The organism is Streptomyces cellostaticus (assembly GCF_023630175.1).
Taxonomy (GTDB): Bacteria; Actinomycetota; Actinomycetes; order Streptomycetales; family Streptomycetaceae; genus Streptomyces; species Streptomyces cellostaticus_A.
In genome coordinates this window covers 1-115,343 of record NZ_JALLIN010000024.1, presented here as the reverse complement: position 1 = coordinate 115,343, position 115,343 = coordinate 1, and the positions used below count along the sequence as shown (strand labels likewise).

The window sequence follows — 115,343 nt, the reverse complement described above, 5'->3', positions numbered from 1 at the left end:
CGAGCCGGTCGAGTGCCTCGACGGCCCCCAGATGGACACCTTCACCCGGACCGACGTGACCCCCGACGACCAGCGGGAGAAGAACGCGCTGGTCGGGCAGTACCGCAAGTTCGCGGAGAGCTGCGGGGCGCACTCGGCGCGACTGCTGCGGCACGTGTCCACCGTCGACGCGGCACGGGACATGGACATCCTGCGGGCGGCGCTCGGCGACCCGAAGCTGAACTACGTGGGGGCGTCGTACGGCACCTTCCTCGGGGCGACGTACGCCGGTCTGTTCCCGGACCGGGTGGGCCGGCTGGTCCTGGACGGCGCCATCGACCCCTCCCTCGGCTCCCGCAGGGTCAACCTGGACCAGACGGCGGGCTTCGAGACGGCGTTCCAGGCGTTCGCGCGGGACTGCGTACAGCGGTCCGACTGCCCGCTCGGCGGCAAGGGCACGACTCCCGCGCAGGTCGGCGACCATCTCAAGGCGTTCTTCCGCAAGCTGGACGCCCACCCCGTCCCGGCGGGCGACCGCGAACTCGGCGAGTCGCTGGCCACCACCGGGGTGATCGCGGCGATGTACGACCAGGCGGCCTGGGAGCAGCTCCGCGAGGCGCTGACCTCGGCGATGCGGGAGAACGACGGCGCCGGCCTGCTCGCCCTCTCCGACAGCTACTACGAACGTGACGCGAAGGGCCGCTACAGCAACCTGATGATGGCCAACGCCGCCGTGAACTGCCTCGACCTGCCGCCGGCCTTCACCGGCCCGGAGCAGGTGGAGAAGGCGCTGCCCACGTTCGAGAAGGCGTCCCCGGTCTTCGGCGCGGGCCTGGCCTGGGCCTCGCTGAACTGCGCCTACTGGCCGGTGAAGGCCACCGGCGAGCCGCACCGGATCGAGGCGAAGGGTGCCGCCCCCATCGTGGTCGTCGGCACCACCCGCGACCCGGCGACCCCCTATCGCTGGGCCCGGTCCCTGGCCGGCCAGCTCTCCTCCGGCCGCCTCCTCACCTATGTCGGCGACGGCCACACCGCATACGGCCGCGGCAGCTCCTGCATCGACTCGGCGATCGACGCCTACCTCCTCAACGGCACCCCGCCACCGCCCGGAAAGCGCTGCTCATAGCCCACTTAGCCACCCCGGAGCCCCTCGCTCCGGGGCGGGTGCGAAGCACCCCCCGAAACTGTGTAGACTTACCGACGTTGCCGATCGCACCATGGTGCCGGCAGCGCGCCGCTTTAGCTCAGATGGCCAGAGCAACGCACTCGTAATGCGTAGGTCTCGGGTTCGAATCCCGAAAGCGGCTCGGTCAAACCCCAGGTCACATAGCCCGTGACCTGGGGTTTCCTGTTGTTCGAGGTATGGCCTCTCACGCGGCCGGGGTGCCGTGACTTTGCTTGCGTGAGCGATGCGTGAGCGGAGCCGCTGGGGGCCTACTTCTTGGGCACCCGGCGCTTGGCCTTCTTGTCCGCCTCGGCCTGGACTTTCGCCTTGTCCGTCGGCTTGCCGCCCTTGGTCTTGCCGGAGTTCCTGGCCTTGTTTTTCTTGGCCGCCTTGCGTGCGGTCTTTTCCGCCTCGGCCTTGCGCTGAAGGGGGACCAGCTTCGCGGTCGCCTCGGCGGCGCTCCTGCCGACCTGGGGGAGAACGCTCTGGTAGATGTCCCGGGTGATCCGGGTGTCACTGTGCCCGAGTGTGTCCGACACGATCTTGATGTCGATGTCGGCGGCGAGCATGAGCGTGGCCGCGCCGTGGCGCAGATCGTGCAGGCGTATCGGTGGGAGGCCGGACGCGGCGACGAGGCGCTCGAAGAGGTCGGTCACCTTGCCGGGGTGGAGCCAGGAGCCGTCTTCCTGCGTGAAGACGTGGCCGGTGTCCACCCAGGCCGAACCCCACTCCTCGCGGGCCGCGTCCTGGCGTTCACGGTGGCGCTTCAGGACGTTGACGGTGTCGTCGTCGAGCGCGACCACGCGGTAGCCGCTGTCGGTCTTGGGGTCGGATGCCTCAATCTCCCAGCCGTCCTGCACGAGTTGGGATGAGACGGTGAGCGAGTGGGTGTCGAGGTTCGTCTCCGACCACGGCTGCCCGCACGCCTCGCCACGGCGCAGGCCGCGGAAGGCGATCAGGTGCCACATCGCGTACAGCCGGTCCTCGGCGACGAAGTCGAGGAAGGCACCGGTCTGCTGCGGCGTCCAGACCATCACGGGCGACGGTTTCTCGCCCGTCTGCTCCCACTTGGCGACCCGCTCGTCCGTCCACACGAGCGCCTTCGGCTTGCGCACGGGGTCGATCTCGACATGAGCAGCGGGGTTGAAGGTGATGACCTGCTGACCGATCGCGTCGTTCAGAGCCGCGCGAAGGGTCGCCTTGACGTGCTGACGAGTGGCGGGGCCGGTGATGCGCCGGAAGGGCGGCATCTCGTCGATCGCGGCCTTCATCGCCCTGCGTCGAGCTCGGTTCTCGACGCCCGTCCACGGCACGGTCGCCAACTCGTCGATCGCGGCTCGCCGCTGGGCGTTGTCCTCCAGGATCTGGGCGTTGGCGTCGCTGATGTCCGTGAACATCTCGCTGAGGTGGCTGACGCGCAGCCGGTCCAGACGCCGGTTGCCGATGCGCGGCTTCAGGTGGACGCGGATGTCGGTCTCGTAGCGGTTGAGGCCGGACTTGCGTATGCGCTTGCCGGACAGCCACCGATCGAGCCATTCGGCTACGGTCAGGCTGCCAATGAGGTCCTGGCCGGCGTTGAGGCGCCGCCGCGTCTCCTCGACATCGGGCAGGGGCGAGCGTTCGCGGCTGACCTCGGCCAGCATCTCGGCGATGAGTTCGTTGCCCTCAGGGTCGTCCGAGTCGGCGAGTCCGAGGAGGGCGCGTACGTGGTCGAGGTCAGCCTGGGCCGTCTTGAGGCTGCCGTACCCGCCCCGGGCGAAGGAGCGGCGGCTGCCGTCCTCTCGCGGTGAGAGCTCCTGGCGTATGGAGTAGGTGCAGTGGTTCCTGCTGTTGCGCCTGGGGCAGGAGGTGCCGAGTTCCTTGCCGGTCTTCGGGTCACGGCAGGAGCAGCGGCGGTAGGTGGAGCCCTTCAAAGATCATTCTCCTCAGTCGTGTCGGGATCGCTCCCGGGCATTTCGATCGCGCTGACCACGTCGGGCCAGAGGAATGGGGGCGTGACGCCCTCTTCCTGGATGAAGGCGCGGATTCTGTGCAGGCGACTCTTGGCCTCGTCGGCCGCCTCGGCGGCGCGCGCTTGGGCGCGGAGGGCCTCGGCCTTTCGGTCGGTGTTCGGGGCGGTCGCGGCGTCGTAGCGGGCACGCTCCTCGTCGAGCTGCGCGCTGCGCAGTCGCTCTTGGGCGGCGTGGTGAGCGCGGAAGTAGCGGAGCATGTCGTCGTCCGCTCCGAGATCGGTCTCCTCCCCGGTGAACCGGCGCAGCGCGTCCATCGACGTGGTGGGGTGCTGGAGCGGGAGTCGCTGCACGTCATCGACGTAGCCGACGGGATAGACGAGGCAGATGGGCGGGGTGTTCAGTGCTTCGGCCAGCACGATGACGTCGACCAAAGGGAGGTTGGAGCGGCGTCCTGACTCCATGTTGGCGATGACATTGCGAGGGATCGGGTGGCCGATCTCCGCGCACTTGTCGGCCAAGTCCTGCGCGCTCCAACCCAGTTCCTTCCGTCGTCTGCGGACCTCGCCGGCCACGGTGGACATGACCTGGTCCACCCACTCCGGGATGTCGTCCTCGTCGTCGGCCTTCTTTGATCCATGGTGACTACGGTGCTGTGTCATAGAGACACATTAGCTCGCTTAGCGTTGATTCCAAGACCTGGAGACGGGCGCGTAGGTCGCGTTCGCCGTGGGCTCAGTCATGGATGGAGTGCGCATGCGCGAGGATGAAGAGGCGGGTCGAGCGAAGGGGATGAGCCGCGAGGAGCTTCTGGGGCTCCCTGTCGCTGTTGACCTGGAGACGGGCAATCGGGCGCTGGGGCTCGGTCGGAGCAAGGGGTACGAGCTGGCCAAGCGCGGCCAGTACCCGTGCAAGGTGCTTCGGCTCGGGAATGCCTACCGGGTAGTGACCACAGACCTGCTGGCCTTGCTGGGCCTGGCAGCGTGAAGCGTCTGACGTACGGTAACCGCTTCTGCGCTGAGCTGACACAGAAACGCTGGACTGTGGCGCGACGTGGACGTACTGTCCGTGGTCGCTCGCGGTGCCGAGAAGCCCGCGAGAAGAGGGAGAGCCTCCGGCGGTGCAACGCCGGAGGCCCCGAGACTCCCCAGCAATTCGATGAGAACCGACCCGGCGGCAGGGGCGTGCAAGCCCGACACCGCCAGAGGAGGAGCCACCCAGTGCAACCCGAGAACCCCGACTACTATTCCGCCCCTGCCCGAGCGGCCTGGCCCGCCACGGCCATCCCCGGCCAGCCCGACACCCACCCGCGCTCCGCGCGGGCTGACGGTTCCACAGCGGACCCGGACGACGGCAGGGGCAGCGAGGCAGATCCGGCGAGGGGCCTGGAGTCCATCCCTGACGCGGAGCCGACACCGGGCTCGGAGCTGCTGGACGAACTTCGCTCTCAGATAGCCCAGTTCGTGATCCCGCCCTCATCCGAGGCGCTGGACGCGATCACCCTGTGGGTGGCGGCAACGCAGCTCCAGCCCGCGTGGCAGCACGCCCCACGGCTGGCAGTGGTGGGGCCTGCGAAGAGGTGCGGGAAGTCGCGGCTCCTGGACGTGCTGACCGAAACGGTCCACGAGCCGATGCTCACCATCAACACCACACCAGCGGCCATCTTCCGATCGATCAACGAGGAAGAGCCGCCGACGCTGCTGGTGGACGAGGCCGACACCATCTTCGGACCCAAGGTCGCGGAGAAGAACGAGGAGACACGCGGCCTGCTCAACGCCGGACACCAGCGCGGCCGGTACGTCACCCGGGTCGTAGGCAACGACCACACCCCGCACAGGTTCGCCACCTTCGCCATGGCGGCCATCGCGGGCATCGGAGACCTGCCGGACACGGTCATGGATCGGTCGGTCGTCATTCGCATGCGCCGCAGGGCCGAGGGCGAGAAGGTCAAACCCTTCCGCTCGCGACGCGACATCCCAGCCCTGCACGAGCTGCGCGACCGCATCCGTATCTGGGCCCTCCCGCTGTTGGAGGACGCCGCGAGCCTGGAGCCGGACATGCCGGTCGAGGACCGAGCTGCCGATACATGGGAACCCCTGGTGATCGTCGCCGACCTGGCAGGCGGTCGCTGGCCACGGCTCGCGCGGATCGCGTGCGCGCGAATGGTCGCCGCCGAGGTGGCGGCCGAGGGCGAGCACCCCAGCGGGGCGCGCATCCTCGCCGACATCCGGCGGGTCTTCTTCGCCCAGCGGGAGGCGGACAGCCTCTCCACCGAGGACCTCCTGCATTACCTGAACGCCGACGCCGAAGCCCCGTGGGGAGAGCGAGGGCGCTACGGCCTGACCTCCCGGGAACTCAGCGGGATGCTGCGCGACTACGGCATCCGGCCCGGCAACGTGCGCATGGCCGACCGGTCCCAGCGCAAGGGCTACATGCGCAACAAGTTCCTCGACGCGTGGCGACGGTACTGCCCCAGCGTCCACCCAGTCGACGCCCGTCGTGGCGAAGGCTGACCCTCACCTCCCAGGTTTGCCGTACTTGCCGTCCCTGCCGTGATCTCGCAGGTCAGGGCACACACCGGCAAGACGGCAGCCGAGGGCAAGACGGCAACGCACGCGTCTCCGCACGTTAGCCAGCCAAGGGGGCAGCGTCCAGATCCGTCTTGCCCCGTCCCAAGCGTCCTCGCCGTATCACCGCAGCTCACAGTCCTGCTCACCGGGACGGTTACCGCAACGCGGCCGTCCCGGCGGGTGCAGCCCCCCACCGGACAGAACTGGACCGGAAGCTGCCGCTTCCCTGTCCCGAGTCGGGACAAGACGCTGGTGCTGCCCCCTCCGAGACGGCACTTCCCAAGCGTTGCCGTCCCGCGCTGACCTGCACGTGCAACGGCCGAGACGGCAAAGACGCCACATACAGCTATCCCGAGGAGCTTCCCGCTTGACCGCCCCGCACCTCACCACGCCATCACCTCAGCTACGAGATGACGCTCGCACTGAAGGGCAGTCGCAGAAGCTTGTTGACGCCGAGCAGCTCGCACTCGGCGCGGCTGGCATCGTCATCGTCGCCCTGACAGCCGGAGCGTTCTGGCTGTCCTACGCGCACCTCGCCGACGTCGCCGGCCAGCACGGGCTGGGTGCGTCCCCCATCCGCCGGTGGGCCTGGCCCGCCACGCTGGACGCATTCATCGTCGCAGGCGAACTCCTCATGCTGCGCGCTGCGCTGCGGCGTACAACCGACCACTGGGCGATCGCCGTCACCGCGGCCGGATCGATCGGCTCCATCACGTTGAACGTCGCCGGGGTCAGCGGCACGGACAATGTACGCAGCGTCCCGCTCCTCGACTACGTGGTCGCTGCCGTTCCTCCGGCCGCCGCGATGGTCGCCTTCGGCGTCCTGATGCGACAGATACACCAGCTCGTGGCACCGGCTGGCGACTCAGAGGACACCGGTTCCGAACACGCGCGGAACCGGCCGGTCGGTGACCTCAGTGCCGGCCTACGGCAGGAAGCCGCTGCCGACGACCCGCAAACCTTCGGAGACGAACGGACGGAACCCAGGTCCAAGGTCCCCAAATCCAAACCGGCCGGTGGTCGTCCGCCGAAAGCCACCATCGCCGAACTGGCGGACATCGGCCGGGCCACCGGTCACCAGCACGGCAAACTCACGCGCGGCCTGCTCCGAGCGGCCGTGAAAGACCGAGACCTGACGATCGGCAGCGAGCGGCAGACCGAAGTCATGGAACTGCTTCGGCCGGAGCTCGAAGCCACCGGCATCGAAGTCTCCAAGCGCTGACACCGGCCCTGCTCGGGTGACCGGAACCCTTCCGGTCACCCGAGCACCTGCCAACCGCCTGGGCAACGTGATGGCCGCGTTGCGTAGACGCCGTGACCCTGTTCGCCGAGTCGTACCTGGAGCATCTTCCTTTGCAGCACAGCCAGCGCCTACCTGACGACACTCCTGTTGAGCCACCTGTCTCGCCGCAGTCCCCTACGCTGCTGTCGCGTCTGCGGCGGGCGTTCGGACGGACGGCCCCTGGCGGAGCCAGTAGTACCCCGAGTCCGACTCAAGGCCGGTCTTCGTGGGTCTCCGCCCCGGGGGAGGCGGAGACGGCCCAGCGCCAGGGGGTGCCGAGCCGGGAGGTCGGAGCCGAGGGCGGCCCCGACTCGGACAAGCTTCACGCCGTACAGCAACAGATCCTCCGTTCCCCGTCTGCCGTCGAGCCGACGGCTGGCGAGGCAGCCGTGCAGAGCGTGCAGCCGGCGATTCGCCGTTTCACCGGCACCAAGCGGACCGTCCGCGTCGGCCCGCTGCGCTTCACCGGCGACGAGAACGCCTCGCTCCAGGAGGCTGCCGCCGAGCACGGCTACAAAGGGGAATCCGGCTTCGCCGCCGACATCGTCCTCGCCTTCATCAACGGTCGGTTCACAGCGAACCTGCCGCTGTCCGAGGACCGCCGCCGCACCCACATGTTCCGCGCCCAGGTGCTGCGCGAACTCAACCGGATCGGCGTCAACGTCAACCAGATCGCCCGTGCCCTCAACAGCGACCTCACCCCACCTGACCTACGTCACCGTCTCGATGAGCTGCACCACCTGCTGGAGCTGATAGCCGAGGCCCTGCGCGAACCCGCCGAATTCAGGAAGGACCAGGCCACGTGATCGCCGCCATCAAACCGGCCGGAGCCAACACTCGCGGCCTGCTCGCATACCTCTACGGACCCGGCCGTCATGACGAACATCTCGACCCGCACATCGTCGCGGGCTTCGCCATGCTCGGCATGCCCGACCCAGGCCGCGACCAGGACGCCACCCTCACCCAGCTTGCCCGCCACCTCGACGAGCCCGTTCACCTTCGGAACGGCGAGTTCGGAAGGCACGTCACCGACCACGTCTGGCACTGCCCCGTCCGCGCAGCCCCCGAGGACCGGCACCTCTCCGACGCCGAGTGGGCTGACATCGCCCAGCGGATCGTCGAAGCCGCCGGCATCGCTCCGCCCGGAGACGACCTGGCGTGCCGGTGGATCGCTGTACGCCATGCGGACGACCACATCCACATCCTCGCCACCACCGTCCGCGAGGACGGCCGTCGGCCCAAGCTCCACGACAGCGGCATCCGGATCGGCGACGCCTGCCGCCAGATTGAGACCGATTACGGCCTACGCCAATTGAAGAAGGGCGACCGCACCGCCGGACGCCGCCCCACCCAAGTGGAGATGCACAAGGCCGAACGCCTCGGCTGGAAGGAGACCAGCCGCGACTGGCTCCAGGACCGTATCCGCGCCGCCATCCCTCATGCCGGCAGCGCCGAGGAACTCCTCGCCTATCTCGAAGCCGACGGCATCGCGGTCAAGCCGCGCCGCGGACCGTCCGGAGACCTCCTCGGCTATGCCGTCGGCCGCCCCGGCGACCTCAACAAGGACGGCGAACAGATCTTCCACCCCGGTGGAAAGATCGCTCCCGACCTCACCTTCCCCAAGCTCAAGGCCCGCCTGGAAACCACCGGGCCAGAGGAATACCCCACTGCCCGCCGAGAGCGACTAACCACCCCCTGGCACCAGGCCACCGACGCTCTCGACACCCTCCACTCCGACATGGCCGACGACACCCACGCCCAGGCCCACATCACGGCGCTCGGCGAACTCATCGAGGCCAGCGCTCAGATGGCCCCTGACCACTTCCGTGCCGACCTACGAGCCGCTTCACGGGCATTCGCCCGCGCGCAGCGCTCCCAGATTCGGGCCGAGAACCAGGCCGCCCACACCCTGCGTCGGGCGGCCCGCGACATCGCTCACACGGCCACCGGCCCCGACGGCAGTGCCTTGGCGGCTCTGCTGGCCGCCCTCGTCTGGGCCACGATCGTCGCCACCCGCTGGCACGAGGCGAGGAACCACGCCCACCAGGCCAAAGCCGCCCGCACGGCCCTCCACCACCTCCAGAACGCCGCCGATCACGCCCTCACGCCTGTCGTCGACAAGCTCACCAGCCGCCACCCCAGCGAACAGGTCCGACGGACCCTTGCCCATGACGTACGCGCCGCCGTCCCCGACCACGCCGACCGCATCCTCACCGACCCCACCTGGCCAGCCCTTGCCACTGTCCTCGCCGATGCCGAAGAGGGCGGCCACAAGCCCCACCTGCTCCTCAAAGAAGCCGCCGACCGGCGTGAACTCACGTCCGCCCGACAGCCCGCCCGCGTCCTGATCACCCGCATCCAGCACACCAGCCGTAACCCCGCTCCCAACCGCAGGGCCGAAGCGGCACGGCGGAAGACGACCACCTGGACACCGGCAATGGGCGCCGGCACATCGCTCACGCAGTCGACCAATCCCGTGGCCGAACCAGGACAGCATCGCCGACTCGGGAGGTGACAGGTGGCGCCGACAGCGGTGCGCTGCGTAGTCCGGCACGCCGCTCAAGGCGATCGCCAGGGACTACGAATGGGCGGTGCGAAAGGGACCATCACGGCGCATCCCACGCTGCTACCGTCGCTCTATGACGCTCTCGGTTCCCACCGGTCAGGCTGTCGATCTGCGAGTGCAGCCGGTCGACGAGATTCTTGATCAGGTCGAGCGATCACTCCAGACACGGCTCGACCGGGACACAGTGGTGCGCAAGCGTCGTTCCGTGGGTGCACGAACTGGTCGTGACACCTGGGTTCGGGTTGAGCGGCGCCTCGTGGACAAGATCGGCGATCAGGGGTGGAACGGCACTGAGTGCGCCGCTCGTCTGAACGGCATCGCCCAGCCCGAATGGCAGGCGTGCGTCGTATGGCGGGACGCAGACGAGCCCGTCATGTGGCGGGCTGACGAGACAGAGCTCCTGCCCGGAGACCCCGTCGGTACCGCCGTGCTGAGCGAAGACCCCAAACTCCCGGACGAATGGTGGCGTGCCTTCAGCTCCTCGCTGGACGCCCTCGCCGCACAGCGGACGAGTCGCGTGGCCTCACCGGACACCGAGACCATCACGCAGGCCCTCGTCACCGGGACCATCCGCGCCACGTTTCCCAACTCCTTCGACACCACCGTTGAGCAGTGGGTGCCGGCCCATGCGGACCTGAACTGGGCCAACATGAGCGCGCCGACGTTCTCTCTCTTCGACTGGGAGGACTGGGGTAACGCGCCACGTGGGTTGGATTCCGCATCACTGTGGGCGAGTTCGCTCGCCGTCCCGGCTCTGGCGGACCGCGTACTGCGGGAGCGGCGCGCAGACTTCGCGAGCCGGGACGGGAAGCTGATGACGCTCTTCGTGTGCTCGAAGATCCTCGGCCCGGACGCTCACCCGCAGGACCCCCGGCTGGAGCCTGCGCGGCACATGGCGGAACAGATCCTCCAAGACCTTCAGGCGGACTGAGTACTCGGGCGGTCACGGAGCAGCGTGCGGTACTCGGCGACGGCCTGCTCGTCGGGGACGGCGGCCAGGGCGCCGACGAGTTCTCCTAGGTGCGCGGGTTCGTCCGTACCGACCGCTACGGCGCCGACGCTCGGCAGTTGGTAAGCCACCCGGAAGGCCGCTTGTGCACGGGAGTACCCGCCGCCGTCACGCAGGAAGACCCGGGAGTCGACCCGAGCCCACACCGGCGCCTTGATGCTGCCGCCGAAGGGGCTCATCCCCCACATCGCGCCCGTGCCCAGGCCCCACGCCTCCATCAGGGCCTCGGCGGCATCGAGTGTTCCGACGCCCACCAGCAAGCCGGCCCGCACCATGAGCGTGGAGGGGTTCGGTGCGGATGCGTCGACCAGAGGTGGCAGCGCCGTAGGGTCCCAGGTCGCGATGCCCCACGCGGCGCACAGCCCGCGTGATGTCGCACTGGCGAGGGCTGCGCACGCCTCGGCGAGGGCCTCGCTCGACTGGGCGGTGCCCGGCGTGAGCGAGTGTTCCGGGTTGTGCAGGAACACCAGGTCCGGCTCCCGCCCGAGGGCACGGGCCGCTTCCTCCACCGAGTTGTGCAGTCGTTCGGGGGCGAGGGAGTGTTCGGCCCCGCTGATGCCCGGGAAGTAGCCCACCTTGGTGGAGAGATGGAACTTCGGCAGCAGGTCGCCGGCGACCCGTGCCAGAACCTCGTGCGAACGGAAGTGGAGGTAGTTGGTGCTGGTGTCGAGCACGGTTACGCCGAGGTCCAACGCGCCGATCAAGAGCCGACGTTCATGACGAGACCGGTGTAGCCCGAGGACAACTCGGTGGTCAGTGTCGCGCACAGTTCCTCCTTCACCAGGATCTCCGCCACTTCCGCCACCTCGGCCCCGACGAGGGCCGCCGCGCGCTCCAGGTAGACGGGTCGGCCGCTGAGCAGCAGCCGCAGCGCGGGCACGGCCTTGGCCGCGAGGGTGAGCCGCTTGCCCGAAGCCACGACAGTGACGGTCTCCCCGCTCTCGTGGATCTGGGGCGGGAAGTGGGTGGTGCACACCACGGCGTCGAGCGGGGCCAGGATGTCGAGGTACGGGACGTGTCGGGGGAGTGTCGTCGCCTGCTCGTACGCGGCCAGGTAGTCGGCCGGGGAGCGCTCGCCGATCAGTCGGGTGGCGGCTTCGAGCAGGGCTTGGCCACCGACCTGATCTCGGCGGTCCAGGTCGTGCCGGAAGATCTCCTGCTCGCGGCACCAGTCACCCAGCCACGCCAGCCAGCTCGCTCCGGTGCGCTTGGTGATGCCGAACGTCACGTGGAGGCTCTTTCCCGAGCCGCTACCGGTCCGGGTCGCCTGATGCCAGTGGCCCCGCGGGATGTGCATGACGTCGCCGGTCCTCATCACGCCGGACCAGACGATCTCTTCGGTCGGCGTGCTGTTGGGGTCGGCGTCCCGGTACATCGGCACCGGGCGGGAGGTGCCTCGCACCTCCCACTCCTTCTCGCCCGCGAGCTGGACGATCACCACGTCGTGATCGTCCCAGTGCAGAGGGAAGCCCGCCGCATCGTTCGTCGTCAGGTAGGCGTTGACCTGAACCCGCTCGTGTGACCACCACTGCAACGCCCGGCAGGCGACCTCCATCGTCGGGTCGAAGACGTTGGCCTGGTCGAGGATGAGCGTCGCACCTTCGTCCAGCAGCCGGCCCAGACTGCGCATGTTGACCATGGGGATGCTCTGGCCGCGGGGACTGACGCTGTCGGTGTAGTAGACGGCCGGGTGGACTTCGTCGCCTTTCTGGAAGCACCGGAACTGCGGGCGGCTGAGGCTCCTGCGCATGGCGATGTCGAGCAGGTGGTTCGGGGTGAGGATGCGGGAGACGAGGGCAGCGTCGCCCATGTTCCCGCGCGCGAAGCCCTTGCCGATCTCTTCCGGGCCACTCCATCCCAGCGCCCTCTCGATGGCGCTGATCAGTTGGTGTTCCATCACTGCCTCCTTGGGTGCGGTTACGTGAACGTGGACGCGGCGGGGGCGACACGAAAGGCTCTGTCGCCCCCGCCGCCTGGGTGCTACTCGGTGTCGGTCAGGTTTCCGTCACCGCCCGGCCACGGCGAGTCGCCGGAGCTTCCCTGGTTGTCGGACCGGAGGCTGTCGTACCGGTCGTGGACGGCGGTCAGTTCTTCAACCGCCACCAGGAGGCCACTCGGGGCCGGCGGCGTTGTCGTCGTACTCTGTGCCACCTCGTGCTCCTTCCTCTTCGGTTCTCCCGCCGGGGTTCCGGCGGGAAGTCCTTTTGGATCGCGCAGGCTCCGTCGGTGCCTGCGCGATGGCAGACATGCGTACTGCAAGCCGTCCCAACAGCCGCAGGGGAACGGAGATGCGGGGACCGCGGAATCGTGAGGGGTGCTCTCAGCGCGAAGGTCTCGGTCCGTCAACCTGGGGGAGAGCAAGGTCCTGGCGCACATTGGCTTGCAGGACGCGCTGGTCCAGCTCGTACAGGCAGGCGCGGCAGGAGTAGAGGGCCGCGTGCATGCCGCTGGAGAGGACAGGCCCGATCCACGTCACCTCGACGCCGTGACGTCCGCACCAGAGCCAGCACTCGCCGCTCGGCTCCCAGCCGTGGCGGTCCCAGAGCGCGTAAGCAGTCAGCTCACCTGTGGCGGGATCGATGTCCCGACGCGTCGGCCTGAATACGACGTCGGGTTCAGTCATCGTCGCCAGACGAAACGCGTGCCGCCCCATCAGGCGGTAGCCAAGGCATACGACGACGGCACTGTTCGGCCGCGAGGACTTGGCGACCGAGCCCCGGACAACTGGCTCAGGACGGCGGTTCCAACGGCGGGTGTCGACTTCGGAAGTGCGATCTCGGCCCACACGTGCTTCCCGCCTCGGGCGCGCTTCCAACCCGACCGAGCTGCGAGGAAATCGACCAAGACCAGACCGCGACCGCCCTCGTCCTCCACATCTGAGCAACCCAACTTCGGAACAGTGGAGTTGGTGTCGAGCACGTCGATTACCAAGCTGCCTGAACTGTGGGACAGGGTGACGGTGATGGGCCCGCTGCCATGGATCACGGCGTTGGTGATGAGCTCGGAGGCGACGAGGCCGATTGCGTCGACTGTCTCGTCATCCAGAGGGACGCCCCATGCGCGCACCTTGTCAATGACCCTGTGCCGAGCGGGCGATACCTCTTCCTTCGTGCCCGTGAGGGCGAAGTGAGTCACGAGCGTGGGCATGGCGGACGCCTCCGAAGAGCTGGAGAGCGGCTCCATCCCCGATGGGGGACACAGAGATGGAGCCGCCGATCTGAGGTGACCGTCCGGAACGGGCGCTGACGCGCTGCTCCGGGGCGGCTTGTCTCAGTCAACGACCGGAGCTGCCAGGCCGGAACGTTTCTAGGGGGTTCCTCTTGGGGACTCCCTTCCACGCACGTGCGCGGCGAGTAGCCTGCGAACGACGTCGCAAGGGGATGACGGGAGAGATGATGTGTCTGGTGAGCCCTTAGCAGTTCACCCACTGACTTACGTCCGTCAGTCGCGCGGTTGGGGGAAGGCCGAGTTCGCGCGGCTCATGCAGGCTCATGGGAAGTCGCTCGGCGTCCCGCTCGCGACCAACCGCACCACCGTGTGGAAATGGGAGCAGGGCCAGGAGCCGGATGCCGATGCGCGACACGTCCTCGCCGACCTGTTGAGTGTGCCGCACGAAAGGGCGCAGGCTACGGCGTGGCCATACTGGCTTCCAGTATGGGAAGTGACCGGGCTCGGCACTCCCTGGAACGAGGCCGGGACCGTCGAGGTGCTGACAGATCTGGTGGGGAGTGGATGCTTGGACCGCCGAGGCTTTCTCACGATCACCGGCCTCGCCCTGACGGAACTGGCGACAAGTTGGGCCGAGGCGCCATCCGCCTTCGCCTCGGCGTTCAACGGAGATCGCGTCACCAACGCGATGGTCTCGACGATCGAGCAGCGCATCAGCACCCTCCGCGTGCTCGACGACGAACTCGGCGGAGCTCGGCTCCTGGACCAGGCACGTGGCGACCTCGCCCTGATTACCGGCCTCCTTGACGCTGGGCGGTACACGGACACGATCCGCCTCCGCCTCTACGCACTGGCCGCCCGCGTGTCACATCTGACCGGCTGGATGGCCTATGACGCGGGGCTGCGCTCCGCAGGACAGCGGTACTACATCGGAGCCCTGCGCAGCGCCCGTACAGCAGGAGACGATGCCTTCGGCGCCTTCGTGCTTGCCGAGATGGGGGTCCAGGTCTCGGAAGCGGGCCGGACCGCAGAGCGGGTCGACCTCATCTCCACCGCCATCGACAACGCACCGCGAACGTTGTCGCCCTACACCCAGTCCTTCCTCTACTTGCACAAGGCCGAAGCGCTTTCCCGCGATGGCGACCACCAGAGCGCCGGCGTGGCGCTGAACCGCGCTACATCTCACTGGGGGCGTCACACAGAAGGAGAAGACCCCGACTGGCTTGACTGGTTCGGCGAGGCTCAGCTCAAGTCAACCGAGGGCAAGGTCTTGCTGCGCGCGGGTCAGGTGGAACGCGCGACGAGTGCATTGGAGATGTCTGTCAACGGGGCAGCACCCCGCGACATGGCCGTACGGACTGCACGCCTGGCCGAAGCCCGGCTCGCCGGCAACGACCTGGAGGGAGCGCTCGAAGCGGCGAACCGCGGAGCGGAACTCCTGGAGGACAGGGTCAGCTCGATGCGAGCGCTGGGTCGTCTCAGGGAGTTCTCCGCGCGGCTTGAACCGAACACGTCCGTCCCAGTCGTTCGCGAGTTCCGCGAGCGCCTCAAGGCACTGCCCGTCGCTTCCTAACGCTGCTACGGGCCCGTATGCCGAGAGCCAGGTCGCCCATGGAAGCAAGCGTCGAGGGTGTCACGATGGACAGCATGACGGTGATCGGCGGTGAGGTCGCGGCCGGCTTTGAACCGGTGCGTGAGGCGTTCGCGGAGAACTTCGCCCGGCACGGGGACATCGGGGCGGCGGTGTGCGTGTACCGGTATGGCCACCCGGTAGTGGATCTGTGGGGTGGCATCGCTGATCCCCGCTCCGGCCGACCATGGACGCGCGACACCCTGCAACTCGTCTACTCGGTTACCAAGGGAGCGACCGCGACCGCCGTACACTGGCTGGCCCAGCGCGGTGAGCTGGACCTGGACGAGCCCGTCGCCACGTACTGGCCGGAGTTCGCCGTGAGCGGCAAGGCAGATATCCCGGTGCGCTGGCTCCTGTCCCACCAGGCTGGCCTGGTCGCTCTGGATCAACCGGTCCCGTTGAACGACGCGTTGGCCTGGCACCCGATGGCGGCGGCACTGGCCGCGCAGCGCCCTGTGTGGACTCCGGGTGCCGCTCATGGGTATCACGGCCGCACCTGGGGCTGGCTTGTCGGCGAGGTGATCCGCCGAGTCTCCGGCCGCACGCCGGGCCGCTTCTTCGCTGACGAGATCGCTGCCCCCCTGGACCTCGACTTCTTCATCGGTCTGCCGGCGGATGAACGCGAACGGGTCAGCCACATGGTGCACAGCAGGCCAGCCGTCGACCTCACGACTGTGGCCCCGGAGCTTATCCCCGAGGAACTGCGTGATCAGGTCGCCGCCTGGAGCGACCCGGACTCGCTCAGCAACAGGGCGTACATGGTGACCGACCCTGCCGCGATCGACTTCAACGCCCCCGAGGTGCAGGCCGCGGAACTCCCGGCTTCCAATGGCATCGGCACCGCGCGTGGGTTGGCTCGTATGTACGCGGCCTTGATCGGCGAGGTGGACGGCATTCGTCTGCTCACTCCTGAGACCCTCACTTTGGCGACCAAGGAGCAGGCAGCCGGAATGGACCAGGTGCTGGTGGCGCCAAGCCGGTTCAGCTCCGGATACCAGCTGCCCACCGGAGACAACCCCATGAGCGGGTCGAACGCCTTCGGCCACAACGGCCGAGGCGGCTCCCTCGGCTTCGCCGACCCAGAACTCGGCGTTGCCTTCGGCTACGCCATGAACCACGTCATCAGCGGCCCGGACGATGTACGTGCGGTGTCGCTCGTCGACGCGGTGCGCCGGTCACTGACGTGATGGCTCCCTTCCCAGTGGTCAGTGCACAGCTCCCACCCGGCATGTAGAAGTCACTCCTCGCTCGGAGTCTTCATCCCGCGGCTTCTGCGCTCATAGACTTGCGTCAGCTCGACACAAGAGCGTGCGTGGTTGGGAATGGCAGGATGCGGAGCGGGTGGGGGACATGGACGAGCGACTGCAGAAACTGGCTAAGTCTTCTCCGAACTTCGGCGTCCTCTACCCGCTGAAGCCCCTACTGTCGCTCTACGGCGCCCAGGCCGAGGCCACGGTCTTCACGAACCCGAACTCCTCGCTCGTCCAGGCGGGCCAGTTCGGTGAGGTCCTCGCAGAGGAGCTCATCACTCGGATCGGCATGCGGGTGGACGGCGATCGGCAGATCGACCGGTTGACCGCCTTGACGCGAGCCGGGGTCCTGATTCCGGAGACACGGCGGGATTTTGACCAGCTGCGTGTGGACCGCAACAAGGCCGCCCATGCCCACCTGTTCGACACGGCACGGGCGCTGGACGCCGTCCGCGTTTGCCACAAGCTCGGCCTGTGGTTCCACGACGCGATCTCCGGGCGCCGCACCGTCGTGGAGTTCGTGCCGCCTACGGATCCGCAGGCGGTCGAGCGCCTCTCGGATCCGGACGAGGTCGCGGAACTGAATGAGGCCCTGGACGGCCACCGTCAGGCTCTGACCGACGCGCGCACGCGCCTCACAGAGTCCACGAGCGAGCTGGAAGCTGAGCGAAAGGCACGGGCCGAGGCGGAACGCCTCATCGCCAGTGCCAGCACGAACAACGCGGAGCTCCTCGCCCAGATCGAGCAACTGGCAGCGCAGGTCGCCGAGATGCGCGTTGCTCAGACGGCCGCCTACGAAGAGGCTCGTCAGGCCCCGCGCAAGGTCGATCCGGCGGCCCGTGACCTGATCATCCATCGTGCGCAGCGGCGTGCTCCGCTCAACGAGATCGAAGCCCGTAAGGAGATCGACAAGCTGCTGCGCGCCGCTGGCTGGGTGGTGCAGGACCGCAGCGAGGTAAACCCGATGGCCGGTCGGGGCGTGGCCGTGCGTGAGTTCACGCTCGCCACGGGACGGGCCGACTACGTCCTGTACGTGGATGGACAGATCGCCGGCGTCATCGAGGCCAAGCGTGAGGGCACGCACCTGGCTAGCGCGGTCGCGCAGAACGACCGCTACGCGGGCGGAGTTCTCAAGGAGCACCGGCTCGCCGTGTGGCGTGAGGACGAGCCGTTCGCCTTCCGATACGCGACCACGGGCACCGAGACGTACTTCATCAACCGGCTGGACCCCGAGGCGCGCTCCCGTGAGGTGTTCGCCTTCCACAAGCCGGAGACCATCGCCGACTGGATGCGGCGTGCCGAGGAGCACCCGGCGACGCCAACTTTCCGCGATGCCCTGCGCAGCATTCCGGAGTTGCACCGCAACGGCTTGCGTCCGGCACAGATCGAGGCGATCAAGGGCCTGGAGAGCTCGCTCGCCCTGGACAAGCCGCGTGCTCTGATTCAGATGGCGACCGGCGCGGGCAAGACCTACACCGCCGTTTCCCAGACGTACCGGCTGCTCAAGCACGCCCGAGCCCGTCGCGTGCTGTTCCTGGTGGACCGAAACAACCTCGGTAAGCAGGCGCTGGACGAGTTTCGGAAGTTCACGACCCCCGACGACGGCCGCAAGTTCTCCGACATCTACAACGTCGAGCGCCTCGGCGCGGCGGGGCTGCAGGACAGCAGCTCGGTGGTGATCTGCACGATCCAGAAGATGTACCGCCTGCTGACCGGCGAGCAGCTCGTCGACGACGACCCGGTCGACGAGGCGAACGACGACACGGCGTACGAAGAGTCCTACGCCGCAGATAAGCCGATCGAGGTGGGCTACAACCCCGCCGTGCCGATCGAGTCCTTCGACCTGATCATCGTGGACGAGTGCCACCGTTCCATCTATGGCTTGTGGCGCGCGGTGCTGGAGTACTTCGACGCCCACCTCGTCGGGCTGACAGCCACTCCGACTCTGCAGACTCTCGGCTTCTTCGGCCGGAACCTGGTCTCCGAGTACACCTATCCCCAGGCTGTAGCCGATGGCGTCAACGTCGACTTCGACGTCATCCGCATCCACACAGATTTGCGGGAGAACGGCGGCGCGACCATAGAAGAGGGCACGACGGTCAAGATCCGTGACCGGAAGACCCGCTACCAGCGCTACGAGCAGCTGGCGGACGACTTCACCTACACCACTCGTCAGATCGGACGCTCGGTGGTGGCCGTCGACGAGATCCGAGCCGTTCTCACTGCCTATCGGGACAACTGGCAGCGGTGGTTCCCCGGCCGCAAGGAAGTCCCCAAGACGCTGATCTTCGCGGTCGGTGAGGACCACGCCGAGGACGTTCTTGCTCAGGCCAAGGAGGTCTTCGGGCGGGGTGACGAGTTCGCCAAGAAGATCACGTACAAGAGCCGCAAGGCCGGCGAGGACCCTGACGAGCTGATCCGTGCCCTGCGGACGTCCCCGCGCCTCCGGATCGCAGTGACCGTCGACATGATCGCGACCGGCACGGACGTCAAGGCGCTGGAATGCGTGATCTTCCTGCGGGAGGTGCGCAGCGCGGTCCTCTTCGAGCAGATGAAGGGACGTGGCGCCCGCACTATCGACGCCACCGAGCTGCTTGAAGTGACCCCGGGTGGAGACGAGCGGGTACGCAAGGAGCGCTTCGTTCTCGTGGACGCGGTCGGTGTCACCGACTCCCCGCTCGTGGACGCACGGCCACTCGTTCCGGCAGGGGAGCGCCAGGTCTCCCTGGCCAAGCTCCTCGACAAGGCCGGCACCAAGTCGATCACCGCATCGGAGGCAGAGATCCTTGCCGGTCGCCTCGCCCGCCTGAACCAGCAGCTCAACGACTGCGAGCGCGATCAGATCATCAAGGCGGCAGGCGGCCTCACCCTCTCGGATATCGCGGGCAAGATCGTCCAGGCCGCCGACCCCGACAGGCAGGACAGGGCCACGGCGGAGGGCGGCGAGAAGGCAGCTCACGCACTGATCGTTTCTGCCGTCGCCCCGCTCACCGGCAGCCCCGACCTGCGCCGGCTGATCATCGAGATCCGCCGGGACAAGGACTACGTGATGGATGAGACCACTGCGGTCGCCGTCACCAACGTTCACGCGATTCCCCGCGAGGAGCGGGCGCGCGAGCAGGTCGACCGCTGGAGCCGCTTGCTCGAGGATGAACGCGACAAGATCGCCGCGATCTCCATTGCGCTCTCCAGCCCCCGCTCGGTCGGCCCGACCGAGGCGTATGCGGCACTCAAGGAGCTGGCCGACAAGATCCGGCGCCCCGACTTCGCCTGGACTCCGCAGGTCCTGTGGACCTACTACGAGGACCTTGGCCGCGCCACCGAGCAGCCCGGCAAAGAGGCGGGCGTGCCCGACCTCATCTCGCTCATCCGGTACGAGCTCGGCGTGGATTCGGAGCTGAAGCCGTACCGTGAGACGGTAGAGGAACGCTTCGAAGGCTGGCTGCTCCGGCAGCGGCAGGCTGGCGTGGAATTCGCGGAGGACCAGATGTGGTGGCTGGAGGCCATCCGCGACGTCGTCGCCAGCGATGTCGGCATCGCTCCGCCGGACTTCCGAGCCGAACCGTTCGTCAGCCGTGGCGGCGGCCGGGGCCTTGCCCTCGCCTTCCCGGGACGTAACCCGCACGACTTCCTGAATGAGCTGAATCGAGAACTCGCTTGAGCGCTACAGAGCTTCCCCCTGGGTGGGCGCAGGTCCGTCTGGCGGATGTACTGAGCGAGCCGCTAATCAATGGTCGGTCGGTGCGCACCATGGATGGCGGATTCCCCGTATTGCGCCTTACCGCACTCAAACGCGGCGGTGTGGACCTCTCGGAGCACAAAGCCGGGGCGTGGGGCGAGGAAGAGGCTACGCCATTTCTCGTATCTGAGGGGGACTTCCTCCTGAGCCGGGGGAACGGCTCTCTCAAGCTGGTTGGGCGTGGCGCTACGGTAAGGCGTGCAGGATTCCCTGTAGCTTTCCCGGACACCATGATTCGCGTGCGGATTCAGCGTGATGTCATCCTTCCGAAGTATCTGGAGTTCATCTGGGATTCCGGCATCGTGCGAGGTCAAATTGAAGGAGCGGCCCGCACCACCGCAGGGATCTACAAGATCAACCAGGGGATTCTTGAAGGTATCAAGCTCCCAATTCCGCCGCTTGGTGAACAAGATAGGATCGTCGAGGCTCTCGATGGCTACCTGTCGCGTCTTGATGCGGCAGAAAGCCTGATCGCAGCTTCTTATCGGCGAACGAGTGCCCTGCAGGATTCCCTACTTCAGCAAGCTTTCGAGAGGTGCAGTGCCCGTTCCGTGGCGGCTTTGGGGAGCCTGATTCGTGAACCGCTCCGAAACGGTCACTCTGCCCGCGCGGTGGATTCTAGTGATGGAATTCGCACGGTTAGCCTAACCGCCGTTACGACTGGAGACTTCTCGGATCGTAATTCCAAGGTGACGTCTGCGGATGCGCATCGCGTAAAGGATCTTTGGCTCGCTCCGGGTGATATTTTGATTCAGCGGTCAAACACGCCCGATCTGGTCGGCACTGCAGCCTTGTACTCGGGTCCCGAAGATTGGGCGATCTATCCTGATCTGCTGATTCGAGTTCGCGTGAACGATCAGATTCTTCCGGAGTTCGCGGTCGCGATGCTGCGCTCTCCTCGGATGCGAACGTATTTCCGAGGTGTCGCGAAGGGACTGTCGGGATCCATGCCAAAGATCGACCAGGCTGCGATCCTGGGTGCCTCACTCCCGGTTCCACCTGTTGATGAGCAACGGGAAGTCGTTAAGCGGGTGTCCGGCCTTTCTGAGCAGGTCGGCATGTTGGCGGCAGAAGTGGCACGCGGGGAGAGGCGGGCGCAGCATCTGCGCCTTTCGGTGCTCCGGACCGCGTTTACCGGTGGTCTTGTGGCGCAGGACCCCAGCGACGGATCTGTCAGCGACTTGATCAACAGCATTCAAAGGCGGAAGTCCAAGAGTGACGCAGCGGCCCGCCCACGGCGCCCTCGGCGAGAAGCAAGTACCCCGAAAAATTCCCTCCCTCAAGTAGCCGTTCAGCAGGAGATCGAGCTCTGATGAGTACCACCGAGACCACCCCTGCTAAGGCGATCGCTCAGACCAATTCGCTCGTCGCAAAGCTGTGGAATTACTGCAACGTCCTGCGTGACAACGGATTGTCGACCATCGAGTACGTGGAACAGCTGTCGTACCTCCTGTTCCTCAAGATGGCTGACGAGCTGGCCGCCGATCCGTTTGCCGAGGAGGCGGCCGCCCCGATCGTTCCGCCCGCCCTCGACTGGAAGTCGCTTGCTACCAAGCGTGGCGAGGAGCTGGAGGTCCATTACCGCACGGTGCTCACCGAACTTGGTAGGCACCCCGGTACGACGCTCGGCACCGTTTTCGCCAAGGCTCAGAATCGGATCACGGAGCCTGCTCTCCTCGAAAAGCTGGTCGTTGAGCTGATCGGCAAGACCGACTGGGTCCTGGAGGGTACTGACCTCAAGGGCGACGCGTACGAGGGCTTGCTTGCCAAGGGAGCTGAGGACACCAAGACCGGCGCCGGCCAGTACTTCACGCCGCGTCCCCTAATCGACGCCATGGTGCAGGTGATGCAGCCGGGTCCCAAGGATCGGATCACTGACCCGGCCTGCGGCACTGCTGGCTTCCTCATCGCCGCACACAGCTACATCCGGGAGCGCCACCTCAAGGGCCTCTCCCGTGAGCAGCGCCTCGCGCTGGGCCAGGGCACGATCTGGGGCAACGAACTCGTTCCCGGCACGGCCCGCCTGGCTGCGATGAACATGCTGCTCCATGGCATCGGCGAAGCTGGCGGTGAGTCCCTCATTACTACCAGCGACGCGCTCGCCAGCGCTCCCTCTCGGCGTGCTTCGCTCGTTCTGGCGAACCCGCCGTTCGGAAAGAAGTCGGCCATCACAGTCGTCGGAACGGACGGCAAGACCGACCGGGAAGACATCACCTACGACCGGACCGACTTCCGGGCGACGACGACCAACAAGCAGCTGAACTTCCTGCAGCACATCATGTCGCTGCTGGAGATGGACGGCCGTGCAGCGGTCGTCCTGCCCGACAACGTCCTGTTCGAGGGCGGGGCCGGCGAGAAGATCCGGCGGCGCCTCCTCCAGGAGTTCAACCTCCACACGATCCTGCGCCTGCCCACGGGCATTTTCTACGCCGGCGGCGTCAAGGCGAACGTCCTGTTCTTCGATAAGAAGCCCCCGCGGGCCGACGACGCACCGAACACGTCTGAGGTCTGGGTGTACGACTTCCGGACCGGGATGCACTTCACGCTCAAGCAGCGTCCCCTCCGCCTGGCTGACCTGGCCGACTTCATCGAGGCGTACAAGGCGGACGACCGCTCGGCGCGCAAGGAGACCGAGGACGGCCGCTTCAAGCGGTTCACGTACGGGGAGCTCATCGCCCGTGACAAGGTCAACCTCGACGTCACCTGGCTGAAGGACCCGGCGCTCGACGACGCCGACAGCCTGCTCCCTCCGGAGGTCATCGCCCAGGAGATCGTGGAGGACCTCCAGGCCGCCCTCGCCGAGTTTGAGGCCATCGCCGAGGCGCTGGGCGGCGAGGTCAAGCCGGATATCGCAGCAGAGGAAGTCATCGCCGAGGCGTGAGCCCTTCTCGTGGGAACCTGACGTCCCACCCAGCACGGAAACCTCAACGGTTGTGTCGCATCCTGGGCATCCTGGGTTGGACGGCGGGAGAGGAAGGCGTTGCCAACGCTGTGAGTTCGGCTCACCGCGATCGCGGTCTTCGGGCCGATCCCGACGCGGACGGACCATCCGCATAGAAGTTCCCCACGATGGCGTTACCGAGCTCCGGTGAGCCGTGGGCCAAGATTTTCAGTCCGGTAGATGGCGCCCCACGTGCCCGATGACGATCACCTTGTCGATTTCGTCGAGGTACCAATAGATGCGAAGGCATTGATCAGGGCCGGTGGACTCGTCGACTTTAAGGTGTGGTTCCATGACAACTAGATTGTCCTTGTACTTCACCTCATAATGGCGCTTGTGTCTACGGTCACGCACCGCAGGGTTCTTTGCGGAATATCCGTAGCCGAGATCTGTGAAGAACTCGCCGAAAGGCTTCCCGAGAGTCCCATCGCCCCATCTGCGACCGGCGTTGGCGACGTCCAAGAGAGCCTTGTGCAGTTTCCCTGGATCCTTGTATTCGGAGAACTTCTTGATGCTGACATCAGCGCTTGGGAGAAAGATGAGATCGTCACCGATTTCCGCCTTGGCATGTTCGTAAGCCTCGGCCACCGTCAGGGCTGACACATCCGCATCGCTCGGCGCGGCTGACTGGCCATCCTCGGCAGCGGGTTTGGTGGAGTACTGGCTTACCAGCGCGTACTGCTCACGCATTGCAGCCACATCTGTCAGGGCGGCGGCAAGGTCTTCCTTAAGATCGTCACGTTCCTCGCGAAGCCCGCGCAGCTCAGCATCGGTGGTTTCGATGTACTCCTGGACCCAATCCGGTATGTCCCCACTTTCGGCAAGTGCCTTCCGGCGTGCCGCTCGCATCCAGCCAAGAGCAGGATTCTCGGGCACCGACGCGGCGCTTACCGAACCCAGCCACCGCCTCAGTTCATCGATTAGTGCCTCATCGTCCTCAAGAAGGCGATTAGGTGTCCAATACTTATGTTCATATGGGTTTGCGTCTACCTGGAATTTCGGCCAGTAGAGGCGTACCGCCCCCTGCCATGCGGAGCGCTCTGCCCCTACTCTGTCGGTCAATGCGCGAGCAGCAAGGTGAGTGGAGAGATGCACGACGTGGGCGAGTCCAGATAGTTCTCGGGCCAACCTCCTCAAGTCGACGAGCGGCTGCCCGGTCGAAGGGTAATTTGTGGCAACGACAACTGGAAGTGCGCGCTGGTCGTCCGTCAGCCATTCGACGAACTCCGGAATGTCGCCCGCGCGAAGAGTCGCGTGCGTCGGCCTTGTTGGCCGACCCGCATCGGATACCTCGAATTCTCGCAGGAGAGTGCGAACGATTGCCGGCGCAGAGAATTGATAGTTGGGTCGTCGGAGCTGGAAGCTATGGCTTCTCTGTTGGAGGCCGATTCGTAGAGTCGCGCAGGCGTCCTGCCCTTGGGATGCGAGAGCCAGGCTCAAGGTCCATCGCACTGAAGCGTCATCCGCGCTGGGAAAGTTCCACAAGCAGCTCCATCCCGACGAGTCATCCTCGGCGGGCGCGTAGCGACTAACGGACACTGTGTGCCCGCCACTCGCCTCGTGCTGCCCTTCGGTGAGGAGCTCGGGGGCGAGGTGAGTCGGTCGGCTGACCCATTCGCGGATCAGCCTCTCGGCTCGGTTGAGAGTGTCTCCTGAGGACTCTTCATGGCCGGTCAGTAGGAGCTGACACGCATAAAGCTCGCGCATTCCGCCTCTTTCGGACAGTCTCAAGCGAATCCGACATTGACATGTGGCGAGCTTCTGGCTCGCTCTCTCATATCAAGTACCAAGGACTGCCGAGCCCGCAAGCCCTCACTCGCGACCCGTAAGAGTCGGCTGAGAGGGTATCGAGGCATGGGTGCATGCCGAGCCCGAAGCTTCAAGTCCAACGACCGGGTGGCCGCCCGTCCAGCCATTGACATCTGAGCGGCGTGCCGCCGCGGGCTGGAGAACAGTCGCCGCTGCGTGAGCGCTGCGTGAGCGGACTGGGCGACACCAGGGTGGACCAGCCGTCACGTCGATCAAGGTAGCAAGTCTCTGATCAGCGAAAACAGGATTCGGCGGCATAGTTCAGCACTAGCCGGGATGATCTTGTCGGGCCTCGTAATGCGTAGGTCTCGGGTTCGAATCCCGAAAGCGGCTCCATCTGAAGCCCAGCCCAGACACTGTCTGAGGCTGGGCTTTCTCGTTCAGAGGATGCGGCGGTGGCGTTGCGCGCGGGCCGCGCGGGTGTCGGCGGTCTCAGTCTGGTCTCAGTGGGGCCTGAAATCGGAGTCGAGGGCGGGGGCACGAAGAACTCGCCCATGCGCCTCATGGCGTCCTTCTACAGGTGAGACCGGCCCTAGGACGCGTGAAGACGAGACCGCCCTCCCTGCGTCCGGGCAGCCGCTCGCGTGCTTCGTGCACGTCTTGGTGCACGGCTTCGGGCAGCCACGCTTGTAGTTCTTGTGCGTGGTGCAGTCCGCGGGGCACGCCTCGAAGCGGTGCAGGCGCGCGACGCAGGCGTGTGGGTCGCCGCACCCGTGCCGCCACGTGAGGCGCCGTAGCTGCCACTCGGGGCGGAACAGCTCCGCTTCCAGATCGACGTAGGGCCACCGCAAGCCGGGCGTTTCGCCCTGTCGGAGACCCATGCCGACACCGACGATCCACCACATGAAGGTGGGGCGATTCGAAGCGGCCGCGAGGAACGCCTTGGCCTCCTCCTTGATGAAGGGGTGGGCCTCGGTCTCATCGATGCTCGGCGGGTCCACGAGCGTGGCGACGTTGTCACCGACGATCCGGCGTCCGTGGGCGATCTTCAGGGCGCGGGAGAGGATGCGGTGCACCTTCACGACGTGCGACGGGGCGTGGCCGGCGTCGAGCAGGGGTCGGTACATCCGCTCCGGGTGCTCAGGCTGCAACTTGCCGATGCGATGCCTACCAACGCCCGGAATGATGTCGTTGCGGGTCTTCGACCAGTAGTCGTCAAGAGAGCGCGGCTTCGGCTTCAGACTCGCGATGTCGGTGAGGCAGGTCTCCATCCATGCAGCGACAGAGCATCCGGGCAGCCTGAGAATCCGCCACTGGGAGCGCCAAGCGATATGGTTATTGCTTAGCGAGTTCCCAGGCATCCAAAACTCCTTTTACCTTATCCTCCCGGTGGGTTTCGAGGAGCTCAAGGAGGAGAGGGATGAGTTCAGTTTCCCCCTGCTGCTCCATGCTCATGAAGAGCGCGGGAATATCCGTAACGGATCTCGACCCGGCGACTGCGTCCAGAATGTCAGTCTGCGTTTTCTCGTCCAGGATCCTTAGTAGCTTAACCAGGTCCTGAGGGTTCCTCCGGATGGCGCACTCATCCTCTACTGTCAGCGCCCAGGCTTCCCAGTTTTCATCCCGCAGACGTTGCGTGAACAGCGGTATATCCTCGGCCCGGCGCAGCCAAGCGAACCGCGTGAGGGTTTCATTCACGAGCTCGCTCGCCTCCCGGCTCACGTTAGTAGCGCCGACCCTCTTGACGAAGTCTGAAACTTCCTCGACCGATCTTGCCGTTGCGATTCTGGCGGCAACATTTTGGGCAAGCGATGCGTAGCCTTTTTCGACCAGTTCCCAGCAAATGAGCTCTGCGTCCGCTAGTGGTGCTACCTCGGCGACAGCATCGCGTAGATCGCGTCCCCTGCTAGCGTTACCGCTGACTGATGCGCGAAGGAAGTCGTGAACAATCTCTTCAACCGGTCGACTGGTCAGTTTGGAGAACCGCTCTTGTCTTCTTCGCTCCCCCCTCTCTCGGAATCCTTCATAGGTCATTTGACCAGAATTTTCACCGGCTGCGTTTGACGGGGTGATGCTTTCGTAAGCCTCCAACTTCCGCCGCAACTCGTCAGCCACAGCCTTGGCTTCTTCCGCCATGCGTCGTGCTCTCTCCAGCGCACTCGCTTCTCTCGCTTCTTCGCCCGCTTGAGCTCTCTCCTCCGCCTCAACCAGCTTCTCTTCCAGTTCGCTGCACTTTTCCTCGGCCTGCTGGGTCGCCTCCCGAGCCAGCGCGAGGTCTTGTCGTAGCTGCGCTACTTCGAGTTTCAGCCTCTCCAATTCATCTGTAGTCGATTCATGGCGAAGGTTGATCGCGGTGAGATGTTGACCTAATTCATCCTTCTCCTCGTGCCAACGCGCTGTAATCTCGGCTTGCTTTACTTCCAGTTGGGCGATTCTTGCTTCCCTTAGCTGGAGCCCCTCCATGAGGACTTGCTGACGCACCTCCGACTCCCGCACCCGTAGGTCCGCTTCTTCGAGCTGGTCCTGCAGTCTCTGAACCTCGTGCCGATTCTTGCTGCTGGCCTGTAGCGCACGCCGGTGATTTCTGCGGAGGTGGTCCACTACTTCAGTTTTGATGGGGGTCCCGCGTGTCCTAGCCACCTCTGTAAGTAGTTCAGTGACGAAATCCCAGGGCGGTACACGAGTGCCGTTCAAGTAGCGTGAAACCGCTCCCGGATTCCTGTGTGTGCGTGTTGCATACCTCCTCATCGTGAGGTTGAGCGACGAAAAGACCTCGCGTAGGCGTTCGGCTAGTTGGGCCGCCTCCGGAGGCACGTCATCCCCGATGGGGCGCAGTGCAAAGGGACTGTCTGTCAAGTCGGCTACCCCGATCCCTGTAGCTAAGTGTTGCCAACCGAGTGGCAACGCGTTCCAGTTACGCAACACCTGACCGTCCAAGAAGAGTTGAGGAACGGCGCGACGCTCGGGTGCGTTGCCACGATGCTAAGGAGTAGCTGGGTGGCGGGGACGAACTTTCCACTTGATCCGAGGCCCCAGGGGGGGCTTGAAGGCTTGGCGGCCGTGGTCACGATCATGTCTTGGGTGCAGTCGCAGCCCCCCATTGACGTGCCTGTGGCGGCGCTAGTCCTGATGTTGATGCTGGTGGCCAGCGGAACCCGCGCCTAGACAGTCGTTTGGATCAGTCGGTCGTCGGTCCGGGTGTGCCGTTGGCCGACGCCCAGTGGGCGCGGATACTCCCGGACCGGACACCGAAGTGAGGTGGCCGCCGGCGTGACCATCGTGAGGTGATCGACGCGATCGCCTGGAAGTTCCAGGCCGGTTCGCAGTGGGGCCACCTGCCGGAGAAGTACGGCAACTGGCGGGGTGTCTACAACCGGCTGCGGAGGTGGGCCGCCGATGGCGCCTGGGAGCGGGTGTTCACCGCGCTGGTGGCCCAGGCCGATGCGGACGAGGACGTCAACTGGGCCGTCTCGGTCGACTCCACGGTCGTGCGGGCCCACCAGCACGCGGCCGGGGCCCGAAAAAGGGGCCCCGGCCGGCGAGCCCGGCGACCATGACATCGGCCGGTCCTGCGGCGGACTGACCACAAAGATCCACCTCGCTGCCGATGCCCGCTGCCAGCCCCTCGCGTTCGTGCTCACCGCCGGACAAGCAGGTGCGCACGGCGTACCCCTAGGCGCTCACCGGACCACGGTCCACCGGCCGGGGTGACGTCGGCGGAGTGCGTGCACATCCCTGACCCGGAGAGTGAGGACAACTGGCAGAGTGCCCGTGTCCAGTGCCGCCGGGCCGCTCCGCGAGGAGCGTCCGCCGGCTCGGCCCGCGCGACGACCGCGGGCGTCCTACGACCAAGTCTCCGGGGAGCAGGCACACGTGAAGGCGCTGCGCAGCATCGACCCGACCCTGCCGCTCGACCAGCATCCCGAGCGGGTCTGGTACGCCTCCTACGGTTCCAACACGCACCTGGTTCGGCTCGCCGCGTACATCCGGGGCGGGCGGCCGCCCGGCGCGGTCCGGGAGTACCCGGGATGCCGGAACCCCGCGATGCCGGCGCGGTCCCTCCCACTGGAACTCGCCGGCGCGATGTACTTCGCGACCGAGTCGCGCGTGTGGGGAGGCGGGCGGGCCTTCTACGACCCGAAGGCCGACGGCCGCGTTCTTGCGAGAGCGTACTTGGTCACCACCGGCCAGTTCGCCGACATCGCGGCTCAGGAGATGTACCGCTCTCCCGACGTGGACCTGGAGCTGGTGGACGTGCTGACCGAGGGACGCGCCGAACTCGGACCGGGCCGCTACGAGACGCTCGTCTGCGCGGGCCAGGTCGACGGTCTGCCGGTGCTGACCTTCACGGCGCCATGGCGCATGGGCGAACGGCAACTGGTCGCCCCCTCCGCTGCGTACGTCCGCCACCTCGCCGCGGGCCTTCTCTCCGCAGGGGCGTGGGACCCGGAGGCGGTCGCCTCCTACGTCGCGTCCTGTCCGGGTGCGGCAGGGCACTGGTCGACGCGGGACGTCCGCGCCCTGCTGGCCGCGAGAGCCTGAGGACGGCACCGGTACTTGAGGTTCCGGAAAAATGTTCGACCTCGATGTCCGGATGAGTGTCGAATGGCGAGGATTGCGCCACTGCCGGCGCGAGTGGATCTTTCCTAGGCTTACCCCCAAGTAGCCGTACGCGGTTGCGACTTGGGGGAGCGGGGGAGCCGACCGTGGAGCTCGGTCCGCGGCGGGTGGAGTGCGCCCCGAGGTCTTGACCACTCGATGACGGCTGTACTGAGGGGAATCACACACATGCGTAGGACCATCGCGACGCTGGCCACACTCGGACTCACGGTCGCGGGCCTGAGCCTTGCCACGGCCACCACCGCCTCCGCCGCCGGCTACGGCTGCTCGGGGTCGCAGATCGGCACGTACAACACGACCGCGCACGGTGAGGTGTGGGCGACCGCCCACCTCTACTACTCGTCGGCGAACGGCGGCACCAACTGCGCCGTCCTGGTGGCCAGGAAGTACGCGGGTGTGCCCCACTACATGACGGTGGCCATCAACAAGTCCGGCAGCAGCACGTGGAAGGGTGACGACGGAGCGTTCAGCTCCTACGCGGGCCCGGTCACCGTGACGGGCACCGACGGGCACTGCATCAACCTCAAGTTCGCCGAGGACAACGGCGGTCTGTGGGTCGGCCGGGACGTCAACAACGTGCACTGCGGCTGAGCGGTACCCGCCGGGAGGAAGGGCGGGACAGGACCCCGGCCGTTCACCTCCGCCGACCGGGGTCCTTCTGCGTCCCCGGACCAGGCCTGCGGCGACACTCCCCCGAGTTACGCGTCTACGCGCGCGCCGTCGGACCGGATCCGATGGAACGATCAGATCAGGACGCGCCAACGGATCGCTAACATGTGGCCAACGGTTTGTCCGCAGGTCACCGATCGGCCGGTGGAGGCAGGACCCCGGGAAGGCAGTGGGCAGCGTGAAGCGGCGGTACGAGCTGCGGTTCGGACTGCTGGGGCCACCCGCCCTGTACCACCGACAGCCGTCCGGGATTTCGTACAACCTCCACGCGGATCCGCACGGGGCGCCCCACGGCGGTCCCGGTACCCATGACACTGCCCCCGACGGCGGCGCCGACACCCGGCCGTGCGCCATCGGCAGCCCCAAGATGCGCGCCCTGCTCGTCACGCTGCTGCTGGAGGCCGGCCGGGTCGTGTCCACCGAGTCGCTGAAGGACGCCCTGTGGGGCGGGGCGCCCCCCGTCTCCGCGCGGGCCTCGCTGCACAACCACGTCACCCGGCTGCGCCGGCTCCTGGACGACCCCGGGCGGCTCAGGACCGTGCCGCCCGGCTACCAGTTGCGGGTCGCCGAGGGCGAGTTGGACGTGCACGTGTTCGACGCCGAGGTCACCGCGGCGCGCGCCGCCCACGGCCGCGGGGACTGGCACGCCGTCGTGCGTGCCGCCACCTCCGCACTCGCGCTCTGGCGCGGCGCTCCGCTCGGCGGACTCTCCGCCGACCTCGGCGGCCGCGCTCTCGTGCAGCGCCTGGAGGAGGCCCGGCTGCTTCTGCTGGAGTGGCGCTACGACGCCGAGCTCGAGCTCGGCGGACCGCGGTTGCTCGACATCGTGCCGGAGCTGGCGGCGCTCGTCGCCGAGCATCCGCTGCGCGAGGCCTACCACCGCCGGCTCATGCTCGCCCTGCACCGCACCGGCCGGCAGGCCGAGGCCCTCGCCGTCCATCGCGATCTGCGCGCCCGTCTGATCGAGGACCTCGGCGTCGAACCCGGCCGCGAGGTCCGCCAGGCCCATCTGGAGGTGCTGCGGGAGCTCCCGGCACCGGCGCGGGCAGCGACGGGTGACACGACGGGCCCGTCTCCGCACGGTCACGCCCCCGCCCCAACCGACGGCGGGCCGCCCGCCCGCGGCGCCGTCGTACCGGTCGAGGGAGGGCCGGCCGTCCGTGCCGCCCGCGGCACACCGGTGTTCCCCCGCGCCGCCGCCCCGCGGGATGCGCGGTCGCTCGCCCGGCCGGCCGGCGGCGCCGCCCCGGACGCGGCTGGTGCCGACGCGGCCGCACCGCCGTCCGACGATCCGGCGTCCCCCTCGCCCGAGGCCCCCGTCCCCGCCCAGCTCCCGCCCTCCCCGCCGCACTTCACCGGCCGGGTCGCCGAGCGCCACCACCTCGGGCGGGCCCTCACCGCGGAGGGGGGCCGACTGGCGGTGATCAGCGGCATGGCCGGCGTCGGCAAGAGCGCGCTCGCGCTGCACGTGGCCCACACGCTGCGGGATCTGTTCCCCGATGGCCAGCTCTACGTCAACCTGCACGGCGCCACACCCGGCATGGCCCCGCTCGCCCCGGCCCAGGCGCTCACCGCCCTGCTGCGCGACCTCGGTGCCGAACCGCGGAGCATCCCCGAACACCCCGACGCCGCGGCCGCGTTGTTCCGCTCGCTGGTCGCCCCCGCCCGCGTGCTGCTGATGCTGGACGACGCGGCGAGCGCGGCCCAGGTGCGGTCCCTGCTGCCGGCCGGGCCCGGCTGCGCTGTCATCGTCACCAGCCGCTCGCCGCTGACCGCGCTGGACGGCGCCCGGCGCTTCCCGCTCGGCCCGCTGACCGGGGAGGACAGTGCCGCGCTGCTGCGGGCCGTGAGCGGACGGGTGGAGCTCGACGCCGGCCATGCCCTGATCGAGCTGACCGGCAGGCTCCCCCTCGCGCTGCGGGTGGTCGCCGCCCGGCTGGCCGCCCGCGGCGCCCTCACCCCGGACGTCCTGGCCGGTCAACTGGCGGCCTCCGGAAACAGGCTGCCCCACCTGGAGTACGACGACCTGAGTGTGCGCCGGTCCCTCGCCGTGGCCCACGACGCGCTCGCCGCCGCCCCACGCGAGGCCGACCGGGACGCCGCGCTCGTGCTGCGCCGCATCGGGGAGCTCGACCTGCCGACCTACGGCGCCCTGCTCGTCGCGCGCCTGACCGGAACCGACGAGCGCCGCGCCGAGGCCGCCCTGGACCGGCTGGTCGACGTGGCCCTGCTGGAGGAGACGGAGTACGGCCGCTACGCCCCGCACGACCTGGTCCGCGACTTCGCCCGCGAGCTGGCCGGCGACGGGCCGGCCACCGGCACCGACCCGGACCTGATCGCCCTGCGCTGGTACGCGGCGGCAGCCGAGCGGGTGCTGACCGCCGTCGTGGAGCCCGGCCCCGACCGGGACGACCGCCGCCGGCCCACCTCGGCGCAGCCACCGGGACACGCGGCGGACGTGGCGGCCCTGCCGGTCTTCGAGTCCACCGACCAGGCCTTCGCCTGGGGCGACATGGAACTGGAGAACGTCGTCGCGCTGGTGGAGCGCAACGCGGGCACGGCCGACGGGCACCGGGCCGCCGGTCTGTCCGTGCTGGTCCGGCTGTTCTTCCCGTACGTGCGGCGGCGGGGCCGGGTGGCCGAGATGGAGGTGCTGGGGCGGGCCGCGCTCGGTGCGGCGCGCGGGCTCGGGGACGCGGCGGCGGAGGCGTACGCGCTCGGCGACCTCGCCGCGCTGCACTTCCTGGCCGGCCGGCAGAACGACGCCCTCGCCCTCACCGACGAGGCACTGGCGATCTGGCGGCGGCTCGGCAGGACCTCCTGGATCCGCCGCGGCCTGAACAACCGCGGGCTGCTGCTGGAGGGGCTCGGCCGGTTCGCGGAGTCCGGGGAGGCGCTGCGGCGCAGCCTCGCGTACTCCCGGCTGCTGAACGACCCCTACGGGGAGGCCGTCACCCACAGCCATCTCGGCAACCTCTACGAGCACACCGACCCGCGCGCGGCGATCGAGCGGCACCGGCGCTCGCTGGCGATCGGGGACGCGATCGGCGCGGTGGTCGTGCGGCACTCGGCCCACTGCAACATCGGGTACGCCCACCTCACCCTCGGCGAACCCGCGGCGGCCGCGCGGCATTTCGAGGAGAGTCTGCGCATCCTCGGCGGTCACGGCGACTGGCACGGTGAGTCCCAGGCCCGGCTCGGTCTGGTCCGCGCGCTGCGGCGGCTCGGCGGGACGGAGCGGGCCGCCCGCGAGTGCGCGGAGCTGCTGCGCCGGGCCGACGCCCGCGCCGACCGCTACATGGGCGGCCTGGCGCGCCACCAGCACGGGCTGCTGCTGCGCGAGCAGGGGCGGCGGACGGAGGCGCGCGACGTCTGGCACGCGGCCCTCACCGCGCTGGACGGCACCGACGAGCAGGCGTTGCTCGAGGAGCTGCGGGAGCTGGTGGGGGGCACCCCGGTGTGCTGACCGGCCCTCACTTGGCGTCGGCGTAGCACTCCACCACCGCGGTCGTGAACGGGAAGCGCACCGGTGTCTCGCCGAAGGTCAGCCGCCCGGCGAGGAGCGAGGCCTCCCGGATCGCCTCGACGACCGCGGCGGCCTCGTCGGCGGGACAGTGCACGATGACCTCGTCGTGCTGGAAGAAGACCAGTTCGGCCTCGAGGTCCGCGCAGGCCCGGCGCAGCCCGGCGAGCAGCAGCAGGGCCCAGTCGGCGGCGCTGCCCTGCACGACGAAGTTGCGGGCGAAGCGGCCGCGCGCGCGGGAGTCGCCCGAGGCGTGACCCGGTCCCCAGCCGGGGCCGTCCGCCTGGTCCCCGGTGTCGTCGCCGACCGGGATGCCCGCCTCCTCGCCCGCGTCCTCGACCGGGCCGGCGGCGGGCGGGCAGGTGCGCCCCAGCCAGGTGCGGACGAGCCGGCCCTCCTCCCCGGCCCGTGCGGCCTCGTCGACGTAGGCCACGGCCACGGGGAAGCGGCGTCTGAGGGCGGCGAGGTTCTTCAGGCCGTCGCCGGAGGTCTGGCCGTACACCGCGCCGAGCACGGCGAGCTTGGCCTGGCTCCGGTCGCCGGAGAAGGCGCGGTCCGAGACGGATTGGTACAGGTCGCTCTCGCGCCCGGCCACCTCCATGAGGCCGGGGTCGCGGGAGACGGCCGCCAGGACGCGCGGCTCCATCTGGTCGGCGTCGGCCACGACCAGGCGCCAGCCGGGGTCGGCCACCACGGCCCGCCGGATCACCTTCGGGATCTGCAGGGCACCGCCGCCGTTGGTCACCCAGCGCCCGGTGACCGTGCCGCCGGCCAGGAACTCGGGGCGGAAGCGTCCGTCGCGCACCCAGTTCTGCAGCCAGGACCAGCCGTGCGCCACCCAGATGCGGTACAGCTTCTTGTACTCCAGCAGCGGCCGCACCGCCGGGTGGTCGACGGCGGCGAGCTCCCAGCGGCGGGTGGACCGCACCTTGACGCCGGCCCCGGCGAAGGCTCTGACCACGTCGGCGGGCAGGTCGGGGCGCACCCGGCGGCCGAAGGCGGCCGACACCTCCTCCGCCAGCTCGGCCAGGCGCCGCGGCTCGCCGCCGCCCGCGTACCGCTCGCCCAGCAGGTCGTGCAGGAGAGCGCGGTGGACCTCGGCGCTCCAGGGCAGGCCGGAGCGGTTCATCTCGGCGGCCACCAGCATCCCCGCCGACTCGGTGGCGGTCAGCAGCCGCATGCGGTCGGGGTGGGCGGTCCGCTCGTGCCGCCGCTGCTGCTCGGCGTAGACGGCGAGCAGGTCGGTGAGGGGCAGGCGGTGGCCGGCGGGCTCGAACAGCGGGGGCTGGGCGCCCGTGTCGGCCTGCCGCTGCGGTGGATCGGGCGGTACGGGGCCGCCGCGGAGGCGGGCCAGGGCGGCGGCGGCCGAGCGTGGCTCGCCGTGCCGGCCCTCGTGCCCGAGCAGGAGTGTCTCGGCGTCCTCGACGTCGTAGCACCGCTCCACTCGCACCCCCGTGGCGAGCAGACGCGGGTAGACGTCGGCGGTCGACCGCCACACCCAGCGCGTCACCTCCGGACGGCTCCGCACCGCCCCGGCGAGATCGCTCTCCCGCCGCACCGGACCGGCGGGCAACCCGTCGGGGCCGAGGGGGGCGACGTCCACGCCACCGTCCTCGGCCGCCGCGAGAGCCCACCGGCCGGACATGCACAGGAGTCTGGCAGGTGGCACTGACAATGGCCTTGACCTGCGGGTTCGTTCGGCGCAGCCGGATGTGTCCCCGCCGGGTCAGCCGGTCGCCGCCTCCGCCGCGTCGGCCGCCGCCCCTTGGTGCTCCAGCAGCGTCGCCAGCACCTTGTGGACGAACTCCCCGGTCGCCGTCTTGGTGATGCCGAGCCCGCTGAGGACGCCCGTGCCGTTCTCGTGCTCCAGCAGGGCCAGCAGGAGGTGCTCGGTGCCGATGTAGTCGTGGCCGAGCCGGAGGGCCTCGCGGAAGGTGAGTTCCAGGACCTTCTTGGCCTCCGGGCCGTAGGGGACGAGGTCGGGGGCGTTCTCCGCGGCCGGCGGGAGCGCGGCGGCCGCGCTCCGGCGCACCGTGTCCAGCGGGACTCCCTGTGCGGTGATCGCCTTCGCGGCCAGGCCCTCCGGTTCGGCCAGCAGACCGAGGACCAGGTGCTCGGGGCGGCCCTCGGCGTGGTGGGCGGCCACCGCCTCGTTGTGCGCGGACATGACCACGTTCCGCGCGCGGGGGGTGTACCGGCTGAAGCCCTGGCTGAGGTCGAGGTCGGCCGACTCCTTGGACACGAACCGCTTCTGTGCCGCCTGCCGGGTCACGCCCATGCTCCTGCCGATGTCGGTCCAGGAGGCGCCGGACCGGCGGGCCTGGTCCACGAAGTGGCCGATCAGGTGGTCGGCCACGTCACCGAGGTGATCGGCGGCGATCACCGCGTCCTGGAGCTGGTCGAGGGGTTCGGGATGCCCCCGCTTGATCGCCGCGATGAGGTCGTCGAGGCGTACGGATGCCGTGATGTTCGGATTGGTCGCCATGTGTCAACCGTAGGTTGCGCACTCACGAGCGTCAACTGATGGTTGACAGTCGATCGGCCCCTCTCGCCGACATGGTTGTCCACAGGGTGTGGACGGCCGCTGCCGGCTTCCGGTGCCCGCGTGGCACGATCGACGGGTGACCAGCACCGCCAGCACCGTCGAGCGGGCCTTCCGCGCCGCCCTGTACGAGGACAACGACGCCGGACTCGACACGGGTGCCTCCCTGCTCGCCGCCGACCCCGCCGCGGACACCGAGCTCGCGCGCCGGGGCGAGGAGTTCGTGGCCGCCGCCTGGCGGCGCGGCTGGCAGCCCGCCGATGTCGTGCGAGTGGTGCGGCGCGAGCTGGACGAGGTCCACCTGGCCCTCGCGTCCGGGCTGATACGGGCGCGGTCCGGGCAGGACCGCCCCCGCGGGCGCCGCTGGGCCGCCCAGTTGGCGGCCCTCCCGGAGCCCGCCGTACGAGCGGGCGACCGCTTCTCGCACGCCACCGCGGTGCTGGAGCTGTACCGCCTGCTGCTGCGCCTGCCGCCCCTGGAGGTCCTGGAGGAGCCCCGCCGTGATCCGGGCCCCGGCGCCTCGCGCATGCTCACCCGTATCCGCGCGCTGCTCGCCAAGGCCGAGGCGACCGGCTACCCCGAGGAGGCGGAGGCGCTCTCGGCCAAGGCGCAGGAGCTGATGGCCCGGCACAGCGTCGACGAGGCGCTGCTGGCGGCCGGGGCCCCCGCGCCGGACGCGCCCGGCGCCTGCCGCATCGGCGTGGAGCCGCCGTACGAGCAGGCCAAGGCGGTGCTGCTGGACGCGGTGGCCACCGCCAACCACTGCCGTGCGGTGTGGCACGAGGCCCTCTGCTTCTCCACGGTCGTCGGCTTCGAGGCGGACCTGGAGGCGGTCGAGCTGCTGCACACCTCGCTGCTCGTGCAGGCCCACCACGCGATGGCCGGGGCGGAGGCCGCGCAGCGCGCCGGCGGCCGCAAGCGCACCAGGACGTTCCGGCAGTCGTTCCTCGCGGCCTACGCGCACCGCGTGGGCGACCGCCTCGCGGCCGTGGCCGGAACCCAGGTGACCCAGGACCTGCTGCCGGTCCTCGCCACCCGGGAGACAGCCGTCACCCACCGTCTCGAGCGCATGTTCCCCGAGACCACCACGACCCGGCTGCGCGGGGTGAGCGACGAGGCGGGCTGGACGGAGGGCACGCGAGCGGCGGACCGGGCCAGCGTCAGGGCACGTCCCCGGCTCGGCTGACCCACCGGGGCCCGGCCCGCCGCACGACGCGGTGCTCAGTCCCCGACCTGCTGGAAGGCGCTGACGGAGGCGTCCGGTGCGTCCGCCGAGCCCTTGGTCGCGACGGGCCCGTAGGACCACCGGAAGCTCCGCGTGGTGTCCGTGCCGGGCAGGTTGATCTGCACCGAATCGGCCGCCAGTCCCGCCTTGCCGCCCGCCCCGCCGCGCACGTAGGTGATGGTGAAGGTCGCCGAGTCGCCCTTGGCGAGTTTCAGCTTCCGCGCCACGGCCCCCTCCTGCGCGGGCAGCCTCACCTCGCCGCCGTCGGCGCTCAGGGTGGCACCGGGGAAGTGGTCCAGGGTGCACGGCGTGCTCTGGTTGGTGATGCTGACGGGTACCTCGCCGGTGTCCCCGGCGGCCGGCGCCATGCTCGCCGAGCCGATCTGGACCGAGACGCCGCCGATCTCGCAGGCGGAACCGCTCTTGCCGTTCTCGCCGCCGCCGCCGTCGTCGCAGGCGGTCAGCAGGAGGGCGGCGGCGAGGGCGGTGACGGTGAGCGGAATGGCGCGCATGAGCAGGTCCCATCGAGGTCGTGACGGTCTCCTCGCATCATGGCGCCTGCGCCGGGGGCCCGCTCACGCACCCCGCCGAATTCACCGCTTCAGGTCCGTCGGCATCCCGGAGGGCAGCCTGCCGCCCTCGGCCTTGGTGTACGTCTCCTCGCCGAGCCCGCCGGACCAGGTCACCTTCATGGCGTTCCGGCCCGCCGGCTCGGCCATGCCGCTGGCCCGGGCCTTGCTGCCGTCGGTGCAGTTCAGATGGATCATCCGCATGCCCGACTCGCTGCCGGCGGTGCCACTGCACATGGCGCCGCCGGTGGCGAAGAGCCCGGCCTTCTCCCCGGTGATCACCAGGGCCACGATCGACCCCTTGGCGGTGGTGACCCAACTGCCCTGCAGTTCCCCGGACGCACCCGTGACCCGGCCCGCGGAGCTGCCGGACGCCGAGCCCGCCGTCGGCGCCGGGGCCGGTGCGGAGTCGTCCCCGGTGCCGCCCCCGCCGCACGCGGTCAGCGCGAGCGCGCCCACCAGACCCGCCGCCGCGGCCGCCGTCCGCACCCTTGCAGTCGCCGTCGTCACGTCAAGCTCCCAAGCTGTAGCGAACCGGCCGCCCCGGGGCCGTCGTCCCGCTCGGGACGGCGCGCCCCCGAACCGGAGGGACCGCAGCAAGTTACCAGCCGTTACGCCGAACACTTCCGGACGCCGTGCGGAAGACTCCGCCGGTTCGGCCCCGCCGTCCGGCCCGTCCCACGGGCCGGACCGCCGGACGAATCCCGGAACAGGAAGGGCGCGGCACGCGTCTGTATGGAGTGCGCGAGGGATTCGATCCGGACGCCCCGGCGCGAACGGTGGCACGGCAGAGCGCGAACGGGGGCCGGGGAGGGCATGTGCCGCCGTCTCCCGGACCGCTGCCGCAACCGCTCGGACGGGCGCCGGAACGGCCTCGGCGCAGCGGACGTCACAGCTGTAATCGCGGCGACACGCCTCGTGCACGTGCATCTGCTCATGCATCTGCACATGGACGAGGTTATGATCCGGGCAGTTGACCAAGACATCCATGGCCACACCAGCCAAGTGCACCACCGGGGAGCGATCTGTGGACCGCGACGTTGACGGCGTGTACGGGGAGTACGACGTGTACAACGGCATGGCTGCCACGCAGCTGGACGGAGTGGCCTGGCAGAAGAGCAGGCACAGCAACTCGCAGGGATCCTGCGTGGAGTTCGCGCGCCTGCCCGGTGGCGACGTGGCGGTGCGCAACTCGCGCTTCCCGGACGGGCCCGCGCTCGTCTACACGCGCGCGGAGATCGAGGCGATGCTCCTCGGGATCAAGGACGGCGAGTTCGACCACCTGATAGCCGGCTGAGGAGGATCAGCGGCCCGTGGGCCGGTGCCGACCCGGTGTACGCGCGTAGACACCCGGTGCGACGGGGCTCCGCGTCACCTCAGTCGGCCGGCCGGAGCCGGAACAGCGCCCAGACGACCTTGCCGCCGAGGGTTCCCGCGAACGGGTGCCACCCCCAGCCGTCGGCGAAGGAGTCGACCAGGAACAGCCCCCGGCCGGACTCGGCCGAGAAGTCGTCCGAGTCGCGCGGCACCGGCGTCTCGTCGCCGGGGTCGCGCACCGCGCACACCAGCCGCTCGGTCCAGCGCAGCAGGTGCAGGCGCACCACGGGGGACTGCGGGGTGCGGCCGCTGCCGGCCGGTGCCGGCCGTCCGGCCTCGCCGGACAAACGCTGGTGCGGGATGGGCAGGCCGTGCCGCAGGGCGTTGGTGACGAGTTCGGAGACGACGAGGCAGATGTCGTCGAAACGGTCGCCCACGTCCCACTGGTCCAGCGTGCGGCGGGTGAAGCGCCGGGCCTCGCCCACCGCCTCGTAACGGGCCGGAAGGGCGCAGGAGGCGGCATCGGAGACGGCTGCGGGGTCCAACGGCGGAAGGCCCTGCCGTAACGGCTTGAGCATGGTCGATCCATTCGTCCCCATGCGAGGCACTCCCGGGAATTCGCGGTCGTAGCGATGCAGCGGTGGCGCGGCACCATGGTTTCGGATGGGGGAGGCAGATGCAAGGGCAGATGCACGTGCACGTGACCGAAATGATCCTTCCCGTACCGCTTCTTGGCCATTTTTTCCGCCACATTGGATCGCGCGACTGCCAGAGGTCCGTACCTCTGCCGGCGAAAAGCGGCTGACCTCTTTCCGTTTCCGTAACCGGACGAGTACTGCTCGAAGTGTTTTAGTGGCAGACTGCGACACCTGAAGACGGTTGGGGAGGCTGGCGAACGTGAGCGCGGGAGAGCCCGGATCGGTGGTGCGGCGCATGCTGCTCGGCTCGCAACTCAGGCGGCTGCGTGAAGCTCGGGGGATCACGCGCGAGGCGGCGGGTTACTCGATCCGCGCGTCCGAGTCGAAGATCAGCCGGATGGAGTTGGGCCGGGTGAGCTTCAAGACCAGGGACGTCGAGGATCTGCTGACCCTGTACGGCATCAGTGACGAGGCGGAGCGCGAGTCGCTGCTCTCCCTCGCCCGGGAGGCCAACGTGGCCGGCTGGTGGCACAGTTACACCGACGTACTGCCGAGCTGGTTCCCCACCTATGTGGGCCTGGAGGGCGCCGCCTCGCTGATCCGGGTGTACGAGGTGCAGTTCGTGCACGGCCTGCTGCAGACCGAGGAGTACGCCCGCGCGGTGGTCCGGCGCGGCATGAAGGGCGCGAGCCCGGCCGACGTGGAGCGGCGGGTCGCACTGCGCCTGGAGCGGCAGAAGCACCTGCTCGCGGACGACGCCCCGGAGTTCCACATAGTCCTGGACGAGGCCGCCCTGCGCCGGCCCTACGGCGACCGCGACGTCACGCGCGGCCAGCTCCAGCACCTGATCGACATCTCGGAGCGCCCCAACGTCCGGCTCCAGGTGATGCCGTTCGGTTTCGGCGGGCACTCCGGCGAGAGCGGTGCCTTCACCATCCTCAGCTTCCCCGACGCGGACCTGTCCGACGTGGTCTACCTGGAGCAGCTCACCAGCGCCCTGTACCTGGACAAGCGCGAGGACGTGGCCCAGTACGAGCAGGCGCTCAAGGAGCTCCAGCAGGACAGCCCGGGACCGGACGAGAGCCGTGATCTTCTCCGGGGCCTCCTTCAACTCTCTTGAAACACAAGTACGATGACGTGTGATCAGACCGTGACGTGGCTCCTGTGTCTGCGACCGATTGAGGGATCACATGCCGTCCTACTTCAGCGACCTGGCCCAGCAGTACATCGACGGTGAGTGGCGCCCGGGCACCGGTTCCTGGGACGTCATCGACTTCAACCCGTACGACGACGAGAAGCTGGCCTCGATCACCGTGGCGACGGTCGACGAGGTCGACCAGGCCTACCGCAGCGCCGCCCGCGCCCAGAAGCAGTGGGCCGCGACCAACCCCTACGCCCGCCGTACGGTCTTCGAGCGGGCGCTGCGGCTGATCGAGGACCGCGAGCAGGAGATCGCCGACCTGATCGTCGCGGAGCTGGGCGGCACGCGGGTGAAGGCCGGCTTCGAGCTCCACCTCGCCAAGGAGTTCCTGCGCGAGGCGGTCAACCTGGCGCTGCGTCCCGAGGGCAGGATCCTGCCCTCCCCGGCCGACGGCAAGGAGAACCGCGTCTACCGGGTGCCGGTGGGCGTGGTGGGCGTGATCAGTCCGTTCAACTTCCCGTTCCTGCTGTCGATCAAGTCCGTGGCACCGGCCCTCGCGCTCGGCAACGGCGTGGTCCTCAAGCCGCACCAGAACACCCCGATCGCGGGCGGCACCCTGGTCGCGAAGATCTTCGAGGACGCGGGGCTGCCGGGCGGTCTGCTCAACGTCGTCGTCACCGACATAGCCGAGATCGGCGACGCGTTCATCGAGCACCCGGTCCCCAAGGTCATCTCCTTCACCGGCTCCGACAAGGTCGGCCGGCACGTCGCCACCGTCTGCGCCTCGCACTTCAAGCGCGCGGTGCTCGAACTGGGCGGCAACAGCGCCCTGGTGGTCCTGGACGACGCCGACATCGACTACGCGGTCGACGCCGCCGTCTTCAGCCGGTACGTGCACCAGGGCCAGGTCTGCATGGCGGCGAACCGGGTCCTGGTGGACCGCTCGGTGGCCGCGGAGTTCACCGAGAAGTTCGTCGCCAAGGTCCGGACGCTGAAGGTCGGCGACCCGCGCGATCCGCGGACGGTCATCGGCCCGGTGATCAACTCCCAGCAGGCGAGCGCCCTCTCGGGTGTCGTGGAGCAGGCGCTGGCCGAGGGCGCCACCGCCCTGGTGCGCGGCACCACCACCGGCAACCTGGTCGAGCCCAGCGTGCTCACCGACGTGCCCGCCGGTTCCGCCCTGCTCCAGCAGGAGGTCTTCGGCCCGGTCGTCTTCCTCGTCCCCTTCGACGGTGAGGACGAGGCGGTCCGGATCGTCAACGACACCCCGTACGGCCTCAGCGGTGCCGTCCACACGGGTGACATCGAGCGCGGAGTCGCGTTCGCCAAGCGCATCGACTCCGGCATGTTCCACGTGAACGACGGCACCGTGCACGACGAGCCGCTGGTCCCGTTCGGCGGCGAGAAGCACTCCGGCCTCGGCCGGCTGAACGGCGAGACGACCGTCGAGGCCTTCACCACGATCAAGTGGATCTCGGTGCAGCACGGCCGCAGCGGCTTCCCCTTCTAGTGCTGCGACCGGAAGGGTTCACCGGCTCGCGGCGTCCGGCACGGCACCTCGCCGCGTCGTGGCATCACCCGAGTACGTCCGGTACGCGGGCGATGCTCCGCCTTGCGTTGCACCGCACCGGACGCCGCGAGCCTTCCGGCAGACTTTTCCGGTCACAGCGCTGGCGCGACCCGGATCATCCCGCGCGCCGGGCCCTTGCGGACAGAAACCGACCGCAAGGGCCCGTAACTTCGTCGGTGTCAGGCAGCAGAACCTGCCGGGCGGAAGAACCTTGTCAGGCGACAGGACCCGATGAAAGGCGGCCGGTCATGGTCACACACGTGGCGGCGGAGACGCAGGGCGACGAGCGCGGGGCGCTGCTGGCGTTCCTCGAGGAGCAGCGGGGCGGTATCCGCCGGGCGCTGCTGGGGCTGACGGAGGAGCAGGCCCGCTCCCGGCCGAGCGCCAGTGAGCTGTCCCTCGGCGGTCTGCTCAAGCATGTCGCCGAGGTCGAGCAGGGCTGGCTGGCCCGCGCCCGGCAGGAGCCGCCGGAGGTCCACCGCGACCAGTCGAACTGGCACGAGTGCTTCCGGCTCACCGACGACGAGACGGTGGCCGGTCAGCTCGCGTACTGGGAGCGGGTGGCCGGCGAGACGGAGAAGTACATCCGGTCCGCGCCCAGCCTCGACGACACCTTCCCGCTGCCGCCCGACCCCTGGTTCCCGCCGGAGGGCCGGGTCTCGCTGCGCTGGCTGTGCCTGCACCTGATCCGCGAGACCGCCCGGCACGCCGGCCACGCCGACATCATCCGGGAGTCCCTGGACGGGAAGACCGCCTTCGAGCTGGTGGCCCTGGAACGGCGGGGCTGAGCCGCGGCCCCGGTGCCGTGACCGGAGGGGCCCACCGGCTCTCGGCGTCCGGCGGACCTTCCCGGTCACGGCCCCGCCTAGGTCACGGCCCCGCCTAGTGGTGGAAGCTCGTGGCCGCGTCCCGGTCCTCGGTGAGGGGGTGCGGCTGCCGGCGCAGTTCGGGCAGCAGGCGGGTCAGGTCGTCCATGAACAGGTCGCCCAGGTCGTGGGAGAAGCCGTTGCGGCACACGACCCGCAGCACCGCCAGGTCCTCGCGGTTCGGCGGGAAGGTGTAGGCGGGCAGCAGCCAGCCGTGCTCGCGCATCCGCCGGGAGACGTCGAACACGTCGAAGGGCAGGCCGTCCCGGGTGGTGAAGGCGAACACCGGCAGCTCGTCCCCGCGCGTCAGCAGCCGGAAGTCGCCGAGCGCCTCGATCTTCCCGGCGAGCGCGCACGCCACGTCCCGCGTGGTCTGCTGCACCGCCCGGTAGCCGTCGCGCCCCAGCCGCAGGAAGGTGTAGTACTGCGCGACGACCTGGGCTCCGGGGCGGGAGAAGTTCAGGGCGAACGTCGGCATGTCGCCGCCCAGGTAGTTCACCCGGAAGACCAGCTCCTCGGGCAGCGCCTCCTTGTCCCGCCACAGGGCCCAGCCGACACCCGGGTAGACCAGGCCGTACTTGTGCCCGGACGTGTTGATCGACGCCACCCGCGGCAGCCGGAAGTCCCACACCAGGTCCTCGTCGAGGAACGGCGCGATCATCGCCCCGGACGCGCCGTCCACGTGCACCGGGACGTCCAGCCCGGTGCGCTCCTGGAGCGCGTCCAGGGCGTCGCACAGCTCCGCGATCGGCTCGTACGACCCGTCGAAGGTGGAGCCGAGGATGCCGACGACACCGATGGTGTTCTCGTCGCACAGCTCGGCCGCCGCCCGCGGGTCCAGATGGAACCGCTCTCCCTCCATCGGCACCAGCCGGGCCTCCACCTCCCAGAAGTTGCAGAACTTCTCCCAGCAGACCTGGACGTTGACGCCCATGACCAGGTTCGGGCGCGCCCCCGGGTAGCGGTCGCCGTTGCGCTGGGCCCAGCGGCGCTTGAGCGCCATCCCGGCCAGCATGCAGGCCTCGCTGGAGCCCGTGGTCGAACAGCCCACCGCGGCCGACGGGTCCGGGGCGTTCCACAGGTCGGCGAGCATCGCCACGCACCGCCGCTCCAGCTCGGCCGTGCGCGGGTACTCGTCCTTGTCGATCATGTTCTTGTCCCGGCACTCACTCATCAGCACCCCGGCCTGCGGCTCCATCCAGGTGGTGACGAAGGTGGCCAGGTTCAGCCGCGCGTTGCCGTCCAGCATCAGCTCGTCGTGCACCACCTGGTACGCCGTGGACGGCGGCAGCGGGGTGTCGGGGAGCCGGTGCGTGGGCGGGGCCTCGGTCATCCCGCCGACCGGATTGGCCTCGCTGTAGAACGGGTTGACCGACATCAGGCGCTCTTCGTGCTTCTCCGGACCTTTGTGCAGGGCCATGACATGACTCCAGTCGGGGGGCGGGGTTCAGCGGACGGGGGTGCCGTCACCGCGGAGCTGCATCTGCGGTCGCCCGGTCACCAGCAGCCAGGCGGGCAGTGAGGCGATGCAGAGCAGCGCGATGACGGCGGGGGAGGACACCAGGACGGCGGCCGTGAACAGACTCACCCAGCCCTGCCGGGTGATCGCCAGCAGCATGCCCAGTACGCCCGTGGACACGCCCAGCGCGGCGGGCACGGCCGGGACGAGCGCGTGCGCGCACAGACCGAACGCGGAACCGATGAAGACGGCGGGGAAGATCCGGCCGCCGCGGAACCCGCAGGAGGCCGCGACCAGCAGCGCCGCCAGCTTCACCACGGCCATGACGGCGAACTGCCCGGCCGACCAGCCCGCCGGGTCGTGCGCGAGCTCGCCCACCTCCGCCAGCCCCTTGAAGAGGGTCAGGTGACCGCCCACGGCGGCCAGGGCGCCGAGCACCGCACCGCCCGCCGGGAGCATCAGCATCGGGTGCCGCAGCCGCTGGAAGGCCGCGTGGACGTAGGGGAAGGCGCGTACGGCGCACATGCCGAGCAGGGCGGCCGCCGAGGCGATCACCAGGCCCGCCAGCAGGTCCGTCCAGCTCGGGCGGCCCAGGGGCGGCAGGCCCAGGTCGAAGGCCGGGCGGTACAGCAGCGAGGTGGTCAGCGCCCCGACCGCCGCCGCGGTCAGCGGGGCGAACAGGTTGTCCCACAGCAGCCCCTTGATCGGCCGCCCGGCCAGCGCCTCGGAGATGACCAGGGCCGCCGCCACCGGGGTGCCGAACAGCGCGCCGATCGTCGCCGCCTCCGCCAGCATCGGCCACAGGGCGCCCGGCATCCCGGACAGGACGCGGCCGCCGAGCCAGGCCGCCAGGCCGACGTTCACGGCGATGATCGGGTTCTCCGGGCCGAGGCTCGGCCCGCCGGCCAGCATCAGCCCGGCGGCCAGCACCAGACCCGGCAGCACCAGGGGAGGCAGCACCGGTGCGTCCAGACCGGTGGTCGCCGGATCCGGCCCGGCATGGCCCGGCACCTTCCACACGACCAGCCCGACGGCGATGCCGGTGGCCACCAGCATGACGAACATCCACAGCACCGAGTAGGGGCCCACACCGAGCGCGTCCGGCAGCGGCCCCCACAGCACGTGCTGCAACTGCTCCGCCCCCAGGCTCAGGCCGACGTAGACGAGGCTGGCGGCCACACCGACGGCGACGGCGGGGAGGAACAGGGGCAGCAGGGCACGCGCCGGGCTCGCCGGCCGGGTCGAACGGGCCTGCCGTCCGGTGTCCTGGGTCATTTCGTCACGATAAGCGGACCCAACGCCACCAACATCCGGAGCGCGTCCGGCTTGCACCTCACGCGACGTGAGGCCTCAGCGTGGTGTCCGTAACGACGACAAGGAGCGGAAAGTGAGCTACTCCGTGGGACAGGTCGCGGGGTTCGCCGGAATCACGGTGCGCACCCTGCACCACTACGACGAGATCGGCCTGCTCGTGCCCAGCGAGCGCACCCACGCCGGCCACCGGCGCTACAACGACACCGACCTCGACCGGCTCCAGCAGATCCTGTTCCACCGGGAACTCGGCTTCCCGCTCGACGAGGTCGCGGCCCTGCTCGACGACCCGGACGCGGACCCGTGCGCGCACCTGCGCCGCCAGCACGAGCTGCTGACCGCCCGGATCGAGAAGCTGCAGAAGATGGCCGCGGCCGTGGAGCACGCCATGGAGGCACGCACGATGGGTATCGAACTCACACCCGAGGAGCGGTTCGAGGTCTTCGGTGACCACGACCCCGAGCAGTACGCCGAGGAGGCCGAGCGGCGCTGGGGCGGCACCGAGGCCTACGCGGAGTCGCAGCGCCGCGCCGCCCGCTACACCAAGGACGACTGGCGGCGCCTGCAGGCCGAGACCGACGACTGGACCGGGCGCTACGTCGCCCTGATGGCCGCCGGCGGGCAGCCGGCCGACGAGGCGGCCATGGACCTGGCCGAGGAGCACCGCCGGCACATCGGCAAGTGGTTCTACGAGTGCCCGCACCCCATGCACCGCTGCCTCGGCGCGATGTACGTCGCCGACGAGCGCTTCAAGGCGTTCTACGACTCCACCCGGCCCGGCTTCGCCGACCACCTGAGCGCGGCGATCGCCGCCAACGCCGACCGGCACACGGCGTGATCGTGCCGGCCCGGGGGACCTACTCCCGGGCCAGCACGACGGCCGTGCCGTAGGCGCACACCTCGGTGCCGACGTCGGCCGCCTCGGTGACGTCGAAGCGGAACATCAGCACCGCGTTGGCCCCGCGCGCGCGGGCCTGCTCCACCAGCCGCTCCATGGCCTGGTTGCGGGTCTGCACGAGCGTCTTGGTGAGCCCCCGCAGCTCGCCGCCGATCATCGACTTCAGCCCGGCACCGATCTGGCTGCCGATGTGCCGTGAGCGCACGGTCAGCCCGAAGACCTCGCCGAGCACCTGCTGCACCCGGTAACCGGGCACGTCGTTCGTGGTCACGACCAGCACGTCCGGCTGGGGGCCCTGGCCGCCGCCGTAGTCATCGAGTCCCATGGGACACAGCTTTCTCCGGGTCGCACCACAGTGCATCCTGGAGCCACCGGCGGAACCCGGGGCGGTCACCTCACGTTGGTAGCTTTGTGCGGCCCCCCAAGACGCCGTAGCCGCCTCACCCCCTCAGGAGCCCGGACCCGTGACGACACTCGCCCTCGGCCCGAGCTGGCTGGACCCCCAGTACCTGCTGGACACCTACAGCATCTGGGGCCTGCTGCTCATCGTCTTCGCCGAGTCCGGCCTGCTCATCGGCTTCTTCCTGCCGGGTGACTCGCTGCTGTTCACCTGCGGTCTGCTGATCACCACGGACGCGATGGACTTCCCGCTGTGGGCCGCGATCGCGCTGATCTGCCTCGCCGCGATCCTCGGCGACCAGGCGGGCTACATGTTCGGCAAGAAGGTCGGGCCCTCCCTGTTCAACCGTCCGGACTCACGGCTGTTCAAGCAGGAGAACGTCGCGAAGGCGCACGAGTTCTTCGAGAAGTACGGCCCCAAGTCCCTGGTGCTGGCCCGCTTCGTGCCCATCGTGCGCACCTTCACACCGATCGTCGCCGGCGTCAGCGGCATGCGGTACCGCTCGTTCCTGACCTTCAACGTCGTCGGCGGCGTCCTGTGGGGCGCGGGCGTCACCCTGCTGGGCTCCTGGCTGGGCCGGCACTCGATCGTGAAGAACAACATCGAGGCGATCCTCATCCTGATCGTCCTCGTGTCGGTCGTCCCGATCGCGATCGAGTACCTGCGCGCGCGGAGCAAGAACAGGAAGGCCGGGGAGCGGGAGGCGGACGGGGGCGCGGAGCGGGAGACGGCCGAGGCGCGGCCCGCCCGGCAGCACCCGGCCCCCCACTTCCAGCAGCAGCCGGTCATGGACGACGCCACGACCCGCCTGCGCCGCGTCGAGCCGGAGGAGCCCCACCAGCGGCCCTACCGGCAGCAGCCCCGGCAGGAACAGCAGCAGTGGAACCAGGGCGGCTACGACAGCGGCCGGTACCACGGCCAGGGACAGCACCAGCAGCCGCGGTACGACCAGAACGGTCAGCAGTACGGCCAGAACGGTCAGCAGTACGACGGGAACGGGTACGGCCACGACGGGTACGACCGGAACGGGTACGACCCCAACCGGTACGACCCGAACGGGTACGACACGAACGGGTACGACACGAACGGGTACGACCCGAACCAGTACCCCTACGGCGGCCAGGGCGACCACCGCACCCGCTGAGGGCGTCAGAAACCGCGGGTCCGCTTCGCCGCCCGCCGCTTGCCGGCGGAGCCGACCCGCAGGGTCAGCCGGGAGATCTCCGAACCGAGGTTGACCCCGATCGCGATCGCCATGGCCAGGGACGCCGCCTTGGCCAGTGACACCAGCCCCTTGTCGACCTCGTTCTGCGCCATGTTCAGCAGCCCGAAGTAGGTGGCCGAACCCGGCAGCAGGGGCCCGATGGCCGCGGTCGTGTACGGCAGCGCGGACGCGAACCGGAACCGCGACAGCAACTGCCCGAACAGCCCCACGAGTCCCGCCGCCACCGCCGTGGAGGCCACCGGCGAGATCCCGCCCGAGTACTGCATCGCGCCGTACACCGACCACGCCACGCCCCCGTTGAGGGTGACCGCCAGCACGGTGGACCGCTCCTGCTGCAGCAGTACGGCGAACGTCAGCGACAGCACCATGGACGCGATGATCTGCACCAGCGGCCGCTCGGAGATGCCGCCCAGCGCCGCGTCGGGATCGAGCTTGCCGCCCACCTTCACCCCGAAGTACAGGACGACCAGCACGCCGGCGACGATGCCGACGAAGAAGTACATGACCTCCAGAAGACGCGCCGACGCGGTGATGTAGAAGCCCGTCAGCCCGTCCTGCACCCCCGCCACCAGCGCCCGCCCGGGCAGCAGCGCGAACAGCCCACCGGTGACCACCGCGGACGCGTTGACGCCGACATGCGTCAGCGAGAACGCCACCCCGATCGCCGCCGGCGGCATCGCGGCCACCGTGAACTGGTAGAACTCCGGCAGCCCGCGCCCCGCGCACAGCCACGCCAGCCGGTCGCCGAGCATCGCGCCGAGCGCGGCGGCGACGAACACGACCAGACCACCGCCGACCAGCACCGAGGCCGCGCCGGCCAGCAGCCCGCTGGCCAGGGTCAGCGCCCAGCCGGGGTACGGGTGCCGGTTTCGGCGGATCTCGGCCAGCCGCCGGTAGGCCTCCTCCAGGGAGACGTGGGTCTCCGGGTCGGTCAGGTCGTCCACCAGGTGGAACACGGCCGCGAGCCGGGTGTAGTCGGTGCCCCGCCGCCGCACCGTGCGCGAGGCCGTCACCGGGTCGTCCACCAGCGAGGGCTGGTGGGAGATCGACAGCAGGGTGAAGGTCACGTTCGGCTCGCAGCGGTCCAGGCCGTAGGACCGGCACACCGCGAACATCGCGGCCTCCACGTCCTCCGCGCCCTCACCGCCGGCCAGCAGCAGCTCGCCGATACGCAGGGTCAGGTCGAGCACACGCGGAACCGCCGGGCCCTCGTCCTCGGACCGCTGCACCAGCTCGGGCGCCGGCCGCTCGGCCACCGGCATGCGCAGCATCGTGCGCATCCGGTCCTGCCACGGCGCGTCCTTGATCAGGCTGGCCGCGGGCACACCCGCCGCCGGCGTGAACGCCACCAGCGCGTCCTTGGCACTGTAGGTGCGCGGCAGACTGAACGCCGAACCCTCCGGTTCGGCGCTCGACGGCTGCGGCGCCTGCAGCCCCTCGGGCACCGCGAACTCCGACGTGGTCTCCGACTCCACCCCGCCCCGGGGGACCGCCAGTCCCTCGGGAAGGGCGAACTCGGACGTTACCTCCGGGTCGTACGTGGTCCGCGCCTCGTCCGACCGGGGCTTGCGGTCCTGCGCCTCCGTCACCTCGCACCGCTTCCTGAACGACACCTTCCGTAGGCCTCAGTATGCGCACGCGTACGCAAACGGGCCGCGTCACCCCACCCAGGGTGCCGCGGCCCGCGTCATGCAAACCGGCCGGTCAGTGGCCGCCCTGGTCCTCGAAGCGCTTGTAGGACCGCTCGATCTCGGCCTCGGCCTCGGTGCGGCCGACCCAGTCGGCGCCCTCGACGGACTTGCCGGGCTCCAGGTCCTTGTACACCTCGAAGAAGTGCTGGATCTCCAGGCGGTCGAACTCCGACACGTGGTGGATGTCGCGCAGGTGCTCCACGCGCGGGTCGGTGGCGGGCACGCACAGCAGCTTGTCGTCGCCACCGGCCTCGTCCGTCATCCGGAACATGCCGATCGCGCGGCACTTGATCAGGCAGCCCGGGAAGGTCGGCTCGTCAAGGATGACCAGCGCGTCCAGCGGGTCGCCGTCCTCGCCGAGGGTGTTCTCGACGAAGCCGTAGTCGGTCGGGTAGGCGGTCGAGGTGAAGAGGCGACGGTCCAGGCGGATCCGACCGGTCTCGTGGTCCACCTCGTACTTGTTGCGCGAACCCTTCGGGATCTCGATCGTGACGTCGAACTCCACCGGTGGCTCCTCCATGATCAACACATAGTTCTGGTGATTAAGTGTCCCTCACGCAGGTGTGTGATCGCGAAAGGGGCTGGTGGTCGTGCCAGAGCAGAGGCCTTGGCGAGCCGCGGGACCGCATGTGCGGCGGATCGCGAACGCCGTACGACCGCGCCTGGCGCGTGCCGCGACGGCCGCGAAACCGCGGATCGCGCGGCTGACGAGGGTCGTGCGCCCCGGACTCGCGCACCTCCCCCGCCGGCGGGCCGTCAGGACCTGGCAGTACACCGCGGGCGCCGCCACCGCCGGGCTGGCACTGGCCGCCGCGGTGGTGACCGCCGCCGGTCCCTGGGACGCCAACGGTCAGCGTACGGCCGAGCGGGACCGGGCGGCCGCCCTGGAGCGCTCAGGTGGCGCAGATCACGGCGGATCCGGCACGGGGACCCGGACCCCCCGGGCCGCGCCGAGCGCCGCCGCCGTCCTCGCGGGCCTGGGCGGCACCACCGGCACCGTCAGCACCAAGAAGACCCCGCCCGGCCGGCAGGCCCTCACGGGCGTCCTCGGGCCGCTCCTGGACGTCCCGGCGCTCGGCTCCGGCCGCGGCGCGGCCGTCGTCGACGTCACCACCGGCACACGGCTGTACGCCGCCGGAGCGGACCAGGCCCTCACCCCCGCCTCCACCACCAAGATCGCCACGGCGGTCGCCGCACTGTCCGCCCTCGGCTCCGACCACCGGTTCACCACCCGCGCCGCGCTCGAACCCGACACCGGCGAACTGGTCCTGGTCGGCGGCGGCGACCCCACCCTCACCGCGCGCCGCGACGCCGGTGACCGGGCGAGCCTGCGCACCCTCGCCGCCGACGCCGCCGCCACCCTCGCGAAGCGCGGCATCCACAGGATCACGCTCTCCTACGACACCACGCTCTTCTCCGGCCCCGCCCTGCACCCCATCGGCGTCAACGACAACCTCGCCCCGGTGAGCGCCCTGACCGCCGACGAGGGCCGCACCGACGACTCCACCAGCGGCCCCGCGCCCCGCGTGGGCGACCCGGCCGCGGACGCCGCCCGCAGGTTCGCCGGCTTCCTCCACGACGCCGGCGTCGAGACCACGCCCCCCGGCCCCTCCAAGGCCACCGGCCGTGCCGAGACCCTCGCCACCGTCTCCTCACCCACGCTGACCACCATCGTCGAGCGCATGCTGACCAACAGCGACAACGACATCGCCGAGACCCTGGCCCGCCAGACCGCCCTCGCGAGCGGCGAGGCGGGCAGCTTCACCGGCGGTGCCAAGGCCATCGCCGTCCAACTGCGCAAGCTCGGCCTGCCGCTGTCCGGCGCGTCCTTCCACGACGGCAGCGGCCTCGACCGTGAGGACAGGCTGACCGCGAACCTCCTCACCGCCCTCCTGGTCAAGGCCGGCGACCCCGCCCGCCCCGGCCTGCGGCCCGTCCTCACCGGCCTGCCCGTCGCCGGCTTCACCGGCACCCTGACCGACCGCTACACCGACGGCGCGGCCGGCGTCGTACGGGCCAAGACCGGCACGCTCACCGGCGTCAACACCCTGGCCGGCACGGCCGTCGACCGCGACGGCCACCTGCTGGCCTTCGCCTTCATGGCCTCCGGCACGACCAACGCCCAGGAGGCCCAGTCGGCCCTGGACGAGACCGCCACGGCCCTCGCGGGCTGCGGCTGCGGATAGCCGCCGCCGGCCCGGGCCGGCGCCCCGCGGGGCCACCCGGAACGCCCCGCACGGCCTGCCCGAAAGGGGACCGCTCACGTACCGTTGACGCATGACGAGCTTCGGTGGCACCGCATCTCCCGGGATGGTCGACTGGAACCTCGCGGCGGCGACCGCGACACGGCTCGTACGACCGGGCCCCGAAGTCAGCCGCGACGAGGCCAGGGACGTCGTCGCGGAACTGCGCCGGCACGCCAGGGCCTCGGAGGAACACGTCCGGGGTTTCACCCTGCTGGGCACCGACGCGACCCACGACACCCCCGTCCTGGTCGTCGACCGCCCCGGCTGGGTCAGGGCCAACGTGGCGGGCTTCCGCGAACTCCTCAGGCCCCTCCTGGACAAGATGCAGGAACGGCGCGGCGGCAACCCCGGCAGCGCCGTGCTCGGCGCCGTCGGCGGCAAGGTCACCGGCGTCGAACTCGGCATGCTGCTGTCCTTCCTCGCCTCCCGGGTCCTCGGCCAGTACGAGACCTTCGCGCCCGCCTCCCGCGACCTGCCCGCCGGGGAGAACGGCGGCGGCCGGCTGCTCCTCGTCGCGCCCAACATCGTCCACGTGGAACGCGAACTCGACGTCCAGCCGCACGACTTCCGGCTCTGGGTCTGCCTGCACGAGGAGACGCACCGCACCCAGTTCACCGCCGTGCCCTGGCTGCGCGACCACCTCGAGGGCGAGATCCAGTCGTTCTTGGCGGAGACCGACGTCGACCCCATGACCGTGCTGGAACGCGTCCGGGAGGCCGCCCAGTCCCTCGCCGGCGGCCGTCCCGAGGGCGAGGAGGAGGACGGCGGGCGCTCCTTCGTGGAACTGGTGCAGACCCCGGCGCAGCGCGAGATCCTGGGCCGCCTCACCGCCGTCATGTCCCTGCTCGAGGGCCACGCCGACTTCGTCATGGACGGGGTGGGTCCCCAGGTCGTGCCGAGCGTCGCCGAGATCCGCGAGAAGTTCCAGCAGCGCCGTGCCAAGGGCGCCTCCCGGCTCGACCTCGCCCTGCGCAAGCTGCTCGGCCTGGACGCCAAGCTCAGGCAGTACCGCGACGGCGAACGCTTCGTGCGCGCCGTCGTCGACCAGGTCGGCATGGACGGCTTCAACCGCGTCTGGACCTCGCCCAACACCCTGCCCACCAAGGCGGAGATCGCGAAGCCGGCGGACTGGGTCGCACGGGTGCACCGCAAGGCCGACTCCTGAGTCGTGCCGCGCAGCCGTGAAACGAATCCGGCCGACGGCAGGCGAACGCCCCTCCAATCACCCGTCCGAGGGACCGTGGGCAATGGGTAGGCGTGCAATGCTCGGGGAACGGCCCGCTTCTGTCACCATCGACACACTCTGAGTGACCGATCCTCGGGCTCACCCCCGAAAACTTCATGAAGGGAACCGGACATGGGTCCCCATCCGTCGGTCGCGGCGATACGCCTGGCGGTCCGCCGCGTCCTCCACGACATCCTGACCGACCACACCAGCACCATCGGACGAAGCACCGGGCACCTCCGGACCGCCGCAGGGCGGGGTCCGGCCGAGCGGCCCCCCTCCCCGCTCGTGCTCGTCGCCTGCTCCGGCGGCGCCGACTCCATGGCGCTCGCCTCGGCCCTGGCCTTCGAGGCCCCCAAACTCGGCATCCGCGCCGGCGGCGTCACGATCGACCACGGGCTCCAGCCCGGCTCCGGACTCCGCGCCGACGAGGTCGTCGTCAAACTGCGCGGACTCGGCCTCGACCCCGTGGAGTCCATCGCGGTGAGCGTCGGCCGCGAGGGCGGACCGGAGGCCGCCGCCCGCGACGCGCGCTACGCCGCCCTGGACGCCGCGGCCGAACGCCACGGCGCCACCGCCGTCCTGCTCGGCCACACCCGCGACGACCAGGCCGAGACCGTGCTGCTCGGTCTCGCCCGCGGCTCCGGCATCCGCTCGCTGTCCGGCATGGCCGCGGTCTCGGGGGCCGGCGGCCGTTACCGGCGGCCCTTCCTGGCGCTGGACCGGCAGACCGCCCGCAAGGCCTGCATGGCCCAGTCCCTGTCGGTGTGGGACGACCCGCACAACGCCGACCCCGCCTACACCCGCTCCCGGCTCCGGCACGAGGGCCTGCCCGCCCTGGAGAAGGCCCTCGGCAAGGGCGTCGTGGAGGCGCTCGCCCGCACCGCCCGGCTCTCCCGCGACGACGCCGACGCCCTCGACACCTGGGCCAGCCAGGCCGAGGCCTCCGTGCGCGACGCCACCGGCCTCCTGGAGTGCGCCAAGCTCTACGCCCTCCCGCCCGCCGTACGCCGCCGCATCCTGCGCCGCGCCGCCATCGAGGCCGGCGCCCCGGCCGGGTCCCTCTTCGCCCGCCACATCGAGGAAGTCGACCGGCTCATCACCGGATGGCGCGGCCAGGGGGTCATCAATCTCCCGGGCAGAGTCGTCGCCCAGCGGCAGGGTGGCAGACTGGTGATTCGGCAGGGCTGACCTCGCGGCCCCGGAGGACCCCTCCGGCAGGCGGGGCGGCCGGAGGCACGCGAGTGCTGCCGTAAGTGCGGGACGACCGAAAGTGATGCGGGTGGACGCGAAAGACATGGGTGCCGACCTCCAGCGGGTGCTCATCACCAAAGAAGAGATCGACGCGAAGCTGGCCGAGCTGGCCGCGAAGATCGACGCGGAGTACGCGGGCAAGGACCTGCTCATCGTCGGCGTCCTCAAGGGCGCGGTGATGGTCATGGCGGACCTCGCCCGGGCGCTGTCCACCCCCGTCACCATGGACTGGATGGCCGTGTCCTCCTACGGCGCGGGCACCCAGTCCTCCGGTGTCGTCCGCATCCTCAAGGACCTCGACACCGACATCAAGGGCCGGCACGTCCTGATCGTCGAGGACATCATCGACTCCGGCCTGACCCTGTCCTGGCTGATCAACAACCTCGGCTCGCGCGAGCCCGCCTCCCTGGAGGTGTGCACGCTGCTGCGCAAGCCGGACGCAGCCAAGGTCGCCATCGACGTCGAGTGGGTGGGCTTCGACATCCCGAACGAGTTCGTCGTCGGCTACGGCCTCGACTACGCCGAGAAGTACCGCAACCTGCCGTTCGTCGGTACGCTCGCGCCCCACGTCTACGGCGGCTGAGCCAACCGGGCCATTCCCTGTAGGACGATCGGGAACCCCAGCGGGTTTCGCCGCGTTGGAGCATGCAGAGACGGGATTGCCGGCCGTCGATGCCGCTCCGTGCGGCTTCGGGCAACAATGCTGGGGTACCGTCAGAAGAACTGTCTTATCAAACTCACTATGGCAGGAGGGACGGGGCGACACCGCTCCGTATGGATGGACGTGAAGCGATACTTCCGTGGGCCGGTCATGTGGATCGTGCTGGCCGTCCTTGCCGTGGTCGTGTTGATGCAGGTCGTCGGCTCGTCCGGCGGCTACAAGACGGTGGACACCGGCCAGGTCGTGGCGGCGATCAACGACAACAGGGTCCAGTCGGCCAAGCTCACCACCGGTGACGAGCAGACCGTCAAGGTCGAGCTCAAGGATGGTCAGAAGGTCGACGGCAGCTCCAAGATCCAGGCGAGCTACATCGGCGACCAGGGCGTGACCATCGCCAGCACGCTGCAGAGCAAGTACCAGGAGAAGCAGATCCCGGACGGCTACACGGTGTCGCCGTCCAAGCAGAACCCGTTCCTCGGCGTCCTGCTCTCGCTGCTGCCCTTCGTCCTCATCGTGGTCGTCTTCCTGTTCCTGATGAATCAGATGCAGGGCGGCGGCAGCCGGGTCATGAACTTCGGCAAGTCCAAGGCGAAGCTCATCACCAAGGACACCCCGAAGACGACGTTCACCGACGTCGCCGGCTGTGACGAGGCCGTCGAGGAGCTCCACGAGATCAAGGAGTTCCTGCAGGAGCCGGCGAAGTTCCAGGCCGTCGGTGCCAAGATCCCCAAGGGTGTGCTGCTCTACGGCCGCCCCGGTACCGGCAAGACGCTGCTCGCCCGTGCCGTGGCCGGCGAGGCCGGGGTCCCCTTCTACTCGATCTCCGGTTCCGACTTCGTCGAGATGTTCGTCGGTGTCGGCGCCTCCCGGGTCCGCGACCTGTTCGAGCAGGCCAAGGCCAACGCCCCGGCGATCGTCTTCGTCGACGAGATCGACGCGGTCGGCCGCCACCGCGGCGCCGGCCTCGGCGGTGGGCACGACGAGCGCGAGCAGACGCTGAACCAGCTCCTCGTCGAGATGGACGGCTTCGACGTCAAGGGCGGCGTCATCCTCATCGCCGCCACCAACCGGCCCGACATCCTCGATCCGGCCCTTCTGCGCCCCGGCCGGTTCGACCGGCAGATCGCCGTCGACCCGCCGGACCTGCAGGGCCGCATGGAGATCCTCAAGGTCCACCAGAAGGGCAAGCCGGTCGCGCCCGACGTCGACCTGGCCGCCGTCGCCCGCCGCACCCCCGGCATGACCGGCGCCGACCTGGCCAACGTGCTGAACGAGGCAGCCCTGCTCACCGCCCGCGGTGACCAGAAGCTGATCGACAACAGGGCGCTGGACGAGGCGATCGACCGTGTGGTCGCGGGCCCGCAGAAGCGGACCCGGATCATGTCGGACAAGGAGAAGAAGATCACCGCGTACCACGAGGGCGGTCACGCCCTGGTCGCGGCGGCCTCACCGAACTCCGACCCGGTCCACAAGATCACCATCCTGTCCCGGGGCCGTGCCCTCGGCTACACGATGGTGCTGCCGGACGAGGACAAGTACTCCACCACCCGCAACGAGATGCTCGACCAGCTCGCCTACATGCTGGGCGGCCGGGCGGCCGAGGAACTGGTCTTCCACGACCCGACCACCGGCGCCGCCAACGACATCGAGAAGGCCACCAGCCTGGCCCGCGCGATGGTCACCCAGTACGGCATGACCGAGCGGCTCGGCGCGATCAAGTTCGGCGGGGACAACAGCGAGCCCTTCCTCGGACGTGAGATGGCTCACCAGCGCGACTACTCGGAAGAGGTCGCCGCGCTGGTGGACGAAGAGGTCAAGAAGCTCATCGAGACCGCTCACAACGAGGCCTGGGAGATCCTGGTCGAGAACCGCGACGTGCTCGACAACCTGGTCCTGGCCCTCCTGGAGAAGGAGACCCTGGGCAAGGAGGAGATCGCGGAGGTCTTCTCCACGATCCACAAGCGCCCGCCGCGGCCCGCGTGGACCGGCTCCTCCCGCCGCACCCCCTCCACCCGCCCGCCGGTGCTCTCCCCCAAGGAGCTGGCACTGACCAACGGCGCGAACGGGGCGACGGCGGCGATCAGCACGGCCAAGTCCACGGCCTCGGACACCGCCCCGGTGACCGAGCAGACGCCGGAGGACCGCCCCGAGAGCTGACCCCGTTCCGGCCGACAGGCCCGGAATGAACGCCGCACCCCCCAGGTTCTAGCCTGGGGGGTGCGGCATTTTCGTATGCCCGCGGGCAGTACGTACAGGAACGAGGCATCAGATGACCGACCCCGTGACGCTGGCCGGCGAAGGCTTCATCGGCGAGTTCGACGAGAAGCGCGCCGAGAACGCCGTTCGGGAACTCCTGATCGCGGTCGGCGAGGACCCGGACCGAGAGGGGCTGAGGGACACCCCGGCCCGGGTCGCGCGGGCATACCGGGAGCTCCTGGCCGGTCTGTGGCAGGAGCCCGAGGACGTCCTGACGACCACGTTCGATCTGGGGCACGACGAGATGGTCCTGGTGAAGGACATCGAGATCGTCTCCCTGTGCGAGCACCACCTCCTGCCCTTCCACGGTGTGGCGCACGTCGGTTACATCCCCGCCGAGACCGGCAAGATCACCGGTCTGTCGAAGCTGGCCCGCCTGGTCGAGGTCTTCGCTCGCCGCCCGCAGGTGCAGGAACGACTCACCACCCAGATCGCGGACTCCCTCGTACGCATCCTCGAGGCGCGCGGTGCCATCGTGGTCATCGAGGCCGAGCACATGTGCATGTCGGTGCGCGGCATTCGCAAGCCCGGCGCCAAGACCACGACGTCGGCGGTGCGCGGCCAGCTCCGGGACGCCACGACGCGTGCCGAGGCGATGAGCCTGATACTGGCGCGCTGACGCTCACGCCGGCGTGGCGGTCGCAGGTGTCCGGCGCCGCCGCCCGAGCGGCGGCTCGATCACCGGCGGACGGGCCGCCCGGCCCGTCAGCCCTGGTGGAACCTCAGGCCACCGGCTCCGCGCCCGTGTGGTCCTGGTCGTCGTCCTCGGGGAGTTTGCAGACTCGTTCGAGGAACAGGGCGGACGCTATGACGGCGATGCCGGCCAGGACCGAGAAGCCGGCGTAGACGGCCTGGTCCCGGCGGGCGGGGATGTCGAGGAGTTCCAGGAGGAAGACCCCCGTGCCGCCGTACATACCGGCGACCAGGGCGGCCACGAGGGCGCTGGCCTGGCCGAAGACGACCGCTCGGGCTGCCATCAGGGGGTCGACCCCCTTCGCGCCGGGGCGGCGCTCACGCTGGGCCCTGAAGCGGGCGCGCAGCGAGAGCGCCGTGGCGAGCAGGACCACGGCGATCAGGGCGAGGACGACGGGGGCGGCCAGGGGGACGCTGGGCAGGGTCCCGATCGAGTTCCACAGGCGGGCGCCCGCCCAGGACAGGACTCCGGCCACGACGAACACGCCGGCCAGCACCCTGATGCGCAGCTCTTTCACGGTTCCCCTTCAGCTCCCCCGGACCGTCCCGGAATGTGGTCGTCTTGACCTTAACGACTACTCGGGCAGCCGGAGTTCCAGGTCCGCGCGTGCTTCGACGCCGTGGCGGGTGACACCCGACAGCAGGTCGGCCACCGGGCCGCGGCCGGGGAGCTGCGCCTCCGGGTCGACGTCGTGCCAGGGCGCGAGCACGAAGGCGCGTTCGTGGGCGCGCGGGTGGGGGAGGGTCAGCCCGGGGTCGTCGGAGGTGACGTCGGCGTAGGCGACGATGTCGACGTCCAGGGTGCGCGGTCCCCAGTGCTCGTCGCGGACCCGGTGGAAGGCCTCCTCGACCGCGTGGGCCCGCTCCAGCAGGGAGGACGGGGGCAGCGTGGTCTTGAGGACCACGACCGCGTTGAAGTAGGAGGGCTGCGAGCCCGGCTCGACGCCCCACGGTTCGGTCTCGTAGACCGGGGAGACGGCCTTCACGCGGACCCCGGGGGTGTCCTCGAGGGCGTCGACGGCCCCCTGGAGGGTCTCCAGGCGGTTGCCGAGGTTGGAGCCGATGGAGATCACGGCCCGTTTGGGGTTGCTCAGCGTGGTGTCGGCGGCGTCTACCTGCTCGACGACCGCGGCGGGCACCGGCTGGACGGTCGGGTCGCTGTGACCCTGGGTGAAAGGTCGGGTCATACTCGGCTCCGGGTGATGGTGACGGTCACGTCGTCGAAGGGCACGGTGATCGGGGCGTCCGGCTTGTGGACGCAGACCTCGACCTCCTGCACCGCGTCGTGCTTCAGGCAGGTCCGGGCGATCCGCTCGGCGAGGGTCTCGACCAGGTTCACCGGCTCGCCCTCGACCACGGCCACGACCTCCTCGGCGACGACGCCGTAGTGCACGGTCCTCGTCAGGTCGTCGTCGGCGGCGGCCGGGCGGGTGTCGAGGCCGAGCACGAGGTCGACGAGGAAGGTCTGGCCCTCCTCGCGTTCCTTGGGGAACACGCCGTGGTGCCCGCGGGCCCTCAGGCCGCGCAGCGCGACACGATCCACGCGAATCACTCCTGCAATCGTCGGGAACGGCCGGGCGGTGCCATGTGCGGACGGCACACCGGCCTTGGACGAATCTACCTGCGGGCACCGACGGAGCCGGGGCACCGGGGTGCCGGCCGGGCCGGGACCCGGAGGTTTCACCGCGTGTTCTCCCTGGGGAACCCGGCCGCGTCATGGGCTGGTAGCGGCACATACCCCGGGTTCGTGATTCCAACCACGCCCCGGCTTCCCCGGGGCGCGGCCGTTCAGAGCAGGGGGTCGTCGTCCGGATTCACGCCGTTGACGCCGTCCTGGCCGTTGTCGTCCTCCTCGTCGGACTCGGTCAGCACGGGGGAGGCGTGGTGGGACCAGAGCTTCCAGCCGGTGGGTGTGCGGCGGAAGACGTTCGTGGCGACGACGAGCTGGCCGAGCAGGGGGCCGAGCTCGGCGCCGTCCTCGGGGGCCGGGCCGCCGCTGAGGATGTTCTCGGTGCAGGTCACCAGGGCGGTGTCACCGGTGACCGAGACGTGCACGTCGGTGAGGAAGAACTGGATGTAGTCGGTGTTCGCCATGATCAGCGCGTACGACCTCAGGACCTCGGCGCGGCCGGTGAGCACCGGCCAGCCGGGGTGGACGCAGGAGACCACGCCGGTGTCGGCCGGGTCGTGGTACTCCTCGTCGACGCCCAGGTCGGTGGGCACGAGCCAGAGGGAGGACAGCTCCTCGAAGTCTCCGCGCTCCATCGCCTCGTAGAAGGCGGTGTTGGCGGCCTCCACCTGCTCGACGTCGGTGTGGGGGGCGCTCACCGGGCTCCTTCCGCACCGTGCTCGCCGTCCGCGCCCCGCGCGGACGGGTTCGTGCGCGCCGCCTCCACGGCGCGCGCGACCCGTACCGCGTCCGCGCTCGCGTGCACCTCGTGCACGCGAACCGCCCAGGCCCCGGCCTGTGCGGCCAGCGCGGAGACGGCGGCCGTGGCGGCGTCGCGCTCCCGGGCCGGCGGCGGAGCGCCCTGCGGGCCGGCGAGGACGCGGCCGAGGAACCGCTTGCGGGAGGCGGCGACCAGTAGCGGGTGGCCGAGGGCGCGCAGCCGGTCGAGGTGGGCGAGGAGGGCGAGATCGTGCTCGGCCTCCTTGGAGAAGCCCAGGCCGGGGTCGACGACGACGCGGTCGGGGGCGATGCCGCCCGCCAGGACGGCCTCCACGCGTGCCCGCAGTTCGTCCACGACCTCGGCGACGACGTCCTCGTAGGCGCCCTGGACGTTGCCGCCCTCGAGGAAGCCGCGCCAGTGCATGACGACGAAGGGCGCGCCGGTGGCGGCGACCACGGGGATCATCGCGGGGTCGGCCAGGCCGCCGCTGACGTCGTTGACGAGGGCGGCGCCCGCGGCGAGGGACTGCTCGGCGACGCGCGCGCGCATCGTGTCGACGGAGACGACGACCCCTTCCGAGGCGAGGCCGCGGACCACGGGGATGACGCGCCTGAGCTCCTCGGCCTCGTCGACCCGGGTGGCGCCCGGGCGGGTGGACTCGCCGCCGACGTCGACCAGGTCCGCGCCCTGGGCGATCAGTTCCAGGCCGTGCTTGACGGCCGCGGACGTGTCGAACCAGCGGCCGCCGTCGGAGAAGGAATCGGGAGTCACGTTCACGACTCCCATGACCGCGCACCGGTCCCATGCCGGAAGGCCTGCCACTCGGCCGCGCCCGCTGAGGTTGTTCATACCTTCAGCGTAGGCCCAGGGCGATGCCGTGAACGCGCGGTGGCGGCCGGGCCGGGCCGGGCGCCCGGGGTGGACCGGACCGCCCGGCGGACGGATCAGGCCGCCCGGACGCCGCGTTCCACGACCGTGTGCGCGCAGGGGCGCCCGGCGGCCGGGCCGCGCCGGCGCAGGAAGCGCGGCAGCGGCAGGGCGAGGTCGACGAAGCCCTCGGCCTGCATCGCGGCGAAGCCGATGCGCGGCAGATCGGCCGAGGCGCGGTAGACGACGAAGCGGGGTTCCCAGCGGGGCTGGAACTTGGCGTTGAACTTGTACAGCGACTCGATCTGGAACCAGCGGGAGAGGAACACCAGCAGCCCGCGCCAGGCGCGCAGCACCGGGCCCGCGCCGATCTTCTCCCCGCGCGCGAGGGCGGAACGGAACATCGCGAAGTTCAGTGAGACCCGCGTGACGCCGAACTTCGGGGCGGCCTGCAGCGCGGCGACGATCAGCAGTTCGTTCATGCCCGGGTCGGCGCTCCGGTCGCGGCGCATGAGGTCCAGCGAGACGCCGTCCTCCCCCCAGGGCACGAAGTGCAGGACGGCCTTCAGGTCCCCGTACTCGCCCGGTTCCTCCCCGGCCCGCCCGTCTTCCGCCGCCGCCCTGCCCGGGGCGCTGCGCGCCACGCCGTCGACCCGGTGGGCGGTGGCGATCAGGCAGTCGCCGTCCGCGGCGTCCCCGATGCGGCCGAGGGCCATGGAGAAGCCGCGTTCGGTGTCGGTGCCGCGCCAGTCCTCCGCCGCCCGGCGGACGCGCTCCAGTTCGGCGTCGCCGAGGTCACGGATGCGCCGTACCCGGGTCTCGTAGCCGGCCCGCTCGATGCGCTTGACCATCTGGCGCACATTGCGCATCGCGCGTCCGGCCAGCGAGAAATCCGCCACGTCGACCACCGCCTCGTCGCCCAGTTCCAGGGCGTCCAGACCGGTCTCACGGGTCCACACCTCGCCGCCGGTCTCGGAGCAGCCCATGACGGCGGGCGTCCAGGAGTGCGCCCGCGCCTCGTCCATGAAGCGCTCGATGGCGCCGGGCCAGGCCTCGACGTCGCCGATCGGGTCACCGCTGGCGAGCATCACGCCCGAGACGACGCGGTAGGTGACGGCCGCCTTGCCGCTGGGGGAGAAGACGACCGCCTTGTCGCGGCGGAGCGCGAAGTGGCCGAGGGAGTCGCGCCGGCCGTGCCGGCGCAGCAGCGCGCGGAGCCTGGCCTCGTCCTCCTCGGTGAGGCGGGCGGCCGGGTGCTCGGGACGGAAGGCCAGATAGACGGTGGTGGCCGTGGTGAGCCAGCCGAGCGCGCCGAGGGAGAAGGCGACGGTCCACGAGGTGTTGCCGGCGTAGTCCACCGGGCCCTCGAAGCCGAACAGGCCGTAGAGCACGTGGGTCAGGCGGTCGGCGAGACTCGGGTCGCCGATCGTCCGGCCCGGGTGGACGCTGACGATGACCAGGCCGAGGGCGAGCGAACCGGCACTCATCAGGACGAAGTTGGCGAGCGCGCGCCAGCGGCTGCGAGGGTCGGGCAGGGCGGCGAACTCGTCGCGGTGGCGCAGCAGCGGTACCAGCAGTGCCACCGATATGAGCACGCCGATGAGGGAGTGCCGGTAGGCGAACTGGCCCACGGCGCCCGCCGGGAGGAGCGCGACGGCGGCGCGCCACGCCCGGCGCTTGCGCCTCCTGAGCCCGTGCGCGAGCAGCAGCAGCAGCACGCCGGCGCTCAGTGAGAGGGCCGCGGCGAAGGGCCCGAAGGAGCCGGGCAGCACCTCGGCCATGGCATGCATACGGCTGTGGCGGAAGCGCGGGAAGACCCCCGCGGCGATGTCCAGGACGCCGACGACGGCGCAGGCCCGGGCGACCAGGGTGGGGACGGCCTCGGGGCGCGGGCCGCGCAGGATGCGCCGCGCCCGGCTTGATCGGCTCGGAACCCCGCCCGACATTTCCCCATCTATCCTGACAGACATCGCATCCCGTAGTTCTGCGAGAGACCTTGAATCCGGTGCCGATCGGGCATCCGGCGACATTGCGCCCTCTAGGACGGTGTCTCGGGGAGAGAGGTTCACTCCCCTCCGGAAAGCCGGGTCAAAGGCCAAGGAAAGCCCCGGGCAAGCCCTAGCGACGAAGTGTGGGCGGACCACGGGCGGAAAGCGCAGGCGGAAACAGCCCATGGGTCTCACGAGCAACAAGGTGCTGGTGCTGACGATCGTGCTCGCCGCGGCTCTGTTCGTCGCCACGGTGTGGGTGTGGCCGAGGCTGGCCCGGCGGAGCTGGCGGTCCGTCGGCGGACGGGTCGGTCTGCTCCTCGCCACACAGCTCGCCCTCCTCGCCTCCCTGGGGATCGGCGCCAACCAGGCCTTCGGCTTCTACGCCGGCTGGGCGGACCTGTTCGGCCGGGAGACCGAGCAGGGCGTCATCGTCGACCACTCCTCGGGCGCCGGCGGCGGCGGCCCGCTGCAGGTGCTCTCCACCTCCCCGGTGCCGGGCGTGACGGGCTCCGGGCCGCGAACGGCGGGGCGGATCCAGCAGGTCGCCATCGTGGGCCGCGGGTCCCGCCTCGCCTCACCGGCGTACGTCTACCTGCCCCCCGAGTACTTCCAGCCGCGGTACCGCACGCGCACGTTCCCGGCGGCGGTCGTGCTGACCGGCTACCCCGGTACGGCGCAGGCGCTGGTGAACAGGCTGAACTATCCGCGCACGGCGCAGGAGCTGGCCAAGGACGGGCGGATGCAGCCGATGATCCTGGTGATGCTGCGGCCGACCGTGGCGCCGCCGCGGGACACCGAGTGCGTGGACGTCCCGGGCGGGCCGCGGACGGAGACGTTCTTCGCCGAGGACCTCCCCCAGGCCGTGCTGGCCCACTACCGGGTGGGCAGGCGCCCCGGGAGCTGGGGTGTCATCGGCGACTCCACGGGTGGCTACTGCGCGCTGAAGCTGGCCATGCGCCACCCGGACGTGTACGCGGCCGGAGCGGGTCTGTCGCCGTACTACAGGGCGCCGATCGACCCCACGACCGGTGACCTCTTCCACGGCGACCGGAAGCTGCGCGACCGCGCCGACCTGTGGTGGCTCCTCAAGCACGCCCCCGCGCCCGACACCTCACTGCTCGTCACCAGCAGCCGGGTCGGCGAGCACAACTACCGGGACACGCTCCGGTTCATAGGGCGGGTCAAGGCCACGGGCCGGACCCGGATCTCGTCGATCATCCTGGACAGCGGCGGGCACAACTTCAACACCTGGCGACGGGAGATCCCGCCGGCGCTGCAGTGGATCAGCGGAAGGCTCGGCGACCGCTGACCCCTGGGGCCGCCGGGGCCGGTGAAGCTGTCGGTGTGGCCGTGATTTTACGGTGCGGGGACCCATGATTCGCCTACGCGCGGTAAGTTTCTGGCCATGCCACGTGGACGCCACCGCCATTCCCCGCCTCTGCACCGGCTGTTGCCACTGTCGGCGATCGCCGGAGTCCCCGTCGTCTGCGCGCTGGGTCCCTGGGTGTTCTCCGCGGCCACCGTGTTGCGCGCGCTGGCCGCGGTCGCCGCGGCGACCGCGGTCGCCGGTGCCGTCGTGATGCGCCGCTGGGACACCCATGCGGGCAAGCAGGTCGCCGACCTCACGCGCGCGCGTGCCGGCGACGAGTGGCGCTTCGAGGAGCGGGTAGCCGAACTGGAGACCGATCTCGAGGAGTCCCGGGAGCTGCGCACCAAGCTGGAGCGGCGGCTGCGCGCCAAGCGCGCGGAGCTGGCCGGGCTGCGCAACGAGCACGCGGCCCTGCTGCGCCGCTACGCGACCGCCGAGACCGAGCGGGCGAGCGCCCTGGAGGGACGCCGGCTGCTGGAGATCGAGGCGGGCGAGCCGTCCGGCGCGCTCGCGCTGCCGCCCGCGCGCAGCGCCGAGCCGGAGGCACCCGCCGGGCCCGGGGCGGCCGAGGCCTCCGAGGCGGCGGAGCCGTCCGGCGAGGAGAAGCCGGAGCCCGGCGCGGTGTTCTCGCCCGAGGGATCGCGCCTGTACCTGCGGGCCGCGACGGCACTGGCCCGGTTCGACGCCGAGGCCCCCGCCGAGCCCGGCACTCCCGCTCCCGCGCCCGACGCCGAGGCCCCCGCCGAGCCCGGCACTCCCGCTCCCGCTCCCGCTCCCGACGCCGGTGCCCCCGCCGAGCCGGCCGCCGGTGCCGCCGCCGAGCCGGACGGCGCCGCTCCCGCCGAGCCGGCCGTCGACGCTCCCGCGCCCGGTGCCGGGCCCGCCACGCAGCCCGGTCCCGGTACCGGCGGCGGGCCGGACGCCGACGCCAGTGCCGAGAAGTCGGCCGCCGCGTCCGTGCCGCTCGGGGCGGACGGTGGACGAGAGGGCGCCGCGGAGGGTGCGACGGAAGCGGCCGGCGCTCCCGGGAGCGAGGCCGCCGGCCAGGAGGACGAGGCGCAGGGGAAGCCCGGGGCGGCCGGGGAGCACACGCGCCCGGCCGCCGCCACGACGGCCCCGGCCCAGCCCGCCAAGTCCGCCGGGCAGCAGCCCGCGGGGCACTTCACGGTGCCGACCGCGGTGGCCGTCGTACCGGCCGCGCCCGCCCCGCGCCCCGTGGTCGAGGGCGGGTTCGACTTCTTCGGCACCCACAAGGACACCTCGGCCGAGGCGCTGGACTCGGTGCAGAACGAGGACCTGGCCGACGTGGTCGGCCAGGAGGCCCTCGCGCTGCACAAGGCCGAGGCCGAGGCCGAGTTCAAGACCGGCGACGACCAGGTGCGCGGGGCCGGTCAGGTCATCGACCTGACCGCGCACGACGAGACGGAGCAGATCGACATCCAGGGGCTGCGCAGCGCGGCCTCCTGAACCGGCACCGCGCACCCGCAGGAACGGAAGGGCCCGGCACCCCACCAGGGGCGCCGGGCTCCGTCGTACCCGGCGGCCGCCCCGATCAGGCCATCCAGCGGTCCGGGCGGGCGTCCCGGCGGCCGGTGCGGGAGCGCTCCGCCTGGGCGCGCAGCAGCCGGGCGGCCTCCTCCGCGTCACGCAGCCGGGCCGTGACGGTCCCGCCGGCTCCCGTGTCCACGTGCACGTCGGCGAGCCGCCACAGCCGCCCCCAGGGTCCCTGGGTGAGCCGCACGCTCTGCACCTTGGCGTGCGGGACCAGGGACAGCCGCCGGCGCAGCAGGCCGTGCCGGGCGGCGAACACCGCGTCCGTGACCACGAGGCCGTGACCGCGCCACCACACCGGTACGCACCAGCGGGCCCGGCGCGGTGGCCGGGCCGCCGACGCCGGTACGGTCACGCCGGGCAGCACGCGCGCGACGACCGATTCGGCGACCGGGCGCGGGGCGACCGGCACCAGCACCGAGTTGTCGGATCCGGCCACGTCCAGTTCCACCCGCACCCAGCCCGGCCGCCGCCACAGCAGCGGCTCCACGAGCCGCACCGTCTGGACCCGGCCCGGCGGGACCGTCTCGTGCGCGCGGTCGAGCAGTCCGCGGTCGATGCGCAGCCCGTCCGGGGACTCGCCCACCGACCAGCCGTACTCGGCGACGAACCGGCCCGCGCTGCTCGCGCCCGCGGCGCCCAGCAGCGGCACGGCGGTGGCGAGGACCGTCCACACGCTGTGCGTGGCGAACCAGAGCAGGGGCGGTACGACCAGGGCGGCGGCCAGCGATCCCCAGGTGGCGCCCGTCAGCAGCAGCGAGAGCACCAGCGCGCGCGGCGGCACGCGCAGCAGTTCCCGCGCCGGCGCCTCGCCGACCTCCCGCGCCGTCTCGGGCGCGAAGCCCGCCGCGCGCGCCAGCAGTTCCGCGCGCAGGGCGCGCGCCTCGCGCTCGCCCAGGAAGGCGAGTTCGTCCTTCCGGGCGGCGCCGACGACGTCGATGCGGAGCTTGGCCACCCCCGCCACGCGCGCGAGGAGCGGCCGGGTGACGTCCACCGCCTGGATGCGTTCCAGCCGAATGTGCGCGGTGCGCCGGAACAGCAGGCCGGTGCGGATGCGCAGTTCGCCGCCGGTGACCGCGAAGTGCGTGAACCACCAGGACAGGAAGCCGTACAGGCCGGCCGCCGGGACCAGCACGCTGAGCCCCGTGAGCAGCATGGTGCCGGTCAGCCTCGTGAGCTGTTCCTGCGCCGCGTTCGGGTCGTGCACGGCCCAGCCGGCGAGCACGGCGAGCGGCGCCCAGGCCCGCCGGAACGGCGTGACGGGGTGCAGCCGCCGCTCGGCGACCGGCGGGCGGTCCGGCACGCCGCCGGGGACGGGGGCCGTCACAGCCCCGCCGACCGGGCCTCGCCCAGCTCGCTGAGCCGGTCGCGCAGCCGTTCCGCCTCGGCCGGGTCCAGCCCCGGGACGACGGCGTCGGTCGCCGCGGCCGCGGTGTGCAACTGGACGCTGGCCAGATCGAAGTAACGCTCCAGGGGACCCGAGGTGACCTCCACGAGCTGCATCCGCCCGTAGGGCACCACGGTCTCCTCGCGCCACAGCACGCCGCGGCGGATCAGCAGGTCGTCGGCGCGCTCGGCGTACCGCCAGGACCGCCAGTTGCGGCCGAGCAGCCGCCAGAACCACGCGGCCAGGGCCACGGGGAGCAGCGCGAAGGTGCCCCAGACCGGTCCCGCGAGCAGGCCCGGCAGCAGCCCCGCCGCCAGGGCGAGCACGGCCGTCCACACCAGCAGCAGCAGCCGGCGCATGCGCAGCAGCCCGGGCGGCAGTCCCCGCCACACCGGCTCGTCCCCCGCCGCCCCGGTCTCCGCCGGGCTCCCCGTCTCCATGCGGCCAGCGTACGTAGGGGAGACTGGTTCCATGACTGCGACGGAGACGACGGTCGGCGTCGGCGGCGCCGCCGAGAGCACCGACATGGTGCTCAACATCGGCCCCCAGCATCCGTCCACGCACGGCGTGCTGCGGCTCAAGCTGGTGCTGGACGGCGAGCGCATCCAGCGCGCGGAGCCGGTGATCGGCTACATGCACCGGGGCGCGGAGAAGCTCTTCGAGGCGCGCGACTACCGGCAGATCATCATGCTCGCCAACCGCCACGACTGGCTGTCGGCGTTCTCCAACGAGCTGGGGGTCGTCCTCGCCGTGGAGCGGATGCTCGGCATGGAGGTCCCCGAGCGCGCGGTGTGGACGCGCACGCTGCTCGCCGAGCTGAACCGGGTGCTGAACCACCTGATGTTCCTCGGGTCGTATCCGCTGGAGCTGGGCGGGATCACCCCGGTGTTCTACGCGTTCCGGGAGCGCGAGGTGCTCCAGAACGTCATGGAGGAGGTCTCCGGCGGGCGCATGCACTACATGTTCAACCGGGTCGGCGGCCTCAAGGAGGACCTGCCGGCCGGGTGGACGGCACGCGCGCGTGCCGCCGTCGCCGCCGTGCGCTCCCGCATGGACGTCTTCGACGACCTGGTGCTCGGCAACGAGATCTTCCGGGGGCGCACGAGGGGCGTGGGAGAACTCGCGCCGGAGGCCGTGCACGCCTACGGCGTCAGCGGGCCCATCGCGCGCGGTTCCGGCGTCGACTTCGACCTGCGCCGTGACGAGCCCTACCTGGCGTACGGCGAGCTCCAGGACACCCTGAAGGTCGTCACCCGGGACGAGGGCGACTGCCTGGCCCGTTTCGAATGCCTCCTGGAGCAGACCCACAACGCGCTGGACCTCGCCGACGCCTGCCTGGACCGGCTGGCCGGGCTGCCGCCGGGTCCGGTCAACCAGCGGCTGCCCAAGGTGCTGAAGGCACCCGAGGGACACACGTACGCGTGGACCGAGAACCCGCTCGGCATCAACGGCTACTACCTGGTCAGCAAGGGTGAGAAGACCCCGTACCGGATGAAGCTGCGCTCGGCGTCGTACAACAACATCCAGGCGCTGACCGAACTGCTGCCGGGGACGCTGGTGGCGGACATGGTGGCGATCCTGGGGTCGATGTTCTTCGTGGTCGGCGACATCGACAAGTAGCGCCCGGGCGGCCGGCCGTGCTCAGGCGAGCGGGTCCGGGACGCCGACCGGCTGGAGCAGCCAGCCGAAGCCGCCGAGTCCGTCCGGGGCGGTGAGCTCGGCGGCCTCACCGGCGCTCGTGAGGGCGCGCACATAGGCCGCCGGGTCGGTGGCGGCCAGCGAGAGCGGGGGGCGTGCCCCGGTGAGGCGCAGGGCGTGCAGGGCGTCGCGTTGCGTGAGCAGGCGCGCGGGCGGGGCGGCCTGCGGGCGCGCCGCCGCGCACGCGTCCAGCGCGACATGCGCCGTGAGGTCGCAGGAGCCGTCCGGTACGGGCGCCGTCTCGCGCCCCTCCCGGAACCCGGTGAGGGTCCCGAACAGCGGGCGCGCGCCGGCGGAGTGCGCGTAGTCCACGGCCACCGCGAGCCCCCGCTCCACCCGGCGCACCGCGGCCGCCCAGGCCTCGTCCCTGGGCCGTCCGATCTCCGCGCGCAGCCCCTGCTCGGCGGGCAGCGGCCACCATCGCGCCAGCCAGTCCGCGTCCGCCCCCGACACCGGCTCCCCGAGCCGCTCCGTGCCGTCCGCGGCGACGAGCACCATGCGGGGCACTCCCGCCGGATCCACCTCGGCTACGTCCACCGGCACGTTGTCCAGCCACTCGTTGGCGAACAGCAGCCCGGTGACGGTCTCCGGGGGCTCGCCCAGCCAGACGATCCGTTCGTCCAGCGCCGCCGGACGTGCGGCGAGCTCGACGGCGTACCCGCGCGCGCGGGCGGCCACACCGGGGGGCAGCGCCGCGAGCACGGAGGTGACCAGTTCACCCCGCCCGGCCCCCATGTCGACGAAGTCCAGGGCGTCCGGCCGGCCGAGCGCCTCGTCGACCCGGCACAGCAGCCGGGCCACGGCGTGCGCGAACAGCGCGGAGGCGTGCACCGACGTACGGAAGTGCCCGGCCGGGCCCTCCGGCCGCCGGTAGAAGCCGCGCGGCCCGTACAGCGCCTCGTGGGCCGCCTGCCGCCACCCGCGTCCCTCGCGCCCGCTCCGCGCCGTCGCCTCGTCCGTCACCGGAACAGACTAGTGCTGTGACCGGAGAGGTCTGCCGGAAGGCTCGCGGCGTCCGGTGCGGTGCGTCGCAAGGCGGAGCATCGCCCGCGTACCGGACGTACTCGGGTGATGCGACGACGCGGCGAGGTGCCGTGCCGGACGCCGCGCGCCGGTGAACCTTTCCGGTCACGGCACCAGGCGTACAGGTGATCACTTCCTCCACCTTGCGGAGTACGCGTGCCCCGCGGGGATCGGCCCTCCGGTTGACCCGTGCACTCGTTTCGTCTCCCTACTCTGGGTTACGTGCAGCGCCTCTATGACTTCCTCCGCCGGCACCCGACATGGGTCGACAGCTTCTGGGCCGTCTTCCTGTTCGGGATCTCCGGTGTGAGCGTGGTGAGTCTCAGCAGGACGCCCGGACACCACATGCCGGTCGCCGGGGGGCTGGCGGTGTCCGCCGTGCTGTGCGTCGTCGTGGCGTTGCGCCGCAGGTTTCCCGAGCCGATGCTGCTGCTGGCCTTCGCGACCGGGCTGGCCCAGCTCGTCCTGGACGTCGAGTCGACCGTCGCCGACTTCGCCATGCTGGTGATCACCTACACGGTCGCGACGATGGGCGCGCGCTGGGCCTCCCGGCTCGCGCTCACGGTCAGTCTGTTCGCGGCCGCCCTGGCCCAGATCCGCTGGCCCGCCGACCACACCGGCGTGCTGGGCCAGCTCGCGATAGCCGTGTTCCAGACGGTGCCGTTCGCCCTGGCCTGGGTGCTCGGCGACTCGATGCGCACCCGCCGCGCCTACTTCGCGCAGCTCGAGGAGCGCGCCGCCCGGCTGGAGCGCGAGCGCGAGGCGCAGTCCAAGGTCGCGGTCGCCGCCGAGCGCGCCCGGATCGCACGCGAGCTGCACGACGTCGTGGCGCACAACGTGTCGGTGATGGTGGTGCAGGCCGACGGCGCCGCCTACGTCCTCGACGCCGCCCCCGACCAGGCGAAGAAGGCCCTGGAGACCATCTCCTCCACCGGCCGGCAGGCCCTCGCCGAGATGCGCCGCCTGCTGGGCGTGCTGCGGACCGGCGAGCACCAGGAGACGGGGGAGTACGTCCCGCAGCCGGACGTCGGCCAGATCGACGACCTCGTCGACCAGTGCCGCACCTCGGGCCTGCCCGTCGACTTCAAGGTCGAGGGCACCCCGCGCCCGCTGCCCAGCGGCGTCGAGCTGACCGCGTACCGCATCGTGCAGGAGGCGCTCACCAACACCCGCAAGCACGGCGGGCCCAACGCGGGCGCGAGCGTGCGCCTCGTCTACTTCGACGACGGGCTCGGCCTGCTCGTCGAGGACGACGGCAAGGGCGCCCCGCACGAGCTGTACGAGGAGGGCGGCGCCGACGGGCAGGGGCACGGCCTGATCGGCATGCGGGAGCGGGTCGGAATGGTCGGCGGCACCCTGGACGCCGGCCCGCGTCCTGGTGGAGGCTTCCGCATCAGCGTGCTGCTGCCGCTCAAACCGGCGCACTGACCCGACGCACGCCCCCCGTTGACACCTGTCACACCCCCCCCGCACGACCCGGCCTCCGGCTCCGTACAACCCCCCGTACAACCCCGCCCCCCTGACAGCGAACGGAAGAGGACCCCGATGACGATCCGCGTGATGCTCGTGGACGACCAGGTGCTGCTGCGCACCGGGTTCCGGATGGTGCTCGCCGCCCAGCCGGACATGGAGGTCGTCGCCGAGGCGGGCGACGGCGTCGAGGCCCTCCAGACGGTCCGCTCCACCGGCGTCGACGTGGTCCTGATGGACGTCCGCATGCCGAAGCTGGACGGCGTGGAGGCCACCCGGCGGATCTGCGCCGAGCCCGACCCGCCGAAGGTGCTGATCCTGACCACGTTCGACCTGGACGAGTACGCCTTCTCCGGTCTGAAGGCGGGCGCCTCCGGCTTCATGCTCAAGGACGTGCCGCCCGGCGAACTGCTCACCGCCATCCGCGCCGTGCACAGCGGGGACGCGGTGGTGGCGCCCTCCACCACCCGGCGCCTGCTGGACCGGTTCGCGCCGATGCTGCCGTCCGGGGTCAAGGAGCCCCGGCACAAGGAGCTGGAACGGCTCACCGAACGCGAGCGCGAGGTCATGGTGCTGGTGGCGCAGGGCCTGTCCAACGGGGAGATCGCGGCCCGGCTGGTGCTGTCCGAGGCGACCGTGAAGACCCATGTGGGCCGCATCCTGACCAAGCTCGGCCTGCGCGACCGGGTGCAGGTGGTGGTGCTGGCGTACGAGACCGGGCTGGTGCGGGCCGGCGGCCGCGGCTGACCGGCGGCCACGGCGTCCGGCGGCTCCGGCCGACCGGGCCCCGCGCGCGCCCGCCGCCCCCGGCGTTCCGCGCCGCGCCTACGGCGCCGCCGGCAGCCGGGCGGCGAAGTCGGCGACCGCGGCGCGCACGTCGTCCGCCGTCCACTCCAGACCGGCCGAGCGCAGGGTGACCTCGGTGTACGCGACGCCGGGGCCGGCCTCCTCCCAGCTGTTGGCGAAGAGCAGCACCGAGGTCTCCTCGGCCTGCCGCACCGCCGCCTCGGCGGGCACCTCGGGCCGGTACGGCAGCCAGACCTGGAACTCGTGGGTGTGCGGCACCTCGGGGTGCACGCGGGCCCACGGCAGGCCGGCCGCGGCGAACCCCTCGCGCAGCGCGGCCGCGACCACGCGCGCGTGGCGCACGTACTCGGGCAGCCGGGGCAGCTCCCGGTCCAGTCCGACGAGTGCCGACAGCGCCGTCGGGAACTGCTGGAAGACCATCCCGCCGTACCGGTGCCGCCAGGTCCTCGCCTGCTCGACCAGGGACTTCGGGCCGGCCAGCGCGGCGCCGCCGAAGCCGTCGAGGGACTTGTAGAACGACACGTACACGCTGTCCGCCAGGGCGGCGATCTCGTCCAGGGGGCGGCCGAAGTGGACGGTCGACTCCCACAGACGCGCGCCGTCGAAGTGCACCACCGCGTCCCGTTCCCGGGCCGCCGCCACGACCTCGGTCAGTTCCTCCCAGGAGGGCAGCAGGAAACCGGCGTCCCGCAGGGGCAGCTCCAGCATCAGCGCCCCGAAGGGTTCGGGGAAGTCGCGTATCTCCCCGGCCGTGGGCGGCCGGGGCTCGCTGGTCACCCGGACCGGGCGCAGGCCGGCGACCCGGCCGAGCGCGTGCCGCTCGTGTCTCTCGGGGTGGGCCAGGCCGTGCAGGGCCACGGTGGTGTCGCCGGTGCGGGCCGCCCAGCAGCGCAGCGCGACCTGCTGGGCCATCGTGCCGGTCGGGAAGAACGCCGCGGCCTCGGTACCGAGCAGCGCGGCGACCCGCTCCTCCAGGGCGGCCACGACCCCGTCGCCGTAGACGTCCGCCGGTTCGTCGAGGTCGTGGACCGCCGGGGCGGCCTCCTGCAGCAGTGCCAGCCGTTCGCGGATCGAGCCACGCCAGCCCGCGCGCGACAGCACCCGCCGCGCCTTCCCCTGGACCGTCCTGCGCCGTTCGAGCAGCCGCTGCGCCGCCGACCGCTCCTCGCCCTGCTCAGCCGTGTCACCCATGCGGGGGATCATGCCCCGCGCGGCACCGGCGCGGCACCTGGAATTCCCGGAGGCCCGGGCGCACCGGCCGTGGCGCACCCCACAGCCTGTGGACGACCGGCCGTCGCCCACCGGATAGCGTTAACATGACGAGAAATCGTCCGGTACCCAGAGCGGACTGGAACGGGAAGGCCACCGTCGCGTGAGTACAGTCCACCAGCCAGACCTCAAGGACCGCCCCGCGCGGCTCACCGTCGGCGTCGTCGGCGCCGGACGGGTGGGCCCCGCCCTGGCCGCGTCCCTCCAGCTCGCCGGGCACCGCCCGGTGGCCGTGTCCGGAGTCTCCGACGCCTCCCGCAGGCGCGCCGCGACCATGCTCCCGGACGTGCCCCTGGTGCCGCCCGCCGAGGTCCTCCGGCGCGCCGACCTGGTGCTGCTCACCGTCCCCGACGACGCGCTGCCCGGCCTGGTCACCGGCCTCGCGGAGACCGGCGCCGTACGGCCCGGGCAACTGCTCGTGCACACCTCCGGCCGGTACGGCGCGCAGGTCCTCGACCCCGCCCTGCGGGCGGGCGCGCTGCCGCTGGCGCTGCACCCGGCCATGACCTTCACCGGCACCCCCGTCGACGTCCAGCGCCTGGCGGGCTGCTCCTTCGGCGTCACCGCGCCCGAGGAACTGCGGCTGGCCGCCGAGGCCCTGGTCATCGAGATGGGCGGCGAGCCCGAGTGGATCACCGAGGAGAACCGCCCGCTCTACCACGCGGCCCTCGCCCTCGGCGCCAACCACCTGGTGACCCTGGTCGCCCAGTCCATGGAGCTGCTGCGCACGGCCGGCGTCTCCGCCCCCGACCGGATGCTCGGCCCGCTGCTCGGCGCCGCCCTGGACAACGCGCTGCGCTCCGGCGACGCCGCGCTCACCGGCCCGGTCGCGCGCGGGGACGCCGGCACGGTCGCGGCCCACGTCACCGAGCTGCGCCGGCACGCCCCGCAGGCGGTGGCCGGCTATCTGGCGATGGCCCGCGCGACCGCCGACCGGGCCCTCGCCCACGGGCTGCTGAGGCCGGAGCTCGCCGAGGACCTGCTCGGGGTGCTGGCCGACGGATCCGGCGGCACCGACGGCGCGAACGGGACCGACGGCACCGAGGGGAAGGCCTGATGACCACCGCCCTGCTGAGCACCGCCGAGGAGCTGCACGCGCGCGTGCGCCACGGCCGCCGTGCCGTCGTGATGACCATGGGAGCGCTGCACGAGGGCCACGCCACGCTGATCCGCGCCGCGCGCGAGATCGCCGGGCCGGAGGGCGAGGTCGTCGTCACCGTCTTCGTGAACCCGCTGCAGTTCGGCGCCGGCGAGGACCTCGACCGCTACCCGCGCACCCTGGACGCCGACCTGAAACTCGCCGAACAGGCCGGCGCCGACGCCGTCTTCGCGCCCGCCGTGGACGAGGTCTACCCGGGCGGCGAACCTCAGGTGCGCGTCACCGCCGGCCCCATGGGCGAACGACTGGAGGGCGCCTCGCGGCCCGGGCACTTCGACGGGATGCTCACCGTCGTCGCCAAGCTGCTGCATCTCACCCGCCCCGACGTCGCCCTGTACGGGCAGAAGGACGCCCAGCAACTGGCCCTGATCCGGTGCATGGTGCGCGACCTGAACTTCGGCGTGGAGATCGTCGGCGTCCCGACGGTGCGCGAGGAGGACGGGCTCGCCCTGTCCAGCCGCAACCGCTACCTCTCGCCCGCCGAGCGCCGCACCGCCCTCGCGCTGTCCCGCGCCCTGTTCGCGGGCCGGGACCGGCACGCCGCGCAGGAGGCCTTGCGCGCGCGGGCCCGTGAAGTGCCCTCCACGCACGCGCGTGCGGAGGCGCTGAGCGCCATAGGCGAGTCCCGCGCGGCGGCCGACGCGCACGCGGTCGCCACCGTCGCGCCCGGCGGCCCGGCGGCCGTCCGCGCCGCGGTGCACCAGGTCCTCGACGAGGCGGCGCGCCTCGACCCGCCGCTGCGGCTGGACTACCTCGCCCTGGTCGACCCGTCCGACTTCGCCGAGATCGGCGACGGCTTCACCGGCGAGGCCGTCCTCGCCGTCGCCGCCCGCGTCGGCACCACCCGGCTGATCGACAACCTCCCCCTCACCTTCGGATCCCTCGGAGCCGCCTCGTGACCAGCACAGGCATACGACTGCACGCGCCCGCACCCGGGTGGAACATCTCCGCGGACGTGGTCGTCGTCGGCTCCGGGGTGGCCGGACTGACCGCGGCGCTGCGCTGCGAGGCCGCGGGCCTGACGACGGTCGTCGTCACCAAGGCCCGCCTCGACGACGGCTCCACGCGCTGGGCGCAGGGCGGCATCGCCGCCGCCCTCGGCGAGGGGGACACCCCCGAGCAGCACCTGGAGGACACCCTGGTCGCGGGCGCGGGCCTGTGCGACGAGGAGGCCGTGCGCATCCTCGTCACCGAGGGCCCCGACGCGGTCCGGCGGCTGATCTCCACCGGCGCCCACTTCGACACCGACGACGAGGGCGGCATCCAGCTCACCCGCGAGGGCGGTCACCACCGGCGCCGCATCGCGCACGCGGGCGGGGACGCCACCGGTGCGGAGATCTCCCGGGCCCTGGTGGAGGCGGTGCGCGCGCGTGGACTGCGCACGGTCGAGAACGCGCTCGTGCTCGACCTGCTGACCGACGCCGGGGGCCGTACGGCGGGTGTCACCCTGCACGTGATGGGCGAGGGCCAGCACGACGGTGTCGGCGCGGTGCACGCCCCCGCGGTGGTCCTGGCCACCGGCGGCATGGGCCAGGTGTTCTCCGCGACCACCAACCCCGCGGTGTCGACCGGCGACGGCGTGGCGCTGGCGCTGCGCGCGGGCGCGGAGGTCAGCGACCTGGAGTTCGTGCAGTTCCACCCGACCGTGCTGTTCCTCGGGGCCGACGCCGAGGGCCAGCAGCCGCTGGTCTCCGAGGCGGTGCGGGGCGAGGGCGCCCACCTGGTCGACGGGGACGGCGTGCGCTTCATGCTGGGCCGGCACGAGCTGGCCGAGCTGGCACCCCGGGACATCGTCGCCAAGGGCATCATGCGCCGCATGCAGGAGCAGGGTGCCGAGCACATGTTCCTCGACGCCCGGCACTTCGGCGCCGAGATGTGGGAGCACCGCTTCCCGACCATCCTGGCCGCCTGCCGCGCCAACGGCATCGACCCGGTGACGGAGCCCGTCCCGGTCGCCCCGGCCGCCCACTACGCCTCCGGCGGCGTGCGCACCGACGCCCGGGGCCGTACCACCGTGCCCGGCCTGTACGCGTGCGGCGAGGTCGCCTGCACCGGCGTGCACGGCGCCAACCGCCTCGCCTCCAACTCGCTGCTCGAAGGCCTCGTCTACGCCGAGCGCATCGCCGCCGACATCGCCGGCGTCCGCGCGCGGGGCGGCCTTGGCGCGCGCGAGCCCGCACGGATCGAGCACCCCGAGACGCCCGGCCACCCGCTGCTGTCCCCGGAGTCCCGGTTCGCCATCCAGCGGATCATGACCGAGGGCGCGGGCGTGCTCCGCTCGGCGCACTCGCTGCGGCGGGCCGCGGACCAGCTCCAGCGGCTGCACGGCGAGGCCCGCGACGCCCTGCGGGAGAACGGCAAGACCGCCGAGCCCGGTGTCGACACCTGGGAGGCCACCAACCTCCTGTGCGTGGCCCGCGTCCTGGTCGCCGCCGCCCTGCGGCGCGAGGAGACCCGCGGCTGCCACTGGCGGGAGGACCGCGCCGAGCGCGACGACGCCCACTGGCGGCGCCACATCGTCGTACGGCTCGGTCCGGACCGCTCCCTGGCCGTACACACCACGGACACCGCAGACTTCCCCCCTACCCGGCCCCACCAGCGTTCCCAGGAGCAGTGACACACGTGAGCACCGACGACCTTCCCCTCGCCCCGACCGGCGGCTGCGGCGACGGCTGCGGCTGCGGCGCCGAGGGCGACGAGGAGTACCTGGAGTGCGGGCTCGACCCCGCGCTCGCCGAACTGCTCGCCGCCGCCGGCCTCGACCCCGTCGAGGTCGAGGACATCGCCAACGTCGCCATCCAGGAGGACCTGGACGGCGGGGTGGACGTGACGACGGACTCGACCATCCCCGAGGACGCCGTCGCCACCGGCGACTTCACCGCGCGCGAGGCCGGTGTGGTGGCGGGCCTGCGGGTGGCCGAGGCCGTGCTCTCGGTGGTCTGCACCGACGAGTTCGAGGTCGAGCGGCACGTCGAGGACGGCGACCGGGTCGAGGCCGGGCAGCGGCTGCTGTCGGTCACCACGCGCACCCGTGACCTGCTCACCGCCGAGCGCAGCGCCCTGAACCTGCTGTGCCGCCTGTCCGGCATCGCGACCGCCACGCGCGCGTGGGCGGACGTCCTGGAGGGCACGAAGGCCCGCGTGCGCGACACGCGCAAGACCACCCCGGGACTGCGCTCCCTGGAGAAGTACGCGGTGCGCTGCGGCGGCGGCGTGAACCACCGCATGTCCCTCTCGGACGCGGCCCTGGTGAAGGACAACCACGTGGTCGCCGCCGGAGGTGTCGCGCCGGCCTTCAAGGCCGTGCGGGAGGCCTTCCCGGAGGTGCCGATCGAGGTCGAGGTCGACACGCTGCACCAGCTCCGCGAGGTCGTCGAGGCGGGCGCCGACCTGGTCCTGCTGGACAACTTCACGCCCGGCGAGTGCGCGGAGGCCGTCGGGATCGTCGGCGGGCGGGCGCTGCTGGAGGCCTCGGGCCGGCTCACCCTGGCCACCGCGCGCGCGTACGCCGAGACCGGGGTGGACTTCCTCGCCGTCGGCGCCCTCACCCACTCCTCGCCGATCCTGGACATCGGCCTGGACCTGCGCGAGGCGGAGTAACGCCCATGCTGCTCACGATCGACGTCGGAAACACGCACACCGTGCTCGGCCTGTTCGACGGCGAGGACATCGTCGAGCACTGGCGCATCTCCACGGACGCGCGCCGCACCGCGGACGAGCTGGCGGTGCTGCTGCAGGGGCTGATGGGCATGCACCCGCTGCTCGGCGACGGCCTCGGCGACGGAATCGACGGCATCGCCATCTGCGCGACCGTCCCGTCCGTGCTGCACGAGCTGCGCGAGGTCACCCGCCGCTACTACGGCGACGTGCCGGCGGTGCTGGTCGAGCCGGGCGTGAAGACCGGGGTGCCGATCCAGTTCGACAACCCCAAGGAGGTCGGCGCCGACCGGATCATCAACGCGGTCGCGGCGAACGAGCTGTACGGCGGCCCGGCGATCGTCGTCGACTTCGGCACGGCGACCACCTTCGACGCGGTCTCCGCGCGCGGGGAGTACGTCGGCGGGGTCATCGCGCCCGGCATCGAGATCTCGGTGGAGGCCCTCGGGATCAGGGCCGCGCAGCTCCGGAAGATCGAGGTGGCCCGGCCCCGGAACGTGATCGGCAAGAACACCGTCGAGGCCATGCAGTCGGGCGTCGTGTACGGATTCGCCGGGCAGGTCGACGGCGTGGTGAGCCGGATGGCCCGGGAACTGGCCGACGATCCCGACGAGGTCACGGTGATCGCCACCGGCGGTCTCGCGCCGGTGGTGCTGGGCGAGTCCTCGGTCATCGACGAGCACCAGCCCTGGCTGACCCTGATCGGCCTGCGCCTGGTCTACGAGCGGAACGTGTCGCGGCTGTGAGGCGACCGGCGCCCGGGAGGGCGCCGGTCCCCGCCGTTCACGCGCGCGGGTGACACCGGTCGGGGGAAACTCTGCGGCGACACGCGGCGACACTACGCACCGATCTGTCACTTTTGTCCGATTAGCGGTAGCGTCGCCGCATGCCCACGCCATACGGATCCCGCGGCGGCATGGCGTTCGGCGCGCAGGAGCTGAGTGTGCTCCGCCGCGCCCTCGCCCTCGCCCTTCACCCCGGCCGAGCGTCCGCCGAGGACGTCACGGACTGCTTCCGCCTCGCCGCGTCCCTGGACGAGGCGATGCGCGAGGCGGACCGGCTGCGCGCCTTCCTGGCGGCCGACCTCGGCCGGTACCGCGCCGCCCTGCCGGGCACCGCGGCCGGATACCTCTCGCTGCTGGAGGAGGCGCTGGGCGCCGGGTATCGGCCGGTGCCGGACGACCTGGCCGCCCTGCGGGCGCTGCGCGGGAACCCGAAGGGCGCCGCCCTGCTGGAGCGCTGCCGGTCGCTCGCCGAGCAGGACGTGCGGGCCCGCTTCGCGCAGGGTGCCCGCGCGGTCCCGGCGCCCGCCGCGCCACCCTCCAGAACACGCCTGCTGGCCCTCACGGGCGGCGCGGGCGAGGGCGCGGTCCGGGCGGCCGAAGGGCAGGAGAAGCCGGCTCAGAAGCCCGCTCCGAAGCCCGGTCAGACCCCACCCGGGCGGCCCGCCGAGCGCCCGGCGGGAGAGCCCGGCCCGAAGCGCCCCGTCCCGACACCCGGCGAGGTCTTCCCGCGGCGCAAGCCGCCCACGCCGCCGGCCGACCCGGCGCGGTCGCGGCAGCTCGCCGCCGGCTGAGCCCGCGACGCCCACCCCGCCCCTTTCGTCCCGGCCCGCGTGGCTACCCTGGTGCCATGGACTACGTCGCCGCCCTCGTGCCCCCGGTCGTCATGGCCGTGTTCTTCATCGGTGTGGTCAGGGTGATCGTGAAGACGCAGGGCGGGGCCGCCAAGGCCAAGGAGGACGCGGCCGTCGACGCCGCCCTCGTGCGCGTGGAGGGCGCGGGCGAGCCCCGCGCCGCGGGCGAGGCCTGAGCCGCCCCGGTCACCCGGCCCCGGCGGGGCGCACGACCCCCGCACCCCGGTGGTTCGCGGGGACGGGCGCCCTTTTTGTTCGCTTTGGCCGCCTAGGTGCACGTCCGGCGGGCCTTCGGCGGAATCTCCCACTATTGTTCTGTGCTGTGCCTCGCCCATTGGGAGAACTCGAAGACGCGGTCATGACGCGGGTGTGGAAGTGGAACCGCCCGGTGACCGTTCGAGAAGTCCTGGAAGACCTCCAGCAGGAACGGTCCATCGCGTACACCACCGTGATGACCGTTTTGGACAATCTCCATCAGAAGGGCTGGGTGCGCCGTGAGGCCGAAGGACGGGCCTATCGATATGAGGCCGTCTCCACCCGCGCCGCCTACGCCGCCGCGCTGATGAACGACGCCTGGTCGCAGAGCGACAACCCGGCCGCCGCTCTCGTCGCCTTCTTCGGGATGATGAGCGAGGAACAGCGCCAGGCCCTCAGGGACGCCGTGCGCATCGTCCAGGGACCGGAAACCGTACCCGCGCCGGAACCCGAACAAGCGCCGGAAGCCGTCGAACCCCGTGAAGCACGGGAAGAGCAGAACCCCGGCGCGGTGGGGGGCGCCTCCGGGCGATAGCGTCCGCCCATGTCCGCAGAACGTCCCGAAGTCCCCGCGAAAGCCATCACCGTCCGGCGGGCCCGGACCAGCGATGTCCCGGTCGTGCGTCACCTCCTCGACGCCTACGTCCGGGACCGCATCCTGCTCGACAAAGCCATGGTCACCCTTTACGAGGACATCCAGGAGTTCTGGGTCGCGGAACGCGACGACAACGCCGAGGTGGTCGGCTGCGGCGCGCTGCACGTCATGTGGGAGGACCTGGCCGAAGTCCGCACTCTCGCGGTGAAGCCGGGGCTCAGGGGCGCCGGCGTCGGGCACCAGTTGCTGGAGAAGTTGCTGCAGACCGCGCGCTGGCTCGGCGTTCGCCGGGTTTTCTGCCTGACCTTCGAAGTCGACTTCTTCCAGAAGCACGGCTTCGTGGAGATCGGCGAGACGCCGGTGGACACCGATGTCTACGCGGAGCTGCTGCGTTCCTATGACGAGGGCGTCGCGGAGTTCCTCGGTCTCGAACGAGTGAAACCGAACACCTTGGGCAACAGCCGGATGCTTCTGCATCTGTGATCGTCATTGCCCCGGTGCCCTATGTCCGAAACGCGCATGTTTCCGGACCGCGGCGGGCACCCGGGTCTCTCCCAGGGGTTTGTGTTTTTCCGGCAAAAGCGGTTTGCTTTCCGACGTACTGCAGTACTGCATATAACAGGGGCGGCGAAACGGCGGGCGCCGCACACACCCTGGCCCTCAACGTTATCGATGAAAGGAAATCCGGTGGCACAGAAGGTTCAGGTCCTTCTTGTCGACGACCTCGACGGCGGCGAGGCGGACGAGACGGTTACGTTCGCGCTGGACGGCAAGACCTACGAGATCGATCTCACGACCACCAATGCGGACAAGCTGCGTGGCCTTCTCGATCCCTATGTGAAGGGTGGTCGTCGTACCGGAGGCCGTGCCGCGGGCGGACGCGGAAAGGCGCGCGCCGCTTCCGGTGGCAACCAGGACACGGCGGCGATCCGCGCCTGGGCGAAGGAGAACGGTTACGAGGTCAACGACCGCGGCCGCGTTCCCGCGTCCATTCGCGAGGCCTACGAGAAGGCCAACGGCTGACTTCCCCGGCAGCGGGGCGGCCGGGCGTTCGCGCGCCGCAGCCGGACGCGGTGGCAGTGCGTCGCCAGCGTGTCCACCAGCCGCATCAGATCGGGGGCCCCGGTCGGGCCCCCCACGGCCGGCAGCGCCGGCAGCGAGGCCTCGGCCTCACCCCCCGGCCCGGGGGGCCGCAGCCACACGGCGGCCCCCTGCGCGGGAACGGAGCCGCGCCCGGCCGCGGAGGCCCGCTCCGGCGCAGGCGTCCCCGAGCGGGCCTCCGCGGGTCGTGCGGGCGCCTCCATGAGGCCACCCGTGCCCAGCGCCCGCAGGTCGAGCGCGATCCCGCGCCACTCCAGCCACTCCAGCACCTCCGGCAGCTCCTCCGCGCTGCCCGCGGCCACCAGCAGCCGCATCCGTTCGTCCCACAGGGCCACCGGGGAGCCCGGCCCGAGGTGGCGGAGCGCGCGGGCGCCCGCCTCGGCCGGCACGTCCAGGACGTCGAAGCGGACCCCTGTGACCAGCATCGGCGGCCGTCCGGGCACGGTCGGCCAGCCCAGCTCGTTCTCGTACCAGTGCCGGACCCCGGCCTCCGGGCCGTCCGGCACCCCGCCCGCCCGCGGACCGGGCGGGGCCGGATCGAGCGGACGACGGGGAAGGGGGACCGATGAGGTCACCGGGACCGAGCCAGCCATGCCAGGTGCAACCGCCGAACGGGGCCCCTGGTTACGCTGGGCGCTCCGTCCGTCGCGTGGGGTGCGCGAAAAGGGGACGCGCGGGGCCACGGGCAGCCGCAAGGTTGTTCGCCCATAGCGGAGGGAACCGGTGGACCCGGCATGGAGTGTCCGTCCCAGCGGGTAAGACATGCCTAGTGGGAGGGGGCGACACGCAGGACGGGCCGTCTCACGTTCGCCATCGGCGTACTGGCGACTGGGGTAACTGCCTGGCCTGCGGGAACATCGTCTCGCACCATCGGGTTGGGACAGATGTCGGCGTTCGGGGTCAGGAGGCCATCGACGGTGTCGGCAGTTGGAATGAGCGGTCCCCGCTTGCGGGACTAAGCTGCGGAAGGACAGGGAGGGGAAGTTCCCCCCACTGCCTGACCGCTCTGAGGAGCGATTAACGATGTTCGAGAGGTTCACCGACCGCGCGCGGCGGGTTGTCGTCCTGGCTCAGGAAGAAGCCCGGATGCTCAACCACAACTACATCGGCACCGAGCACATCCTCCTGGGTCTCATCCACGAGGGCGAAGGTGTCGCCGCTAAGGCCCTGGAGAGCCTCGGCATTTCGCTTGAGGCGGTCCGCCAGCAGGTGGAGGAGATCATCGGCCAGGGCCAGCAGGCCCCGTCCGGGCACATCCCCTTCACTCCCCGTGCCAAGAAGGTCCTGGAGCTCTCGCTCCGCGAGGCCCTTCAGCTGGGCCACAACTACATCGGCACGGAGCACATCCTGCTCGGCCTGATCCGCGAGGGCGAGGGCGTCGCCGCCCAGGTCCTGGTCAAGCTGGGCGCAGACCTCAACCGGGTGCGGCAGCAGGTGATCCAGCTGCTCTCCGGTTACCAGGGCAAGGAGACCGCCACCGCCGGCGGGCCTGCCGAGGGCACCCCCTCGACGTCCCTGGTCCTCGACCAGTTCGGCCGGAACCTCACCCAGGCCGCTCGTGAGTCCAAGCTCGACCCGGTCATCGGGCGCGAGAAGGAGATCGAGCGGGTCATGCAGGTGCTGTCCCGCCGTACCAAGAACAACCCGGTGCTGATCGGTGAGCCCGGCGTCGGCAAGACCGCCGTCGTGGAGGGCCTCGCCCAGGCCATCGTCAAGGGCGAGGTGCCCGAGACCCTCAAGGACAAGCACCTCTACACCCTGGACCTCGGCGCGCTGGTCGCCGGCTCCCGCTACCGCGGTGACTTCGAGGAGCGCCTGAAGAAGGTGCTCAAGGAGATCCGCACCCGCGGCGACATCATCCTGTTCATCGACGAGCTGCACACGCTGGTCGGTGCGGGTGCCGCCGAGGGCGCCATCGACGCGGCCTCCATCCTGAAGCCGATGCTGGCCCGCGGTGAGCTGCAGACCATCGGTGCCACCACCCTGGACGAGTACCGCAAGCACCTGGAGAAGGACGCGGCCCTCGAGCGCCGCTTCCAGCCCATCCAGGTCGCCGAGCCGTCCCTGCCGCACACGATCGAGATCCTCAAGGGTCTGCGTGACCGGTACGAGGCCCACCACCGCGTCTCCATCACGGACGAGGCGCTGGTGCAGGCGGCCACCCTGGCCGACCGCTACATCTCGGACCGCTTCCTGCCGGACAAGGCGATCGACCTGATCGACGAGGCCGGTTCCCGGATGCGCATCCGCCGGATGACCGCGCCGCCGGACCTGCGCGAGTTCGACGAGAAGATCGCCGGTGTCCGCCGGGACAAGGAGTCCGCGATCGACTCGCAGGACTTCGAGAAGGCCGCCTCCCTGCGCGACAAGGAGAAGCAGCTCCTGGCCGCCAAGGCCAAGCGCGAGAAGGAGTGGAAGGCCGGCGACATGGACGTCGTCGCCGAGGTCGACGGCGAGCTGATCGCCGAGGTCCTCGCGACCGCCACCGGCATCCCGGTCTTCAAGCTGACCGAGGAGGAGTCCTCGCGGCTGCTCCGCATGGAGGACGAGCTCCACAAGCGGGTCATCGGGCAGGTCGACGCCGTCAAGGCGCTGTCGAAGGCGATCCGCCGGACGCGTGCCGGTCTGAAGGACCCGAAGCGCCCCGGTGGTTCGTTCATCTTCGCCGGCCCGTCCGGTGTCGGTAAGACCGAACTGTCCAAGGCCCTCGCCGAGTTCCTCTTCGGTGACGAGGACGCGCTGATCTCCCTCGACATGTCGGAGTTCAGCGAGAAGCACACGGTGTCGCGTCTGTTCGGTTCGCCCCCCGGCTACGTGGGCTACGAGGAGGGCGGCCAGCTCACCGAGAAGGTCCGCCGCAAGCCGTTCTCCGTCGTCCTGTTCGACGAGGTCGAGAAGGCCCACCCGGACATCTTCAACTCGCTGCTGCAGATCCTGGAGGACGGTCGCCTGACCGACTCCCAGGGCCGGGTCGTGGACTTCAAGAACACGGTCATCATCATGACGACCAACCTCGGCACCCGGGACATCTCCAAGGGCTTCAACCTGGGCTTCGCGGCCCAGGGCGACACGAAGTCCAACTACGAGCGCATGAAGAACAAGGTCTCGGACGAGCTCAAGCAGCACTTCCGTCCCGAGTTCCTCAACCGCGTCGACGACGTGGTCGTCTTCCCGCAGCTCACGCAGGAGGACATCCTGCGGATCGTCGACCTGATGATCAGCAAGGTGGACGAGCGCCTGAAGGACCGGGACATGGGCATCGAGCTGTCCCAGACCGCCAAGGAGCTGCTGTCCAAGAAGGGTTACGACCCGGTGCTGGGCGCCCGGCCGCTGCGCCGCACGATCCAGCGCGAGGTCGAGGACACGCTCTCGGAGAAGATCCTCTTCGGCGAGTTGCGTCCCGGGCACATCGTCGTCGTGGACACCGAGGGCGAGGGCGACTCCCAGACCTTCACCTTCCGCGGCGAGGAGAAGTCGGCGCTGCCCGACGTCCCGCCGATCGAGCAGGCGGCCGGCGGTGCCGGGCCGAACCTGAGCAAGGACGCGTAACCCTCCGGGGTCACGACGGACGAAAGGGGCTGCCCCGGGACCGAGGTCCCGGGGCAGCCCCTTCTCCGTTCCGCCGTCAGGAGAGCTGGCCGCCGTAGTCCGGCAGCTTGTACGTCCTCTCGGCATGGCCGCCCGAGAGGTCCGTGGCGCTGTTGCCGATGTTCGCGACGATCGTGTAGCCCTGCTTCTCGATGTCCACGCGCTGGGCGGTCTTGTAGGTGGCGACGTTCTTGAAGAGGTCGACCAGGCCGCGTACGTACAGGCCGGACACGTCGTAGCCGTCGTGTTCGAGGTTGTACTCGGTCGGCCAGTAGAGGATGCCCGGGCGGGCGGTGACGAAGAAGAGCCGGACGCCGTGCTCCTGGGCGTACCTGGCGACGTTCAGGACCGGCTTGTTGGCCGGCTGCGGGTAGCTGAAGCCGAAGTCGGTCTCCAGGGTGGTGTTGTCGATGTCGAAGACGATCGCCTGCTTCTCGCCCGGTCCGGCGGCGGCGATACGGTCCTTCAGATAGGGCAGGGCCTGGTCCATCACGGCCTGGCAGTCCTTCTGCCAGGTGGCGTAGTCGACCTTGGCGGTCGCGGCCGCGGCGGTGGCGGTGCCGCCCGTGCTCGTGGCCGACCCGGCCGCCTCGGCGGGGGCGGCGAGCGCGGCGAGCGCGGCCACGGTGACGGCGGTGACGGATGTACGGCGCGCCCAGGGGCGTCTGGTCATCGGTGGGGGTCCTCTCACGTCCGTACTGGAACGCCCAGAACGGTGGACTGTCAGGGGCATGATCAGTGCTGAGGATGGCGCGAGAGGAACCGTAGGGTTACTGAACGGTAGTCCGATAGGGGTCTGCGTCACATTTCCCGGTCCGGGTGTGGATGCCTGACACAGTGTCAGGTCCCCGATGCGCCCCGAATCGCCAACTTCCCCACCGGCCGGGGGAGTAGTGCGCGTCACATCCGGACGCCTCCACGGCTCCCCGTACGGTGACAAGCCGCACAGGGGAAATGTCCGGTACGGCCCGGGTTAGTGCAATCTCCTATAGGGACAAATTGTGGCATTCGTGCCGTCGCGTGACGGGAAAGCCGCAGGTCGGCGAGGTGATGTCCGAAGCGTTCATCTCTGTCAACAAGTGGGAGCTTTTGAAGTCATCTACTACGTACAGCCGTAGAAGCGGGGCTTTGTGAGGGGCTGGGGTGGTGGGTTACCAATGAACGGCCGACGCGGCGAACACCCGTACGTCGCACGGTCCCTCTGCTTCCTAGCCCCACGAGGTTTCGATGTTCCAGCGCTTCACGTCCCGTTCTTCGCGTACGTCCTCGCTCCGCACCCGCGTGGCCGTCCTGGCTGCCGGCATCGGCGCCACGGCCGTGGTGGGAACCGGGGTCGCGAGCGCGGCCACCCCGTCGGCCGGCTCCTGGGTCGACCCGGTGAAGAAGTACACGCTGTCCGCCAGCTTCATGCAGAACGGCAGCCACTGGGCGCACAAGCACAGCGGTCAGGACTTCGCCGTCCCGACCGGTACCGAGGTTCTCGCGGTGCACGGCGGCACCATCGTCAAGGCCGGCCCCAACGGCGCCGGTGACGGCCCCGCCTACGGCAATGCCGTCGTCATCAAGCACGGCAACGGCACGTACTCGCAGTACGCGCACCTGTCCCGGATCGACGTCAAGGTCGGCCAGGTCGTCAAGACCGGTCAGCACATAGCCCTTTCGGGCAGCACCGGCAACTCCACCGGCCCGCACCTGCACTTCGAGATCCGGACGACCCCGAACTACGGTTCCGCGGTCAACCCGGTGGCCTTCCTGAAGGCCCACGGTCTGAAGGTCTGATCTACCGCTCACCGCGGGCGCCTCGATGCGCCTGCGTGACGAGATCCACGGCGACTTCGAGGACGGCCGCGCGCTTCTTCTCGAAGTCGCCTTCCAGGTCCTGCAGCACGAACATCCCCGCGTGCAGCGTGAACAGCGCGCTCACGCTGCGGACCTGGTCCACGAGCCGGGCGTCCGGGTCGATGATGATGTCCCTGAGGCCGCGCATCCGGTCCTTGAAGGACTCGCCGATGCGCAGTTCCCGCACCGTCGCCTGGTTCTCCTGCATGAACCGGAAGAGCGGCTCCGCGCCGGCCAGCGCCTCGCTGTAGCGCCGCACGATCTCCTGCTTGGTCTCCAAGGTGTGCGGCTGGCTGCGGCCCCACTCGATCAGGTCCTCGATCGGCTGCGTCAGATCCTCGAAGAGGCTGACGATGATCTCTTCCTTCGTCTTGAAGTGGTAGTACAGCGCTGCCTTCGTGACGTCGACACGCTCGGCGATCTCGCGCAGGGAGGTCTTCTCGTAGCCCTGCTCCGCGAAGAGTTCGAGCGCCACGTCCTGGATGCGCTGGCGGGTGTTGCCGCGGCGCTGCTGCTTGGTGCCGTCCATGGTGACGCCCATCCTCGTACTCCTCACGCTCCCGCAAAACTTACTTGACGCCCGGCTAGTGACGGGTCTACCTTCCCCCACTGTAATGAACTAGCCGGGCGGCAAGTAAGAGGCCCTCGGGGGAGTGGGAGAGATGGCGGACACGCAGGCGGTCGCGGCGGACCGGAAACAGCCCGGGCAACCAGGGGCGAAACAGGAGAAGCAGCCCAGGAGCGTACGGGTGGTGCTGCTCGCGCTCATGATCGCGATGATGCTCGCGATGCTGGACAACATGATCGTGGGCACCGCGATGCCGACGATCGTCGGTGAGCTCGGCGGCCTCGAACACCTCTCCTGGGTCGTGACCGGATACACCCTGGCCACCGCGGCGGCGACCCCGATCTGGGGCAAGCTCGGCGACATGTTCGGCCGCAAGGCCACCTTCCTCAGCTCGATCGTGATCTTCCTGATCGGCTCCGCGCTGAGCGGCATGGCCCAGGACATGGGCCAGCTCATCGGCTTCCGCGCCGTGCAGGGCCTCGGCGCCGGCGGTCTGATGGTCGGCGTCATGGCGATCATCGGCGACCTGATCCCGCCGCGCGAGCGCGGCAAGTACCAGGGCATGATGGCCGGCGTCATGGCGCTGGCGATGATCGGCGGCCCGCTGGTCGGCGGCACCATCACCGACAACTGGGGCTGGCGCTGGTCCTTCTACATCAACCTGCCGCTCGGCGCGGTCGCGCTCGCGCTGGTCAGCGCCGTGCTGCACCTGCCGAAGAAGCGGTCCAAGGCCGGCATCGACTACCTCGGCGTCCTCCTGCTGACGGTCGGGATCACCTCCATCGTGCTCGTCACCACCTGGGGCGGCACCGAGTACGACTGGACCTCCGCGCGGATCATGGAGCTGATCGGCATCGGCGTGGCCGCGCTGGTCGGGTTCGTGTTCTGGCAGACCAGGGCCGCGGAGCCGGTGCTGCCGCTGCACATCTTCCGCAGCGGCAACTTCACCCTGATGTCGGTCATCGGCTTCATCACCGGCTTCGTGATGTTCGGCGCCACCCTCTTCCTCCCGCTGTACCAGCAGGCGGTGCAGGGTGCCTCCGCGACCAACTCCGGTCTGCTGCTCCTGCCGATGCTCGGCGCGATGCTGGTGACCTCGATGGTGGCCGGCCGGGTCACCACCGGCAGCGGCCGCTACAAGGTGTTCCCGATCACCGGCGGCGTGCTGATGATCGTCGGGCTGTACCTGCTGTCGCTGATGGACACCGACACCACACGGCTGACCTCCGGCCTCTACATGGCCGTGCTCGGTGCCGGCATGGGCTGCCTGATGCAGATCACCATGCTGGTGGCGCAGAACAGCGTGGAGATGAAGGACATGGGTGTGGCGTCCTCCTCCACCACCCTGTTCCGTACGCTCGGCTCCTCCTTCGGTGTGGCCGTCATGGGCGCGCTGTTCAACCACAGGGTGCAGGACGTCATGTCGGAGAAGGCCGGCGCGCTGGGCTCCAAGGTCACCGAGACGTCGGCGCAGCTCGACGCGGCGAGCCTGGCGAAGCTGCCGGTGCAGGCGCGGGAGGCGTACCAGCACGCGGTGTCCGCCGGCACGCACTCGGCGTTCCTGCTGGGCTCGGTGATCGCGGTCGTCGTGCTGATCGCGGCGCTGTTCGTGAAGGAGGTGCCGCTCAAGGGCGGCCCCCAGAAGCCCGAGGTGACCGAGGCCGTCTGAGCCCCTCCCGGTCCCGAGGCCCCGGCGGTGTCCGCCCCGGGGGCCTCCATCGTGTCCGGCGTCAGCCCTTGGGGCCCGTTGCGGGAGTCCCGTCGTCCGCCCGTGGGGCGGGCGGGACTCCCGCAACAGGCCCTAACGCCCCCCGGACAGCGGGAGCATGGGATGACTGCCGGTGTTGGTGGGCGCGTGCTCCGGGAGCCACAGGACGGCCACCGCGCCCTCCGCGGGGATGTGTCCGGGGGCCCCGGCCGGGCGTACGTTGCGGAAGGTCAGCCGGGCGCCCAGCACCCGCGCCTGGCCGGCCGCGATGGTCAGGCCCAGGCCGTGGCCCTGGCCGGCACGGTCCCTGCTGCCGGTGCGGAACCGGCTGGGTCCCTCGGCGAGCAGGCCCTCGGGGAAGCCGGGGCCGTGGTCGCGGACCCGGATGACCCGGCCCTCGACGGTGACCTCCACCGGCGGCCTGCCGTGCCGGGCGGCGTTGGCCAGCAGGTTGAACAGCACCCGCTCCAGACGGCGCGGGTCGGTGGTCACCTCGGACTCGTGCACCACCCGCACGGTGACGTCCGGATCCTTGGCCGCGACCCGCCGGGCGACGAACTCGCCCAGCATGAGGTCCTGGAGCTCGGCCCGTTCCGAGGCGCCGTCCAGCCGGGCCACCTCCAGTACGTCCTCGACCAGGGTGCGCATCGCCTTCGCCCGGTCCAGCACCAGTTCCGTGGGGCGCCCCGGCGGCAGCAGCTCGGCGGCCGTCAGCAGACCCGTGACCGGGGTGCGCAGCTCGTGCGCGATGTCCGCGGTCACCCGCCGCTCGGCCTCCAGGCGCTGCCGCAGCGCGTCCGCCATGGCGTCCACCGCGCGCGCGAGGTCGTCGGTCTCGTCCCGCACGACTCCGCCGATGGCCTCGCGCACCCGTACGTCCGTCTCGCCCTTGGCGACCCGGCCCGCGGCGGCCGCCGCCTTGCGCAGCCGCCGCGAGAGCTGACCGCCGATCAGCACGCCGAGCGCGCTGCCGCCGAGCACGACCGCGATGGAGCCGATGACCAGCGCCTGGTCGAGGTCCTTCATCACGTCCGTGGAGCGGTCCGGGAAGTTGCTGTGCAGGGAGAGCACATGGCCGTCCTTGACCGGCACGGCCGCCCAGATGTCCGGCCCGGTGCCGCGGTCGCTGACGTAGCTGGCCCGTCGGCCCTGCCTCACCTTGTCGCGCAGCGGGGGCGGCAGCTCCGGGTCGTCGATCCTGATGCTCGGGAAGTTCGGCCGTCCGCCCAGCTCGTAGTTGCGCTGCGCGATCTGGACCCGCGCGTTGGCCAGGTCACGGGCGTTGTCCAGCATGGAGACCCGGGCCGCGTTGTGCACGACGAGGCTGAGCGCGATCGCCACCAGGCCGGCCACCAGCGCGATCGCCGCGCTCAGCTTCCATCTCAGTCCGCTCCGCAGCCCCGCCCGCTCCACGCGCCGCATCGGGCGCCGAATGATCCCCCGCATGTCCCGCTCCGCTCAGGCCCTCAACTTGTAGCCGAACCCGCGGACCGTCTCGATCCGGTCCTGGCCGATCTTCTGGCGCAGTCGCTGCACATGGACGTCGACGACCCGGGTGTCCCCGCCCCAGCCGTAGTCCCAGACCCGCTCCAGCAGCTTGTCGCGGGAGAGCACCGTGCCGGGCGCGCCGGAGAACTCCAGCAGCAGCCGCATCTCCGTCGGGGTCAGCGCCACCGGGCGTCCGGCCCGGCGCACCTCCATGCCCTCGGTGTCGATCTCCAGCTCGCCGAAGACCAGCGGCCCGCCGTCCGGGTCCGCCGCGGCCGCGGAGCCGGGCGCGGCCCCGCCGGCGTGCCCGAAGCGCCGCAGCACCGCGCGGATCCTGGCGACCAGGACGGCACCGTCGAACGGCTTGGTCACGTAGTCGTCGGCCCCCGCCTCCAGGCCGAGGACGACGTCGATGGAGTCGGCGCGCGCCGAGAGCATGATCACCGGCACCGTCGACTCGTCCCGGATGCGGCGGCACAGGCTGACGCCGTCCAGGCCCGGGACCATGACGTCGAGCAGCGCGATGTCGGGCCGGTCGGCCCGGAAGGACTCCAGCCCGGAGAGCCCGTCCGGCATGGCGGTCACCGCGAAGCCGTCCCGCTCCAGGGCGAGCTGGGTGGCCTCGCGGATGACGTCGTCGTCCTCGACGAACAGGACGTGGGTCTGGTCTGCCATCCCGGTGCTCTCAGTCCTCGTGTGCTTGCGTGCTCGTGGTCGGTCAGTTGTCCGTCGCGGGGGTCGGGTCCCCGCCGACGGACTTGCTGTAGTCGTTGTGGACGGGCTTGCCCTGGGCGAAGCGCCCCGCCTTCCACTCGTAGGGGATGACGTCCTCACCGGACGGGCGGGAGATCGGGTCACCCCTGCGGTACACCTGCCGGGTCACGGTCAGGACGCCCTGGACGATCTCCGCGTAGACCGGCGACTCCTCGGACCGGAAGACGTTCCGGTACGCGCCGTGCTCGGCCCGGTACACGTACGAGCCGACGCCCACCGCGTCCGCACAGGTCAGCACGTTGACGACGACGTCGCTCACCGTGCCGCCGGTCAGGTCGCCGTAGGACACGTCGACCGGGTAGTCGTCGCCGTTGCACGGCTTGAGGTCGCGCTTGACCGAGGCCGAGACCGCGGGGTCGTGCCGCAGCAGCGCCACCGCGTCCACCCGCCGGTAGGCGCCGGACGGACTGGGCGGCGGTGAGGCGACGGCGCCCGCCATCGCGGAGGCGTGCGCCGGGCCCTCGTCCCGCGCGCCGGTCCCCCCGGTGCCGCAGGCGGCGGCGAAAAGGGCGAGGGCGGTGAACGAGGACGTTGCCGCGATCACCGCCATTGAACTGCCTGGGGCCCGTTCGGGCCCGGCCCCGGTCAGGCCGCGCAACGCTCCCGCTCCTCACGCTCCAGCGCGCGTGCGTCCAGATCGCGGGCCTCCAGCTCCTCGCGGAGCCGGGCGAGCGCCCGGTGCAGCGTGCTCTTGACCGTACCCGCCGACATACCGAGGGCGGCCGCGGTCTCCTCCGTGGACATCTGCTCCCAGTGTCGCAGCACCACGACACTGCGCTGCTTCGGAGCGAGCACCTTCATGATGTCCATCAGCAGGGCCCGGTCGGCGTGCTGCTCGGTGGCGTCCTCCACGGACGGCTCGGGAAGCTGCTCGGTGGGGACCTCCTCCAGCTTGCGCGCCCGCCACCACTCGGTACGGGTGTTGATCATCACCCGGCGCAGATAGGCGTCCGCGAGCCGCTTGTCGGCGATGCCCTCCCAGCGGCCGTAGGTCCGCACCAGGGCGGTCTGCAGCAGGTCCTGGGCGTCGACCGGGTCCGGGACCAGCCGGCGGGCGCTGCGCAGCAGCGCTTCCTGCCGGGTGCGGACGTACTCCTCGAACTCGAGCACCTCACCCTGCGCCATGATGGACCGCCTCCGTTCCCCGTGTACTTCCGGCTCCGTGCCCGAAGTCCCGCCGTGCTGCCTGCCCGTTGGTCGGCCGGGCACGGGAAGAAAGCTACGGAGCGGTTGTCACGAGGCTGTGCGCGGCAGCCTGCGGCCGGCAATCGGCTGTCCGTCGGTTGTGTAACGGAAGTAGGCAGGGGGTAAGGAACGCGGCGCTTATGTCCCGCTATTCAGCGTTTCGTCGGCCGGGTGGCTTCGTAACGAACGCCCATCGGCCGTGACTTGGCCGTGGGTCAGGTCAGCGGCAGCCGGTACAGGCCGCCCGGCAGCGGCTCCACCAGACCGTCCGTGACGAGCCCGTCGAGCGCGCGGGCGCGTTGCACCGGCTCGTGCCAGACCCGGTCCAGTGCCGTCTGGGGCACCGGCGCGTGCGCCTCCCGCAGCACGGCGAGGAGCTTGCCGCGCACCTGGCGGTCCGTGCCCGCGTACGTCTGGCCGCGGCGCGGCGGGCCCTCGTGCTCCGGCTTGCCCGCGAGCCGCCACGCGCACTGCGCGGCGATCGGGCAGCGCGGGCAGCCCTCGTTCTTCGCGGTGCACACCAGTGCGCCCAGCTCCATGGAGGCGGCGGCCCAGCGCGCGGCCGTCCCCTCCTCCTCCGGCAGCAGTTCCCGGGCCAGCCGCCGCTCGGCGGCCGTGGTGGCGTTCGGCGGATAGCGCACGCCCGTCACGGCGCGCGCGAAGACCCGGCGCACGTTCGTGTCCAGCACCGGGTGGCGCTGACCGTAGGCGAAGGAGGCGACCGCCGCGGCCGTGTACTCGCCGATCCCGGGCAGCGCCAGGAGCTGCGCGTGGTCGGTCGGTACGTCACCGCCGTGCCGTTCCGTTATGGCCGCGGCCGCTCCGTGCAGCCGCAGGGCGCGGCGCGGATAGCCGAGCCGGCCCCAGGCGCGCACCGCCTCTCCGGGAGCCTCCTTGGCGAGGTCGGCGGGGCGGGGCCAGCGTTCCATCCACTGCTCGTACACGGGGAGCACCCGGCTCACCGGCGTCTGCTGCAGCATGAACTCGCTGACCATCACGCCCCAGGGGCCCGCATCCGGGCGGCGCCAGGGGAGGTCGCGGGCGTGGGAGTCGAACCAGGCGATCACGGGAGCGTGCAGCTTCTCAGTCATGGCCTTCCGATCCTGCCACGGCTCGGCGGGTTGCGGCCGACGCCGGCGCGGTAGCGGAGCGTCGCGTCGCGTTCGCACTGGGTGAAGAACCCTTTCGTCCGCGGCAGTTGCCGGGATGATGATCCGGAAAAGTTGTGCTCCGGGCGGCGGGTGGCGCGAGCGGGAGCGGTGATCTCTCGTACAGTTTGCGCCGTGGGATCTCTGCGCAATCCGGTCGGGCCGCTTCCCTCCTCCATCTACTGGCGACGGAGGGTCCTCATGCTGTCCGTTCTCGCCCTGTTGGCACTGCTGGCCGCCTGGATCGTGACGTCGGGCGGCGGGGGCGGCAAGAACGGCGCCGACGGGCCGAACGGCAAGAATCCCGCGTCCACCATCACGCCGGGGCCCTCCTCGTCCGGACCGGCCTACAGCCAACACCCGGGCGGGCGCGACGAGTCCGGCGGCGGGGACACCGCAGGGAGCGGCTCCTCCCCGGGCGGCTCCGGCTCGGACGGCAAGGGCGGCTCCGGTTCGGCGGGCTCCGGAGACGGCTCCGGCGCGGGCGGTGGCTCGGCCGCGGAGGGCGGCGGGGTCGGCACCGGCGACGCGCTGCCCGCGTCGTCCTCGCTGCCCGACTGCGCGCCCGGCGCGCTCACGTTGACCCTGCGCAGCGTGCACAACTCCTACTCGCCGGACCAGACCCCGGAGTTCGAACTCGTCGCGAAGAACACCGGCTCCGGTGACTGCAAGGTCGACCTCGGGCCGAAGAAGGCGGTGCTGACCGTCACGCCCGCGGAGGGCGACGACGCGTACTGGTCCTCGGCCGACTGCCCGAAGGGCCCCGCCAGCCTGCTCTTCCGGGTCGGTGCGGGCCGGAGCATCACGTACACCGTGAAGTGGGACCGGAAGCCGAGTGCGCCGCAGTGCGCCACGCCTCCGGCGGGGACGGCGAAGACCGGGACGTATCTGCTGGAGGCCAAGGCGGCGGGGCTCGCCGAGGCGCAGGCCTCGTTCGTGCTGTCGGCCGACTGACACCTGCGCCGGCCGGCCCCGTTTGCGCCGGCCGGCCCGAGGGCGCCCACCCCAGCCGCGCGCGCCGCCGTGCCCGTGCCGCTCCGGCGGCACGGGTGCCGGCGGCCGGGGCCGGTCAGACGTAGCGCTCCAGGATCGACGACTCGGCCAGCCGGGACAGGCCCTCGCGGACGCTCCGCGCCCGGGCCTCGCCGACGCCGTCCACCGTCTGGAGGTCGTCCACGCTCGCGGCGAGCAGCTTCTGCAGGCCGCCGAAGTGCTCCACCAGGCGGTCGATGATCGCGCCCGGCAGCCTCGGCACCTTCGCCAGGAGACGGAAGCCGCGCGGGGACACCGCGGAGTCGAGCGTCTCGGGGGAGCCGGTGTAACCCAGCGCCCGCGCCACCGTGCCCATTTCGAGGAGTTCCGCGTGGGTCAGGGCGTCCAGCTCCGCGAGCGCCTCGTCCACCGTGCGGGACCGCTTCGCCGTGGGCTGGGGGACGTAGTCCCTGACGACCAGTTCGCGGTCGGGCTCCACACCGGCGATCAACTCCTCGAGCTGGAGCGCGAGGAGACGGCCGTCGGTGCCCAGTTCGACCACGTACTCGGCGATCTCGGTGGCGATCCGCCGGACCATCTCCAGGCGCTGGGCGACCGCCGAGACGTCCCGGACCGTCACCAGGTCCTCGATCTCCAGCGCCGACAGCGTGCCCGCGACCTCGTCCAGGCGCAGCTTGTACCGCTCCAGGGTGGCCAGGGCCTGGTTGGCGCGGGACAGGATCGCGGCGGAGTCCTCCAGGACGCGGCGCTGGCCGTCGACGTAGAGAGCGATCAGCCGCATGGACTGGGAGACCGAGACCACCGGGAAGCCGACCTGCTTGGAGACCCGGTCCGCGGTGCGGTGCCGGGTGCCGGTCTCCTCCGTCGGGATCGTCGGGTCCGGGACGAGCTGCACGCCGGCCCGCAGGATCTTCGACATGTCGGAGGAGAGCACGATGCCGCCGTCCAGCTTGCACAGCTCCCGCAGCCGCGTCGCGGCGAACTCCACGTCCAGCACGAAGCCGCCGGTGCACATCGCCTCGACGGTCTTGTCGGAGCCCAGGACGATGAGTCCGCCGGTGTTGCCGCGCAGCACCCGCTCCAGGCCGTCACGCAGCGGCGTGCCGGGAGCCACGGCGCTCAGCGAGGCACGCATCAGGCGATCGGAGCCGGCGCTCCCACCGGACTTTCCGGGAGCTGCTGCCCGGTCGTTGGCTGCCACTGCACTCCTCCGGTCGCAGGTTCTGGGGCGCTGCCGTCGTGCGCACTCGGTTCGTACGGACGGGCGAGACCTGGGCAAAGTCTACCGGCGGTCCTCCGCCTCCCGTGGGGCCTCTTGGCGACGGGAGCGCGGCAGCACCCGGAGCGCGTCCCCCATGTCGGCGACTTCCAGGACCTTCATCCCGGCCGGGACCCTTCCCGGATCACCCGGTACGAGCGCGTGCGTGAAGCCCAGCCGGTGTGCCTCGGAGAGCCTGCGCTGCACGCCCGTGACCCGTCTGACCTCGCCCGCGAGTCCCACCTCGCCGATGGCGACGAGATTCTTGGGCAGGGGGGTGTCGCTGGCGGCCGAGGCGAGCGCCAGGGCGATGGCCAGGTCGGCGGCGGGCTCCGAGAGCTTCACCCCGCCCACCGTCGCGGAGTAGATGTCCCGCTTGCCGAGCGCGCTGATCCGCCCGCGCTGCTCCAGCACCGCGAGCATCATCGACACCCGGGAGGTCTCCAGGCCCGAGGTGGTCCGGCGCGGAGAGGGGATCTGGGAGTCCACGGTCAGCGCCTGCACCTCCGCCACCAGCGGGCGGCGGCCCTCCAGGGTGACCGTCAGGCAGGTGCCCGGGACCGGTTCGGCGCGACGGGTCAGGAACAGTCCGCTCGGGTCGGCGAGACCCGTGATGCCCTCGTCGTGCAGTTCGAAGCAGCCGACCTCGTCCGTGGCGCCGTAGCGGTTCTTCACACCCCGGACGAGACGCAGCCGGGCGTGCCGGTCGCCCTCGAAGTGCAGGACGACGTCCACCAGATGCTCCAGCAGCCGGGGTCCGGCGATCGCGCCGTCCTTGGTGACATGGCCCACCAGCAGCGTGGACATGCCGCGCTCCTTGGAGGCGCGGATGAGGGCGCCGGCCACCTCCCGCACCTGGGCCATGCCGCCGGGCGCGCCGTCGATCTCGGGCGAGGCGACGGTCTGCACCGAGTCCAGGATCAGCAGCGACGGCTTCACCTCGTCCAAGTGGCCGAGGACCGCCGCCAGATCGGTCTCGGCGGCCAGGTACAGGTGGTCGTCGAGGGCGCCGATGCGGTCGGCGCGCAGCCGCACCTGGCTCGCCGACTCCTCACCGGTCACGTACAGGGTGCGGTGCTCGGCGCCGGCCGACTTGGCGGCGACGTCCAGCAGCAGGGTGGACTTGCCGACGCCGGGCTCGCCCGCGAGCAGGACCACCGCGCCGGGCACCAGACCGCCGCCGAGCACCCGGTCCAGCTCCGGCACGCCGGTCGTGCGGGCGGTGGCCTGCCGGCCGTCGACCTGGCCGATGGGCAGCGCAGAGCTGGTGACGCGGCCCGGCGCCGTCGTGCGGACCGCGGGCGCGCCGTACTCCTCGACCGTGCCCCAGGCCTGGCACTCCGGGCAGCGGCCGAGCCACTTGGCGGTCTGCCAGCCGCACTCGGTGCAGCGGTAGGACGGTCGGTCCTTGGTGGTCTTGGTACGGGCAGCCATGCCCAAACCGTAGCCCGCGGCACCGACAACGCCCCCGCGGGCCGCCCGGGAGCGGCCGGTATCGGTCACGACCGTCGGGTCCGGGTCGTGGAACGAAAGGTTCCTGTCCCCTTATGAGGGATCGTTTCACCCGTAAGAATTAAAAGAGCTCAAGGCGCCGGAAGGAGCACCGCGCCGCCGCCTACGGTCGCACGGGTGATGAGCAGCAGTCCGGAGACGACGACCCGCACCACCGGCGCACATCGGACGCACCGGGAGGCGCGCGACCGAGCCGCCGCGCGCACCCTCGCGCAGCGGTCGCAGACCCGCTACGAGCCGTACCTGGACGGTCTGTTCACCTACTGCCTGTCGGTGCTGTGCGACCACGACGCGGCCACCGCCGCCCTGGGGGACGTCCTGGCGCTGGCCGAGCGGCGCGGACAGCGCGTCCCGGAGGCCGTCGACCGGCGGGCCTGGCTGTACGCGCTGGCCCGCTGGGCGTGCCTGCGCGGGCTCGCCGAGGCCCGGCAGAGACGTCAGGCCACCCACGCCTCGGGCCGTCCGGCCGCCGCGAAGACGCAGTCCGAGCCGCCCGTGGCCCCGGAGGTCCTGGAGCAGCGGCGCGGTGAACTCTCCCTGCTCGCCTGGCCGGAGGCGGCCGGCACCTCGCCCGAACAGCGCGAGGCCCTGGAGCTCGCCGTCCGCCACCACCTGGAGGCGCGCGAGGTCGCCGCCGTGCTCGGCATGGCGCCCGCCGCCGCACGCGAGCTGCTGGCCTCCGCGGCCTGCGAGGTCGAGCGCACCCGCGCCGCGCTCGCCGTGGTCGAGACCGGCGGCTGCCCCAGCGTGGCCCACCTCACCGGTGACAGCCGGCTGGTCCTCAGCACCACCCTGCGCCGCGAGCTGGTCCGGCACGTCGACGACTGCCCCCGCTGCCGCCGCACCGCCGAGCGCGCCGTCCCCGGCCGCTGGCCCGGCGCCACGGTCACCCCGGCCGAGCTGCCGGTCCTGCCGGCGCCCCGCGCGGCGCTGCACGTCGCCCTCGCGCACCAGCCGCGCGCGCGTGGTGCGGGCGCGCCACGCTTCGACCGGCGCGGCTTCCCGATGGACCCGAAGGACCGCGCGGCCCGCCGCGACCGCCTCCGCGCGCGTGCCGTCACCACGACCGTCGTCGCCACCGTGGTCGCCGCCCCCGTACTGGCCCTGTGGGCCGCCTACCGGAGTGCTCCGGCCCCCGGCGAGGACGGCCGCCCGGGGGGACCCGCGAGCGAGGCGCAGGGCCCCGACGCGCTCGGCGGCGGCACCGGCAGCGGCTACGAGAACGCCGGGAACGCCCGGGTGAAGCCGTCCGGCGCCCCGGGCGGGAAGGGCGCGGCGGACGTCTCCGTGAGGGTCGTCGGCGTGGGCGGGGCCGGCAGGAAGGGCTCCGGGGACCTCGCGGTCGGCGCGCGCACCGACGGCGACACCACGCTGATCACGCTCACCGCGTCCGGCTCGGGGCCGGTCCGCTGGTCCGTGTCCACCTCCGCGTACTGGCTCTACTTCAGCCGGTCGGCGGGAACGCTCCGGCCCGGCGAGAGCTTCACGGTCAGGGTGCACGTGGACCGGCTGCGCGAGCCGTCCGGCCACTGGCACGCGCAGGTGGCCGTCGCACCGGCCGGTGCCGTGGTCACGATCGACGGCTACGGCGCCGTCCCCAGCGGACCCACGGCCCCGCCCTCGGCGCCCGCCCCCGATCCGAGCCCGTCGGTACCGGCCCACACCGACCCGCCATCCAGTCCGCCGCCCTCGCCCTCGGACCCGCCGTCCACCCCGGCCGATCCGACACCGTCCGACCCGCCGAGCGCGACCCCACCGCCCATCGACGACGGCGACCCGGACCCGTCGGACGGTTAGTGCTGTGACCGGAAAGGTTTGCCGGAAGGCTCGCGGCGTCCGGGACGCTCGCGACGGGCCCGCGCGCCGCGACGGGGCCCGCGAGCCCGGCACGACCCGAGGACGAGGCCCTGGGGGCTGTCGCGGAGGTCCGTCCCCGGCCCACCGGCCGGGGGCCCGCGGAGCTCGCGTCCCCCGCCGCCCGGCCCGCCCGGCGGGCGAACGACGGGACGTGCGCGACCGGACCTAGGAGCGCTCCGGATCCGCCGGGTGCGGTGCGACCAGGGGGAGCTGCGAGGCCAGCCGCCGCTCGCACAGCTCGGCCAGGCGGTCGTAGCCGGCCTTGCCCATCAGCTCGGTCAGCTCCGCCCGGTAGGAGACGTACACCGGCTCGCCCGCGCCGTGCGCCGACGTCGCCGAGGTGCACCACCAGTGCAGGTCGTGGCCGCCCGGGCCCCAGCCCCGGCGGTCGTACTCGCCGATCGACACCTGCAGCACGCGCGTGTCGTCCGGCCGCTCGATCCAGTCGAACGTCCGCCGGACCGGCAGTTGCCAGCAGACGTCCGGCTTGGTCTCCAGCGGCTCCCGCCCCTCCTTCAGGGCCAGGATGTGCAGCGAGCAGCCCGCGCCGCCCGCGAAGCCCGGACGGTTCTGGAAGATGCACGACCCCTGGAAGGGCCGGGTCTGCCGGGACCCCTCGTCGTCCTCGGAGGTCCAGCCGTTGCGGGTGCCCTCGTCGTGGTGCTGCCAGATCTCCGGCGTGAGCCTCGCCACGTGCTCGGCGACCCGCTTCTCGTCGTCCTCGTCGGAGAAGTGGGCGCCCAGCGAGCAGCACCCGTCGTCGGCGCGGCCCGCCTGGATGCCCTGGCAGCCGCTGCCGAAGATGCAGTTCCAGCGAGAGGTCAGCCATGTCAGATCGCAGCGGAAGACCTGCTCGTCGTCCGCCGGATCCGGAAACTCCACCCACGCGCGCGCGAAGTCGAGCCCCTTCTCGTCACTCACCTGCGGGGCCTTTCTGGGCGTCTTGCCGGACTTGGACGACTTGTCGTCCTTCGCCTTTTTCGTCTTTGGCACCCGTCCAGGGTAAGTGGCCCGGGGCCGCCACGGGGAACGAGGACGACCGATCTGGCAGTAGCGTTCCGTACATGAGACTCGGTGTCCTCGACGTGGGTTCGAACACGGTGCATCTGCTGGTGGTGGACGCCCACCCCGGCGCACGGCCGCTGCCCGCGCACTCGCACAAGGCCGACCTGCGGCTCGCCCAACTGCTCGACGACAGCGGTGCCATCGGCGACGACGGCGTCCACCAACTGGTCGACGTGGTCCGGGACGCGCTCCAGGCGGCCGAGGACAAGGGTGTCGAGGACCTGCTGCCGTTCGCGACCTCCGCCGTCCGGGAGGCCACCAACGCCGACGCCGTCCTCACGCGCGTGGAGGAGGAGACCGGGGTACGACTCCAGGTGCTCACCGGCGCGGAGGAGGCCCGGCTCACCTTCCTCGCCGTCCGCCGCTGGTTCGGCTGGTCCGCCGGCAGGCTGCTGGTCCTGGACATCGGCGGCGGCTCCCTGGAGATCGCCTACGGCATGGACGAGGAGCCGGACGCCGCGGTCTCCCTGCCGCTCGGCGCCGGCCGGCTGACCGCCGGCTGGCTGCCCGGCGATCCGCCCGGACCCGACGCGGTGCGTGCCCTGCGCCGCCACGTCCGCACGGAGATCGCCCGCACCGTGGGTGAGTTCAGCCGGCTGGGCGCCCCCGACCACGTGGTCGCCACCTCCAAGACCTTCAAGCAGCTCGCCCGTATCGCCGGCGCCGCCCGCAGCGCGGACGGCCTCTACGTCCAGCGCGAACTCAAGCGGGAGTCCCTGGAGGCCTGGGTGCCCCGGCTCTCCGGGATGACCGCCGAGCAGCGCGGCGAACTCCCGGGCGTCTCGGAGGGCAGGGCCGGCCAGCTCCTCGCCGGCGCCCTGGTGGCCGAGGGCGCCATGGACCTGTTCGGCGTGGAGAGCCTGGAGATATGCCCCTGGGCGCTGCGCGAGGGCGTCATCCTCCGCCGTCTCGACCACATGGGCTCCGACTGAGTGCCCGTCGGACTGAGTGCCCAAGGGGTGCGGAGCCGTATCCGCACCTGCCGGAGCCGCGTGCGCGTGCGGCTCCGGCACGCCGTGCAACAGGGCGGATGGCAAAGCTCACAATGGCGAACCGGCACCCCGCGTCCGGGCCGCCCGACCCCGTAAGGTGACGGACGTGGCTGAACCAAGGGACGTAAAGGTCGCCCTGTCGACGGCCTCGGTGTACCCGGAGTCGACGGCGACGGCCTTCGAGATCGCCGCGCGCGTCGGCTACGACGGCGTCGAGGTCATGGTGTGGACCGACCCGGTGAGCCAGGACATCGAGGCGCTGCGCCGGCTGTCCGACCACCACGGCGTCCCGATACTCGCCGTGCACGCCCCCTGCCTGCTGATCACCCAGCGCGTCTGGTCCACCGACCCCTGGGTGAAGCTCCAGCGGGCCCGTTCGGCCGCCGAGCGGCTGGGCGCCGACACCGTCGTCGTCCACCCGCCCTTCCGCTGGCAGCGGCAGTACGCCCGCGACTTCGTCACCGGGGTGTGGCGGATGGCCGACGAGACGGACGTGCGGTTCGCCGTCGAGAACATGTACCCGTGGCGCTACCGCGACCGCGAGATGCTGGCCTACGCCCCCGACTGGGACGTCACCAAGGACGACTACCGGCACTTCACGATCGACCTCAGCCACACCGCCACGGCCCGTGCGGACGCGCTCGCCATGATCGACCGCATGGGCGACCGGCTGGGCCACGTCCACCTCGCCGACGGCCGCGGATCCGCCAAGGACGAGCACCTGGTCCCCGGCCGCGGTACCCAGCCCTGCGCCGAACTGCTGGAGCGGCTCACCCGCACCGGCTTCGACGGCCACGTCGTGATCGAGGTCAACACCCGGCGGGCGATGTCCGGCGCCGAGCGCGAGGCCGACCTCGCCGAGGCCCTGGCCTTCACCCGGCAGCACCTCGGCTCCGCCGTGCGGGTGCCCCGGCGATGACCGGCACCACCTCGCGCCGAAGGGGTCGGCCCCCGCGCACCGAGTCCGCCGGCACCCGCGAGCGCATCCTCGCCGCCGCCCGCGAGGAGTTCTCCGAGCGCGGCTACGAGAAGACGTCCGTGCGCGGCATCGCCAAGGCCGCCGGGGTCGACTCGGCCCTGGTCCACCACTACTTCGGCACCAAGGAGCAGATCTTCGAGGCGTCCATCGAGGTCGCCTTCGCGCCCGCGCTCGAAGCGCCCGGCGTGATCACCGACGTGCCGCTGACCGAGGTCGGCGAGCGGCTGACCCGCTTCGTCCTCGGTGTCTGGGAGAACCCCACGACCCGTACGCCGCTGCTCGCGATCCTCCGCTCCGCCGTGAACAACGAGACCGCGGCGGCCGTCTTCCGCCGCCTGGTCGCGTCCCAGCTCCTGCGCCGCGTGGCCGCCCAGGTGGACCTGCCGGACCCGGAGCTGCGCGCCGAGCTGGCCGCCGCGCAGCTCGTCGGGACCGCCATGATGCGCTACGTGATCAAGCTCGAGCCGCTGGCGTCGGCGGACCTGGAGCAGATCATCGCGCGGGTCGCGCCCGTGGTGCAGCGCCACCTGACCCAGCCCTGACACCCGGGCCCGGCCCACCACCGTGCCCCCGCCCCGCCCGGCCCCGGTCCCGGCTTCCGCGGCCGTGAAACACGTGTCCCGCATTCCGGACATGCTTGTCCATCCCTTGGAGCGGCGGCGTACGCTCGGAGAAGCCAGAACCCTCTGGCGGTAGGTCTTCGAAGGAGCGAGCGACGATGCCCGAGCTGAGGTCCCGCACAGTCACCCACGGCCGCAACATGGCGGGCGCCCGCGCCCTTATGCGCGCCTCCGGTGTACCCGGTGCGGACATCGGCCGGAAGCCGGTCATCGCCGTCGCCAACTCCTTCACCGAGTTCGTGCCGGGCCACACCCACCTCCAGCCGGTCGGCCGGATCGTCAGCGAGGCGATCAAGGAGGCGGGCGGCATCCCGCGCGAGTTCAACACGATCGCCGTGGACGACGGCATCGCCATGGGCCACGGCGGCATGCTCTACTCCCTGCCCTCCCGCGACCTGATCGCCGACTCGGTGGAGTACATGGTGGAGGCCCACTGCGCCGACGCCCTGGTCTGCATCTCCAACTGCGACAAGATCACCCCGGGCATGCTGATGGCGGCCCTGCGCCTGAACATCCCGACGGTGTTCGTCTCCGGCGGCCCGATGGAGTCCGGCCGGGCCACGCTGGTCGACGGCACGGTGCGGACCCTGGACCTGGTCGACGCGATCTCCGACGCCGTCAACGACACGATCTCCGACGAGGACATCCTCCGCATCGAGGAGAACGCCTGTCCGACCTGCGGAAGCTGTTCCGGCATGTTCACCGCCAACTCGATGAACTGCCTGACCGAGGCCATCGGCCTCTCGCTGCCCGGCAACGGCTCGGTCCTCGCCACCCACACCGCCCGCCGCGCCCTCTACGAGAACGCGGCCCGCACGGTCATGGACCTCACCCGCCGCTACTACGAGCAGGACGACGACACCGTCCTGCCGCTCAGCATCGCCACCTTCCGGGCCTTCGAGAACGCCATGGCCCTGGACATCGCGATGGGCGGTTCCACCAACACGATCCTGCACCTGCTGGCCGCCGCCCAGGAGGCGGGCGTCGCCTTCGGCCTGGAGGAGATCGACGCCGTCTCCCGGCGCGTCCCCTGCCTCGCCAAGGTCGCGCCCAACGTCGCGAAGAACCGCACCTACTACATGGAGGACGTGCACCGCGCGGGCGGCATCCCCGCCCTCCTCGGCGAACTGCACCGCGGCGGCCTGCTCAACGAGGACGTCCACGCCGTCCACAGTCCCTCCCTGTCCGACTGGCTGAAGACCTGGGACGTCCGCGGCGGCTCCCCGTCGCCCGAGGCCGTGGAGCTGTGGCACGCGGCCCCCGGCTGCGTCCGCTCCGCCGAGGCCTTCTCCCAGTCCGAGCGCTGGGAGGCCCTGGACGACGACGCCGAGGGCGGCTGCATCCGCTCCGTCGAGCACGCGTACTCCAAGGACGGCGGCCTCGCGGTCCTCACGGGCAACCTGGCCGTCGACGGCTGCGTGGTGAAGACCGCCGGCGTCGACGAGTCGATCTGGACCTTCGAGGGCCCGGCGGTGGTCTGCGAGTCGCAGGAGGAGGCCGTCCAGCGGATCCTCACCCATGAGGTCAAGGACGGCGACGTCGTCGTGATCCGCTACGAGGGCCCCAAGGGCGGCCCCGGCATGCAGGAGATGCTCTACCCGACCTCGTACCTGAAGGGCCGCGGCCTGGGCAAGACCTGCGCCCTGATCACCGACGGCCGCTTCTCCGGCGGCACGTCGGGTCTGTCCATCGGCCACGCCTCGCCGGAGGCGGCGTCCGGCGGCACCATCGCCCTGGTCCGGGACGGCGACCGCATCCGCATCGACATCCCGAACCGCACGATCGAGCTGCTGGTCGACGAGGCGGAGCTGGCCCGGCGCGACCAGGCGCTGGGCGGCGTGTACGCCCCGAAGGACCGCGACCGCAAGGTCTCCGCCGCGCTGCGCGCCTACGCGGCCATGGCGACCAGCGCCGACAAGGGCGCGGTGCGCGACGTGAGCAGGCTGGGCTGACCCGGGGTCCCGTACGGGGCCGCGTCCGTCCGGGCGCGGTCCCGCTCCTGTTCACCAGGCCGAGGGATCCTTCGCGGGCACGGTGAACACGGTGCCGTCGGGGGCGGTGGCGTGGACGCGCGGGCCGACGAGGAGCGGGGCGGGCAGTGCGGCGGCGACGGTGTCCGCGTTCCGGCCGAGCCGGGGCGGCGTCTGCCCCACCAGGCGCCCGTCGCGCGCGTCGACGGCGATCAGCCGTCCGTCGGGCGCGCTGAAGAAGACGTGGTCGGCGGAGGAGACCGGTGCCGAACCACGGCTCACGGCCGTCTCCAGGTGCCACAGCCGCCGGCCCGCACCCGGGTCCACGGCGTCCAGCGAGCCGCCGGCCGCCAGGATGTGCACCACACCGCCGTGCACGTCCGCCTGCGGCGCCACCCGCCGCACGGGCAGCGCGACCCGGCGCACCGACCGCGACGTGGGCGAGTAGCGCACGGCACCGGTCGCGTCCCCCGTGGCCGGATCGACGGCCAGCAGGTAGAGCGCGCCGCCCTCACTGCCGACGACCCGCAGCGAGCCCGTCAGCCGCGCCTTCCACCGGACGGCACCGGAGCCCGGGTCGAGGGCGGTGATCAGCGTGTCCGCCCCGTCCGCCGAGGTCCCGGCCGCGTAGGCCAGGGGGTCACCGCCGGGGAGGGTCAGCGACGGGGTGTCCCGCTCGGAGACCTCGAGCCGCCACGCGCGTGCTCCCGAGGACACCGACGACCCCGTGACCGTCCCGTCGGTGCCGGTCACCAGGAGCGTTCCGCCGCCGAACCGCGCCGCCGCGTTCGCGGGCAGGTCCCGCTGCCACCGGGGCCGTCCCGAGGCGGGGTCGAGCGCCGCCACCCGGCGGCCGCCGTCCACCGGCACCAGGAGCAGGTCGTCCGCGAGGGCCGGCGCCCCGGCCGCCGGTTCCCCGGGGACCGCGTGCCGCCACCGCAGCGTGCCGTTCGCCGGGTCGAGGGCGAACGCCACGCCGGCCCGGACGCACAGCAACCTCCCGTCCCCGTGGACGCAGCGCGGCATCCCGGAGCCCTCGCCCGCCGGCTTCGCCTGCCACGAGGCGACGGGAGCGGCAGCGGCCGGCGCGCCCGTCGACCGGGCGACCGGGGTGCCGGCGTCCCCCGGGCGCAGTGGCCCGGCGAGCACGCCGCCCAGCACGACGGCCAGCACCCCGGCGGCCAGGGCCGCCCGCCTGCCGGACCGAAACCGCGACCCGGACCCGGACGCACGCCCGGACCCGGACCCGGACGCGGACGCGGGCCCCGGCTCCGCGGCGGCGGACCCGGGCGACGGGGTGCCGTCGCCGGCCCGCTGCGCGGGTATGAACGCCTGGGTGTCGTACGAGGCGGCCACCGACCGCAGTTCCCGCATCAGCTCGTCCGGCGTCGGCCGGTCCCCCGGTTCCTTCGCCAGACAGCGCAGCAGCAGCGGCGCCAGGCTCTCCGGCACCCCGGTCAGATCCGGCTCGTCGTGCACCACCTGGTACGCGACGACATAAGGACTGTCCGAGTCGAACGGCCCACGGCCGGTGGCCGCGTGCACCAGCACCGACCCGAGGGCGAAGATGTCCGCCGCCGGGCCGACCTCCCGGGGGCGCCGGAACTGCTCGGGCGCCATGAACGGCGGCGTCCCGATCAACTTGCCCGTCTCGGTCCGCAGTTCGCTGTCCTTCGGCCGGGAGATGCCGAAGTCGATGACCTTCGGCCCGTCCTCGGCGAGCAGGACGTTGCTCGGCTTGAGGTCCCGGTGCACGACGCCCACCCGGTGGATGTCCCGCAGCGCCTCCGCCAGTCCGGCCATCAGGCGCCGAAGCTGCGCCGGCGGCATGGGCCCGTCCCGCTTGACGTGGCCCGAGAGGGTCGGGCCGGGTATGAACAGCGTGGCCATCCAGGGCCGTTCGGCGTCCGGGTCGGCGTCCACGACCGGAGCCGTGAAGGCGCCGCTCACCCGGCGGGCCGCGGCCACCTCCTGCCGGAATCGCCCCCGGAACTCCCGGTCCCTGGCGTACGCGGCGTGCACGACCTTCACCGCGAGCCTCAGTCCGGAGTCGCTGCGGGCCAGATGGACGACGCCCATGCCGCCGGAGCCCAGACACGACTCCAGGCGGTACTGGCCGGCGTACTCCGGAAGTTCCGCTTCCGCGCCGGCTCCGGTGCTGCGCTGCGGCGCCATGGACCACCCCCGTGCTTTTCGTCCGTGCGCGCGACGCACGGAGCCTAGTCGATGACTCGTACGAGACCGAGGCGGCTTGCTAGCCTCCGCGTGCGAGTCGCGTGCCCGGGTCCCGGGAGGCGGCGCGCGCTGCAACGCAGGGGACCCCATCGCTGTCATGGGGCTCAACGGGGGAGGACTGTCATGTCCGTCGACCACACCGACGCGTCCACGAGCGGCCGGCACGACGCGCCGGCGGCGGCGGCCGCCGTACGCACGTACCCGGTCGCCCCGGGTGTCCGGCTGAACGTACGAAGCGGTCCCGGCACCGGCTACGGAATCGTCCGGGTCCTGTCCGAGGGTGCCAGCGTCCCCATCTTCTGCCAGACGCCCGGCACCAGCGTGTCGGGCCCGTACGGCACCTCGAAGCTCTGGGACAACATCAACAACGGCGAGTTCGTCTCCGACGCCTACGTGTACACCGGCCGCGACGGATACGTGGCCTCCCGCTGCTCCTGACGACCCCGCCCGGAGCCCGCCGGCGTCCGGAGCCATAATCGTCCCGTGAGCGACGAAACCGGCACCCCGGAGGACCAGGCGGGCTCCGCGCGCGGCGAGGCCGAGGGCGGCGGACCCCGCCCCGAACCCCTCCGCTTCTTCGGCACCTCCTGGGTGGACCACGACCACGGGTACGCGGCCCGCCGGGCCGCCGTGGCGGCCGGCTCCCTGGCCGCGGCCGTCGTCTCCTGCCTGGTGCTGCGCTTCGCCTACGACGGCCTGCAGATCGCCGGCACCGGCGCCTTCGTGACCGTACTGATCATCGCCATGTTCGCCATCTGCAGCGCGCTGGCCTTCCGCAACACCTGGGAGGGGTTCGGCCGCCGCCACGACCCCCAGCGGCAGGCGTCGCTGCGCGGCCTGCTCGCCATCGGCTTCGTCGGCTCCCTGCTGGCCTACTTCCTCCGCGCCCTCGCCGAGGCCCCGGGCGAGAAACTGCACCGCGAGGAGTACGACAAGGCCCGTGAGGAGTACCAGCGCCGGTCCTCCCGGCGCACGGGCGACCCGTCGAAGCGCAAGCGCCGCCGCTGACGCGGGGCGGGCGGCGCGGCTCGCCGCCACCGCGCGGTCGTGAACCCGCTCGTGTCCATGTCCCCGGCGGTGGACAGCATGGTGGTATGACCACGCCCCACACCGCCGAGCCGGCGCGCGGCACGCGCGCCCACTCCTTCAACGCCGCGGCCGCCCAGTACGCGGCGAACCGTCCCTCCTATCCGCCGGCCCTCCTGGACGCCGTGGAGGAACTGGCCGGGCGGCCCCTGGCCGGCGCCCGGGTGGTGGACGTCGGCGCCGGAACCGGTATCGCCACCGCCCTGCTGCGCGCCCGGGGAGCCGACGTCCTCGCGGTCGAACCGGGCGAGGGCATGGCCGCCGAGTTCCGCCGCGTCCTGCCGGACGTCCCGATCGTGCGGGGCGACGGCAACGCCCTGCCGGTCGCCGACGCCCACGCCGATCTCCTCACCTACGCCCAGGCCTGGCACTGGACCGATCCCGCCCGGGCGGTGCCGGAGGCGCTGCGGGTACTGCGTCCGGGCGGGGCGCTGGCGCTGTGGTGGAACACCGACGCCGTCGACGTCGAGTGGATCGCCGAGTCCGCCGAGCGGACCGCCCGCTTCCTCGGTGTCGACATCCCCGCCGAGAAGCGCGGCGCGGGCGAGCGAGTGCGGGCCGACCCCACCGGGCGCCTCCGCTTCACCCGCCGGGACATCCGGTGGAGCCGCCGCGTGCCGCTCGACACCCACCTCGCCAACATCGGCAGCCACTCCGCGTTCCTGGTCGCCCCGGCGGAGCGCAGGGACGCCTTCCTCGCCGAGGAGCGCGGCCATCTGCTGAAGGTCTTCCCGGACGGCGTCGTCGAGGAGACGTACGAGGTGCTCCTGCTCGTCGCCACCAGGACCTGACACCACATCACCGACGGGACGAAGGCGGCGGCCGGTGCACACCGGCCGCCGCCTTCGTCCTCGGGCACGCGTGAACACGCCCCTTGACGGAACCCGTCCACCGGGGCAACTATTCATCACGTGATGAATTATGTGCCCGATCCGCCCCAGCACACGGCACCGGACGCCGTCCGCGCCGACGGCCTCACCGTCGTCCGTGGCTCCCGCACCGTCCTGCGCCGCCTCTCCTTCACCGTCGCGCGCGGCCGGATCACCGGCCTGCTCGGCCCGTCCGGCTGCGGCAAATCCACCCTCATGCGCTCCATCGTGGCCACCCAGGCCAACGTCTCCGGCACCCTCGACGTCCTCGGCCGTCCCGCCGGACACCCCACCCTGCGCAGCCGCATCGGCTACGTCACCCAGGCCCCCTCCGTCTACGACGACCTGACCGTCCGCCAGAACCTGGACTACTTCGCCTCGGTCCTCGACCCCGGCCGCGCCAAGGCCGACCGCCGCGACGACGTCCGCCGCGTCCTCGGCGACGTCGACCTCACCACCCACGCGGACGCGCTCGCCGGCAACCTCTCCGGCGGCCAGCGCAGCCGCGTCTCCCTCGCCGTCGCCCTTCTCGGCACCCCCGAACTCCTCGTCCTGGACGAGCCGACGGTCGGTCTCGACCCCGTCCTGCGGCGCGACCTGTGGAACCTCTTCCACGCCCTCGTCGCCGAGCGGGGCGTCACCCTCCTCGTCTCCTCCCACGTCATGGACGAGGCCGAACGCTGCCACCGGCTGCTCCTGATGCGCGACGGCCGGATCCTGGCCGGCGGCACCTCCGGGCCGGAGGCCGGGGGAGACACGCCGGACGCCCTGCGCGCCCGTACCGGCACCGACACCGTCGAGGCCGCCTTCCTCCGCCTGGTGGACCAAGCCGCCGCCGCGGACGCGGAACGCACCGAGGAGACCACCCGATGAGCACGACGTCCCCGGCGGCCCCCGCCCCGACCGGCGCGTTCAGCGCCGCCCGCACCACCGCCACCGCGGCCCGCGTCCTGCGCCAGCTCCGGCACGACCCGCGGACCATCGCGCTGATGATCCTCGTCCCCTGCCTGATGCTGGTCCTGCTGCGCTACGTCTTCGACGCCAGCCCCCGCACCTTCGACAACATCGGCGCCTCGCTGCTCGGCATCTTCCCGCTGATCACCATGTTCCTGGTCACCTCGATCGCCACCCTGCGCGAACGCACCTCGGGCACCCTCGAACGACTCCTCGCCATGCCCCTGGGCAAAGCGGACCTCATCGCCGGCTACGCGCTCGCCTTCGGTGCCGTCGCCGTCGTCCAGTCCGCGCTCGCCACCGGCCTCGCGCTCTGGGGCCTGGGCCTGGACGTCACCGGCTCGGCCTGGCTGCTCCTGCTCGTCGCACTCCTCGACGCCCTGCTCGGCACGGCCCTCGGTCTCTTCGTCTCGGCCTTCGCGGCCTCCGAGTTCCAGGCGGTCCAGTTCATGCCGGCGGTGATCTTTCCCCAGCTCCTGCTCTGCGGGCTCTTCACGCCCCGCTCCGACATGCACCCCGCCCTGGAGGCCGTCTCGGACGTCCTGCCCATGTCGTACGCCGTCGACGGCATGAACGAGATCCTGCACCACACCGACATGACCGCCACGTTCGTACGCGACGTGCTGATCGTGGCCGGCTGCGCGGTCCTGGTCCTGGCCCTGGGCGCGGCGACCCTGCGACGGCGGACCGCGTAGGGCCTCTCGCCGGGCTCGTGCCGGGCTCACCGACCCCGGTGCCGTGCCTCGCCGCGTCGTCGTGGCCCGCCACGGCGCCCTTCCGCGCCCCGCGACGCACGGCACCGGACCCCGGCTCCCCGAACCGGCCCCGTCCGACGGCGGACCGCGCAGCCGGCCGGGGGACGCGGCCCGTGTTCCGCCAGCCGGACAGGGGCCCGTACCCACCCGCCCCGGTGCGAGACTGAGCCGCATGAGCCAGAAAGTCGCAGTCCTCGGCACCGGCAAGATCGGCGAAGCCCTGCTCAGCGGGATGATCCGGGCCGGCTGGGCCCCCGACGACCTCCTGGTGACCGCCCGCCGCCCCGAGCGCGCCGAAGAACTCCGCGCCCGCCACGGAGTCACCCCGGTCACCAACACCGAGGCCGCCAAGACCGCAGACACCCTGATCCTCACGGTCAAGCCGCAGGACATGGGCGCCCTCCTGGACGAACTCGCCCCGCACCTTTCCCCCGACCGCCTGGTCATCAGCGGCGCGGCCGGCATCCCCACGTCCTTCTTCGAGGAGCGCCTCGCCGCCGGCACCCCGGTCGTCCGCGTCATGACGAACACCCCCGCCCTCGTCGACGAGGCGATGTCCGTCATCTCCGCCGGCAGCCACGCCGGGGAGGCCCATCTCGCGCACGCCGAGGAGATCTTCGGCGGCGTCGGCAAGACGCTGCGTGTGCCCGAGACCCAGCAGGACGCCTGCACCGCGCTGTCCGGCTCCGGCCCGGCGTACTTCTTCTACCTGGTCGAGGCCATGACCGACGCCGGCATCCTGCTCGGTCTGCCCCGCGACAAGGCCCACGACCTCATCGTCCAGTCCGCCATCGGCGCCGCGGTGATGCTCCGCGACAGCGGCGAGCACCCGGTCAGGCTGCGCGAGAACGTGACCTCTCCGGCCGGTACGACGATCAACGCCATCCGCGAGCTGGAGAACCACGGCGTGCGCGCCGCCCTCATCGCCGCCCTGGAGGCCGCCCGCGACCGGAGCCGCGAGCTGGCCTCCGGCAAGAAGGACTGACCCGGGCGGAGTCCCCCGCACGGTGGCCGGACACCGGCTTGCCTCCACCGCTCCGGGGCCCGGCACCAGGGCCCGTTCCGGGAGTCCCGCCCGCCCCGCGAGCGGCCGGCGGGACTCCCGGCACCAGGGTCTGCTCTCAGCGGACCGGGTCCGGCACGGGCGCGGACACGGCCGGCACGAGCCCGATCGCCCGGTGCACGGCGTCGACGGTCGGCCGCGCCATCGCCCGGGCCTTCTCCGCGCCCCGGCGCAGCACCCCTTCCACGTACGAGGGGTCCGCGCACAGCTCCCGGTGCCTGGCCCGGATCGGCCCGAGCACCTCCACCACGGCCTCCGCGGTGTCCTTCTTCAGGGCGCCGTAGGAGGCGTAGTCACCGGCCAGCGCCTTCGGGTCCCCGCCCGTGCACGCCGCGAGGATCTCCAGCAGGTTCGCCACCCCGGGCCGCGCCTCCCGGTCGTACTCCACGTCCCGGCCGCTGTCGGTCACGGCCCGCATGACCTTCCTGCGCACCACGGCCGGCTCGTCGAGCAGATGGACGATGCCCGGCCCGGAGTCGTCCGACTTCCCCATCTTCGACGTCGGGTCCTGGAGGTTCATGACCCGAGCGGCCACCACCGGAGGAGTGGCCCTCGGCACCACGAACGTGTGCCCGTAGCGCTGGTTGAACCGCACCGCCAGGTCCCGCGTCAGCTCGACGTGCTGCGTCTGGTCCTCGCCGACCGGCACCTCGTCGGCCCCGTAGGCCAGGATGTCCGCGGCCATCAGCACCGGATACGTCAGCAGCGACAGCCGCACGCTCCCGCCTCGCTCGCGTTCGCGCGGCGCCTTCTCCTTGTACTGGATCATGCGGCGCATCTCGCCGTCCGTCGCCACGCACTCCAGCAGGTACGACAGACGCGTGTGCTCGTCGACGTGGCTCTGCAGGAACACCGTGCACAGCTCGGGATCCAGCCCCGACGCGAGCAGCAGCGTCGCCGCCTGGCGGCTCAGTCTGAGCACCCGTGCCGGATCGTGCTCCACCGTCAGCGCGTGCAGGTCGACGACGCAGAACAGGGCGTCGGACCTGTGCTGGTCCACCTCCGCCCAGCGCCGCACGGCTCCCAGGTAGTTCCCCAGGGTCAGATGCCCGGTCGGTTTGATCCCGCTGAAGACCCGTGCCATCTCGGCTCCATCTCCTGATCGAGACCGCCGTCCCGGCCGGCCGGCCCCCGGAGCCCTGGAGCAGACACGAGAACGGCCGCCGAAGCGGCGGCCGTTGAGTGCATACGTGAGTCGGCCGCCGTCAGGCGGCCCACCAGGACTGGGTACACGTACGCGTGGTCATGTCGGCAGCGTACGCCGCTCGCGTGCTCAGCGGGGGCGGTTTGACACGCCCCCAGCCCGTACGTAGTGTTCTCCGAGTTGTCCGACGTGAGCGCCGACCCCGGTCGGTCCCCGGACAGCCATTCCGCAGGTACCACTCACTTCACCGACGTTCCGCGTCGGCTGATTCGGCGTGCGTATTCGCGAAATGAGGAATCCGCGTTCGAAAGGACGCAGCCCCCGATTAGCTCGGGAGCGAGGAATCCGCTAAAGTCTCACTCGTCGGAACGGCCCAACAGCCGCGAAGACAAACCCCGCTGACCGGGGATCAGACGCCGAAAGGATCTGATAGAGTCGGAACCGCCGGAAAGGGAAACGCGAGAGCGGA

100 protein-coding genes, 1 tRNA gene and 2 pseudogenes (1 of these 103 running past the window's edge) are annotated in these 115,343 nt (G+C 71.2%); 60 read left to right on the top strand and 43 right to left on the bottom strand.

The genetic code is table 11. The annotated features are described in order from the left end of the window. Window positions 1-1,105, top strand: partial view of an alpha/beta hydrolase gene (locus MXD57_RS17230; protein ID WP_250402343.1) — the 3' portion only. The gene continues 521 nt to the left of window position 1, outside the view; the window shows 1,105 of its 1,626 coding nt (coding positions 522-1,626); its start codon lies beyond the left edge, outside the window; it ends in the stop codon at window positions 1,103-1,105. 107 nt (window positions 1,106-1,212) lie between these two features. Then, window positions 1,213-1,286, top strand: a tRNA-Thr gene (locus MXD57_RS17225). Window positions 1,287-1,413: 127 nt separating this feature from the next. Here the strand turns inward: MXD57_RS17225 and MXD57_RS17220 are convergent. Beyond that, window positions 1,414-3,057: a tyrosine-type recombinase/integrase gene (locus tag MXD57_RS17220; RefSeq protein ID WP_250402342.1), complete on the bottom strand. Its 1,644-nt coding sequence runs from the start codon at window positions 3,055-3,057 to the stop codon at window positions 1,414-1,416. Then, on the bottom strand, window positions 3,054-3,755 hold the full coding sequence (locus MXD57_RS17215; RefSeq protein WP_250402341.1) for a helix-turn-helix domain-containing protein: 702 nt from the start codon (window positions 3,753-3,755) through the stop codon (window positions 3,054-3,056). Before MXD57_RS17215 ends, MXD57_RS17220 begins: the two co-directional genes overlap by 4 nt. Window positions 3,756-3,849: 94 nt before the next feature. On the opposite strand from MXD57_RS17215, the gene MXD57_RS17210 reads away from it, so the two are divergent. From MXD57_RS17210 to MXD57_RS17185, 6 genes are all read left to right on the top strand, one after another. Further along, the gene (locus MXD57_RS17210) at window positions 3,850-4,080 is read left to right on the top strand and encodes a hypothetical protein (RefSeq protein WP_250402340.1); all 231 of its coding nucleotides are present in this window, start codon (window positions 3,850-3,852) and stop codon (window positions 4,078-4,080) included. 233 nt (window positions 4,081-4,313) lie between these two features. Further along, complete coding sequence (locus MXD57_RS17205) at window positions 4,314-5,606, top strand: DUF3631 domain-containing protein (RefSeq protein ID WP_250402339.1); 1,293 nt, start codon at window positions 4,314-4,316, stop codon at window positions 5,604-5,606. A gap of 424 nt (window positions 5,607-6,030) precedes the next feature. Beyond that, window positions 6,031-6,885, top strand: a complete 855-nt coding sequence (locus MXD57_RS17200) for a DUF2637 domain-containing protein (protein ID WP_250402338.1) — start codon at window positions 6,031-6,033, stop codon at window positions 6,883-6,885. A gap of 332 nt (window positions 6,886-7,217) precedes the next feature. After that, window positions 7,218-7,751 (top strand): MobC family plasmid mobilization relaxosome protein, encoded by a 534-nt coding sequence (locus tag MXD57_RS31805; RefSeq protein WP_308290802.1) that lies wholly within the window; start codon window positions 7,218-7,220, stop codon window positions 7,749-7,751. Beyond that, window positions 7,748-9,460, top strand: a complete 1,713-nt coding sequence (locus tag MXD57_RS17190; RefSeq protein WP_250402336.1) for a relaxase/mobilization nuclease domain-containing protein — start codon at window positions 7,748-7,750, stop codon at window positions 9,458-9,460. Before MXD57_RS31805 ends, MXD57_RS17190 begins: the two co-directional genes overlap by 4 nt. Before the next feature lie 124 nt (window positions 9,461-9,584). Next, window positions 9,585-10,442 (top strand): hypothetical protein, encoded by an 858-nt coding sequence (locus MXD57_RS17185; RefSeq protein ID WP_250402335.1) that lies wholly within the window; start codon window positions 9,585-9,587, stop codon window positions 10,440-10,442. Here MXD57_RS17185 and MXD57_RS17180 read toward each other — a convergent pair. From MXD57_RS17180 to MXD57_RS17160, 5 genes are all read right to left on the bottom strand, one after another. After that, entirely contained in the window at window positions 10,430-11,224 is a 795-nt protein-coding gene (locus MXD57_RS17180) for an aldo/keto reductase (RefSeq protein ID WP_250402334.1), read from the bottom strand. The genes MXD57_RS17185 and MXD57_RS17180 overlap by 13 nt on opposite strands. After that, window positions 11,221-12,417, bottom strand: a complete 1,197-nt coding sequence (locus tag MXD57_RS17175) for a JmjC domain-containing protein (protein ID WP_250402333.1) — start codon at window positions 12,415-12,417, stop codon at window positions 11,221-11,223. The genes MXD57_RS17180 and MXD57_RS17175 overlap by 4 nt, the downstream gene beginning before the upstream one ends. Before the next feature lie 83 nt (window positions 12,418-12,500). After that, on the bottom strand, window positions 12,501-12,671 hold the full coding sequence (locus tag MXD57_RS17170; RefSeq protein WP_015507450.1) for a hypothetical protein: 171 nt from the start codon (window positions 12,669-12,671) through the stop codon (window positions 12,501-12,503). 169 nt (window positions 12,672-12,840) lie between these two features. Continuing rightward, window positions 12,841-13,143: a hypothetical protein gene (locus MXD57_RS17165; RefSeq protein ID WP_250402332.1), complete on the bottom strand. Its 303-nt coding sequence runs from the start codon at window positions 13,141-13,143 to the stop codon at window positions 12,841-12,843. A gap of 29 nt (window positions 13,144-13,172) precedes the next feature. After that, window positions 13,173-13,667, bottom strand: a complete 495-nt coding sequence (locus tag MXD57_RS17160) for an ATP-binding protein (RefSeq protein WP_250402331.1) — start codon at window positions 13,665-13,667, stop codon at window positions 13,173-13,175. A gap of 250 nt (window positions 13,668-13,917) precedes the next feature. On the opposite strand from MXD57_RS17160, the gene MXD57_RS17155 reads away from it, so the two are divergent. The 5 genes from MXD57_RS17155 to MXD57_RS17135 all read left to right on the top strand — a co-directional run bounded on the left by MXD57_RS17155 (window position 13,918) and on the right by MXD57_RS17135 (window position 23,191). Then, window positions 13,918-15,261, top strand: a complete 1,344-nt coding sequence (locus MXD57_RS17155) for a transcriptional regulator (protein ID WP_250402330.1) — start codon at window positions 13,918-13,920, stop codon at window positions 15,259-15,261. 74 nt (window positions 15,262-15,335) lie between these two features. Continuing rightward, window positions 15,336-16,508: a serine hydrolase domain-containing protein gene (locus MXD57_RS17150; RefSeq protein WP_250402350.1), complete on the top strand. Its 1,173-nt coding sequence runs from the start codon at window positions 15,336-15,338 to the stop codon at window positions 16,506-16,508. Between the two features lie 163 nt (window positions 16,509-16,671). Beyond that, a complete protein-coding gene (locus MXD57_RS17145; RefSeq protein ID WP_250402329.1) occupies window positions 16,672-20,232 on the top strand; it encodes a type I restriction endonuclease subunit R in 3,561 nt (1,186 codons plus the stop codon). Next, entirely contained in the window at window positions 20,229-21,623 is a 1,395-nt protein-coding gene (locus tag MXD57_RS17140; RefSeq protein ID WP_374114714.1) for a restriction endonuclease subunit S, read from the top strand. Before MXD57_RS17145 ends, MXD57_RS17140 begins: the two co-directional genes overlap by 4 nt. Continuing rightward, window positions 21,623-23,191 (top strand): class I SAM-dependent DNA methyltransferase, encoded by a 1,569-nt coding sequence (locus MXD57_RS17135; protein WP_250402328.1) that lies wholly within the window; start codon window positions 21,623-21,625, stop codon window positions 23,189-23,191. The genes MXD57_RS17140 and MXD57_RS17135 overlap by 1 nt, the downstream gene beginning before the upstream one ends. A gap of 228 nt (window positions 23,192-23,419) precedes the next feature. On the opposite strand, the gene MXD57_RS17130 is transcribed toward MXD57_RS17135, so the two are convergent. The 3 genes and pseudogenes from MXD57_RS17130 to MXD57_RS17120 form a co-directional block, all read right to left on the bottom strand. Continuing rightward, on the bottom strand, window positions 23,420-24,346 hold the full coding sequence (locus MXD57_RS17130; RefSeq protein ID WP_250402327.1) for a hypothetical protein: 927 nt from the start codon (window positions 24,344-24,346) through the stop codon (window positions 23,420-23,422). A 1,245-nt stretch (window positions 24,347-25,591) separates the two neighbouring features. Further along, window positions 25,592-26,286 (bottom strand): annotated as a pseudogene (locus MXD57_RS17125) (tyrosine-type recombinase/integrase); the annotation flags it as partial. Window positions 26,287-26,335: 49 nt separating this feature from the next. Next, a complete protein-coding gene (locus MXD57_RS17120) occupies window positions 26,336-27,856 on the bottom strand; it encodes a hypothetical protein (protein ID WP_250402325.1) in 1,521 nt (506 codons plus the stop codon). Between the two features lie 401 nt (window positions 27,857-28,257). Here MXD57_RS17120 and MXD57_RS17115 point away from each other — a divergent pair. The 4 genes and pseudogenes from MXD57_RS17115 to MXD57_RS17100 all read left to right on the top strand — a co-directional run. Beyond that, a pseudogene (locus MXD57_RS17115) lies at window positions 28,258-28,657 on the top strand (IS5 family transposase); the annotation flags it as partial. A 216-nt stretch (window positions 28,658-28,873) separates the two neighbouring features. After that, entirely contained in the window at window positions 28,874-29,542 is a 669-nt protein-coding gene (locus MXD57_RS17110) for a histone deacetylase (protein WP_250402348.1), read from the top strand. A gap of 246 nt (window positions 29,543-29,788) precedes the next feature. Further along, window positions 29,789-30,211 (top strand): hypothetical protein, encoded by a 423-nt coding sequence (locus tag MXD57_RS17105; RefSeq protein ID WP_250402324.1) that lies wholly within the window; start codon window positions 29,789-29,791, stop codon window positions 30,209-30,211. Window positions 30,212-30,458: 247 nt separating this feature from the next. Next, a complete protein-coding gene (locus tag MXD57_RS17100; protein WP_250402323.1) occupies window positions 30,459-33,755 on the top strand; it encodes an AfsR/SARP family transcriptional regulator in 3,297 nt (1,098 codons plus the stop codon). 7 nt (window positions 33,756-33,762) lie between these two features. Here the strand turns inward: MXD57_RS17100 and MXD57_RS17095 are convergent, their stop codons facing one another. Both MXD57_RS17095 and MXD57_RS17090 read right to left on the bottom strand, forming a co-directional pair. Further along, window positions 33,763-35,457 carry a bifunctional 3'-5' exonuclease/DNA polymerase gene (locus tag MXD57_RS17095; protein ID WP_250402322.1) on the bottom strand — a complete coding sequence of 565 codons (1,695 nt, stop codon included), beginning with the start codon at window positions 35,455-35,457 and terminating at the stop codon, window positions 33,763-33,765. An 81-nt stretch (window positions 35,458-35,538) separates the two neighbouring features. Next, the gene (locus MXD57_RS17090) at window positions 35,539-36,297 is read right to left on the bottom strand and encodes a Clp protease N-terminal domain-containing protein (RefSeq protein WP_250402321.1); all 759 of its coding nucleotides are present in this window, start codon (window positions 36,295-36,297) and stop codon (window positions 35,539-35,541) included. A 136-nt stretch (window positions 36,298-36,433) separates the two neighbouring features. Here MXD57_RS17090 and MXD57_RS17085 point away from each other — a divergent pair, with 136 nt between their 5' ends. Next, window positions 36,434-37,540, top strand: a complete 1,107-nt coding sequence (locus tag MXD57_RS17085) for a DUF2786 domain-containing protein (RefSeq protein WP_250402320.1) — start codon at window positions 36,434-36,436, stop codon at window positions 37,538-37,540. A gap of 35 nt (window positions 37,541-37,575) precedes the next feature. Here the strand turns inward: MXD57_RS17085 and MXD57_RS17080 are convergent, their stop codons facing one another. Both MXD57_RS17080 and MXD57_RS17075 read right to left on the bottom strand, forming a co-directional pair. Further along, window positions 37,576-38,091, bottom strand: coding sequence for a DUF4232 domain-containing protein (locus MXD57_RS17080; RefSeq protein WP_250402319.1), 516 nt, complete (start codon window positions 38,089-38,091; stop codon window positions 37,576-37,578). Between the two features lie 81 nt (window positions 38,092-38,172). Beyond that, a complete protein-coding gene (locus tag MXD57_RS17075; protein WP_250402318.1) occupies window positions 38,173-38,658 on the bottom strand; it encodes a hypothetical protein in 486 nt (161 codons plus the stop codon). Between the two features lie 517 nt (window positions 38,659-39,175). On the opposite strand from MXD57_RS17075, the gene MXD57_RS17070 reads away from it, so the two are divergent. After that, complete coding sequence (locus tag MXD57_RS17070) at window positions 39,176-39,445, top strand: DUF397 domain-containing protein (protein WP_374114712.1); 270 nt, start codon at window positions 39,176-39,178, stop codon at window positions 39,443-39,445. 79 nt (window positions 39,446-39,524) lie between these two features. Here the strand turns inward: MXD57_RS17070 and MXD57_RS17065 are convergent, their stop codons facing one another. Then, window positions 39,525-40,064 (bottom strand): ATP-binding protein, encoded by a 540-nt coding sequence (locus tag MXD57_RS17065; protein ID WP_250402317.1) that lies wholly within the window; start codon window positions 40,062-40,064, stop codon window positions 39,525-39,527. Window positions 40,065-40,398: 334 nt separating this feature from the next. Here MXD57_RS17065 and MXD57_RS17060 point away from each other — a divergent pair, with 334 nt between their 5' ends. The 3 genes from MXD57_RS17060 (at window position 40,399) to MXD57_RS17050 (ending at window position 43,602) form a co-directional block, all read left to right on the top strand. After that, a complete protein-coding gene (locus tag MXD57_RS17060) occupies window positions 40,399-41,223 on the top strand; it encodes a helix-turn-helix domain-containing protein (protein WP_250402347.1) in 825 nt (274 codons plus the stop codon). Window positions 41,224-41,293: 70 nt separating this feature from the next. Continuing rightward, window positions 41,294-42,754 (top strand): aldehyde dehydrogenase family protein, encoded by a 1,461-nt coding sequence (locus MXD57_RS17055; protein WP_250402316.1) that lies wholly within the window; start codon window positions 41,294-41,296, stop codon window positions 42,752-42,754. Between the two features lie 308 nt (window positions 42,755-43,062). Then, a complete protein-coding gene (locus MXD57_RS17050) occupies window positions 43,063-43,602 on the top strand; it encodes a DinB family protein (RefSeq protein WP_250402315.1) in 540 nt (179 codons plus the stop codon). Between the two features lie 94 nt (window positions 43,603-43,696). Here MXD57_RS17050 and MXD57_RS17045 read toward each other — a convergent pair whose 3' ends face one another. Beyond that, window positions 43,697-45,100 (bottom strand): glutamate decarboxylase, encoded by a 1,404-nt coding sequence (locus tag MXD57_RS17045; RefSeq protein WP_250402314.1) that lies wholly within the window; start codon window positions 45,098-45,100, stop codon window positions 43,697-43,699. 27 nt (window positions 45,101-45,127) lie between these two features. Continuing rightward, complete coding sequence (locus tag MXD57_RS17040) at window positions 45,128-46,414, bottom strand: ion channel protein (protein ID WP_250402313.1); 1,287 nt, start codon at window positions 46,412-46,414, stop codon at window positions 45,128-45,130. Window positions 46,415-46,526: 112 nt separating this feature from the next. On the opposite strand from MXD57_RS17040, the gene MXD57_RS17035 reads away from it, so the two are divergent. Then, complete coding sequence (locus MXD57_RS17035) at window positions 46,527-47,288, top strand: MerR family transcriptional regulator (protein WP_250402312.1); 762 nt, start codon at window positions 46,527-46,529, stop codon at window positions 47,286-47,288. Window positions 47,289-47,307: 19 nt separating this feature from the next. On the opposite strand, the gene MXD57_RS17030 is transcribed toward MXD57_RS17035, so the two are convergent. After that, window positions 47,308-47,673 (bottom strand): YbjQ family protein, encoded by a 366-nt coding sequence (locus tag MXD57_RS17030; protein WP_250402311.1) that lies wholly within the window; start codon window positions 47,671-47,673, stop codon window positions 47,308-47,310. Window positions 47,674-47,812: 139 nt separating this feature from the next. Between MXD57_RS17030 and MXD57_RS17025 the strand changes: the two genes are divergently transcribed. Next, on the top strand, window positions 47,813-48,892 hold the full coding sequence (locus MXD57_RS17025) for a DedA family protein (RefSeq protein ID WP_250402310.1): 1,080 nt from the start codon (window positions 47,813-47,815) through the stop codon (window positions 48,890-48,892). 5 nt (window positions 48,893-48,897) lie between these two features. On the opposite strand, the gene MXD57_RS17020 is transcribed toward MXD57_RS17025, so the two are convergent. Both MXD57_RS17020 and MXD57_RS17015 read right to left on the bottom strand, forming a co-directional pair. Further along, window positions 48,898-50,562 carry a threonine/serine ThrE exporter family protein gene (locus MXD57_RS17020; RefSeq protein WP_250402309.1) on the bottom strand — a complete coding sequence of 555 codons (1,665 nt, stop codon included), beginning with the start codon at window positions 50,560-50,562 and terminating at the stop codon, window positions 48,898-48,900. A 115-nt stretch (window positions 50,563-50,677) separates the two neighbouring features. Continuing rightward, entirely contained in the window at window positions 50,678-51,169 is a 492-nt protein-coding gene (locus tag MXD57_RS17015) for an inorganic diphosphatase (RefSeq protein WP_250402346.1), read from the bottom strand. Between the two features lie 79 nt (window positions 51,170-51,248). Between MXD57_RS17015 and dacB the strand changes: the two genes are divergently transcribed. The 6 genes from dacB (at window position 51,249) to folE (ending at window position 58,925) form a co-directional block, all read left to right on the top strand. Next, window positions 51,249-52,850: a D-alanyl-D-alanine carboxypeptidase/D-alanyl-D-alanine endopeptidase gene (gene dacB / locus MXD57_RS17010; protein WP_250402308.1), complete on the top strand. Its 1,602-nt coding sequence runs from the start codon at window positions 51,249-51,251 to the stop codon at window positions 52,848-52,850. Window positions 52,851-52,941: 91 nt separating this feature from the next. Beyond that, the gene (locus tag MXD57_RS17005; RefSeq protein ID WP_250402307.1) at window positions 52,942-54,075 is read left to right on the top strand and encodes a zinc-dependent metalloprotease; all 1,134 of its coding nucleotides are present in this window, start codon (window positions 52,942-52,944) and stop codon (window positions 54,073-54,075) included. 192 nt (window positions 54,076-54,267) lie between these two features. Then, a complete protein-coding gene (gene tilS / locus MXD57_RS17000) occupies window positions 54,268-55,326 on the top strand; it encodes a tRNA lysidine(34) synthetase TilS (RefSeq protein ID WP_250402306.1) in 1,059 nt (352 codons plus the stop codon). Window positions 55,327-55,411: 85 nt separating this feature from the next. Then, entirely contained in the window at window positions 55,412-55,972 is a 561-nt protein-coding gene (gene hpt, locus MXD57_RS16995; protein WP_250402305.1) for a hypoxanthine phosphoribosyltransferase, read from the top strand. A 195-nt stretch (window positions 55,973-56,167) separates the two neighbouring features. Continuing rightward, window positions 56,168-58,207 (top strand): ATP-dependent zinc metalloprotease FtsH, encoded by a 2,040-nt coding sequence (gene ftsH / locus MXD57_RS16990; RefSeq protein WP_250402304.1) that lies wholly within the window; start codon window positions 56,168-56,170, stop codon window positions 58,205-58,207. Between the two features lie 112 nt (window positions 58,208-58,319). Continuing rightward, on the top strand, window positions 58,320-58,925 hold the full coding sequence (folE, locus tag MXD57_RS16985; protein WP_250402303.1) for a GTP cyclohydrolase I FolE: 606 nt from the start codon (window positions 58,320-58,322) through the stop codon (window positions 58,923-58,925). Between the two features lie 103 nt (window positions 58,926-59,028). Here the strand turns inward: folE and MXD57_RS16980 are convergent, their stop codons facing one another. The 6 genes from MXD57_RS16980 to MXD57_RS16955 form a co-directional block, all read right to left on the bottom strand. Then, a complete protein-coding gene (locus MXD57_RS16980; RefSeq protein WP_250402302.1) occupies window positions 59,029-59,517 on the bottom strand; it encodes a DUF3180 domain-containing protein in 489 nt (162 codons plus the stop codon). Between the two features lie 57 nt (window positions 59,518-59,574). Next, the gene (gene folK, locus MXD57_RS16975) at window positions 59,575-60,186 is read right to left on the bottom strand and encodes a 2-amino-4-hydroxy-6-hydroxymethyldihydropteridine diphosphokinase (protein WP_250402301.1); all 612 of its coding nucleotides are present in this window, start codon (window positions 60,184-60,186) and stop codon (window positions 59,575-59,577) included. Continuing rightward, window positions 60,183-60,542: a dihydroneopterin aldolase gene (gene folB, locus MXD57_RS16970; protein WP_250402300.1), complete on the bottom strand. Its 360-nt coding sequence runs from the start codon at window positions 60,540-60,542 to the stop codon at window positions 60,183-60,185. Before folB ends, folK begins: the two co-directional genes overlap by 4 nt. 245 nt (window positions 60,543-60,787) lie before the next feature. After that, window positions 60,788-61,327 carry a nuclear transport factor 2 family protein gene (locus MXD57_RS16965; RefSeq protein ID WP_250402299.1) on the bottom strand — a complete coding sequence of 180 codons (540 nt, stop codon included), beginning with the start codon at window positions 61,325-61,327 and terminating at the stop codon, window positions 60,788-60,790. Continuing rightward, complete coding sequence (folP, locus tag MXD57_RS16960; RefSeq protein ID WP_250402298.1) at window positions 61,324-62,238, bottom strand: dihydropteroate synthase; 915 nt, start codon at window positions 62,236-62,238, stop codon at window positions 61,324-61,326. The genes MXD57_RS16965 and folP overlap by 4 nt, the downstream gene beginning before the upstream one ends. 95 nt (window positions 62,239-62,333) lie before the next feature. After that, window positions 62,334-64,202 (bottom strand): phosphatidylglycerol lysyltransferase domain-containing protein, encoded by a 1,869-nt coding sequence (locus MXD57_RS16955; protein WP_250402297.1) that lies wholly within the window; start codon window positions 64,200-64,202, stop codon window positions 62,334-62,336. Window positions 64,203-64,428: 226 nt separating this feature from the next. Between MXD57_RS16955 and MXD57_RS16950 the strand changes: the two genes are divergently transcribed. Next, complete coding sequence (locus MXD57_RS16950; RefSeq protein ID WP_250402296.1) at window positions 64,429-65,556, top strand: alpha/beta hydrolase; 1,128 nt, start codon at window positions 64,429-64,431, stop codon at window positions 65,554-65,556. 96 nt (window positions 65,557-65,652) lie between these two features. After that, entirely contained in the window at window positions 65,653-67,083 is a 1,431-nt protein-coding gene (locus tag MXD57_RS16945; protein ID WP_250402295.1) for a hypothetical protein, read from the top strand. A gap of 85 nt (window positions 67,084-67,168) precedes the next feature. Here MXD57_RS16945 and MXD57_RS16940 read toward each other — a convergent pair whose 3' ends face one another. Continuing rightward, window positions 67,169-68,494, bottom strand: a complete 1,326-nt coding sequence (locus tag MXD57_RS16940; protein WP_250402294.1) for a PH domain-containing protein — start codon at window positions 68,492-68,494, stop codon at window positions 67,169-67,171. Beyond that, window positions 68,491-68,994 carry a PH domain-containing protein gene (locus MXD57_RS16935; RefSeq protein ID WP_250402293.1) on the bottom strand — a complete coding sequence of 168 codons (504 nt, stop codon included), beginning with the start codon at window positions 68,992-68,994 and terminating at the stop codon, window positions 68,491-68,493. The genes MXD57_RS16940 and MXD57_RS16935 overlap by 4 nt, the downstream gene beginning before the upstream one ends. Before the next feature lie 31 nt (window positions 68,995-69,025). Here MXD57_RS16935 and MXD57_RS16930 point away from each other — a divergent pair, with 31 nt between their 5' ends. After that, window positions 69,026-70,174, top strand: a complete 1,149-nt coding sequence (locus MXD57_RS16930; RefSeq protein WP_250402292.1) for an NADH-quinone oxidoreductase subunit D — start codon at window positions 69,026-69,028, stop codon at window positions 70,172-70,174. A 21-nt stretch (window positions 70,175-70,195) separates the two neighbouring features. Here MXD57_RS16930 and MXD57_RS16925 read toward each other — a convergent pair whose 3' ends face one another. Beyond that, window positions 70,196-71,215, bottom strand: a complete 1,020-nt coding sequence (locus MXD57_RS16925; RefSeq protein WP_250402291.1) for an SAM-dependent methyltransferase — start codon at window positions 71,213-71,215, stop codon at window positions 70,196-70,198. Window positions 71,216-71,497: 282 nt separating this feature from the next. On the opposite strand from MXD57_RS16925, the gene MXD57_RS16920 reads away from it, so the two are divergent. Continuing rightward, the gene (locus tag MXD57_RS16920; protein WP_250402290.1) at window positions 71,498-72,703 is read left to right on the top strand and encodes a sensor histidine kinase; all 1,206 of its coding nucleotides are present in this window, start codon (window positions 71,498-71,500) and stop codon (window positions 72,701-72,703) included. A 117-nt stretch (window positions 72,704-72,820) separates the two neighbouring features. Next, window positions 72,821-73,492: a response regulator gene (locus MXD57_RS16915; RefSeq protein ID WP_250402289.1), complete on the top strand. Its 672-nt coding sequence runs from the start codon at window positions 72,821-72,823 to the stop codon at window positions 73,490-73,492. Window positions 73,493-73,570: 78 nt separating this feature from the next. Here MXD57_RS16915 and MXD57_RS16910 read toward each other — a convergent pair whose 3' ends face one another. After that, a complete protein-coding gene (locus tag MXD57_RS16910; RefSeq protein ID WP_250402288.1) occupies window positions 73,571-74,743 on the bottom strand; it encodes a threonine aldolase family protein in 1,173 nt (390 codons plus the stop codon). A gap of 181 nt (window positions 74,744-74,924) precedes the next feature. Here MXD57_RS16910 and MXD57_RS16905 point away from each other — a divergent pair, with 181 nt between their 5' ends. The 10 genes from MXD57_RS16905 to MXD57_RS16860 all read left to right on the top strand — a co-directional run bounded on the left by MXD57_RS16905 (window position 74,925) and on the right by MXD57_RS16860 (window position 83,146). Beyond that, window positions 74,925-75,878 (top strand): Rossmann-like and DUF2520 domain-containing protein, encoded by a 954-nt coding sequence (locus MXD57_RS16905; RefSeq protein ID WP_250402287.1) that lies wholly within the window; start codon window positions 74,925-74,927, stop codon window positions 75,876-75,878. Next, window positions 75,878-76,879 (top strand): pantoate--beta-alanine ligase, encoded by a 1,002-nt coding sequence (gene panC, locus MXD57_RS16900; RefSeq protein ID WP_250402286.1) that lies wholly within the window; start codon window positions 75,878-75,880, stop codon window positions 76,877-76,879. Before MXD57_RS16905 ends, panC begins: the two co-directional genes overlap by 1 nt. After that, window positions 76,876-78,597 carry an L-aspartate oxidase gene (locus MXD57_RS16895; protein WP_250402285.1) on the top strand — a complete coding sequence of 574 codons (1,722 nt, stop codon included), beginning with the start codon at window positions 76,876-76,878 and terminating at the stop codon, window positions 78,595-78,597. The genes panC and MXD57_RS16895 overlap by 4 nt, the downstream gene beginning before the upstream one ends. A 5-nt stretch (window positions 78,598-78,602) precedes the next feature. Beyond that, window positions 78,603-79,580, top strand: a complete 978-nt coding sequence (nadC, locus tag MXD57_RS16890; protein WP_250402284.1) for a carboxylating nicotinate-nucleotide diphosphorylase — start codon at window positions 78,603-78,605, stop codon at window positions 79,578-79,580. Between the two features lie 5 nt (window positions 79,581-79,585). After that, entirely contained in the window at window positions 79,586-80,383 is a 798-nt protein-coding gene (locus MXD57_RS16885) for a type III pantothenate kinase (protein ID WP_250402283.1), read from the top strand. 170 nt (window positions 80,384-80,553) lie between these two features. Continuing rightward, window positions 80,554-81,213 carry a hypothetical protein gene (locus MXD57_RS16880; protein ID WP_250402345.1) on the top strand — a complete coding sequence of 220 codons (660 nt, stop codon included), beginning with the start codon at window positions 80,554-80,556 and terminating at the stop codon, window positions 81,211-81,213. A gap of 56 nt (window positions 81,214-81,269) precedes the next feature. Continuing rightward, on the top strand, window positions 81,270-81,449 hold the full coding sequence (locus tag MXD57_RS16875; protein WP_250402282.1) for a hypothetical protein: 180 nt from the start codon (window positions 81,270-81,272) through the stop codon (window positions 81,447-81,449). 182 nt (window positions 81,450-81,631) lie between these two features. Continuing rightward, window positions 81,632-82,063 carry a BlaI/MecI/CopY family transcriptional regulator gene (locus MXD57_RS16870; RefSeq protein WP_250402281.1) on the top strand — a complete coding sequence of 144 codons (432 nt, stop codon included), beginning with the start codon at window positions 81,632-81,634 and terminating at the stop codon, window positions 82,061-82,063. Window positions 82,064-82,072: 9 nt separating this feature from the next. Beyond that, window positions 82,073-82,606, top strand: a complete 534-nt coding sequence (locus MXD57_RS16865; RefSeq protein WP_250402280.1) for an amino-acid N-acetyltransferase — start codon at window positions 82,073-82,075, stop codon at window positions 82,604-82,606. Between the two features lie 204 nt (window positions 82,607-82,810). Beyond that, the gene (locus MXD57_RS16860; RefSeq protein ID WP_199211446.1) at window positions 82,811-83,146 is read left to right on the top strand and encodes a histone-like nucleoid-structuring protein Lsr2; all 336 of its coding nucleotides are present in this window, start codon (window positions 82,811-82,813) and stop codon (window positions 83,144-83,146) included. Here MXD57_RS16860 and MXD57_RS16855 read toward each other — a convergent pair. After that, complete coding sequence (locus tag MXD57_RS16855) at window positions 83,125-83,817, bottom strand: SCO3374 family protein (protein ID WP_250402279.1); 693 nt, start codon at window positions 83,815-83,817, stop codon at window positions 83,125-83,127. The genes MXD57_RS16860 and MXD57_RS16855 overlap by 22 nt on opposite strands. 430 nt (window positions 83,818-84,247) lie before the next feature. On the opposite strand from MXD57_RS16855, the gene MXD57_RS16850 reads away from it, so the two are divergent. Next, a complete protein-coding gene (locus MXD57_RS16850; protein ID WP_250402278.1) occupies window positions 84,248-86,773 on the top strand; it encodes an ATP-dependent Clp protease ATP-binding subunit in 2,526 nt (841 codons plus the stop codon). Between the two features lie 76 nt (window positions 86,774-86,849). Here the strand turns inward: MXD57_RS16850 and MXD57_RS16845 are convergent, their stop codons facing one another. Next, window positions 86,850-87,485, bottom strand: a complete 636-nt coding sequence (locus tag MXD57_RS16845; protein WP_250402277.1) for an HAD family acid phosphatase — start codon at window positions 87,483-87,485, stop codon at window positions 86,850-86,852. Window positions 87,486-88,039: 554 nt separating this feature from the next. On the opposite strand from MXD57_RS16845, the gene MXD57_RS16840 reads away from it, so the two are divergent. Further along, on the top strand, window positions 88,040-88,591 hold the full coding sequence (locus MXD57_RS16840; RefSeq protein WP_250402276.1) for a M23 family metallopeptidase: 552 nt from the start codon (window positions 88,040-88,042) through the stop codon (window positions 88,589-88,591). A gap of 1 nt (window position 88,592) precedes the next feature. Here the strand turns inward: MXD57_RS16840 and MXD57_RS16835 are convergent, their stop codons facing one another. Next, on the bottom strand, window positions 88,593-89,192 hold the full coding sequence (locus MXD57_RS16835) for a TetR/AcrR family transcriptional regulator (protein WP_250402275.1): 600 nt from the start codon (window positions 89,190-89,192) through the stop codon (window positions 88,593-88,595). A 121-nt stretch (window positions 89,193-89,313) separates the two neighbouring features. Between MXD57_RS16835 and MXD57_RS16830 the strand changes: the two genes are divergently transcribed. Further along, complete coding sequence (locus tag MXD57_RS16830) at window positions 89,314-90,888, top strand: MDR family MFS transporter (RefSeq protein WP_250402274.1); 1,575 nt, start codon at window positions 89,314-89,316, stop codon at window positions 90,886-90,888. Window positions 90,889-91,020: 132 nt separating this feature from the next. Here the strand turns inward: MXD57_RS16830 and cseC are convergent, their stop codons facing one another. The 5 genes from cseC to MXD57_RS16805 form a co-directional block, all read right to left on the bottom strand. Continuing rightward, complete coding sequence (cseC, locus tag MXD57_RS16825; RefSeq protein ID WP_250402273.1) at window positions 91,021-92,373, bottom strand: two-component system sensor histidine kinase CseC; 1,353 nt, start codon at window positions 92,371-92,373, stop codon at window positions 91,021-91,023. Between the two features lie 12 nt (window positions 92,374-92,385). Then, on the bottom strand, window positions 92,386-93,090 hold the full coding sequence (cseB, locus tag MXD57_RS16820) for a two-component system response regulator CseB (protein WP_250402272.1): 705 nt from the start codon (window positions 93,088-93,090) through the stop codon (window positions 92,386-92,388). A 43-nt stretch (window positions 93,091-93,133) separates the two neighbouring features. Further along, window positions 93,134-93,739 carry a hypothetical protein gene (locus tag MXD57_RS16815; RefSeq protein WP_250402271.1) on the bottom strand — a complete coding sequence of 202 codons (606 nt, stop codon included), beginning with the start codon at window positions 93,737-93,739 and terminating at the stop codon, window positions 93,134-93,136. A gap of 35 nt (window positions 93,740-93,774) precedes the next feature. Further along, on the bottom strand, window positions 93,775-94,314 hold the full coding sequence (locus MXD57_RS16810; protein ID WP_250402270.1) for a SigE family RNA polymerase sigma factor: 540 nt from the start codon (window positions 94,312-94,314) through the stop codon (window positions 93,775-93,777). A gap of 275 nt (window positions 94,315-94,589) precedes the next feature. Further along, window positions 94,590-95,465 (bottom strand): A/G-specific adenine glycosylase, encoded by an 876-nt coding sequence (locus MXD57_RS16805; RefSeq protein ID WP_250402269.1) that lies wholly within the window; start codon window positions 95,463-95,465, stop codon window positions 94,590-94,592. 192 nt (window positions 95,466-95,657) lie between these two features. Between MXD57_RS16805 and MXD57_RS16800 the strand changes: the two genes are divergently transcribed. After that, a complete protein-coding gene (locus MXD57_RS16800) occupies window positions 95,658-96,476 on the top strand; it encodes a hypothetical protein (protein ID WP_250402268.1) in 819 nt (272 codons plus the stop codon). A 115-nt stretch (window positions 96,477-96,591) separates the two neighbouring features. On the opposite strand, the gene disA is transcribed toward MXD57_RS16800, so the two are convergent. Next, window positions 96,592-97,716 carry a DNA integrity scanning diadenylate cyclase DisA gene (gene disA / locus MXD57_RS16795; protein ID WP_250402267.1) on the bottom strand — a complete coding sequence of 375 codons (1,125 nt, stop codon included), beginning with the start codon at window positions 97,714-97,716 and terminating at the stop codon, window positions 96,592-96,594. An 81-nt stretch (window positions 97,717-97,797) separates the two neighbouring features. Further along, a complete protein-coding gene (gene radA, locus MXD57_RS16790; protein ID WP_250402266.1) occupies window positions 97,798-99,207 on the bottom strand; it encodes a DNA repair protein RadA in 1,410 nt (469 codons plus the stop codon). 195 nt (window positions 99,208-99,402) lie between these two features. On the opposite strand from radA, the gene MXD57_RS16785 reads away from it, so the two are divergent. Beyond that, window positions 99,403-101,082, top strand: a complete 1,680-nt coding sequence (locus tag MXD57_RS16785; RefSeq protein ID WP_250402265.1) for a BACON domain-containing protein — start codon at window positions 99,403-99,405, stop codon at window positions 101,080-101,082. A 225-nt stretch (window positions 101,083-101,307) separates the two neighbouring features. On the opposite strand, the gene MXD57_RS16780 is transcribed toward MXD57_RS16785, so the two are convergent. Next, entirely contained in the window at window positions 101,308-102,135 is an 828-nt protein-coding gene (locus tag MXD57_RS16780; protein WP_250402264.1) for a hypothetical protein, read from the bottom strand. A 71-nt stretch (window positions 102,136-102,206) separates the two neighbouring features. Here MXD57_RS16780 and MXD57_RS16775 point away from each other — a divergent pair, with 71 nt between their 5' ends. The 4 genes from MXD57_RS16775 to ilvD all read left to right on the top strand — a co-directional run bounded on the left by MXD57_RS16775 (window position 102,207) and on the right by ilvD (window position 106,750). Further along, on the top strand, window positions 102,207-103,139 hold the full coding sequence (locus MXD57_RS16775; RefSeq protein ID WP_250402263.1) for a Ppx/GppA phosphatase family protein: 933 nt from the start codon (window positions 102,207-102,209) through the stop codon (window positions 103,137-103,139). A gap of 166 nt (window positions 103,140-103,305) precedes the next feature. Then, the gene (locus tag MXD57_RS16770; protein WP_374114711.1) at window positions 103,306-104,118 is read left to right on the top strand and encodes a sugar phosphate isomerase/epimerase family protein; all 813 of its coding nucleotides are present in this window, start codon (window positions 103,306-103,308) and stop codon (window positions 104,116-104,118) included. Then, the gene (locus MXD57_RS16765; protein ID WP_250402261.1) at window positions 104,115-104,720 is read left to right on the top strand and encodes a TetR/AcrR family transcriptional regulator; all 606 of its coding nucleotides are present in this window, start codon (window positions 104,115-104,117) and stop codon (window positions 104,718-104,720) included. Before MXD57_RS16770 ends, MXD57_RS16765 begins: the two co-directional genes overlap by 4 nt. Window positions 104,721-104,896: 176 nt before the next feature. Beyond that, a complete protein-coding gene (gene ilvD, locus MXD57_RS16760; protein WP_250402260.1) occupies window positions 104,897-106,750 on the top strand; it encodes a dihydroxy-acid dehydratase in 1,854 nt (617 codons plus the stop codon). Window positions 106,751-106,801: 51 nt separating this feature from the next. Here the strand turns inward: ilvD and MXD57_RS16755 are convergent, their stop codons facing one another. After that, window positions 106,802-108,943, bottom strand: coding sequence for a serine/threonine-protein kinase (locus tag MXD57_RS16755; RefSeq protein ID WP_250402259.1), 2,142 nt, complete (start codon window positions 108,941-108,943; stop codon window positions 106,802-106,804). Between the two features lie 183 nt (window positions 108,944-109,126). Between MXD57_RS16755 and MXD57_RS16750 the strand changes: the two genes are divergently transcribed. From MXD57_RS16750 to proC, 6 genes are all read left to right on the top strand, one after another. Continuing rightward, complete coding sequence (locus MXD57_RS16750) at window positions 109,127-109,441, top strand: SH3 domain-containing protein (RefSeq protein ID WP_250402258.1); 315 nt, start codon at window positions 109,127-109,129, stop codon at window positions 109,439-109,441. Between the two features lie 45 nt (window positions 109,442-109,486). Next, the gene (locus MXD57_RS16745) at window positions 109,487-110,011 is read left to right on the top strand and encodes an EamA/RhaT family transporter (protein WP_250402257.1); all 525 of its coding nucleotides are present in this window, start codon (window positions 109,487-109,489) and stop codon (window positions 110,009-110,011) included. 86 nt (window positions 110,012-110,097) lie between these two features. Then, window positions 110,098-110,880 (top strand): class I SAM-dependent methyltransferase, encoded by a 783-nt coding sequence (locus MXD57_RS16740; RefSeq protein WP_250402256.1) that lies wholly within the window; start codon window positions 110,098-110,100, stop codon window positions 110,878-110,880. Window positions 110,881-111,000: 120 nt separating this feature from the next. Continuing rightward, window positions 111,001-111,831 carry an ABC transporter ATP-binding protein gene (locus MXD57_RS16735; protein ID WP_374114710.1) on the top strand — a complete coding sequence of 277 codons (831 nt, stop codon included), beginning with the start codon at window positions 111,001-111,003 and terminating at the stop codon, window positions 111,829-111,831. Further along, entirely contained in the window at window positions 111,828-112,607 is a 780-nt protein-coding gene (locus MXD57_RS16730; RefSeq protein WP_250402254.1) for an ABC transporter permease, read from the top strand. The genes MXD57_RS16735 and MXD57_RS16730 overlap by 4 nt, the downstream gene beginning before the upstream one ends. 232 nt (window positions 112,608-112,839) lie before the next feature. Then, on the top strand, window positions 112,840-113,652 hold the full coding sequence (gene proC, locus MXD57_RS16725; RefSeq protein ID WP_250402253.1) for a pyrroline-5-carboxylate reductase: 813 nt from the start codon (window positions 112,840-112,842) through the stop codon (window positions 113,650-113,652). A 136-nt stretch (window positions 113,653-113,788) separates the two neighbouring features. Here the strand turns inward: proC and trpS are convergent, their stop codons facing one another. After that, a complete protein-coding gene (gene trpS / locus MXD57_RS16720) occupies window positions 113,789-114,814 on the bottom strand; it encodes a tryptophan--tRNA ligase (RefSeq protein WP_250402252.1) in 1,026 nt (341 codons plus the stop codon). Between the last annotated feature and the right edge of the window lie 529 nt (window positions 114,815-115,343).

Bases quoted from the DNA above. Each gene is read 5' to 3' on its own strand.
- ilvD (WP_250402260.1), top strand. From the start codon at position 104,897: ATGCCCGAGCTGAGGTCCCGCACAGTCACCCACGGCCGCAACATGGCG.
- MXD57_RS16875 (WP_250402282.1), top strand. From the start codon at position 81,270: ATGGACTACGTCGCCGCCCTCGTGCCCCCGGTCGTCATGGCCGTGTTC.
- MXD57_RS16855 (WP_250402279.1), bottom strand. From the start codon at position 83,817: ATGGCTGGCTCGGTCCCGGTGACCTCATCGGTCCCCCTTCCCCGTCGT.
- trpS (WP_250402252.1), bottom strand. From the start codon at position 114,814: ATGGCACGGGTCTTCAGCGGGATCAAACCGACCGGGCATCTGACCCTG.
- MXD57_RS16810 (WP_250402270.1), bottom strand. From the start codon at position 94,314: ATGGCGCAGGGTGAGGTGCTCGAGTTCGAGGAGTACGTCCGCACCCGG.
- MXD57_RS16885 (WP_250402283.1), top strand. From the start codon at position 79,586: ATGCTGCTCACGATCGACGTCGGAAACACGCACACCGTGCTCGGCCTG.
- MXD57_RS16830 (WP_250402274.1), top strand. From the start codon at position 89,314: ATGGCGGACACGCAGGCGGTCGCGGCGGACCGGAAACAGCCCGGGCAA.
- folK (WP_250402301.1), bottom strand. From the start codon at position 60,186: ATGACCCGACCTTTCACCCAGGGTCACAGCGACCCGACCGTCCAGCCG.
- cseB (WP_250402272.1), bottom strand. From the start codon at position 93,090: ATGGCAGACCAGACCCACGTCCTGTTCGTCGAGGACGACGACGTCATC.
- MXD57_RS17160 (WP_250402331.1), bottom strand. From the start codon at position 13,667: ATGCCCACGCTCGTGACTCACTTCGCCCTCACGGGCACGAAGGAAGAG.
- MXD57_RS17090 (WP_250402321.1), bottom strand. From the start codon at position 36,297: ATGGCGACCAATCCGAACATCACGGCATCCGTACGCCTCGACGACCTC.
- MXD57_RS16950 (WP_250402296.1), top strand. From the start codon at position 64,429: ATGGGTCTCACGAGCAACAAGGTGCTGGTGCTGACGATCGTGCTCGCC.
- MXD57_RS16835 (WP_250402275.1), bottom strand. From the start codon at position 89,192: ATGGGCGTCACCATGGACGGCACCAAGCAGCAGCGCCGCGGCAACACC.
- folP (WP_250402298.1), bottom strand. From the start codon at position 62,238: ATGAACAACCTCAGCGGGCGCGGCCGAGTGGCAGGCCTTCCGGCATGG.
- MXD57_RS16870 (WP_250402281.1), top strand. From the start codon at position 81,632: ATGACGCGGGTGTGGAAGTGGAACCGCCCGGTGACCGTTCGAGAAGTC.
- MXD57_RS17045 (WP_250402314.1), bottom strand. From the start codon at position 45,100: ATGGCCCTGCACAAAGGTCCGGAGAAGCACGAAGAGCGCCTGATGTCG.
- MXD57_RS16880 (WP_250402345.1), top strand. From the start codon at position 80,554: ATGGCGTTCGGCGCGCAGGAGCTGAGTGTGCTCCGCCGCGCCCTCGCC.
- MXD57_RS17005 (WP_250402307.1), top strand. From the start codon at position 52,942: ATGACGAGCTTCGGTGGCACCGCATCTCCCGGGATGGTCGACTGGAAC.
- MXD57_RS16915 (WP_250402289.1), top strand. From the start codon at position 72,821: ATGACGATCCGCGTGATGCTCGTGGACGACCAGGTGCTGCTGCGCACC.
- MXD57_RS16730 (WP_250402254.1), top strand. From the start codon at position 111,828: ATGAGCACGACGTCCCCGGCGGCCCCCGCCCCGACCGGCGCGTTCAGC.
- MXD57_RS17165 (WP_250402332.1), bottom strand. From the start codon at position 13,143: ATGACTGAACCCGACGTCGTATTCAGGCCGACGCGTCGGGACATCGAT.
- MXD57_RS17185 (WP_250402335.1), top strand. From the start codon at position 9,585: ATGACGCTCTCGGTTCCCACCGGTCAGGCTGTCGATCTGCGAGTGCAG.
- MXD57_RS16865 (WP_250402280.1), top strand. From the start codon at position 82,073: ATGTCCGCAGAACGTCCCGAAGTCCCCGCGAAAGCCATCACCGTCCGG.
- tilS (WP_250402306.1), top strand. From the start codon at position 54,268: ATGGGTCCCCATCCGTCGGTCGCGGCGATACGCCTGGCGGTCCGCCGC.
- ftsH (WP_250402304.1), top strand. From the start codon at position 56,168: ATGGACGTGAAGCGATACTTCCGTGGGCCGGTCATGTGGATCGTGCTG.
- MXD57_RS17145 (WP_250402329.1), top strand. From the start codon at position 16,672: ATGGACGAGCGACTGCAGAAACTGGCTAAGTCTTCTCCGAACTTCGGC.
- MXD57_RS17215 (WP_250402341.1), bottom strand. From the start codon at position 3,755: ATGACACAGCACCGTAGTCACCATGGATCAAAGAAGGCCGACGACGAG.
- MXD57_RS16930 (WP_250402292.1), top strand. From the start codon at position 69,026: ATGACTGCGACGGAGACGACGGTCGGCGTCGGCGGCGCCGCCGAGAGC.
- MXD57_RS17135 (WP_250402328.1), top strand. From the start codon at position 21,623: ATGAGTACCACCGAGACCACCCCTGCTAAGGCGATCGCTCAGACCAAT.
- MXD57_RS17030 (WP_250402311.1), bottom strand. From the start codon at position 47,673: ATGGGACTCGATGACTACGGCGGCGGCCAGGGCCCCCAGCCGGACGTG.
- MXD57_RS16815 (WP_250402271.1), bottom strand. From the start codon at position 93,739: ATGGCGGTGATCGCGGCAACGTCCTCGTTCACCGCCCTCGCCCTTTTC.
- MXD57_RS17210 (WP_250402340.1), top strand. From the start codon at position 3,850: ATGCGCGAGGATGAAGAGGCGGGTCGAGCGAAGGGGATGAGCCGCGAG.
- MXD57_RS16910 (WP_250402288.1), bottom strand. From the start codon at position 74,743: ATGGGTGACACGGCTGAGCAGGGCGAGGAGCGGTCGGCGGCGCAGCGG.
- MXD57_RS17060 (WP_250402347.1), top strand. From the start codon at position 40,399: ATGCTGCTCGGCTCGCAACTCAGGCGGCTGCGTGAAGCTCGGGGGATC.
- MXD57_RS16840 (WP_250402276.1), top strand. From the start codon at position 88,040: ATGTTCCAGCGCTTCACGTCCCGTTCTTCGCGTACGTCCTCGCTCCGC.
- MXD57_RS17055 (WP_250402316.1), top strand. From the start codon at position 41,294: ATGCCGTCCTACTTCAGCGACCTGGCCCAGCAGTACATCGACGGTGAG.
- proC (WP_250402253.1), top strand. From the start codon at position 112,840: ATGAGCCAGAAAGTCGCAGTCCTCGGCACCGGCAAGATCGGCGAAGCC.
- MXD57_RS16755 (WP_250402259.1), bottom strand. From the start codon at position 108,943: ATGGCGCCGCAGCGCAGCACCGGAGCCGGCGCGGAAGCGGAACTTCCG.
- radA (WP_250402266.1), bottom strand. From the start codon at position 99,207: ATGGCTGCCCGTACCAAGACCACCAAGGACCGACCGTCCTACCGCTGC.
- MXD57_RS16765 (WP_250402261.1), top strand. From the start codon at position 104,115: ATGACCGGCACCACCTCGCGCCGAAGGGGTCGGCCCCCGCGCACCGAG.
- MXD57_RS17095 (WP_250402322.1), bottom strand. From the start codon at position 35,457: ATGTCCGGCCGGTGGGCTCTCGCGGCGGCCGAGGACGGTGGCGTGGAC.
- hpt (WP_250402305.1), top strand. From the start codon at position 55,412: ATGCGGGTGGACGCGAAAGACATGGGTGCCGACCTCCAGCGGGTGCTC.
- MXD57_RS17150 (WP_250402350.1), top strand. From the start codon at position 15,336: ATGACGGTGATCGGCGGTGAGGTCGCGGCCGGCTTTGAACCGGTGCGT.
- MXD57_RS16845 (WP_250402277.1), bottom strand. From the start codon at position 87,485: ATGACCAGACGCCCCTGGGCGCGCCGTACATCCGTCACCGCCGTCACC.
- MXD57_RS16805 (WP_250402269.1), bottom strand. From the start codon at position 95,465: ATGACTGAGAAGCTGCACGCTCCCGTGATCGCCTGGTTCGACTCCCAC.
- MXD57_RS17040 (WP_250402313.1), bottom strand. From the start codon at position 46,414: ATGACCCAGGACACCGGACGGCAGGCCCGTTCGACCCGGCCGGCGAGC.
- MXD57_RS16935 (WP_250402293.1), bottom strand. From the start codon at position 68,994: ATGGAGACGGGGAGCCCGGCGGAGACCGGGGCGGCGGGGGACGAGCCG.
- cseC (WP_250402273.1), bottom strand. From the start codon at position 92,373: ATGCGGGGGATCATTCGGCGCCCGATGCGGCGCGTGGAGCGGGCGGGG.
- panC (WP_250402286.1), top strand. From the start codon at position 75,878: ATGACCACCGCCCTGCTGAGCACCGCCGAGGAGCTGCACGCGCGCGTG.
- MXD57_RS16850 (WP_250402278.1), top strand. From the start codon at position 84,248: ATGTTCGAGAGGTTCACCGACCGCGCGCGGCGGGTTGTCGTCCTGGCT.
- MXD57_RS16955 (WP_250402297.1), bottom strand. From the start codon at position 64,202: ATGTCGGGCGGGGTTCCGAGCCGATCAAGCCGGGCGCGGCGCATCCTG.
- folE (WP_250402303.1), top strand. From the start codon at position 58,320: ATGACCGACCCCGTGACGCTGGCCGGCGAAGGCTTCATCGGCGAGTTC.
- MXD57_RS17050 (WP_250402315.1), top strand. From the start codon at position 43,063: ATGGTCACACACGTGGCGGCGGAGACGCAGGGCGACGAGCGCGGGGCG.
- MXD57_RS17065 (WP_250402317.1), bottom strand. From the start codon at position 40,064: ATGGGGACGAATGGATCGACCATGCTCAAGCCGTTACGGCAGGGCCTT.
- MXD57_RS17105 (WP_250402324.1), top strand. From the start codon at position 29,789: ATGCGTAGGACCATCGCGACGCTGGCCACACTCGGACTCACGGTCGCG.
- MXD57_RS17080 (WP_250402319.1), bottom strand. From the start codon at position 38,091: ATGCGCGCCATTCCGCTCACCGTCACCGCCCTCGCCGCCGCCCTCCTG.
- MXD57_RS16740 (WP_250402256.1), top strand. From the start codon at position 110,098: ATGACCACGCCCCACACCGCCGAGCCGGCGCGCGGCACGCGCGCCCAC.
- MXD57_RS16750 (WP_250402258.1), top strand. From the start codon at position 109,127: ATGTCCGTCGACCACACCGACGCGTCCACGAGCGGCCGGCACGACGCG.
- MXD57_RS16775 (WP_250402263.1), top strand. From the start codon at position 102,207: ATGAGACTCGGTGTCCTCGACGTGGGTTCGAACACGGTGCATCTGCTG.
- MXD57_RS16945 (WP_250402295.1), top strand. From the start codon at position 65,653: ATGCCACGTGGACGCCACCGCCATTCCCCGCCTCTGCACCGGCTGTTG.
- MXD57_RS17175 (WP_250402333.1), bottom strand. From the start codon at position 12,417: ATGGAACACCAACTGATCAGCGCCATCGAGAGGGCGCTGGGATGGAGT.